Annotated in this window: 110 protein-coding genes and 1 tRNA gene (1 of these 111 only partly in view); 59 read left to right on the top strand and 52 right to left on the bottom strand. The window is 71.4% G+C overall.

Annotated elements, in window-relative coordinates; translation table 11 throughout:
* The 10 genes from D9C15_RS21495 to D9C15_RS21450 form a co-directional block, all read right to left on the bottom strand.
* On the bottom strand, positions 1-919 hold the 5' portion of the coding sequence (locus tag D9C15_RS21495) for an Sfum_1244 family protein (RefSeq protein ID WP_375138814.1). The gene continues 143 nt to the left of window position 1, outside the view; the window shows 919 of its 1,062 coding nt (coding positions 1-919); its start codon is at positions 917-919; its stop codon lies beyond the left edge, outside the window.
* Positions 919-1,362, bottom strand: a complete 444-nt coding sequence (locus D9C15_RS21490; RefSeq protein WP_128000521.1) for a hypothetical protein — start codon at positions 1,360-1,362, stop codon at positions 919-921. Before D9C15_RS21490 ends, D9C15_RS21495 begins: the two co-directional genes overlap by 1 nt.
* Positions 1,363-1,366: 4 nt before the next feature.
* Complete coding sequence (locus D9C15_RS21485; RefSeq protein ID WP_128000520.1) at positions 1,367-1,585, bottom strand: hypothetical protein; 219 nt, start codon at positions 1,583-1,585, stop codon at positions 1,367-1,369.
* A gap of 4 nt (positions 1,586-1,589) precedes the next feature.
* On the bottom strand, positions 1,590-1,901 hold the full coding sequence (locus tag D9C15_RS21480) for a S24 family peptidase (RefSeq protein ID WP_128000519.1): 312 nt from the start codon (positions 1,899-1,901) through the stop codon (positions 1,590-1,592).
* On the bottom strand, positions 1,898-3,373 hold the full coding sequence (locus D9C15_RS21475; protein ID WP_128000518.1) for a 2Fe-2S iron-sulfur cluster-binding protein: 1,476 nt from the start codon (positions 3,371-3,373) through the stop codon (positions 1,898-1,900). The genes D9C15_RS21480 and D9C15_RS21475 overlap by 4 nt, the downstream gene beginning before the upstream one ends.
* A gap of 2 nt (positions 3,374-3,375) precedes the next feature.
* Positions 3,376-4,365, bottom strand: coding sequence for a TauD/TfdA family dioxygenase (locus D9C15_RS21470; RefSeq protein ID WP_128000517.1), 990 nt, complete (start codon positions 4,363-4,365; stop codon positions 3,376-3,378).
* Position 4,366: 1 nt separating this feature from the next.
* Entirely contained in the window at positions 4,367-4,981 is a 615-nt protein-coding gene (locus D9C15_RS21465) for a hypothetical protein (RefSeq protein ID WP_128000516.1), read from the bottom strand.
* 82 nt (positions 4,982-5,063) lie between these two features.
* Positions 5,064-5,393: a TusE/DsrC/DsvC family sulfur relay protein gene (locus tag D9C15_RS21460; protein WP_128000515.1), complete on the bottom strand. Its 330-nt coding sequence runs from the start codon at positions 5,391-5,393 to the stop codon at positions 5,064-5,066.
* Positions 5,394-5,413: 20 nt separating this feature from the next.
* Complete coding sequence (gene cas6 / locus D9C15_RS21455; protein ID WP_164886806.1) at positions 5,414-6,019, bottom strand: type I-MYXAN CRISPR-associated protein Cas6/Cmx6; 606 nt, start codon at positions 6,017-6,019, stop codon at positions 5,414-5,416.
* Positions 6,020-6,035: 16 nt separating this feature from the next.
* The gene (locus D9C15_RS21450; protein WP_128000513.1) at positions 6,036-6,251 is read right to left on the bottom strand and encodes a DUF6967 family protein; all 216 of its coding nucleotides are present in this window, start codon (positions 6,249-6,251) and stop codon (positions 6,036-6,038) included.
* 169 nt (positions 6,252-6,420) lie between these two features.
* Between D9C15_RS21450 and dsrA the strand changes: the two genes are divergently transcribed.
* Genes dsrA through cobA form a run of 16 tightly spaced genes read left to right on the top strand, consistent with a single transcriptional unit; the run spans position 6,421 to position 19,818 of the window.
* Positions 6,421-7,716 carry a dissimilatory-type sulfite reductase subunit alpha gene (dsrA, locus tag D9C15_RS21445; RefSeq protein WP_128000512.1) on the top strand — a complete coding sequence of 432 codons (1,296 nt, stop codon included), beginning with the start codon at positions 6,421-6,423 and terminating at the stop codon, positions 7,714-7,716.
* A 10-nt stretch (positions 7,717-7,726) separates the two neighbouring features.
* The gene (gene dsrB / locus D9C15_RS21440; protein ID WP_128000511.1) at positions 7,727-8,797 is read left to right on the top strand and encodes a dissimilatory-type sulfite reductase subunit beta; all 1,071 of its coding nucleotides are present in this window, start codon (positions 7,727-7,729) and stop codon (positions 8,795-8,797) included.
* A gap of 1 nt (position 8,798) precedes the next feature.
* Positions 8,799-9,158, top strand: a complete 360-nt coding sequence (tusD, locus tag D9C15_RS21435; protein ID WP_128000510.1) for a sulfurtransferase complex subunit TusD — start codon at positions 8,799-8,801, stop codon at positions 9,156-9,158.
* Between the two features lie 3 nt (positions 9,159-9,161).
* Complete coding sequence (gene tusC, locus D9C15_RS21430) at positions 9,162-9,518, top strand: sulfurtransferase complex subunit TusC (protein WP_128000509.1); 357 nt, start codon at positions 9,162-9,164, stop codon at positions 9,516-9,518.
* Between the two features lie 9 nt (positions 9,519-9,527).
* On the top strand, positions 9,528-9,827 hold the full coding sequence (gene tusB, locus D9C15_RS21425) for a sulfurtransferase complex subunit TusB (RefSeq protein WP_128000508.1): 300 nt from the start codon (positions 9,528-9,530) through the stop codon (positions 9,825-9,827).
* Between the two features lie 19 nt (positions 9,828-9,846).
* Positions 9,847-10,179: a TusE/DsrC/DsvC family sulfur relay protein gene (locus tag D9C15_RS21420; RefSeq protein WP_128000507.1), complete on the top strand. Its 333-nt coding sequence runs from the start codon at positions 9,847-9,849 to the stop codon at positions 10,177-10,179.
* Positions 10,180-10,206: 27 nt separating this feature from the next.
* Complete coding sequence (locus D9C15_RS21415; RefSeq protein WP_128000506.1) at positions 10,207-10,935, top strand: respiratory nitrate reductase subunit gamma; 729 nt, start codon at positions 10,207-10,209, stop codon at positions 10,933-10,935.
* A gap of 4 nt (positions 10,936-10,939) precedes the next feature.
* Positions 10,940-12,472 (top strand): sulfate reduction electron transfer complex DsrMKJOP subunit DsrK, encoded by a 1,533-nt coding sequence (gene dsrK / locus D9C15_RS21410; RefSeq protein WP_128000505.1) that lies wholly within the window; start codon positions 10,940-10,942, stop codon positions 12,470-12,472.
* Positions 12,473-12,492: 20 nt separating this feature from the next.
* Positions 12,493-14,451, top strand: a complete 1,959-nt coding sequence (locus D9C15_RS21405) for an NAD(P)-binding protein (RefSeq protein ID WP_128000504.1) — start codon at positions 12,493-12,495, stop codon at positions 14,449-14,451.
* Positions 14,452-14,482: 31 nt separating this feature from the next.
* Positions 14,483-14,872 (top strand): Hdr-like menaquinol oxidoreductase cytochrome c subunit, encoded by a 390-nt coding sequence (locus D9C15_RS21400; protein ID WP_128000503.1) that lies wholly within the window; start codon positions 14,483-14,485, stop codon positions 14,870-14,872.
* Positions 14,869-15,609: a sulfate reduction electron transfer complex DsrMKJOP subunit DsrO gene (gene dsrO, locus D9C15_RS21395; protein WP_128000502.1), complete on the top strand. Its 741-nt coding sequence runs from the start codon at positions 14,869-14,871 to the stop codon at positions 15,607-15,609. Before D9C15_RS21400 ends, dsrO begins: the two co-directional genes overlap by 4 nt.
* 2 nt (positions 15,610-15,611) lie before the next feature.
* Positions 15,612-16,799, top strand: coding sequence for an NrfD/PsrC family molybdoenzyme membrane anchor subunit (gene nrfD, locus D9C15_RS21390; protein ID WP_128000501.1), 1,188 nt, complete (start codon positions 15,612-15,614; stop codon positions 16,797-16,799).
* On the top strand, positions 16,796-18,250 hold the full coding sequence (locus D9C15_RS21385) for a cobyrinic acid a,c-diamide synthase CobB (RefSeq protein ID WP_128000500.1): 1,455 nt from the start codon (positions 16,796-16,798) through the stop codon (positions 18,248-18,250). The genes nrfD and D9C15_RS21385 overlap by 4 nt, the downstream gene beginning before the upstream one ends.
* Positions 18,235-18,588: a TusE/DsrC/DsvC family sulfur relay protein gene (locus tag D9C15_RS21380; protein ID WP_128000499.1), complete on the top strand. Its 354-nt coding sequence runs from the start codon at positions 18,235-18,237 to the stop codon at positions 18,586-18,588. The genes D9C15_RS21385 and D9C15_RS21380 overlap by 16 nt, the downstream gene beginning before the upstream one ends.
* Positions 18,589-18,602: 14 nt before the next feature.
* Positions 18,603-18,944: a hypothetical protein gene (locus D9C15_RS21375; protein WP_128000498.1), complete on the top strand. Its 342-nt coding sequence runs from the start codon at positions 18,603-18,605 to the stop codon at positions 18,942-18,944.
* Positions 18,945-18,966: 22 nt separating this feature from the next.
* Positions 18,967-19,818, top strand: a complete 852-nt coding sequence (gene cobA, locus D9C15_RS21370) for a uroporphyrinogen-III C-methyltransferase (protein WP_128000497.1) — start codon at positions 18,967-18,969, stop codon at positions 19,816-19,818.
* On the opposite strand, the gene D9C15_RS21365 is transcribed toward cobA, so the two are convergent.
* Together D9C15_RS21365 and D9C15_RS21360 are read right to left on the bottom strand one after the other, a co-directional pair.
* Positions 19,799-20,503 carry a response regulator gene (locus D9C15_RS21365; protein ID WP_128000496.1) on the bottom strand — a complete coding sequence of 235 codons (705 nt, stop codon included), beginning with the start codon at positions 20,501-20,503 and terminating at the stop codon, positions 19,799-19,801. The genes cobA and D9C15_RS21365 overlap by 20 nt on opposite strands.
* Positions 20,500-21,678 (bottom strand): GAF domain-containing sensor histidine kinase, encoded by a 1,179-nt coding sequence (locus D9C15_RS21360; protein WP_205854868.1) that lies wholly within the window; start codon positions 21,676-21,678, stop codon positions 20,500-20,502. The genes D9C15_RS21365 and D9C15_RS21360 overlap by 4 nt, the downstream gene beginning before the upstream one ends.
* 261 nt (positions 21,679-21,939) lie before the next feature.
* Here D9C15_RS21360 and D9C15_RS21355 point away from each other — a divergent pair, with 261 nt between their 5' ends.
* From D9C15_RS21355 to D9C15_RS21305, 11 genes are all read left to right on the top strand, one after another.
* Positions 21,940-24,849 carry a molybdopterin oxidoreductase family protein gene (locus tag D9C15_RS21355; RefSeq protein ID WP_128000494.1) on the top strand — a complete coding sequence of 970 codons (2,910 nt, stop codon included), beginning with the start codon at positions 21,940-21,942 and terminating at the stop codon, positions 24,847-24,849.
* On the top strand, positions 24,846-25,574 hold the full coding sequence (locus D9C15_RS21350) for a 4Fe-4S dicluster domain-containing protein (protein WP_128000493.1): 729 nt from the start codon (positions 24,846-24,848) through the stop codon (positions 25,572-25,574). The genes D9C15_RS21355 and D9C15_RS21350 overlap by 4 nt, the downstream gene beginning before the upstream one ends.
* Entirely contained in the window at positions 25,571-26,497 is a 927-nt protein-coding gene (locus tag D9C15_RS21345) for a dimethyl sulfoxide reductase anchor subunit family protein (RefSeq protein WP_128000492.1), read from the top strand. The genes D9C15_RS21350 and D9C15_RS21345 overlap by 4 nt, the downstream gene beginning before the upstream one ends.
* 5 nt (positions 26,498-26,502) lie before the next feature.
* Positions 26,503-27,432 carry a sulfite exporter TauE/SafE family protein gene (locus D9C15_RS21340; protein WP_128000664.1) on the top strand — a complete coding sequence of 310 codons (930 nt, stop codon included), beginning with the start codon at positions 26,503-26,505 and terminating at the stop codon, positions 27,430-27,432.
* Complete coding sequence (locus tag D9C15_RS21335; RefSeq protein ID WP_128000491.1) at positions 27,429-27,875, top strand: hypothetical protein; 447 nt, start codon at positions 27,429-27,431, stop codon at positions 27,873-27,875. The genes D9C15_RS21340 and D9C15_RS21335 overlap by 4 nt, the downstream gene beginning before the upstream one ends.
* A 1-nt stretch (position 27,876) precedes the next feature.
* Positions 27,877-28,731 carry a universal stress protein gene (locus D9C15_RS21330; protein ID WP_128000490.1) on the top strand — a complete coding sequence of 285 codons (855 nt, stop codon included), beginning with the start codon at positions 27,877-27,879 and terminating at the stop codon, positions 28,729-28,731.
* Positions 28,728-29,366 (top strand): Rieske 2Fe-2S domain-containing protein, encoded by a 639-nt coding sequence (locus D9C15_RS21325; protein ID WP_128000489.1) that lies wholly within the window; start codon positions 28,728-28,730, stop codon positions 29,364-29,366. Before D9C15_RS21330 ends, D9C15_RS21325 begins: the two co-directional genes overlap by 4 nt.
* Before the next feature lie 79 nt (positions 29,367-29,445).
* The gene (locus D9C15_RS21320) at positions 29,446-30,747 is read left to right on the top strand and encodes an OmpP1/FadL family transporter (protein WP_128000488.1); all 1,302 of its coding nucleotides are present in this window, start codon (positions 29,446-29,448) and stop codon (positions 30,745-30,747) included.
* A 37-nt stretch (positions 30,748-30,784) separates the two neighbouring features.
* On the top strand, positions 30,785-32,065 hold the full coding sequence (locus D9C15_RS21315; protein ID WP_128000487.1) for an NAD(P)/FAD-dependent oxidoreductase: 1,281 nt from the start codon (positions 30,785-30,787) through the stop codon (positions 32,063-32,065).
* A 48-nt stretch (positions 32,066-32,113) separates the two neighbouring features.
* Entirely contained in the window at positions 32,114-32,896 is a 783-nt protein-coding gene (locus D9C15_RS21310) for a pentapeptide repeat-containing protein (RefSeq protein ID WP_205854867.1), read from the top strand.
* On the top strand, positions 32,893-33,333 hold the full coding sequence (locus D9C15_RS21305; protein WP_128000485.1) for a rhodanese-like domain-containing protein: 441 nt from the start codon (positions 32,893-32,895) through the stop codon (positions 33,331-33,333). The genes D9C15_RS21310 and D9C15_RS21305 overlap by 4 nt, the downstream gene beginning before the upstream one ends.
* Here D9C15_RS21305 and D9C15_RS21300 read toward each other — a convergent pair.
* Positions 33,321-33,566 (bottom strand): HypC/HybG/HupF family hydrogenase formation chaperone, encoded by a 246-nt coding sequence (locus tag D9C15_RS21300; RefSeq protein ID WP_128000484.1) that lies wholly within the window; start codon positions 33,564-33,566, stop codon positions 33,321-33,323. The genes D9C15_RS21305 and D9C15_RS21300 overlap by 13 nt on opposite strands.
* Before the next feature lie 128 nt (positions 33,567-33,694).
* On the opposite strand from D9C15_RS21300, the gene D9C15_RS21295 reads away from it, so the two are divergent.
* From D9C15_RS21295 to D9C15_RS21260, 8 genes are read left to right on the top strand one after another with little or no spacing between them, the layout of a single operon-like run.
* Positions 33,695-34,171, top strand: a complete 477-nt coding sequence (locus D9C15_RS21295) for a hydrogenase maturation protease (RefSeq protein ID WP_164886805.1) — start codon at positions 33,695-33,697, stop codon at positions 34,169-34,171.
* On the top strand, positions 34,159-34,575 hold the full coding sequence (locus tag D9C15_RS21290) for a hydrogenase expression/formation C-terminal domain-containing protein (RefSeq protein ID WP_128000482.1): 417 nt from the start codon (positions 34,159-34,161) through the stop codon (positions 34,573-34,575). The genes D9C15_RS21295 and D9C15_RS21290 overlap by 13 nt, the downstream gene beginning before the upstream one ends.
* On the top strand, positions 34,568-35,647 hold the full coding sequence (locus tag D9C15_RS21285) for a hydrogenase small subunit (protein WP_128000481.1): 1,080 nt from the start codon (positions 34,568-34,570) through the stop codon (positions 35,645-35,647). The genes D9C15_RS21290 and D9C15_RS21285 overlap by 8 nt, the downstream gene beginning before the upstream one ends.
* 3 nt (positions 35,648-35,650) lie before the next feature.
* Positions 35,651-36,310: a nitrate reductase gene (locus D9C15_RS21280; RefSeq protein ID WP_128000480.1), complete on the top strand. Its 660-nt coding sequence runs from the start codon at positions 35,651-35,653 to the stop codon at positions 36,308-36,310.
* Positions 36,307-37,611 carry a (Fe-S)-binding protein gene (locus D9C15_RS21275; RefSeq protein ID WP_128000479.1) on the top strand — a complete coding sequence of 435 codons (1,305 nt, stop codon included), beginning with the start codon at positions 36,307-36,309 and terminating at the stop codon, positions 37,609-37,611. The genes D9C15_RS21280 and D9C15_RS21275 overlap by 4 nt, the downstream gene beginning before the upstream one ends.
* 5 nt (positions 37,612-37,616) lie before the next feature.
* Positions 37,617-39,359: a nickel-dependent hydrogenase large subunit gene (locus D9C15_RS21270; protein ID WP_128000478.1), complete on the top strand. Its 1,743-nt coding sequence runs from the start codon at positions 37,617-37,619 to the stop codon at positions 39,357-39,359.
* A gap of 45 nt (positions 39,360-39,404) precedes the next feature.
* On the top strand, positions 39,405-40,250 hold the full coding sequence (locus tag D9C15_RS21265; protein WP_128000477.1) for a TlpA family protein disulfide reductase: 846 nt from the start codon (positions 39,405-39,407) through the stop codon (positions 40,248-40,250).
* Positions 40,247-40,954, top strand: a complete 708-nt coding sequence (locus D9C15_RS21260; RefSeq protein ID WP_128000476.1) for a class I SAM-dependent methyltransferase — start codon at positions 40,247-40,249, stop codon at positions 40,952-40,954. The genes D9C15_RS21265 and D9C15_RS21260 overlap by 4 nt, the downstream gene beginning before the upstream one ends.
* A gap of 21 nt (positions 40,955-40,975) precedes the next feature.
* Here D9C15_RS21260 and D9C15_RS21255 read toward each other — a convergent pair whose 3' ends face one another.
* The 6 genes from D9C15_RS21255 to D9C15_RS21235 all read right to left on the bottom strand — a co-directional run bounded on the left by D9C15_RS21255 (position 40,976) and on the right by D9C15_RS21235 (position 45,669).
* Positions 40,976-41,350 (bottom strand): cytochrome b5 domain-containing protein, encoded by a 375-nt coding sequence (locus D9C15_RS21255; RefSeq protein WP_128000475.1) that lies wholly within the window; start codon positions 41,348-41,350, stop codon positions 40,976-40,978.
* Positions 41,347-42,621 (bottom strand): ferric reductase-like transmembrane domain-containing protein, encoded by a 1,275-nt coding sequence (locus D9C15_RS21250; RefSeq protein WP_164886804.1) that lies wholly within the window; start codon positions 42,619-42,621, stop codon positions 41,347-41,349. The genes D9C15_RS21255 and D9C15_RS21250 overlap by 4 nt, the downstream gene beginning before the upstream one ends.
* Complete coding sequence (locus D9C15_RS33485) at positions 42,618-42,914, bottom strand: hypothetical protein (RefSeq protein ID WP_164886803.1); 297 nt, start codon at positions 42,912-42,914, stop codon at positions 42,618-42,620. Before D9C15_RS33485 ends, D9C15_RS21250 begins: the two co-directional genes overlap by 4 nt.
* A gap of 80 nt (positions 42,915-42,994) precedes the next feature.
* A complete protein-coding gene (locus D9C15_RS21245; RefSeq protein ID WP_128000473.1) occupies positions 42,995-43,921 on the bottom strand; it encodes a ketopantoate reductase family protein in 927 nt (308 codons plus the stop codon).
* Positions 43,921-44,403: an aromatic-ring-hydroxylating dioxygenase subunit beta gene (locus tag D9C15_RS21240; RefSeq protein WP_128000472.1), complete on the bottom strand. Its 483-nt coding sequence runs from the start codon at positions 44,401-44,403 to the stop codon at positions 43,921-43,923. The genes D9C15_RS21245 and D9C15_RS21240 overlap by 1 nt, the downstream gene beginning before the upstream one ends.
* Before the next feature lie 3 nt (positions 44,404-44,406).
* Positions 44,407-45,669: an aromatic ring-hydroxylating dioxygenase subunit alpha gene (locus D9C15_RS21235; protein ID WP_128000471.1), complete on the bottom strand. Its 1,263-nt coding sequence runs from the start codon at positions 45,667-45,669 to the stop codon at positions 44,407-44,409.
* A gap of 95 nt (positions 45,670-45,764) precedes the next feature.
* Between D9C15_RS21235 and D9C15_RS21230 the strand changes: the two genes are divergently transcribed.
* The 6 genes from D9C15_RS21230 to miaB are packed head-to-tail and all read left to right on the top strand — an operon-like array spanning position 45,765 to position 50,624.
* On the top strand, positions 45,765-46,697 hold the full coding sequence (locus tag D9C15_RS21230; protein ID WP_128000470.1) for a LysR family transcriptional regulator: 933 nt from the start codon (positions 45,765-45,767) through the stop codon (positions 46,695-46,697).
* A gap of 29 nt (positions 46,698-46,726) precedes the next feature.
* A complete protein-coding gene (locus tag D9C15_RS21225; RefSeq protein WP_128000469.1) occupies positions 46,727-47,080 on the top strand; it encodes a YciI family protein in 354 nt (117 codons plus the stop codon).
* 60 nt (positions 47,081-47,140) lie between these two features.
* The gene (locus tag D9C15_RS21220) at positions 47,141-47,548 is read left to right on the top strand and encodes a YciI family protein (protein ID WP_128000468.1); all 408 of its coding nucleotides are present in this window, start codon (positions 47,141-47,143) and stop codon (positions 47,546-47,548) included.
* Positions 47,549-47,559: 11 nt separating this feature from the next.
* Positions 47,560-48,843, top strand: a complete 1,284-nt coding sequence (locus D9C15_RS21215) for an RNA polymerase sigma factor (protein WP_128000467.1) — start codon at positions 47,560-47,562, stop codon at positions 48,841-48,843.
* Between the two features lie 34 nt (positions 48,844-48,877).
* The gene (locus D9C15_RS21210) at positions 48,878-49,258 is read left to right on the top strand and encodes a hypothetical protein (RefSeq protein WP_128000466.1); all 381 of its coding nucleotides are present in this window, start codon (positions 48,878-48,880) and stop codon (positions 49,256-49,258) included.
* Positions 49,259-49,268: 10 nt separating this feature from the next.
* Positions 49,269-50,624, top strand: coding sequence for a tRNA (N6-isopentenyl adenosine(37)-C2)-methylthiotransferase MiaB (gene miaB, locus D9C15_RS21205; protein ID WP_128000465.1), 1,356 nt, complete (start codon positions 49,269-49,271; stop codon positions 50,622-50,624).
* 4 nt (positions 50,625-50,628) lie between these two features.
* Here miaB and D9C15_RS21200 read toward each other — a convergent pair whose 3' ends face one another.
* Entirely contained in the window at positions 50,629-50,910 is a 282-nt protein-coding gene (locus tag D9C15_RS21200) for a hypothetical protein (protein ID WP_128000464.1), read from the bottom strand.
* A gap of 93 nt (positions 50,911-51,003) precedes the next feature.
* On the opposite strand from D9C15_RS21200, the gene hemA reads away from it, so the two are divergent.
* From hemA to D9C15_RS21170, 6 genes are all read left to right on the top strand, one after another.
* Positions 51,004-52,287, top strand: a complete 1,284-nt coding sequence (gene hemA, locus D9C15_RS21195) for a glutamyl-tRNA reductase (protein ID WP_128000463.1) — start codon at positions 51,004-51,006, stop codon at positions 52,285-52,287.
* Between the two features lie 87 nt (positions 52,288-52,374).
* Positions 52,375-53,457, top strand: a complete 1,083-nt coding sequence (gene prfA, locus D9C15_RS21190) for a peptide chain release factor 1 (protein ID WP_128000462.1) — start codon at positions 52,375-52,377, stop codon at positions 53,455-53,457.
* A complete protein-coding gene (gene prmC / locus D9C15_RS21185; RefSeq protein WP_128000461.1) occupies positions 53,454-54,281 on the top strand; it encodes a peptide chain release factor N(5)-glutamine methyltransferase in 828 nt (275 codons plus the stop codon). The genes prfA and prmC overlap by 4 nt, the downstream gene beginning before the upstream one ends.
* Positions 54,282-54,383: 102 nt before the next feature.
* Complete coding sequence (locus D9C15_RS21180; RefSeq protein ID WP_128000460.1) at positions 54,384-54,950, top strand: hypothetical protein; 567 nt, start codon at positions 54,384-54,386, stop codon at positions 54,948-54,950.
* Positions 54,951-55,040: 90 nt separating this feature from the next.
* On the top strand, positions 55,041-55,352 hold the full coding sequence (gene grxD, locus D9C15_RS21175; protein WP_128000459.1) for a Grx4 family monothiol glutaredoxin: 312 nt from the start codon (positions 55,041-55,043) through the stop codon (positions 55,350-55,352).
* On the top strand, positions 55,349-55,921 hold the full coding sequence (locus D9C15_RS21170) for a UbiX family flavin prenyltransferase (protein ID WP_128000458.1): 573 nt from the start codon (positions 55,349-55,351) through the stop codon (positions 55,919-55,921). The genes grxD and D9C15_RS21170 overlap by 4 nt, the downstream gene beginning before the upstream one ends.
* Before the next feature lie 7 nt (positions 55,922-55,928).
* Here D9C15_RS21170 and D9C15_RS21165 read toward each other — a convergent pair whose 3' ends face one another.
* Both D9C15_RS21165 and D9C15_RS21160 read right to left on the bottom strand, forming a co-directional pair.
* Positions 55,929-56,570 carry a lytic transglycosylase domain-containing protein gene (locus tag D9C15_RS21165; RefSeq protein WP_128000457.1) on the bottom strand — a complete coding sequence of 214 codons (642 nt, stop codon included), beginning with the start codon at positions 56,568-56,570 and terminating at the stop codon, positions 55,929-55,931.
* Positions 56,567-58,312, bottom strand: coding sequence for a proline--tRNA ligase (locus tag D9C15_RS21160; RefSeq protein WP_128000456.1), 1,746 nt, complete (start codon positions 58,310-58,312; stop codon positions 56,567-56,569). The genes D9C15_RS21165 and D9C15_RS21160 overlap by 4 nt, the downstream gene beginning before the upstream one ends.
* Positions 58,313-58,410: 98 nt before the next feature.
* Between D9C15_RS21160 and D9C15_RS21155 the strand changes: the two genes are divergently transcribed.
* Positions 58,411-59,019 carry an RNA pyrophosphohydrolase gene (locus tag D9C15_RS21155; protein WP_240668497.1) on the top strand — a complete coding sequence of 203 codons (609 nt, stop codon included), beginning with the start codon at positions 58,411-58,413 and terminating at the stop codon, positions 59,017-59,019.
* Positions 59,020-59,040: 21 nt separating this feature from the next.
* Here D9C15_RS21155 and proB read toward each other — a convergent pair whose 3' ends face one another.
* The 5 genes from proB to rplU all read right to left on the bottom strand — a co-directional run bounded on the left by proB (position 59,041) and on the right by rplU (position 62,127).
* A complete protein-coding gene (gene proB / locus D9C15_RS21150) occupies positions 59,041-60,159 on the bottom strand; it encodes a glutamate 5-kinase (RefSeq protein WP_128000455.1) in 1,119 nt (372 codons plus the stop codon).
* The gene (gene cgtA / locus D9C15_RS21145) at positions 60,156-61,232 is read right to left on the bottom strand and encodes an Obg family GTPase CgtA (RefSeq protein WP_128000454.1); all 1,077 of its coding nucleotides are present in this window, start codon (positions 61,230-61,232) and stop codon (positions 60,156-60,158) included. The genes proB and cgtA overlap by 4 nt, the downstream gene beginning before the upstream one ends.
* On the bottom strand, positions 61,229-61,453 hold the full coding sequence (locus D9C15_RS21140) for a LiaI-LiaF-like domain-containing protein (protein WP_128000453.1): 225 nt from the start codon (positions 61,451-61,453) through the stop codon (positions 61,229-61,231). The genes cgtA and D9C15_RS21140 overlap by 4 nt, the downstream gene beginning before the upstream one ends.
* A 76-nt stretch (positions 61,454-61,529) precedes the next feature.
* Positions 61,530-61,790 (bottom strand): 50S ribosomal protein L27, encoded by a 261-nt coding sequence (rpmA, locus tag D9C15_RS21135; protein ID WP_128000452.1) that lies wholly within the window; start codon positions 61,788-61,790, stop codon positions 61,530-61,532.
* Positions 61,791-61,815: 25 nt separating this feature from the next.
* Positions 61,816-62,127, bottom strand: coding sequence for a 50S ribosomal protein L21 (gene rplU / locus D9C15_RS21130; RefSeq protein ID WP_128000451.1), 312 nt, complete (start codon positions 62,125-62,127; stop codon positions 61,816-61,818).
* A gap of 179 nt (positions 62,128-62,306) precedes the next feature.
* Between rplU and ispB the strand changes: the two genes are divergently transcribed.
* The 8 genes from ispB to D9C15_RS21090 all read left to right on the top strand — a co-directional run bounded on the left by ispB (position 62,307) and on the right by D9C15_RS21090 (position 68,989).
* Positions 62,307-63,248 carry an octaprenyl diphosphate synthase gene (gene ispB, locus D9C15_RS21125; protein WP_128000450.1) on the top strand — a complete coding sequence of 314 codons (942 nt, stop codon included), beginning with the start codon at positions 62,307-62,309 and terminating at the stop codon, positions 63,246-63,248.
* 18 nt (positions 63,249-63,266) lie between these two features.
* Positions 63,267-63,343, top strand: a tRNA-Pro gene (locus tag D9C15_RS21120).
* Between the two features lie 174 nt (positions 63,344-63,517).
* Positions 63,518-65,221 carry a type IV-A pilus assembly ATPase PilB gene (pilB, locus tag D9C15_RS21115; protein WP_128000449.1) on the top strand — a complete coding sequence of 568 codons (1,704 nt, stop codon included), beginning with the start codon at positions 63,518-63,520 and terminating at the stop codon, positions 65,219-65,221.
* 43 nt (positions 65,222-65,264) lie between these two features.
* Positions 65,265-66,485, top strand: coding sequence for a type II secretion system F family protein (locus tag D9C15_RS21110; RefSeq protein ID WP_128000448.1), 1,221 nt, complete (start codon positions 65,265-65,267; stop codon positions 66,483-66,485).
* A 10-nt stretch (positions 66,486-66,495) separates the two neighbouring features.
* Positions 66,496-67,347 (top strand): prepilin peptidase, encoded by an 852-nt coding sequence (locus D9C15_RS21105; protein ID WP_128000447.1) that lies wholly within the window; start codon positions 66,496-66,498, stop codon positions 67,345-67,347.
* Positions 67,348-67,354: 7 nt separating this feature from the next.
* The gene (gene coaE / locus D9C15_RS21100) at positions 67,355-67,966 is read left to right on the top strand and encodes a dephospho-CoA kinase (RefSeq protein ID WP_128000446.1); all 612 of its coding nucleotides are present in this window, start codon (positions 67,355-67,357) and stop codon (positions 67,964-67,966) included.
* 58 nt (positions 67,967-68,024) lie between these two features.
* Positions 68,025-68,780, top strand: a complete 756-nt coding sequence (zapD, locus tag D9C15_RS21095; RefSeq protein WP_128000445.1) for a cell division protein ZapD — start codon at positions 68,025-68,027, stop codon at positions 68,778-68,780.
* Positions 68,777-68,989 carry a DNA gyrase inhibitor YacG gene (locus D9C15_RS21090; protein WP_128000444.1) on the top strand — a complete coding sequence of 71 codons (213 nt, stop codon included), beginning with the start codon at positions 68,777-68,779 and terminating at the stop codon, positions 68,987-68,989. The genes zapD and D9C15_RS21090 overlap by 4 nt, the downstream gene beginning before the upstream one ends.
* A gap of 15 nt (positions 68,990-69,004) precedes the next feature.
* Here D9C15_RS21090 and D9C15_RS21085 read toward each other — a convergent pair whose 3' ends face one another.
* From D9C15_RS21085 to tssK, 6 genes are read right to left on the bottom strand one after another with little or no spacing between them, the layout of a single operon-like run.
* Entirely contained in the window at positions 69,005-70,759 is a 1,755-nt protein-coding gene (locus tag D9C15_RS21085) for a type VI secretion system contractile sheath domain-containing protein (protein ID WP_128000443.1), read from the bottom strand.
* 10 nt (positions 70,760-70,769) lie between these two features.
* Positions 70,770-72,617, bottom strand: coding sequence for a serine/threonine-protein kinase (locus D9C15_RS21080; RefSeq protein WP_128000442.1), 1,848 nt, complete (start codon positions 72,615-72,617; stop codon positions 70,770-70,772).
* A 4-nt stretch (positions 72,618-72,621) separates the two neighbouring features.
* Positions 72,622-73,368 (bottom strand): type VI secretion system-associated protein TagF, encoded by a 747-nt coding sequence (tagF, locus tag D9C15_RS21075; protein WP_128000441.1) that lies wholly within the window; start codon positions 73,366-73,368, stop codon positions 72,622-72,624.
* Positions 73,369-73,370: 2 nt separating this feature from the next.
* Positions 73,371-76,952 (bottom strand): type VI secretion system membrane subunit TssM, encoded by a 3,582-nt coding sequence (gene tssM / locus D9C15_RS21070; RefSeq protein WP_128000440.1) that lies wholly within the window; start codon positions 76,950-76,952, stop codon positions 73,371-73,373.
* Positions 76,952-78,325 carry a DotU family type VI secretion system protein gene (locus tag D9C15_RS21065; protein ID WP_128000439.1) on the bottom strand — a complete coding sequence of 458 codons (1,374 nt, stop codon included), beginning with the start codon at positions 78,323-78,325 and terminating at the stop codon, positions 76,952-76,954. Before D9C15_RS21065 ends, tssM begins: the two co-directional genes overlap by 1 nt.
* Positions 78,326-78,357: 32 nt before the next feature.
* Complete coding sequence (gene tssK / locus D9C15_RS21060) at positions 78,358-79,695, bottom strand: type VI secretion system baseplate subunit TssK (RefSeq protein WP_128000438.1); 1,338 nt, start codon at positions 79,693-79,695, stop codon at positions 78,358-78,360.
* 194 nt (positions 79,696-79,889) lie between these two features.
* Here tssK and D9C15_RS21055 point away from each other — a divergent pair, with 194 nt between their 5' ends.
* A complete protein-coding gene (locus D9C15_RS21055; protein WP_128000437.1) occupies positions 79,890-80,438 on the top strand; it encodes an OmpA family protein in 549 nt (182 codons plus the stop codon).
* Positions 80,439-80,483: 45 nt separating this feature from the next.
* On the opposite strand, the gene D9C15_RS21050 is transcribed toward D9C15_RS21055, so the two are convergent.
* The 19 genes from D9C15_RS21050 to tssA form a co-directional block, all read right to left on the bottom strand.
* A complete protein-coding gene (locus D9C15_RS21050; RefSeq protein WP_128000436.1) occupies positions 80,484-80,873 on the bottom strand; it encodes a DUF4280 domain-containing protein in 390 nt (129 codons plus the stop codon).
* Positions 80,874-80,893: 20 nt separating this feature from the next.
* Positions 80,894-81,655: a PP2C family protein-serine/threonine phosphatase gene (locus D9C15_RS21045; protein WP_128000435.1), complete on the bottom strand. Its 762-nt coding sequence runs from the start codon at positions 81,653-81,655 to the stop codon at positions 80,894-80,896.
* A complete protein-coding gene (gene tagH, locus D9C15_RS21040) occupies positions 81,655-83,517 on the bottom strand; it encodes a type VI secretion system-associated FHA domain protein TagH (protein ID WP_164886802.1) in 1,863 nt (620 codons plus the stop codon). Before tagH ends, D9C15_RS21045 begins: the two co-directional genes overlap by 1 nt.
* A 31-nt stretch (positions 83,518-83,548) precedes the next feature.
* A complete protein-coding gene (locus D9C15_RS21035; RefSeq protein WP_128000433.1) occupies positions 83,549-84,352 on the bottom strand; it encodes a hypothetical protein in 804 nt (267 codons plus the stop codon).
* A 112-nt stretch (positions 84,353-84,464) separates the two neighbouring features.
* Positions 84,465-86,213, bottom strand: a complete 1,749-nt coding sequence (locus tag D9C15_RS21030) for a hypothetical protein (protein WP_128000432.1) — start codon at positions 86,211-86,213, stop codon at positions 84,465-84,467.
* 13 nt (positions 86,214-86,226) lie between these two features.
* Positions 86,227-86,778, bottom strand: a complete 552-nt coding sequence (locus D9C15_RS21025) for a DUF4123 domain-containing protein (RefSeq protein WP_128000431.1) — start codon at positions 86,776-86,778, stop codon at positions 86,227-86,229.
* 7 nt (positions 86,779-86,785) lie between these two features.
* Positions 86,786-89,125: a type VI secretion system Vgr family protein gene (locus D9C15_RS21020; protein WP_128000430.1), complete on the bottom strand. Its 2,340-nt coding sequence runs from the start codon at positions 89,123-89,125 to the stop codon at positions 86,786-86,788.
* Between the two features lie 43 nt (positions 89,126-89,168).
* Entirely contained in the window at positions 89,169-91,847 is a 2,679-nt protein-coding gene (tssH, locus tag D9C15_RS21015; protein WP_128000429.1) for a type VI secretion system ATPase TssH, read from the bottom strand.
* Between the two features lie 40 nt (positions 91,848-91,887).
* Complete coding sequence (gene tssG / locus D9C15_RS21010) at positions 91,888-92,964, bottom strand: type VI secretion system baseplate subunit TssG (RefSeq protein WP_164886801.1); 1,077 nt, start codon at positions 92,962-92,964, stop codon at positions 91,888-91,890.
* Complete coding sequence (gene tssF, locus D9C15_RS21005) at positions 92,961-94,832, bottom strand: type VI secretion system baseplate subunit TssF (protein WP_128000427.1); 1,872 nt, start codon at positions 94,830-94,832, stop codon at positions 92,961-92,963. Before tssF ends, tssG begins: the two co-directional genes overlap by 4 nt.
* Before the next feature lie 11 nt (positions 94,833-94,843).
* A complete protein-coding gene (gene tssE / locus D9C15_RS21000) occupies positions 94,844-95,377 on the bottom strand; it encodes a type VI secretion system baseplate subunit TssE (RefSeq protein WP_128000426.1) in 534 nt (177 codons plus the stop codon).
* The gene (locus D9C15_RS20995) at positions 95,378-96,217 is read right to left on the bottom strand and encodes a type VI secretion system accessory protein TagJ (RefSeq protein WP_128000425.1); all 840 of its coding nucleotides are present in this window, start codon (positions 96,215-96,217) and stop codon (positions 95,378-95,380) included.
* Positions 96,218-96,259: 42 nt separating this feature from the next.
* A complete protein-coding gene (locus D9C15_RS20990) occupies positions 96,260-96,832 on the bottom strand; it encodes a zinc ribbon domain-containing protein (RefSeq protein ID WP_128000424.1) in 573 nt (190 codons plus the stop codon).
* A 16-nt stretch (positions 96,833-96,848) separates the two neighbouring features.
* Positions 96,849-97,829, bottom strand: coding sequence for a hypothetical protein (locus D9C15_RS20985; protein ID WP_128000423.1), 981 nt, complete (start codon positions 97,827-97,829; stop codon positions 96,849-96,851).
* Positions 97,830-97,838: 9 nt separating this feature from the next.
* Complete coding sequence (locus D9C15_RS20980) at positions 97,839-98,375, bottom strand: type VI secretion system tube protein Hcp (RefSeq protein WP_128000422.1); 537 nt, start codon at positions 98,373-98,375, stop codon at positions 97,839-97,841.
* Between the two features lie 95 nt (positions 98,376-98,470).
* A complete protein-coding gene (locus D9C15_RS20975) occupies positions 98,471-98,971 on the bottom strand; it encodes an Hcp family type VI secretion system effector (protein ID WP_128000421.1) in 501 nt (166 codons plus the stop codon).
* A gap of 47 nt (positions 98,972-99,018) precedes the next feature.
* Positions 99,019-100,482 (bottom strand): type VI secretion system contractile sheath large subunit, encoded by a 1,464-nt coding sequence (tssC, locus tag D9C15_RS20970; RefSeq protein ID WP_375138812.1) that lies wholly within the window; start codon positions 100,480-100,482, stop codon positions 99,019-99,021.
* 63 nt (positions 100,483-100,545) lie between these two features.
* A complete protein-coding gene (tssB, locus tag D9C15_RS20965; RefSeq protein ID WP_128000419.1) occupies positions 100,546-101,040 on the bottom strand; it encodes a type VI secretion system contractile sheath small subunit in 495 nt (164 codons plus the stop codon).
* A gap of 83 nt (positions 101,041-101,123) precedes the next feature.
* Positions 101,124-102,218 carry a type VI secretion system protein TssA gene (gene tssA, locus D9C15_RS20960; RefSeq protein WP_128000418.1) on the bottom strand — a complete coding sequence of 365 codons (1,095 nt, stop codon included), beginning with the start codon at positions 102,216-102,218 and terminating at the stop codon, positions 101,124-101,126.
* 272 nt (positions 102,219-102,490) lie between these two features.
* Here tssA and D9C15_RS20955 point away from each other — a divergent pair, with 272 nt between their 5' ends.
* Together D9C15_RS20955 and D9C15_RS20950 are read left to right on the top strand one after the other, a co-directional pair.
* Entirely contained in the window at positions 102,491-104,215 is a 1,725-nt protein-coding gene (locus D9C15_RS20955; RefSeq protein ID WP_128000417.1) for a ShlB/FhaC/HecB family hemolysin secretion/activation protein, read from the top strand.
* 31 nt (positions 104,216-104,246) lie between these two features.
* The coding region (locus D9C15_RS20950) for a two-partner secretion domain-containing protein (RefSeq protein ID WP_128000416.1) at positions 104,247-109,746 on the top strand (5,500 nt) is incomplete at its 3' end.

The following is a 109,746-nucleotide window of genomic DNA, read 5'->3' as shown; positions in this document are numbered from 1 at the left end:
GTGCGGCGCCGCCGTCCCCCTGGCACCAGGCGTGGTAGGCCTCGAGCAGGCCGGGGAAGAGCTGCCGGCGCAGGCCGTCGTAGCCGGCGAACCAGAAGTGGATCGCGCTCGGCTCGCCCCGTTCGAGCAGCGCCGGCAAGGTGGTGCCGAGGTCGGCCAGCTGGTCGCGCAGCGCCCGCACCAGCAGCTCGCTGCGCCGATCGGCCAGCGCCAGCAGCATCGCCGGCCAGGCCGGGCCCAGGCGGCGCCCGGCGCGGTGCTCGCCGAGCTCGTGCAGGATCAGCGTCTCGCCCTGCTCGTCCAGCAGGCGCGGCAGCCCGGCCGTGAAATCGCGGTCCAGTCCGTAGGCCTGCGCCACCGCCCGGAACGGACCGTCCACCCGCTTCAGCCCGAACACCTCGTATTTCTCCCACAGCCAGCGCGCCATCGACTCGCGGCGCAGCACGATGGTGTCGCCCACCAGCACGGCCGGCGGCGCGAACAGGCCGCGCGCCCACTCGCGCCCGCAGACCTGCACAACCAGCGCGTCCTCGTCGAGGCGGCGCAGCTCCTGCAGCTCGGCGACGAAGAACGCGGGCCGCTCCGCACCGGCCCAGCCGGCGCCGTAGACGAGGCCGCGCGGCTGCAGCGCCGCGTTGACCTCCTCCACCGAAAAGGGCTGCGGCCGCGCGCCGCCGGGCAGCGGCACGGGCACGAACTCGCGCCCTTCCAGCTCGGCCCACAAGGCCTCGCGCCGGGCGATCCACGCGCCCACCTCGGCGCGCACCAGTGGCGCATCCAGCGGCAGGCCGCGCTCCCAGCGGTGGAACTCGCGCATCTGCAGCAGGAAGGTGCACAGGCCCAGGTCCTGCGCATGGCGTGCGTCGGCGATGTGGCAGTTGGTCTGCACCGCCTCCACCAGGCGGGCCGGCGGCCGCATCACGACGACGGGTCCGCGCGGCGCCGGCGCGGCGGCCAGGCGACGACCGCCTCGACCAGCGCCTGCCAGGGCAGCTCCAGCAGGCTGCCGTGGCGCTCGTGGGCCAGGGCGACCAGCGCATGCACGTCGGCCTGCGCTGCCCCGGCCTCCAGGCAGCGCTGCAGCGCCGCCAACCCGCCCTGCTGCAGCTGCAGCGCCCGGGCGTGCACCAGCGGCGCCGGCGGGCGCGGCAGGCGCAGCGCGAAGCTGGACCGTTCGCGCAGCAGCGCCAGCAGGGTGCCGCAGTTGATGCGCGCCACCGGCGAGCTGCACACCAGCACGTCGGCCTCGCCGACCGGCTGACGCTGCGCCAGGCTGCACTGCGCCGAACGCGCCAGCAGCGCCTTGGCGAACACGCAGGCCGAGGGGCCGTGGCAGCACGCGGGTGCGTCGGGTTCTTTCACGGCGTCAGTCGTCGCCGGCGGGCCCGGCCTCGCGCACCTGCCCGAGCAGGTCTTCTGCCTGCAGTTCGTTCTCCGCGAACATCACCTTGACGCGGCCCGGCGTGCCGGGCGCGTCGGCGGCGCGCAGCGCCTTGGCACGCGCCGAAGCCTCGGCGAAACGATCGAACTGGTCGAGCTTGTGCAGCACGCCCAGCGGCATGATGCGGTAGAGGTAGTAGGGCATGGGATCAGACGTAGCGCTTGGCGGCGCGCCGCCGCCCGGGGCGCGCCTTCTGGATCACGACGCCGCGCACCGCGCCGAGGTCGGGCAGCGGGCGCGCGGCGAACGCGGGGTTCAGGGCCTGCAACTGCCAGCCGGTGCCCGCGCGGCGCAGCTGGCGGAACAGCCACTGCCCGTCGAGCTGCGCGAGCACGAAGCTGCCGTCGTGCAGCGCGCCGTCGGGCTCGATCACGATCACCTCGCCCTCCTCGAACTCCGGCGCCATGCTCTGGCCGAGCACCTGCAGCGCGAACACCTCGGCACCTTCGCAACGGCTCATGGGCAGGCCTCGCTGTGGATCTGCCCGGCCGCCACGCCGCCGGCGCGCAGCGCCTCGTACAGCGTCTGCACGAAGGGCTCGGGCCCGGCGAGGTAGAAGTCGCAGGCGATGTCGAACAGGTCGGCGCGCATCGCCTCGGCCATCTGGCGCGCGCCGGCGGCCGGGTCGCTGTGGTAGCTGAGCTGGTGCTCGAAGCCGTCCAGCGCGGCCGACCAGGCGCGGCACTGGTTGGCCATGAAGTGGCCGTCGGGCCGCGTGGCGAGCCAGAACAGCGCGAGCGAGGGCGCCTCGTCGCGCGCCAGCGCATGTTCGATCAGGCTCTTCACCGGCGCGAAGCCGAGGTCGCAGGCGGCGAACACCAGCGGCCGCTCGCCGCCCTCGAGCACGAAGTCGCCCTGCGGCCCCCACAGGTCGATCGGTGTGCCGGGCTTCAGCCCCCCGCCGAAGACGTGCCGTGCAAACGCGTCGTCCGTGCGGGCGACGAGGAAGTGCAGGTTGCGGTCGTCGCAGGGGCAGCTCGCCACCGGGAGCGTGGCATGCAGGTCGTCGCCGCCGTCGCCGCCGAGCCCGAGCGTGACCGACTGGCCGGCCAGGAAGCGCAGCCGGTGGCTGCGCGGCGTCTGCACGTGCAGCAGCCGGGTGTCTGGCGCCAGCGTGCGCAGCTCGCGCAGCGTGGCGAGGATCTGCTGCGGCGCGATGTCCTGCGGGCCGCCGGCCTCCAGCGTCTCGATCGTCAGCTCGCTGCTGGCCGGCGTGTGGGCGCACATCAGCGTGTAGCCCTGCACCTTCTCGGCCTCGGACAGCGGGTAGTCGCAAGGCTGCACCCTCGCCACCGCGCCGTCGATCACGCGCACCTTGCACATGCCGCAGCTGCCGTTGCCGCAGCCGTAGTTGAGCTTGAGCCCGGCGCGCAGGCCGGCCTGCAGCAGCGTGTCGTGGCCCTCGACGCTGAACTGGTGCCCGCTCGGGCGCACCGTCACCTGCGCGCACATCACCTTGAGCATGTCGTCCATCGCATCCAGCCGGTCGACGGGTTCGGTGGCCAGCACCCGCGCCAGGCCCGTCGTCGCCTGGTTCGCCAGCCGCTGCAGTGCCGCGTCGCCCGGCGCGGCCTCGGCCTGCGCACGCGCCGCGTCGCGCAGCTCGAGCACCAGCGCGTGGTAGCGCTGCAGGTGGCGGCGCAGGTCCGCCAGCTCCTGGCTCTGGCGGAACATGCGCTGCGCCAGCACCTCCTGGCTGGGCAGCAGGCGCTCGCGCACGCGCCGCCCGAAGGCCTGCTCCTTGATCTGCGCAACCTGCTCGCTGGCGCCACCGTCCTCCAGCTGCGCCTGCGGGTACAGGCGCAGCAGGGCCTCGGTGGAGACCAGACCGTCGCTGATCGCCAGCTCGCCGCTGCGCACGCGTTGCTGCAGCACGCCGCGCGACACACCCACCAGGTGGGCGGCGCGCCAGACGGTGAGCCATTGCGACATGGTCAGCCCCGGTCGACGCGGTCGAGGTAGCGCGCGCGGTACAGCAGCCGCGGGCGTTGCGGGTCGTCGGCGAAGGCCGCGCGATCGTGCAGCACGTTGTTGCACACCAGGCCCATGCCGGCCTCCAGGCGCAGCGCCAGCACGAAGGGCGAGGTGGCGAGCACGCCGCGCAGCGCGGCGACGGCGGCCTGCGTGGCGGCGTCGGCCTTCCAGGCGATGCTGCGCGTGCGTGCGGTGTAGCGCATGTGGAGGCAGCCGTCGGCATCGGTGCTGAACACCGGGCCGGTCTGCTCGGGCCGCGCAACGCCGTCCTCGTCGGTGCGCTCCGGGATGCTCATCGCGTCGGCCGCGGCCAGCGCCTGTACATGGGCCGGATCGAGGTCGCGCAGCGCGATGTAGGCGAGCTCGTGGTCGAGCAGCCGGTTCGCGCCGCCCTGCGCGGCCGGGCGCACGCAGTGCAGGATCATGCCGCGGATGCGCCGCTCGGCCGGGTGGTAGTAGCCGTCGGTGTGCCACTGGATCGCGCGGTCGGTGTAGGGGATGTAGGCGCCGGCCGGACCCGCCCCGGCGCGCACCGTGATCGGTGAGATGCCGTCCTCGTCGGCCAGCCAGTTGGCGTCCAGCCGCTCCAGGCCGAGCTGGCGGCCGAGGGCGCGCGGCAGCGCCGGGTCGGCCGTGCCCGGGGCGGTGCGGTAGATCGCCATGTTGAAGCGTGCACAGCGCTCGCGCAGTGCCCGCCGCTCGCCCTCGCCGAGGGCGAAGGGATCGCGTACGTCGACCACCAGGGTGTCGAGGCCGAGCGGCACATCGGCCAGCTTCACCTCGCGCCAGTCGCGGTAGACACGTTCGTCGTCGAGATCGAAGGGGCCGCTGCGCGTGCCGCGCGGCACGACGCCGATCGAGCCAAGCGGCCGCCGCGGAACCGGCTTCGCCGGGCCGCTGGCGGCGCCCCCCTGGGGGGGAGCGCCGAAGGCGCTACGGGGGGGAGTCATGTCACTCCCCGCTCATGGACGCGTGCCGCGTGCGCCGCGGTTCGCTGGAGAACACGCCGTCCATGGCCCGCTGCAGCAGGCCGACGGCCTCGGGCACCTCGGCGGCCATCACCTGGTCGAGCACCCAGCGGCGGTCCTTCTCGGGCACCAGCGGCTCGAGGCGGTGGCCGAGGTAGCGCGTGAAGGCGAAGTCCGGCCCCTCGCGCTCGCCCCAACCGAACTCGGCGTAGTGCCCGCAGAGCACGTTGAACTGCTCGACGAAGCGCTCGGCGTAGCTCGCGCCGTCGGCCAGCGGGCCGAGCAGGTCGGACTCGTTCTCGTCGAGGATCTCCGCGGCGCGCAGCACCATCGTGGTGGTGAAGGGCGTGCGGCCCTCGGCGCCCAGCCGCGCATAGGCGATGCGGTCGGCCCCGGCGAGCAGGAAGGCCAGCAGCTCGCGCAGCACACCGAAGTAGGCCGCGCCGGCGTCGATGTCGAAGCCCGCCTCGCGCAGCCGCTTGATGGCGTGCGTGGCCACGCGCCAGGCGATGAACGCGATCGCGCTACCGGTCTGCGCCGGATTCTTCGCCTGCTCCGGCTTGAACCAGTGCGCCTTCAGACGCGGGGGCGTGGCCATGGCGATCAAGTCCGGCGCCGGGCCGCCCCAAGCCGGACGCTCCCCCTCGGGGGGGCGACGCGAAGCGTCTTGGGGGTCAACATCAGTACCCGCCCTTGCCCAGCGGCTGCGGCAGGCCGGCCACCTTGGCCGCCTGCTTGGCCGGGCCGAGCGGGAACAGGTCGTACAGCGACTTGCTGTCGCAGCCGGGCAGGATGTCCGCCAGGCCCTTGAGCATGTTGCGGAAGTTGGGCGTGTGGCCGTGCTCGCGGTACTCGTCGCGCAGGTAGTGGATCACCTTCCAGTGCGCATCGCCCAGCGTGATGTTCTCGGCCGCCGCGATCACCGGCACCACCTCGTCGCTGAAGTCCGCCTCCAGCAGGTAGCCCTGCTCGTCGGTCTCGAGTTCGCGGCCATGGACGGTGTAGCTCATCGGGTTCGTCTCTCCTGTGGTCAATCGATCTCGCCCACGGCGGCGGCCGACTTGTGCGGCACGAACACGCCGCAGCCCATCAGGCGGTGCGCGCCCAGGCCGTGCTCGAGCACGCGCAGCGCGCCCGCCTCGCGCAGGCCATGCAGCATCAGGCTGTAGCCCTGCAGCGTGTGGTCGGGCCCGCGCAGCCGCTGCGCGCGCCCGCAGACCCGCTGGCAGCGCACCTCCAGCCGCGCCAGCTCCTCGCCCATCGTGGCCAGGAAGCCCGCCTCGTCGCCCGCGTCGATCTGGCCGGCGTCCACGAAGTGGGCGTACAGCGTCGTGTGCGGCAGCAGCTCGCGCTGCTGCGGCGTGCCGAGCTGGACCGTGCAGCCGCCCACGTGCAGCCGGCGGCCGGCCAGGGCCTGCGCCGCGCCGGCCGCGCCACGGGCCACGCGCAGCACCAGCCGCGCACGCGCCGACAGCAGCGCCGGCTCGCCCGTGCCGGGCACCAGCCGGACCGGATGCACCGCGGCCAGCGGGTCCTCGGCGAGCGCCGGAAGCGCCTCGACGAGCGCCTGCGCGAGCGCCCAGCGGTGGTCGCGCGGCAGCGCGTGGCCGTGCAGCGGGAACACCAGATCGAGCATGGCCGCGTCCGCCACCTCAGCCGACTCCCTGCGAGCGCGCCCAGCGCAGCAGCGCCTCGCCCCAGGCGGCGGCGGTCTGCGCATCGACCTCGAACACCGTGAAGCGGCTCTTCTCGCGGATGCGGGTGCGCAGCAGGCTCATGCCTCCGGCGTCGTGGTCGAACTGCTGCAGCTCGATCTCCTGGCCGCCGAGGGGCACGCGCAGCTTCGCGAGCGGGGTCACGCGGGGCATCCGGTTCTCCTGATGCCCGGCATTGGGCGCGGCGCGGCGGCGCAGCGTCTATCACCGCGTCGGGTAAGGCCGGATAACCCTTTCGGGTAGTGCGTCGCACCCAACCGGAGTGATGGCGGGCACCGGGAGCGCTCCCTAGGATGCTTTCACCCCAAGGAGACACACGACCATGGCCAAGAAGATGCACGAGACGCCGATGCTCGACGAGCTCGAGAGCGGCCCCTGGCCCAGCTTCGTCACCGGCCTGAAGCGGCTGGCGAAGGAGAAGGACTACATGGTCGACCTGATGGGCCAGCTCGAGACCTCCTACCGCACCCGCAAGGGCTACTGGAAGGGCGGCACGGTGGGCGTGTTCGGCTACGGCGGCGGCGTGATCCCGCGCTTCACCGAGCTGAAGGACGAGAACGACAAGCCGATGTTCCCCGACGCGGCCGAGTTCCACACCCTGCGCGTGCAGCCGCCGGCGGGCATGCACTACAACACCGAGGTGCTGCGCAAGATGTGCGACATCTGGGAGAAGCACGGCTCGGGCCTGATCGCCTTCCACGGCCAGAGCGGCGACATCATGTTCCAGGGCGCCACCACCGCCAAGGTGCAGGACGCCTTCGACGAGCTCAACGAGCTCGGCTTCGACCTCGGCGGCGCCGGCCCCGCGGTGCGCACCTCGATGAGCTGCGTCGGCGCGGCGCGCTGCGAGCAGAGCTGCTACGACGAGGCCAAGGCGCACCGCCAGGTGATCAACACCTTCCTCGACGACATCCACCGCCCGGCCCTGCCCTACAAGTTCAAGTTCAAGTTCAGCGGCTGCCCGAACGACTGCATGAACTCGATCCAGCGCTCGGACATGGCCGTGATCGGCACCTGGCGCGACAACATGCGCAGCGACGAGGAGCTGGCGCGCAAGTGGTTCGCCGCCCACGGCATGAACGAGCTGGTCAACAACGTGATCTCGCGCTGCCCGACCAAGACCATCATGCTCAAGGAGGTCAAGGACCTGGCCACCGGCCCGACCATCTCCAGCGTGAAGATCAGCGACAGCCACGCGCTGGAGATCGACAACAGCAACTGCGTGCGCTGCATGCACTGCATCAACGTGATGACCGGCGCGCTCGCCCACGGCACCGACACCGGCGCGACCATCCTGATCGGCGGCAAGCGCACGCTGAAGATCGGTGACCTGATGGGCACCGTGGTCGTGCCCTTCCTGCCGCTGAAGACCGAAGAGGACTACGAGGCCCTGGTCGAGCTGGGCCAGAAGGTGATCGACTTCTTCGCCGAGAACGCGCTCGAGCACGAGCGCACCGGCGAGATGATCGAGCGCATCGGCCTCGTCAACTTCCTCGAGGGCATCGGCGTGGAGATCGACCCGAACATGGTCGCGACGCCCCGCACCAACCCCTATGTGCGCACCGACGGCTGGGACGAGGAAGTCGCGCGCATCAACGCCAAGAAGGCCGCGGCCTGAGGAGCAGCAGATGGCACAGATGCGCACCCCGATCGAGAGCGGCGTTCCCGACAACCGCCCCTTCCTGCACCCGGCGCTGCTGAAGAACTACGGCAACTGGCGCTACCACGACCGGCCGCGCCCCGGCGTGCTGCACCACGTGGCCCACGGCGGCGACGAGGTGTGGAGCGTGCGCGCCGGCACGCAGCGCCAGATGGACGTGCACACCATCCGCAAGTTGTGCGACATCGCCGACCGCTATGCCGAAGGCCATGTGCGCTTCACGATCCGCAGCAACATCGAGTTCATGGTCAGCGACCCGGCCAAGGTCGAGCCGCTGGTCGAGGCGCTGACGACGGCCGGCTTCCCGGTCGGCGGCACCGGCAACTCGGTGTCGATGATCGCCCACACGCAGGGCTGGCTGCACTGCGACATCCCGGGCACCGACGCCTCGGGTGCGGTGAAGGCGCTGATGGACGAGCTCTACACCGAGTTCATCCGCGAGGACATGCCCAACCGCGTGCACCTGTCCACCAGCTGCTGCGAGATCAACTGCGGCGGCCAGGCCGACATCGCGATCATCGTGCAGCACACCAAGCCGCCCAAGATCAACCACGACCTGGTGGCCAACGTCTGCGAGCGCCCGGCCGTCGTGGCGCGCTGCCCGGTGGCGGCGATCCGCCCGGCGCTGGTCAACGGCAAGCCCTCGCTCGAGGTGGACGAGAAGAAGTGCATCTGCTGCGGCGCGTGCTACCCCCCGTGCCCGCCGATGCAGATCAACGACCCGGAGCATTCGAAGCTGGCGATCTGGGTCGGCGGCAAGAACTCCAACGCCCGCGGCAAGCCGACCTTCATGAAGATGGTCGCCAGCGGCCTGCCCAACAACCCGCCGCGCTGGCCCGAGGTGTCGGCCATCGTCAAGAAGATCCTCTACACCTACAAGGAAGACGCCCGCTCGTGGGAACGCGTGTCCGACTGGGTGGAGCGCATCGGCTGGCCGCGCTTCTTCGAGAAGTGCGACCTTCCCTTCACCAAGTACCTCATCGACGACTGGCGCGGCTCGCGGGCCAACCTGAACGCCTCCACGCACATCAGGTTCTGAGATGAAGTTCGGCATCCTGGTCAGCGAAGGACCGTACACCCATCAGGCGGCCGACAGCGCCTGGCAGTTCTGCCAGGCCGCCATCGCCAAGGGCCACGAGATCCACCGCGTCTTCTTCTATCACGACGGCGTCTACAACGCGACCAAGCTCACCGAGCCGCCGCAGGACGACCGCCACATCGTCAACCGATGGTCGGCCCTGAAGGAGCAGCACGGCGTGGACCTCGTCGTCTGCGTCGCCGCCGCGCTGCGCCGCGGCATCAAGGACGAGGTGCTGGCGCCGGGCTTTCGCATCAGCGGCCTCGGCCAGCTGGTGGACAGCGGCATCAAGGCCGATCGGCTCGTGACCTTCGGAGACTGAACGATGAAGAAGTTCATGTTCGTCAACCGCAAGGCCCCGTACGGCACGATCTACGCGCTCGAGAGCCTGGAGGTGGTGCTGATCGCCGCCACCTTCGACCAGGACGTGAGCCTGGTCTTCCTCGACGACGGCGTCTACGAGCTGGTGAAGGGCCAGGACACCGCCGGCATCGGCATCAAGAACCACTCCAAGACCTACCGCGCGCTGGACGGCTACGACGTCGAGAAGCTCTACGTCGAGCGCGAGTCGCTGCAGGCGCGTGGACTCACCGAAGACGACCTGATCGTCGACGTCGAGGTGCTGTCCACCCCCGAGATGGCGGCGCTGATGGCGGAGCAGGACGTGGTCCTGAGCTTCTGAGGAACGGCCATGCTGCACATCGTCAACAAGTCGCACCGACAGACCAGCTCGCTCGCCAGCTGCCTGCGCTTCGCGCAGGACGGCCACGCGCTGCTGCTGATCGAGGACGGCGTGTACGCCGCCACGAAGGGCGGCGCCGCCTCGGCCGGCCTGGCCGAGGCGCTGCCGCGCCTGAAGGTCTATGTGCTCAAACCCGATCTCGACGCGCGCGGCGTCGCCGCCTCGCTGGTCGACGGCGTCACGGCGGTCGACTACGCCGGCTTCGTCGACCTCGTCGCCGAACACCCGAACAACCAGACCTGGCTCTGACTTCCAAAGGAGAAACGCCATGCCCATCGAAGCCGCCGGCAAGACCTACGACACCGACGAGGAAGGCTACCTCGTCAACCTCGCCGACTGGAACGAGGACGTGGCCAAGGTCATCGCCCAGAGCGAGAACGTCGAGATGACGCCCAACCACTGGGAGGTCGTCAACTTCCTGCGCGACTACTACAACGAGTACCAGATCGCCCCCGCGGTGCGCGTGCTGACCAAGGCGATCGGCAAGCAGCTCGGGCCCGACAAGGGCAACAGCAAGTACCTCTACGAGCTGTTCCCCTACGGCCCGGCCAAGCAGGCCTGCAAGATCGCCGGCCTGCCCAAGCCGACCGGCTGCGTGTGACTCCCTGGGCGCGCAAGAGCAGCTCGCATGCCGATCCTGACCATCACGTTCGCGTTGCTGTTCTACGCGGCCACCGCGGTGCTGGTGATCGGCCTGGCGCTGCGCATCCGGCTCTACCTGCGCGCGCCCGCGCCGCTGAAGATCCCCACCACGCCGGCACCGACCAGCGGCGCCGGCGTCGCGCTGCGCATGGCGCGCGAGGTGCTGTGGTTCGAGAGCCTGTTCAAGTCGAACAAGTGGACCTGGGCCTTCGGCTGGCTGTTCCACGCCGCGCTGCTGCTGGTGCTGCTGCGCCACCTGCGCTACTTCCAGGAGCCGGTGTGGAGCGCGATCGTCTTCGTGCAGTTCTTCGGCACCTATGCCGGCTTCGCGATGGCCGCGGGCCTGGCCGGGCTGTGGGCACGAAGGGTCCTGGTCGACCGCGTGCGCTACATCTCCACGCCCTCGGACCATCTTCACCTGGCGCTGCTGCTGGCCATCGCCGGCTCGGGCCTGCTGATGCGCTTCGTCGCGCACACCGACATCGTCGCGCTGAAGGCCTTCACGCTCGGGCTGCTTCGATTCGACTGGCAACCGCTGCCCAGCGACCCGCTGCTGCTGCTGCACCTCACGCTGGTGGCGCTGCTGATGATCGTGTTCCCGATCAGCAAGCTGCTGCACGCGCCCGGCCTGTTCTTCAGCCCGACGCGCTACCAGGTCGACAACCCGCGCGAGGCACGCCACATGGCGTCCTGGGCGGCTGTGCTGGAGAAGTGAGCCGATGGCCACTGCCGCCTTCGAGACCCCGAAGCTCAAGCCCTACCCGGTGATCCCGCTGGTGGCCGCGGGCGCGATGGGACACAGCAAGCCTTTCGTCGCCAGCGCCGCCATCCAGACCAACATCGGCTTCCCGGGCGAGCTGGCCGAGGGCTGGGAGCAGCGTGCCATCGCGAAGATGGGCGAGCTGCTGGGCAAGTACCGCAGCCTGCAGGTCTACATGGACGCCTGCGTGCACTGCGGCGCCTGCTCGGACAAGTGCCACTACTTCCTCGGCACCGGCGACCCGAAGAACATGCCGGTGGCGCGCCAGGACCTGATGCGCGCGGTCTACCGGCGCTACTTCACCTTCGCGGGCAGGCACTTCCCGAAGCTGGTCGGCGCGGTGGACCTGACGAAGGACGTGCTCGACCAGTGGTACGCCTACTACCACCAGTGCTCGGAGTGCCGGCGCTGCTCGGTGTTCTGCCCCTACGGCATCGACACCGCCGAGATCACCATGGCCGCGCGCGAGATCATGGACTCGGTGGGCCTGGGCCAGAAGTACAGCAACGAGATCATCGGCAAGGTCCACCGCATCGGCAACAACCTCGGCCTGCCCGGCCCCGCGCTCGAGGACACGCTGCTCGGGCTCGAGGAGGACGTCAAGGAAGACACCGGCGTCGACGTGCGCTACCCGATGGACGTGCAGGGCGCCGAGGTGCTGCTGGTCACGCCGAGCGCCGACTTCTTCGCCGAGCCGCATGTCGAGAGCCTGATCGGCTACGGCAAGGTGTTCCACGCCGCGGGCATCAGCTGGACGCTGTCGAGCAAGGCCAGCGAGGCCGGCAACTTCGGCATGTTCATCGGCAACTACGAGCAGCTGCGCAAGATCGCGCTGCGCATCCGCGAGGCCGCGCTCGAGCTCGGCGTCAAGCGCATCGTGGTCGGCGAATGCGGCCACGCCTGGCGCGTGGCCTACAGCTTCTGGAACACGCTGGTGGGCATCGGCGCCGGCGGGAAGGACCCGTTTGCCATCCAGCTGCAGAGCCAGCTCGACGGCCGCTACAAGCAGCCGATGCACATCTGCGAGCTGACCTGGGACCTGATCCAGCGCGGTGCGCTGAAGTTCGACAAAGAGAAGAACGACGACCGCATCGTCACCTTCCACGACTCGTGCAACGTGGCGCGTGCCTCGCGCATGGGCGATGCGCCGGGCGGGCAGTTCGCCATTCCGCGCCACATCATCAAGGCGGTGGCCAACCGGTTCCACGACATGGCGCCGGACACCATCCACGAGAGCACCTTCTGCTGCGGCGGTGGCGGCGGCCTGCTGACCGACGACCTGATCGAGCTGCGTGTCAAGGGCGCGCTGCCGCGCATGGAGGCGCTGCAGCAGGTGGTCGACCGCCACGGCGTGAACTTCATGGCCACCATCTGCGCCATTTGCAAGGCGCAGTTCAGCAAGGTGCTGCCCTACTACGGCTTCGACATGAGCATGGTCGGCGGCGTGCACCAGCTCGTCAGCAAAGCCATCCGGCTCGGCGAGCCGCACTGACCCATTCCGAGGAGACACCCATGTCCGCCCCTGCCGATACGGTGAAGGCCCAGCCGCTCACCTTCCGCCGCTACAAGGACGGCGACACGAAGGTGAAGCGCTGGCAGGACGAGATCTTCGATGCCGACCACTCGCACAAGTGCCCGACCTACATCCAGAGCACACCGCCCTGCCAGGGCTCGTGCCCCTCGGGCGAGGACATCCGCGGCTACCTCAACATCGTGCGCGGCATCGAGAAGCCGCCCGCGGGCATGGCCTGGCAGGAGTACGCCTGGCGCCGCCTGACCGAGGCCAACCCGCTGCCCTCGGTGATGGGCCGCGTCTGCCCGGCGCCCTGCGAATCGGGCTGCAACCGCAACGAGGTGGAAGACTTCGTCGGCATCAACTCGGTCGAGCATTTCCTCGGCGAGTACGCCATCGCGAACAAGCTGCAGTTCCCGAAGCCCGCGAAGCTGAGCGGCAAGACGGTGGCGGTGATCGGCGGCGGGCCGGCGGGGCTCTCGGCCGCCTACCAGCTGGCGCGCAAGGGCCACGCGGTGACGATCTTCGACGAGCGCGCCGAGCTCGGCGGCATGATGCGCTACGGCATCCCGGGCTTCCGCACGCCCCGCCCGGTGCTCGACGCGGAGATCCAGCGCATCCTCGACCTCGGCGTCACGGCGCGCATGGCCACGCGCATCGGCACCGACGTCACGATGGAGCAGATCCGAGCCGAGTTCGACGCGGTGTTCCTCGGCCTCGGCGCCCAGGCCGGCCGGCCGCTGCCCGTGGAGGGCTCGGACGCGCCCAACGTCGTCACCGCCACCGCCTTCCTGAAGGCCTTCAACGACGGCCGCATGCGCCATGTCGGCAAGCGGGTCGTGGTGGTCGGCGGCGGCGACACCTCGATCGACGTCGCCACCGTCGCGCGGCGCCTCGGCCACATCGAGCAGCTGCGCGAGAGCGACCGCCCCGAGCACGCCATCGCCGGCGTGGTGGCGCACGACGTGGCCGCGGTGTCGGCGCGCCAGGGCGCCGAGGTGACGCTGACCTCGATCTTCGCGGTCGACAAGATGCAGGCCAGCCGCCACGAGGTGGAGCATGCGCTGGCCGAGGGCATCGCGATCCGCGGCGGGTACGCACCAGTGAAGGTGATCCGCGACGCCAGCGGCCGCGCCACCGCGCTGCGCGTGATCCGCTGCGAGGCGAAGATCGCCGGCGGCAGGCTGGAGATCAGGAACATCGAAGGCACCGAGGAGGACCTCGAGGCCGACCTGATCGTCTCGGCCATCGGCCAGGCGGTGGACTTCACCGGGCTGGAGTCGCTCAACAACGGCAAGGGCGGCATCGCCGCCGACAAGAACTACCAGGTGCAGGGCCAGGCCGGGATGTTCGTCGGCGGCGACGTGGTGCGCCCGCACCTGCTGACCACCGCGATCGGCCACGGAGCCATCGCCGCCGACGGGATCGATCGTTTCCTCGCCGGCGAGCCGCTGGACAAGCGGCCCAAGATCGACGTGCACACCTGGGACCTCAAGCGCAAGCTGGTCGAGAAGGGGCTCACTGTCAGCGAGGTGCACGAACCGATCCGCGGCACCGACAGTGCCAACGTCGCGATCCACAACTTCGACAACCGCTCGGACCGCTACGTGATCCCGCACGAGGAGCTGTTCCTCGGCCACTTCGCCTACACCGCCCGGCACAAGCGCAAGATCGTCACGCTCACCGCCGAGCAGGCGCTGAACAACTTCGAGGAGCGGGTGCTGGCGCTCACCGAGGCCGAGGCGCAGGCCGAGGCCAAGCGCTGCATGAGTTGCGGCCTGTGCTTCGAGTGCGACAACTGCGTCGTCTACTGCCCGCAGACGGCGGTGTTCAAGGTACCGAAGTCCAGGTCCACCACCGGCCGCTACGTCGACACCGACTACAGCAAGTGCGTCGGCTGCCATATCTGCAAGGACGTCTGCCCGACCGGCTACATCCAGATGGGCCTCGGGGAATAGCACCGTGCACTGCAGCGTGATGTGCCAGCTCATGCGCCACCGCCTGGCGGTGTCGCTGGGCCTCGTGCTGCTGATCGCCGCCAGCGCGGTGCTGGCGCGCGAGCCACAGGGCCGCACGCCGACACCCGCCATCGAGCCGGCGAAAGCCGGCACACAGTGCGTCGCGCCGCCCGAAGTGATGCGGCGCGAGCACCCGAACCTGCTCAAGCATCAGCGCGACGTCACCGTGCACCGCGGCGTGCGCCAGGCGCGCGACAGCCTGCAGGGCTGCGTGGGTTGCCACGCCAGTGCCGCGACCGGCAGCGTCGCGCAGGCGAAGACCGATTTCTGCAGCAGCTGCCACGCCTACGCGGCGGTGCAGATCGACTGCTTCGAGTGCCACGCCAGCCGGCCGGCGCAGGCCGTGGCGGTGAAGCCATGACCAAGGGCTCGACCGAAGCGCTCGCCGGGCGCCGCAAGTTCCTCGGTCTGGCCGCGGCCGGCGCGGGCGGCGTGCTGCTCGCGCCGGGCATCCACCTGATCGAAGTCGCCCAGGCGGCGACGCCGGCCGTGACCTCCCGGGTGCGTTGGGGCCTGCTGATCGACACCACGAAGTGCAGCAGCGGCTGCACCGACTGCATCACCGCCTGCAACAGCGAGAACGGACTCGACCCGCGCCCCTCGCCGACCTCGGCGCAATGGATCCGCAAGGTCGAGATCAAGGAGATCCGCACCGGCCGCAGCGCCTCGCTGCCGGTGATGTGCCAGCACTGCGCCGAGCCGCCCTGCGTGGACGTCTGCCCGACCGGTGCCTCGTTCAAGCGCGCCGACGGCATCGTGCTGGTCGACCGCCACAGCTGCATCGGCTGCCGCTACTGCGTGATGGCCTGCCCGTACAAGGCACGCAGCTTCGTGCACGAGCCGGTGACGAACCAGAAGCCCGAGGTGCCGCGCGGCAAGGGCTGCGTCGAGGGCTGCACCTTGTGCGTGCACCGCGTCGACCGCGGCGGGCAGCCCGCCTGCGTCGAAGCCTGCGCGAAGGCCGGCCACCACGCGATGCTGTTCGGCGACCTGAACGACCCGGACAGCGCGATCTCGAAGCGCATCCGCGAGGTGGCGACGCGTCAGCTGCGTGCCGACCTGAAGCTCGATCCGGGCGTGCGCTACCAAGGGCTGTGACCATGGACCGCCAGGACTTCCAGCGCATCGAGCCGCGTGCCTTCTGGGCCCTGCTGGCCCTCGGCGGCGCGGTCACCGCGGCCGGCCTCTACGCCGCCCACACGATGGAACTGCACGGCCACGCCATCACCGGCATGACGAACCAGGTCGTCTGGGGCCTGCCGCATGTGTTCGCCATCTTCATGATCGTCGCCGCGTCGGGCGTGCTGAACGTGGCCTCGATCGGCTCGGTGTTCGGCCAGAGCGCCTACAAGCCGCGCGCGCCGCTGTCGGGCCTGCTGTCGCTCGCGCTGCTGGCCGGCGGCCTGATGGTGCTGATGCTCGACCTGGGCCGGCCCGAGCGTGTGATCGTCGCGGCGACGCACTACAACTTCAGCTCGGTGTTCGCCTGGAACGTGTTCCTCTATTCGGGCATGGCGGCCATCGTCGGCATCTACCTGTGGACGATGTTCGAGCGGCGCATGAACCGCTATTCGAAGGCCGCCGGCATCGCGGCGCTGCTGTGGCGCTTCGCGCTGACCACCGGCACCGGCTCGATCTTCGGCTTCCTGGTGGCGCGCCAGGCCTACCAGTCGGCGGTGCTGGCGCCGCTGTTCATCGTGCTCTCGTTCGCCTGGGGGCTGGCGGTGTTCCTGATCGTGCAGTCGACCCTGTACGCCTGGAACGGCCAGGCGCTGCCCGAGGCGGTGCGCGCCCGCATGGCGCGGCTGCTGGGCGTGTTCGTCGCCGCGGCGCTGTACCTGGTGGCCATCTACCACGGCACCAACCTGTACTTCGCCAGGCAGGGGGCGTTCGAGGCCTTCATCCTGCTCGGCCGCGGCGACGCGCTGGGCATCTACCCGGCGCTGTTCTGGGGCGGCTACGTGCTGATGGGCGCGCTGCTGCCGATGGCGCTGCTGTTCCACCCGCGCGGCGTCGGCCCGAACGCGATGCTGCTGGCCAGCGCGATGGTGGTGGCCGGCGCGTTCGCGCTGCTGTTCGTGTTCATCGTCGGCGGCCAGTCGTTCCCGCTCGAGATCTTCCCCGGCCACGAGGTGACGAGCAGCTTCGCCGACGGCCAGGTGGAGCTCTACACCCCGCGGGCACCCGAGTGGCTGCTCGGCTTCGGCGGCCTGGGCGCAGCCTTCGTGCTGACGCTGATCGGCGTGCGCGCGCTGGACGTGCTGCCGCACGACGAGGCGCTGTCATGAACCCGGCGCTGCTGGTTTCCGCCGCGCACAAGAGTTCGGGCAAGACCACGCTCACGCTCGGCCTGGCCGCCGCGCTGGCCGCGCGCGGCGAGGTGGTGCAGCCGTACAAGAAGGGCCCGGACTACATCGACCCGATGTGGCTCACGCGGGCCGCCGGCCGGGCCTGCGTCAACCTCGACCCGCAGCTGATGGACTGGGACGAGATCGCCGAACTGTTCGCGCAGCACCTGCGCGGCGCGACGCTCGGCCTGGTGGAGGGCAACAAGGGCCTGTACGACGGCCTGGCGCTGGACGGCAGCAACAGCAACGCGGCCCTCGCCTCGCGGCTCGGCCTGCCGGTGCTGCTGGTGCTCGACGCGCGCGGCATGACGCGCGGCATCGCACCGCTGATCCTCGGCTACCAGGCCTTCGACCGCGACATCCGCATCGGCGGCGTGATCCTGAACCAGGTCGGCGGCAGCCGCCACGAGGCCAAGCTGCGCGCCGTGATCGAGCACTACACCGACGTGCCGGTGCTCGGCGCGGTGCCGCAGGACGAGGTGCTCGCGCTGCCCGAGCGCCACCTCGGCCTGATGCCCGAGCGCGAACTGGGCGACGCCGCGCAGCGCGTGCGTGCGATGGGCGAGCGCATCGCCGGCTGCGTCGATCTGGCCCGGGTGCGCGACCTGGCCGCGACGCGCCGCCACGAGGACGTGGCCGCCCCCGCCGCCGACGCGACGCTGCGCCCGGCCAGCGAGCCGCTGCGCATCGGCATCGCGCGCGACAAGGCCTTCGGCTTCTACTACCCCGACGACCTGGCGGCCCTGGAGGCCGAAGGGGCCGAGCTGGTGCCTTTCGACACCCTGGCCGACCGCTACCTGCCGCCGGCACTCGACGGCCTGTTCATCGGCGGCGGCTTCCCCGAGCTGTTCATGGACGAACTGGAGGCCAACGCGGCGCTGCGCGGCGCGCTGCAGCGCGCCATCGTCGACGGCCTGCCGGTCTATGCCGAATGCGGCGGCCTGATGTACCTGGCGCGCTCGATCGCCTGGAACGGACGCCGCGCGCAGATGGTCGGCGTGATCCCCGGCGACGTGGTGATGTGCAAGCGCCCCGTGGGGCGCGGTTACGTGCGGGTGGAGGAGACCGCCGAGTTCCCCTGGCAGAGCGAGCACGACGAGCCGATGCTGCGCCAGGGCCACGAGTTCCACCACTCGCGGCTCGACAACCTGGACCCGTCGGTGCAGTTCGCCTACCGCGTGCAGCGCGGCCACGGCATCGACGGCTGGCACGACGGCGTGCTGGTGCACCGCGTGCTGGCCAGCTACACCCACCTGCGCCACAGCGGCGGCACCGACTGGCCGCGCCGCTTCGTCGCCCACCTGCGGCACGTGCGACAACTTCGCGCCGAGGCCCGGGCGGCCGAGGCGCCGCGCCAACGTGTCGGAGGGGCGGCATGGTCGACACCCTGAACGACACCGTGCGCGTCGGCAACCGGCTGATCGAGGTCGATTCGGAAGGTTACCTGCGCCGCCTCGACGACTGGTCGGAGGACTTCGCCCGTGCGCTCGCCGCGCGCGAGGGCCTTGCGCTGACCGAGGCGCACTGGGAGCTGATCCGCTTCCTACGGGCCTACTGGGCCGAGCACGGCGTGCAGCCGCAGGTGCGCGTGATGATCCGCCACTTCAGCGAGCGCTGGGGTGCCGAGCTCGGCAGCAACCACCACCTGCACGAGATGTTCCCGCGCGGCGGGCCGCAGAAGCAGGGCAACCGCCTGGCCGGCCTGCTGCGGACCAAGGGCGAACACTGAAGGAGACCGGCACCATGTTCACGCTCACCTCCCCAGCCGCGGCACGCATCCGCGCGGCGGCCGTCGAAGGCGGCATGGCGGAACTCGCGCTGCGCGTGGCCGCGCGCCGCGAGGCCGACGGCTCGATCACCTACGGCATGGGCTTCGACGAGCCCGGCGACGGGGAACAACCCGCGCTGCTGAGCGACGGCGTGACCGTGCTGATCGCAAGTGCCTCCCGGCCGCTGCTGCAGGACACCGAGCTCGATTTCGTCGAGCTCGAGCCCGGCCAGTTCGGATTCGTCTTCGTGCCCCAGGCGACACCCCGGCGCAGCGGCTGCGGCAGCTGTGGCGGCGGCAGCTGCGGTACCTGCTGAGCCCCTTCAAGGACGCACTGCCATGAACGCCCGCATCGACTTCCCGCGCGCCCTGTTCGACACCGCGTGCGCGCCGCGCCCCGGCAAGGTCTACCTGGTCGGCGCCGGCCCGGGCGACCCGGAGCTGCTCACCATGAAGGCAGCACGCCTGCTGGCCAGCGCGGACGTGGTGGTGATCGACCACCTGGTCGCGCCGCCGGTGCTCGCGCTGATCGGCGCGCAGGCCGAGCGCATCCACGCCGGCAAGCAGCGCAACCACCACACGCTCAAGCAGCACGAGATCAACGCGCTGCTGGTGGCGCTGGCGCGCCAGGGCCGGCAGGTGGTGCGCCTGAAGGGCGGCGACCCCTTCGTGTTCGGCCGCGGCGGCGAGGAGATGCAGGAGCTGGTGGCCGCCGGCATCGAGTTCGAGGTGGTGCCGGGCATCACCGCCGCCTGCGGCGTGTCGGCCTATGCCGGCATCCCGCTGACGCACCGCGACCATGCGCAGAGCTGCACGCTCGTCACCGGCCACCTGAAGGACGGCAGCGCCGAACTCGACTGGGCCGGCCTGGCCCGCCCGCGCCAGACCGTGGTGATCTACATGGGGCTGACCGCGCTGGCGCAGATCTGCACCCGGCTGATCGAACACGGCCTTGCGCCGGCGCACCCGGCCGCGGTGGTGCAGCAGGGCACGACGGCGGCGCAGCGCGTCGTCACCGGCACGCTGGCCGACCTGCCGCAGCGCGTGGCCGAAGCCGGGCTGGAATCGCCCTGCCTGACCATCGTCGGCGAGGTGGTCACGCTGCGCGCGAAGCTCGACTGGTACGGCGTGCAGCCGGCCGCGCTGCCGGCGGCGGCCGCCGCCTCCGACCTCAGCGCGGCGTTCGCCTAGCGCCTTCGACCAGGCTGGCGCTGCCGGGCGGCGCCACGCGCTGCTCGACGGCGAACACCGCCGCCTCGACGCGCGAGTTCAGGTTCAGCTTGGTCAGGATGTGCCGCACGTGCAGCTTCACCGTGTCGTGGCTGATGTCGAGCGCGCGTGCGATGGTCTTGTTGCTCTCGCCGCGCGCCAGGTGCTCGAGGATCTGCCGCTCGCGCTCGGTCAGTGTGGACAGCAGGTCGCGCCGCTCGCCCTCGCCGGCGCCGGCCTGCAGCATGTGCGCCAGCTTGAGCGTGAGCGCCGGCGCCACCGCCAGCTCGCCGCGCGCGGCGCGTCCGATCGAGGCGATCACCTCCTCGGGCTCCATGTCCTTGAGCAGGTAGCCCTTCACGCCGGCCCGCAGCGCGGCGGCCAGGTCGTCCTGCGAGTCGCTCATGGTCAGGATCACCGCCGGCGTCTGCACACCCTCGGCGCGGATGTGGCGCAGCAGGCTCAGCCCGTCGGTGGTGGGCATGCGCAGGTCGAGCACCACCAGGTCGGGCTGGTGCTCGCGCAGCAGCGGCACCACGCGGGTCGGGTCGCCGGTGGCCGCAGCCACCTGCATGCCGCCACGGTGCTGCAGCAGGTCGGTCAGCCCGTTGCGGCACAGCGAGTGGTCGTCGACCAGGATGACCTTCAGCGGCCGCTCCTCGTTCACGACGCCGCCCCCGCGCCCGCGTTCCAGGCCAGCCGCACCCGGGTGCCACCGCCGGGACGCGGCCCGATCGTGAACTCCCCGCCCACGCGCTGGGCGCGCTCGCCCATGATGCCGATGCCGAAATGCGAGCCCTCGTCGCACTGCTCGTCGGCCGGGCGCGGGCCGACGCCGTCGTCCTCGACCCGCAGCTCGAAGCCGACCGGTCCGCCGGCGATGCTCAGCCAGGCGTGGCGGGCCTGCGAATGGCGCTCGATGTTGGCCAGTGCCTCCTGCACGATGTGGAACACCTCGGTCTGCGCCTCCTCCGACAGGCTCAGCGGCAGGCCCGCGTTGGCGTAATGCAGCTCGATCGTGCTGCGCTCGCGAAAGCGCGCCACCAATGCCTGCAGTGCGTGGGCCAGGCCGCGCGGATCGATGCGCTTGCGGAAGTGGGTGACGATCTCGCGCAGGCTGCCGTGCGCCTCGCCGACGGCCTGGCGCACGTCGGCCAGGTACTTCAGCGCGTGCGCCTCGTCGCACTCGGCCACCGCGTCCTGCAGCAGCGGCAGGCGCATCTTCACGAAGGTCAGCGTCTGCGCGATCGAGTCGTGGATCTCGGCGGCCATCATCTGGCGCTCGTGCATCACGGTGGCACGCAGGCTCTCCGCCTCCAGGCGTGCGTTGTCGAGCGCGAGCCCGAGCAGTTCGCCGACCGAGCGCAGCATGGCCATCACCGGCGCCGGCGGCTCCACGTCGTCGGCGAAGAACAGGTTGTAGACGCCCAGCACGCGGCCGCGGCGCTGCAGCGGCACGGCCAGCAGGCGCAGGCAGGCGCCGCCGAAGAAGGCCTCGCCGCCGCGCGCGGCGCAGGCGCGCAGGTCGGACGACCAGACGATGCGCTGCGTGTCGGTGGCGTCGCCGCAGCTGCCGCAATGGCGGTCGACCGTCGCCTCGCAGCGGTGCACCGTGCCGGGCAGGCCGACCTCGCTGACCAGCTGCAGCCGCTCGCCGCTGTCGCTCAGCAGGCGCACCGCGCCCGCCTGCGCGCCGGCCAGGGCGACCATCGGCTCGAGCAGGCGGTCGAGCAGGCCGCGCAGGTCGCGTCCCTCGGCCAGGCCGGCGGCGAGCTGCACGAACAGATCCGCGCCGCCGCCGACCGGCGGCGCGGCTCCCGTGTCGGGCCGAGGCGTGACCATGACGCGCGCATTCATCCAGCCGGCATTGAAGCGCGTCAAGCGCCGGCTGTCATCGGCAACAACCCCATACCCACCACCGTATCACGCCGCGGGTTGAGGAATCTCAACCGAAAGCATCGCCGCAGGGCCCGTGGAAGCGCATTACCCAGATGGGTAGGTGGTCATTACCCGTCCCGGTAATAGACGCTGCGGGGGCCGCCTGCGCCTAATGAAGTCGCTGTCCGGACCGGATGTATCCGGTGGGCCGCACCACGCTCCACGATGCCGCCCACCCCTCTCCACGACCCGACGGCCGCGCCGGTGCCCGACGCGCGCACCGAGGTGCGCACCACCACCTGCTACATGTGTGCGTGCCGCTGCGGCATCCGCGTGCACCTGCGCAACGGCGAGGTGCGCTACATCGAAGGCAACCCCGATCACCCGTTGAACAGGGGCGTGATCTGCGCCAAGGGCTCGTCGGGGATCATGAAGCAGTACTCGCCGGCGCGGCTGACCCTGCCGCTGCGGCGCAAGCCCGGCAGCGAGCGCGGCGCGGGCGAGTTCGAGGAGATCTCCTGGGACGAGGCGTTCTCGATGCTCGAGGAGCGCCTGCGCCACCTGCGCGCCACCGACCCGAAGAAGTTCGCCCTGTTCACCGGGCGCGACCAGATGCAGGCACTGACCGGGCTGTTCGCGCGCCAGTTCGGCACGCCCAACTACGCGGCGCACGGCGGCTTCTGCTCGGTCAACATGGCCGCGGGCATGATCTACACGATCGGCGGCTCGTTCTGGGAGTTCGGCGGGCCCGACCTCGAGCGCGCGAAGCTGTTCGTGATGATCGGCACCGCCGAGGACCATCACAGCAACCCGATGAAGATGGCGCTGGCGAAGTTCAAGCGCCAGGGCGGCAAGTTCATCGCGATCAACCCGATCCGCACCGGCTACGCGGCGATCGCCGACGAGTGGGTGCCGATCAAGCCGGGCACCGACGGGGCGCTGCTGCTGGCGCTGATCCACGAGATCATCGCGCTCGGCCTGTACGACCGCGAGTTCCTGGCGCGCTACACCAACGCCGGCCAGCTGGTGAACCAGGACGAGGCCAGCGACGAGTTCGGCCTGATGCTGCGCAACGCCGAGGGCGACGTCGTCAACCCGCTGCGGCCGCACAACTTCTTCTGGTGGGACCGGCTCACCCACCGGCCGGTGGGCGACCACACCGAAGGCACCGACCCGGCGCTGCTCGGCCGCTACGCGATGCCCGACGGCACGCCGGCCGTGCCCGCCTTCCAGCTGCTCGAGGAGCGCGTGCGCGAGTACACGCCGGAGTGGGCCGCGGGCATCACCGGCATCCCGGCGGCGACCATCCGCCGCCTGGCGCACGAGATGGGCATCACCGCGCGCGACCAGAAGATCGAGCTGCCGATCGCCTGGACCGACTGCTGGGGCCAGGCGCACGACACGGTCACCGGCAACCCGGTCGCCTTCCACGCGATGCGCGGCCTGGCCGCGCACAGCAACGGCTTCCAGACCATCCGCGCGCTGGCCATCCTGATGAGCCTGCTGGGCACCATCGACCGGCCCGGCGGCTTTCGCCACAAGGCGCCCTACCCGCGCGCGGTGCCGCCCAACGCGCGGCCGCCGAAGGGGCCCGAGGCCGTCAGGCCCGACACGCCGCTGAACGGCGCGCCGCTGGGCTGGCCCGAGAGCCCGGACGACCTGTTCGTCGACGCGGCCGGCGAGCCGGTGCGCATCGACAAGGGCTTCAGCTGGGAGCACCCGCTGTCGGCGCACGGGCTGATGCACAACGTCATCACCAACGCCTGGCGCGGCGACCCCTACCGCATCGACACCCTGCTGATCTTCATGGCCAACATGGCCTGGAACTCGACGATGAACACGTCCGAGGTCCGCAGGATGCTGAACGACAAGGACGAGAGCGGCGAGTACCGGATCCCGTTCCTCGTCGTCTGCGACGCCTTCCACTCGGAGATGACGGCGTTTGCCGACCTGCTGCTGCCCGACACCACCTACCTCGAGCGGCACGACTGCATGTCGATGCTGGACCGGCCGATCAGCGAGTTCGACGGCCCGGTCGACTCGGTGCGCATCCCGGTGCTGCCGCCCACCGGGCAGTGCAAGCCCTTCCAGGAGGTGCTGGTCGAGCTGGCCTCGCGGCTGAAGTTCCCGGCCTTCGTCAACGCCGACGGTTCGCGCAAGTACCGCGACTACCCCGACTTCATCGTCAACTACGAGACGGCGCCCGGCTCGGGCATCGGCTTCCTCGCCGGCTGGCGCGGCAAGGGCGGCGAGAAGGCCATGCGCGGCGAGCCCAATCCGCGCCAGTGGGAGATGTACGCCAGGAACAACTGCGTCTTCCAGCACCACCTGCCGCCGTCGCTGCAGTACATGCGCAACTGGAACCAGGGCTACATGGACTGGGCACAGCGCTGCGGCCTGCGGCGCGACCGCGATCCGATCGTCATCCACCTGTACTCGGAGTTCCTGCAGCGCTTCCGCCTCGCGGCGCAGGGCAAGCATCCGGGCAAGCAGCCGCCGCAGCGCTTGAAGCAGCGCGTGGCGACCTACTTCGACCCGTTGCCTTTCTTCTACGCGCCGCTCGAGCAGCAGGCCACCGACACGCAGACCTACCCGCTCAACGCGGTGACCCAGCGGCCGATGGCGATGTACCACTCGTGGGATTCGCAGAACGCCTGGCTGCGCCAGATCCACACCCACAACTTCCTGTTCGTCAACACGCGCACCGCGCTGGCCGCGGGCATCGCCGACGGCGCGTGGATGTGGGTCGAGTCGCCCTGGGGCAAGGTGCGCTGCCTCGCGCGCCACAGCGAGGCCGTCGAGCCGGGCACGGTGTGGACCTGGAACGCGATCGGCAAGCAGCGCGGCGCCTGGCACCTCGACGCCGGCGCCAACGAGTCGCGTCGCGGTTTCCTGCTCAACCACCTGATCCGCGAGGAGCTGCCGGGAGGCAGCGACGGCACCACGCTGTCCAACTCCGACCCGGTCACCGGCCAGGCCGCCTGGTACGACGTGCGTGTGCGCATCTGTCCGGCGTCGCCCGAGGAGCCGGCCGAGAGCTGGCCGCAGTTCGAGGCGATGCAGCCGGTGCCGGGCATGCCGGAGCCACCGAAGCGGCGCGGCTGGATGGCCGGACGCAGGAAGGTCTCGTCATGACCCAGTTGGCCCTGGTCATCGACCTGAACGTCTGCGTCGGCTGCCATGCCTGCGTGACGAGCTGCAAGCAGTGGAACACCTCCGGCTCCGCGGGCCCGCTGACCGACGACAACCCCTACGGCGAAGACCCGACCGGCAGCTTCTTCAACCGCGTGCAGACCTTCGAGGTCGGCCAGTTCCCGAACACGCAGACGGTGCACTTCCCGAAGAGCTGCCTGCACTGCGAGGACCCGCCCTGCGTGCCGGTGTGCCCGACCGGCGCGAGCTACAAGCGCGCCGAGGACGGCATCGTGCTGGTCGACTACGACAAGTGCATCGGCTGCAAGTACTGCAGCTGGGCCTGCCCCTACGGCGCACGCGAGCTCGACGAGGAGCGCCAGGTGATGACCAAGTGCACGCTGTGCGTGGACCGCGTCACCGACAAGACCCTGCCCGAGGCGCAGCGCAAGCCGGCCTGCGTGCTGGCCTGCCCGGCCGGCGCGCGCCTGTTCGGCGACATCCACGACCCCTGCTCGACGGTGTCGGTGGCCATCAACGAACGCGCCGGCTACCCGCTGATGCCCGAATGGGGCACGCGCCCGGCCAACCACTACCTGCCACGCCGACGCACGCAGATCACGCTGCATGCCGAGGACCTGCAGCGCCAGGACAACCCGCTCAAGCTCGACGGCAAGCACCCCGAGCCGGCACACCTCGAACCCGGGCGCGAGGACTACGCGACATGAATCCGGCCTTCTCGGTGATCTTCCTCACCGTGCTGATCGGCGCCGGCCAGGGGCTGTTCCTGGCCCTCTACGCCGGCGAGCTGGCGGGCTTTGGCGCGGCGCCGGACGAGCGGCTCACCCTCGCGCTCGGCGCGCTCGTGGCACTCGTGCTCACCGGGCTGGGCCTGGTGGCCTCGTTCTTCCACCTCGGCCACCCGGAGCGCGCCTGGCGCGCGGCGGCGATGTGGCGCACCTCCTGGCTGTCGCGCGAGGTGATCGCCCTGCCCGCCTTCATGGCGGCCTGCGCCGCCTGGGGCGGCGCCCAGGCGCTGGCAATGCCGGGCACGCGGCTGCTGGGCGCGCTGGCCGCGCTGCTGTGCCTGGCGCTGTTCATCTGCACCGGTATGGTCTACGCGTCGATCCGTTTCCTGCAGGAATGGGCCAGCCCGCTGACCTTGCTGAACTACACGCTGATCGGCTGCGCCTCGGGCAGCTTGCTGGCCGCGCTGCTGGCCAGCCTGCGCGCCCCGGCGATCGCGCCGGCGCTGGCGCTCGCCGCGCTGGTGCTGACGCTGGCGGCGCTGGTCGGGCGCGCCGCGGCGCTGCGGCGCAACGCCCGGCTCAAGCCGCGCTCGACGCTGCAGAGCGCCATCGGCATCAAGCACCCGGCCATCCGCCAGCGCGCGCAGGGCTTCATGGGCGGCTCGTTCAACACGCGCGAGTTCTTCCATGGCCGCAGCGCCGGTGCGCTGCGCAACGTGAAGTGGTTCTTCCTGGCGGCGGGCTTCGCCGCGCCGGCGCTGCTCCTGGCGCTGGCGCCGGCCTCGCCGGGCGTGCTGCTGCTGGCGGCGGTGCTGCAGTCGACCGGGCTGCTGGCCGAGCGCTGGTTCTTCTTCGCGCAGGCCAACCACCCGCAGAACCTCTACTACCAGGCGGTGTCGTGACACGCATGCGCTGCGCCCTGCCTGCCGCGCTGCTGCTGGCCCTGGCCGCCGCGCCGGCCCATGCCGCGACCGGCGCGCTCGGCGCCGGCATGCCCTGGTGGGGCTGGCCGCTGGCGCTGTTCCTGGCCTGCTTCGTGATGGGCATCGTCGCGGTGCCGGCGGGCATCGGCGGCGGCACGCTGTTCGTGCCCATCGTCGGCGGCTTCTTCCCCTTCCACCTCGACTTCGTGCGCGGCGCCGGGCTGCTGGTGGCGCTGGCCAGCGCGCTGGCGGCCGCGCCGGTGCTGCTGCGCGGCGGGCTCGCCAGCCTGCGCCTGGCCCTGCCGTTGGCGCTGCTGGCCTCGGCCAGCTCGATCGGCGGTGCGCTGCTCGGGCTGGCGCTGCCGGTGGCGGTGGTGCAGACCACGCTCGGCCTGATCGTCCTGGGCATCGTGGCGCTGATGGCCGTGTCGCGCCGGGCCGAGTTCCCGGTCGTGCCGGCGCCGGATCGGCTGTCGGCCGCGCTCGCGCTGCACGGCGTGTTCGTCGACGGCGCGACGCGCAACCGGGTCGACTGGCAGGTGCACCGCACGCTGCCGGGGCTGGTGCTGTTCCTCGGCATCGGCGTGCTGGCCGGCATGTTCGGCATCGGCGCGGGCTGGGCCAACGTGCCGGCGCTGAACCTGCTGATGGGCGCGCCGCTGAAGGTTTCCGCCGGCACCTCCGGGCTGGTGCTGTCGCTGGTCGATTCGTCGGCGGCCTGGGTGTACGTCAACAAGGGCGCGGTGCTGCCGATGATCGCCGTGCCCTCGGTGGTGGGCATGATGCTCGGCGCCCGCATCGGCGCGCGCCTGCTGGACGTGCTGCGCGGCGCCGTGATCCGTCGCCTGGTGATCAGCGTTCTGCTGTTCGCCGGCGCGCGCGCGCTGCTCAAGGGCACGGGGGTGTGGCCGTGAAGCCGGTCGAGCCCGGCGCGCTGAAGGTCGATCCGCGCAGCATCGTGCAGCCGCCGGAGCAGCTGCGCTACGCACGCTGGCTGGAGGCGGGCACACGATTCGGCCTGGCCGCGCTGGTGCTGATCTTCCTCGCCTACGGCCTGGGCCTGACCGAGCCGCACGTACCGCACTCGCGCCTGCCCGAGGTGTGGAACCTGCCGGTCTCGCAGTTCCTCGTGGCCACCGGCCTGCCCTCGGGCTGGGGCTGGGTGGCGCATGCGCACCGCGGCGACATCGCCAACCTGATCGGCATCGCTGTGCTGACGGGTGCCTCGCTGCTGGCGCTGCTGTCGCTGCTGCCGCTGTACCTGCGGCGCGGCGAGCGTCTGTACGCCGCGCTGTGCCTGGCCGAGGTCGCGGTGCTGCTGCTGGCGGCCTCGGGCGTGCTCACGACGGGGCACTGACATGCCCCACGCCTTCACCCGGCTGCTGCTGGCCACCGAGCACTCGGAGCACGATGTCGGCGCCGAGACGCTCGCCTTCGCGCTGGCGCGCCGCTGCAGCCTGCCGCTGGCCGCGGTGCTGCCCATCCTCAGCAACCCCGAGTACGAGACGCTCGCGCCGCAGCTCGCCGCGCACGCCGAGGCCCAGGCCGGCGTTCGCCTGCAGGCCCTGCAGGCGGACGCGCAGCGGGCCGGCGTGGCGCTCGAGGTGCAGGCACGGCGCGGTCCGGAGCCCTGGGTCGAGATCGTCGAGGAGGCACGGCGCCTGGCCAGCGACCTGATCGTGATCCGGCGCCGCGGCAGGCGCGGCCTGCTGGCCAACCTGCTGGTCGGCGAGATGGTGCGCAACGTCGTCGCGCACGCCCCCTGCAGCGTGCTGGTGGTGCCGCGCGCCGCGGCGATGTGGCAGCGCCGCGTGCTGGTCTCGCTCGACCCGACCAGCCCCGACATGACGCCGGTGTCGACGGCCGCGGCGATCGCCGCCGAATGCGGCCTGCCGCTGTCGGTGCTGGCGGTCGCCGGTCCGGCCGCGGAGGCGATGCAGCACGCCGAGCGCGCGTTGCAGCAGGCCTGGTCGGCGGCGCGCGGCTTCGGCGTCGCGGTCGACGCGGCCACGCGCGTGGGCCGGCCGCACGAGCAGGTGGTCGCCGGTGCGAAGCAGCTCGGCGCCGACCTGCTGGTGATCGGCCGCCACGGCAGCGACAGCCTGGCCCATGCCTGGCTGGGCGGCGTGGCGCAGAAGGTCATCGGCCTGGCCGAGCAGCCGGTGCTGGTGTGCATCACCCCCTCGCCCTCCTCCACAGGACCCCGGACATGAGCGACGCCCTCGCCTACCTCGTCAAGGCCCGCCCCGATGCGCTCGGCCACTACTTCAAGTTCCTGAAGGAGTGCGGCAAGCACCTCGACCCGAAGACCCGGAACCTGATCTCGGTGATCACCAAGGTGCACGCGCAGACCGAGCGCGGCTTCAAGCAGTACGTCAACCGCGCGCTGCGCGAGGGCTGCACGCCGATGGAGGTGCTCGATGCGCTGCTGATGGCCTTCCCGGCCCTCGGGCTGGCGAAGATCGTCTGGGCCGCCGACCTGATCCTGGCGATGAACCTGCCGGGCTTCAGCCCCGAGGCGCTGCACGGCGAATCGAGCTGGCACGACCTGCTCGGTGCCGACGAACTGCCCCCCGGCCAGACCCGGCGCGTCGAGTGCGATGGGCGCGCCGTGTTCGTGCACCGCACGGGCGACGGCGGCAGCGACGACTGGCACGTGTACGACAGCCGCTGCCCGCACCAGACCACCGACATCCCGCACCTCGCGCTGCAGGGCACGCGTCTCACCTGCCCGAAGCACGAGTGGGCCTTCGACATCCGCAGCGGCCGGTGCGTCGCCAAGGGCGACACGCCGCTGATGCGCTGGGAATGCCGCGTCGAGGGCGGTCGCGTGCAGGCGCGCTGGTGACCCCCCCGAGTTCCACCGACCGACCCGATACCGATCCGACACCGACCACGACCACGACCACGACAACAGGAGACACACCATGAACCGCCTTCGTTACGCGCCCGCCGCGCTCGCCCTCGCGGCGGCGCTGGCCGCCGGCCCGGCACTCGCCACCAACGGCTACTTCCCGCACGGCTACGGCATCCGCGCCAAGGGCATGGGCGGGGCCTCGGTCGCGATGACCGAGGACGCGATGGGCGGCGCCAACAACCCGGCCAGCATGGTCTGGGCCGGCCCCCGCCTGGACCTGGGCGTCGACCTGTTCTCGCCGCGGCGCGACGCGCAGCGCAGCGGCGCCGGCGTCGCCTCGCTGAACGGCTCGGTGGACAGCGACAGCAAGCTCTTCTACGTGCCCGAGCTCGGCTACAACCACCTGCTCGGCAGCGACCTGGCGCTGGGCGTCACCGTGTACGGCAACGGCGGCATGAACACCGACTACCCGCAGGGCCCGTTCCAGTGCCCGAACAGCCCGACCACGGTGGCACCGGGCAACATGCTGTGCGGCAGCGGCGGGCTCGGCGTGGACCTGATGCAGCTGGTGGTCGCGCCGACCGTGTCGTACAAGCTCAACCCGAGCCACTCGGTCGGCGTCTCGCTGCTGCTCGGTTACCAGCAGTTCGAGGCCCACGGCCTGCAGGCCTTCGAGAACATCCCGAACTTCAGCAGCGCGCCGGGCAGCGTCACCAACCGCGGCTACTCGCGCTCGCACGGCTTCGGGGTGCGCCTGGGTTACCTGGGACGGCCGATCGACTCGCTGACGATCGGTGCCGCCTACGCGCCGAAGATGAACATGAGCGCCTTCGAGGAGTACAAGGGCCTGTTCGCCGGCGGCGGCGACTTCGACATCCCGGCGCACTACGCGATCGGGCTGGCCTTCACGCCGACGCCGGCGCTGACCGTCGCGTTCGACTACCAGCGCATCGAGTACAGCGGCGTGCCCTCGGTGGGCCGCGCCAGCCTGCCGCAGGGCCAGCTGGGCGCCCCGAACGGCCCCGGCTTCGGCTGGAAGGACATCGACGTCTTCAAGCTCGGCGTGCAGTGGCGCGCCAGCCCGGCCTGGACGCTGCGCGCCGGCGTGAACCACGGCGACAACCCGATCGAGTCCGCCGACGTCACCTTCAACATCCTCGCGCCGGGCGTGATGACCACGCACTACACGGCCGGCTTCAGCTGGGCCATGGACCCGGCCAACGAGCTGACGGCCGCCTTCATGTATGCGCCACGTCAAAGCGTGAGCGGCACCTCGCTGTTCAATCAGCTGATGGGACCGGGCGCCGGCGGAAGCGAGACCATCCGCATGCGGCAGTACTCGATCGGTCTTGCCTGGAGCCGCCGCTTCTGAACCCGGCGCGGCGCGCCACGCACAAAGGAGACACCGCATGGCCCACATCGTGATCATGGGCGCCGGCCTGGGCGGCATGCCTGCCGCCTACGAACTGCGGGCCCTGCTGCCCCCGGAACACCAGGTGACGGTGGTGAACCCGAGCGACACCTTCCAGTTCACCCCGTCCAACCCCTGGGTCGCGGTGGGCTGGCGCGAGCGCTCGGTGGTCACCTTGCCGATCGCGCCGATGCTCGAGCGCAAGGGCATCCGCTTCGTCGCCAGCGGTGCCTCGTCGATCGACCCGGCGGCCAACCGGGTGACGCTCGAGAACGGCCAGTCGCTGGAATACGACTACCTGGTGATCACCACCGGCCCGAAGCTCTCGTTCGACGAGGTGCCCGGCGCCGGTCCGCACGGCGGCCACACGCACTCGATCTGCACCGTCGGCCACGCCGAGATGTTCTGGGCCGAGTACCAGAAGTTCCTCGAGGCGCCCGGGCCGATCGTGGTCGGCGCGATGCCGGGCGCGAGCTGCTTCGGCCCGGCCTACGAGTTCGCCTTCATCCTCGACGCCGACCTGCGCCGCCGCAAGCTGCGCCACAAGGTGCCGATGACCTACGTCACCGCCGAGCCCTACATCGGCCACCTCGGCCTGGGCGGCGTGGGCGACAGCAAGTCGATGCTCGAGAGCGAGCTGCGCGGCCACGACATCAAGTGGATCACCAGCGCCAGGACGACCAAGGTCGAGCCCGGCACGCTGTTCACGACGCAGCTCGACGACCAGGGCAAGGTGGTCAAGGAGCACGAGGTGCCGTTCAAGCTGGCGATGATGCTGCCGGCCTTCAAGGGCGTGGACGCGGTGGCCGGCGTGGCCGACCTGTGCAACCCGCGCGGCTTCGTGCTGATCGACGAGCACCAGCGCAGCAGGAAGTACCGCAACATCTTCTCGGCCGGCGTGTGCGTGGCGATCCCGCCGGTGGAGGCCACGCCGGTACCCAGCGGCGCGCCCAAGACCGGCTACATGATCGAGACCATGGTCACGGCGATCGCGCACAACATCGCCGACGAGCTGGCCGGCAGGCCGGCCACCGCCAAGGGCACCTGGAACGCGATCTGCCTGGCCGACATGGGCGACACCGGGGCCGCGTTCGTTGCGCTGCCGCAGATCCCGCCGCGCAACGTCAACTGGTTCAAGAAGGGCAAGTGGGTGCACTACGCCAAGATCGCCTTCGAGAAGTACTTCATGCGCAAGATGAAGACCGGCAACTCCGACCCGATCTACGAGAAGTACGTGCTCAAGGCGCTGGGCATCGTGCGCCTGGCCGATCGCGGCTAGACTGACTGCCGCCGCCGCTGTCCTGGCGGCCCACCTGCGGGGGTGCCCTTGCTGCGGTTCGTGCTCGGTGCCGTGCTGGTCGCGACGGTCGCGCTCGCCGCGCCGTGCGCGCGGGCGGCCGAGCTGGGCGGCGACGAACTGCGCACCCGGCTGACCCGGGCCAGCGCAGCCGAGCCGCTGGTGCTCGACGGCAAGGACCTGTCCGACCTGGACCTGAGCGGGCTCGACCTGCGTCACACGCGCCTGCGCGGCGCCAGCCTGTTCGGAGCCCGGCTCGTCGAGGCCGACCTGCGCGGCGTCGATCTCGAAGGCGCCAACCTGAACGGCGCCTGGCTGATGGGCACGGACTTCAGCGGCGCGAACCTGCGCCGCGCCAGCCTGCTGTCGGTGGTGATCCTCGGCGGGGCGGTGAAGAAGATGCCGGTGTTCCGCGGCGCGCGGATGGCCGGCGCCCGCATCATCGCCGACCTGCCCGGCGCCGACCTGTCCGGTGCCGACCTGAGCGGCGCGACGCTGGGGGTCAACATCCGCAACCAGGGCATGGGCCAGATGCGCACCGACCTGTCGGGCGCGCGGCTGGCCGGCGCGTCGCTGGCCGGGGCCGACGTCAACCGCACGCTGATGTCCTTCGCCGACCTGCGCGGGGCCGACCTGCGCGGGGCGAACCTCTTCCGGGTGAAGCTCGCCGGCGCCGACCTCACCGGCGCCCAGCTCGCCGGCGCGGACTTCACGGAGGCCGATCTCGATGGCACGATCCTGCGCGAGGTCACCGGCCTCGAGCAGGTGCGCGGCCTCGACCGCGCCGAGAACGCCGAACGCAGCATCCGATGAACGACGCCCCACCGCCCGCCACCACCGCCCCCGGCCTGGAGATCAGCCTGGGTTCGGCCCTGGAACTCTGCAGCCTCGGGCTGGCGACGATGATCGACATCCGCCAGTCCTTCGAGATCGAGCTCAAGGGCGCAATCCCCGGCACCGTGCACGTGCCGCTGTTCGAGGTGAAGCGCCTGCTCGGCCACGCGCTGAGCGAGGACGAGCAGGACATCCTGGACGCCGGCAAGCCCAAGGACATCGACGTCCAGACCTTCTTCACCACCATCAACCGCCTGCACCACGCGCACGACCACCTGCTGCTGTGCGTGTGCAACAGCGGCCGGCGCAGCGTCGCGGCCGCGGAGCTGCTGCGCTCGCTGGGCTACCCGAAGGCGCTCTCGGTGGCGGGCGGCTTCCAGGCCTGGAAGAAGCTGCAGAGCGCTCAGCCGGTCTGAGCAGGGGCGGCCTCGGCCGCCAGCATCTCGTCGTACAGCGCCCAGACGGCCAGCGCCTCCTCGGCCGGCAGCACCTGCATCGCGGTGCCCAGGTGCACCACGAGGTAGTCGCCCGGCCGCACGCCCTGGTCCTGCAGCATCAGCAGGCTGACCGAGCGCTCGCTGCCGCGTGCGTCGCAGCGTGCGCTCAGGCCGTCGACCTCCAGCACGCGCATCGGAATGGCCAGGCACATCGTCTCGCTCCCTCGGTGGGCCGCTGAACGGTAGTGCGCCGCGGGTGCTCGGATGCTGAGCAGCGTCAATGCCGGCCCGCCCGCAAGGCATACCCTGCAGGGCATCTGCAACCACCCCCGGGGGACCCATGGCGCAGCGCACACCGGGCGTGCTCGTGCTCGGACTCGGCAACCGCCTGCTCGGCGACGACGCGGCCGGGCCGCTGGTCGTGGCCGCGCTCGCGGCCGGTGCGGGCCTGCCCGGGGCCGTGCTGCGCGACGGGGGCACGATCGGCCTGAGCCTGCTGCCGGAGATCGAGGACGCGGCGGCACTGGTGGCCGTCGACGCCGCCGAGCTGGCCGCCGCGCCCGGCAGCGTGCAGGTGTTCGAGGGCGCCGCGATGGACCGCGAGCTCGGCGGGCGCAAGCGCAGCGCGCACGAGGTCGCACTCTTCGACCTGATGGCCGCGGCCGAGCTGAGCGGCTGCCTGCCGGCGCGCCGCGCGCTGGTGGCGGTGCAGCCGCAGAGCTGCGCGCTGGCACTGGCGCCGACGCCGGCGGTGGCGCAGGCGATCCCGGCGTTGTGCGCCACGGTGCGCGAACTGGTGGCGCGATGGAACCGCTGAAGCCCGCGCCGCCGTCCGGCCCGGCCGCGCTCGCCGTGCTGCGCGAGGTGGCCCGGCTGCTCGATGGCCTGGCGGCCGATCCGGCCTCCGACCACACGATCGACCTGCGCAGCCTGCCGCTGGCCGACGCCGACCGCGCCGCGCTGCACGCGTGGCTCGGCCAGGGCGAGGTCGACGCGATGCTGCAGGCGGCCGGCACGACGCGGGTGCAGGAGACGGCCTACGCCGGCGTCTGGTGGGTGCGCCATGGCGACGAGCACGCGCCGGACGCGCTAGAGCAGATCGTCGTCGCGCGCGTTCCGGCGCTGCTGCCGGCCCACCCGCAGGACATCGTCGCCTCGGCCCGGCGCCTGGCCGACGACGTTGCAGCGCCCACCCCGACCGAGGAGAACTGCGATGGCTGAGACACGCGTCCTGGGCGAACTGCTGCGCGAGCGCGGCGTGTCGCGCCGGGCCCTGCTGAAGTACGCGGGCTGGATCGGCTCGCTGATGGCCCTGCCGCCGAGCCTCGCGCCGGCCATGGCCGAGGGGCTGGCGCAGGCACGCCGCCAGGCGGTGATCTGGCTCTCGTTCCAGGAGTGCACCGGCTGCACCGAGTCGCTGACGCGCAGCTTCAGCCCGACGCTGGAGGAGCTGATCTTCGACTTCATCTCGCTCGACTACCACCACACGCTGCAGGCCGCGTCGGGCGAGGCGGCCGAGGCGGCGCGGCGCCGGTCGATGCAGGAGAACGCGGGCAAGTACATCGTCGTGGTCGACGGCTCGGTGCCCGTGGCCGACGGCGGTGTCTACTCGGTGATCGCCGGCCAGAGCAACCTCGACATGCTGGCCGAGACGGTGTCGCAGGCCGCGGCCGTGGTGGCGGTGGGCACCTGCGCCGCCTTCGGCGGGCTGCCCGAGGCGCGTCCCAACCCGACCGGCGCGGTGCCCATCGCGCAGCTCGTCAAGGACAAGCCGGTGGTCAACATCCCCGGTTGCCCGCCGCTGCCGCAGGCGATGGCCGGCACGCTGGTGCACCTGCTGTCCTTCGGCCGGCTGCCCGAGCTCGACGCGCTCGGCCGGCCGCGGGCCTTCTTCGGCGAGACCATCCACGACCGCTGCTACCGCCGGCCGTTCTACGAACGCGGCCTGTTCGCGCACCGCTTCGACGACGAGGGCGCGCGCGAGGGCTGGTGCCTGTACGAACTGGGCTGCAAGGGCCCGGTGACCTACAACGCCTGCGCCTCGCTGAAGTGGAACGGCGGCGTGTCGTTCCCGATCCAGTCGGGCCACGGCTGCATCGGCTGCTCCGAACCGCGCTTCTGGGACCGCGGCGGCCTGTACCGGCCCCTGTCCACCGGCACCGCGGACACGCGCAAGGTGATCGGCATCGCCGCGGCGGCCGGCGTCGCGCTCGGTGCCGGCTCGGCGCTGCTGGCGCGCCGGCGCCAGGCGGAACACGCGCAACAGGCCACGGCCGAGAAGAAGGAGACCTGAGCCATGGACCTGCTCGACTTTGCCCGCGGCCCGGCCCTGACGGCGGCACTCGCCGTCTTCGTGCTCGGCACGCTGTGGCGCCTGGCCGGCGTGCTGCTGCTGCCGCGTCTGCGCGACCGCTCGCCCGCGCGCGAAGGCGCGCCGCCGCCCCTGCTGGGCGCGCTGGGCACGGTGCTGCGCAAGATGTGGCCGCGGCCCGAGTTCGCCCAGGCCACGCGTTTCATGACGATCAACAGCTACGTCTTCCACCTCGGGCTGGCGGTGGTGGTGTTCGGGCTCGCGCCGCACATCCTGTTCATCCGCCAGCTGCTCGGGCTGCACTGGCCGGCGCTGCCGAGCAACCTGGTCTACGCGGTCGGCGTGGTGACGCTCGCCTCGCTGCTGGCGGTGCTGGTGCGGCGCCTCACGCACCCGGTGATGCGCCTGCTCTCGCACGTCGGCGACTACCTGAGCTGGCTGATGACGGTGCTGCCGGTGGCCACCGGGCTGCTCGCCAGCGCGCACCTCGGCGCACGCTACGAGACGCTGCTGGCCCTGCACGTGCTGAGCATCGCGGCCTTCCTGATCTGGTTCCCGTTCGGCAAGCTGATGCACGCCTTCCTGTTCGTGTTCTCGCGCGGCGCCACCGGCATGCGCTTCAGCCACCGCGGGGTGAAGGTATGAGCACGACCACCACCGCCAAGCCGGGCTTCGACAGCCAGGGCACGCAGAGCGACGAACAGCGCGTCGACGCCGCGATGCACAGCTTCGTGCGCGAGTTCGGCGTGACCGCCGCGCTGCACATGGAAAGCTGCGTGCGCTGCGGGCTGTGTGCCGAGGCCTGCCACTTCCACCTCGTCACGCGCGACCCGAAGTACACGCCGGTGCACAAGCTCGAGCTGTTCCGGCGCGCCTACTTCCGCGAGGCCTCGCCGTTCGCGCCGCTGGTGCGCGCGCTCGGCCTGGTGAAGAAGCCGAGCCTCGCCGAGCTGCAGCAGTGGCAGGAGCTGATCTACGACTCCTGCACGATGTGCGGCCGCTGCACGCTGGCCTGCCCGATGGGCATCGACATCGCCGAGCTGGTGAAGGAGGCACGCCACGGCCTGTTCAAGGCCGGGCTCATTCCCGAGCGCCTGGCGCTGATGGACCGCACCGCGCGGCAATGGGGCAGCCCCGCGACACCCGCCGAGGACCTGCCCGACATCCTGGCCGAGGTGGCGCAGGAACATGGCGTCGAGATCCCCTGCGACCTGCCGCAGGCCGACATCCTCGTGACGGCCGCGCCCGCCGAGCTGGGCGACCACACCAAGGCGCTGGCCGACGCGGCGAAGATCCTGAACCGCATCGGCGCCCGGTGGACCATGCACCAGGGCGGCTTCGACGCCTCCAACATCGGCTTCAACAACGGCGACCTGGAACTGCAGGAACGGCTGACGCGCGCGATCGTCGACACCGCGGTGAAGATCGGCGCGAAGACCGTGCTGCTGCCCGAGTGCGGCCACGCCTACGGCGCGGCGCGCTGGGAGGCCGCGAAGTGGTACGGCGCCGCGCTGCCGGTGCGCATCATCCACATGACCGAGTTCCTCGACGAGCAGCTCGCCGCCGGCACGATCCGCGTGAAGCCGATCGGCGACAGCGCCACTTTCCACGACCCCTGCCAGATCGTGCGGCGCGGCGGGCTCGAGGCGGCGGCGCGGCGCGTGCTCGCCGCGCTCGGCCTCGAGCTGCGCGAGCTGCAGGATGCCGGCGTGGCCGGCTTCTGCTGCGGGGGCGGCGGCGGCGTGGTGTCGAACCTGCGCGCCGCACCGCTGCGCGCCAAGGTGTTCGCGCTGAAGAAGGCGCAGGTGGAGGCCACCGGCGCGCAGCGCTTCGTCACGAGCTGCGGGCAATGCCGCATCACGCTCGAGCAGGGCGCCAAGGCGGCCCACTGGGACCGCAAGACCGAGAGCCTGCTCGAGCTCGTGGCCGACAACCTGACCGAGTGAACACCATGAGCAGACGTGTCGTCGTCGACCCCATCACCCGCATCGAGGGCCACCTGCGCATCGAGGCCGAGACCGCGGCCGACGGCCGCATCACCGGCGCGTGGAGCTCCGGCACGATGGTGCGCGGCATCGAGCTGATCCTCCGGGGCCGCGACCCGCGCGAGGCCTGGGCCTTCGCGCAGCGCATCTGCGGCGTCTGCACGCTGGTGCACGGCATGGCCTCGATCCGCGCGGTGGAGGATGCGCTGCAGTGGCGCATCCCCGCCAACGCGAACCTGATCCGCAACCTGATGGTGGCCGCGCAGCACGTGCACGACCACGTGATGCACTTCTACCATCTGCACGCGCTCGACTGGGTCGACGTCGTCTCGGCGCTGAAGGCCGACCCGAAGGCCACCTCGGCGCTGGCGCAGTCGATCTCGGGCTGGCCGAAGTCCAGCCCCGGCTACTTCGCCGACACGCAGAAGAAGCTGCGCCAGTTCGTCGAGCAGGGGCAGCTCGGCATCTTCGCCGGCGGCTTCTGGGGTCATCCGGAGTACAAGCTGCCGCCCGAGGCCAACCTGATGGCGGTGGCGCACTACCTCGAGGCGCTGGCCTGGCAGCGCGAGGTGGTCAAGCTGCAGGCGATCTTCGGCGGCAAGAACCCGCACCCGAACTTCCTGGTCGGCGGCGCGGCCAGCCCGATCAGTGCGGCGCCGGGCAGCGGCGGCGCGGCGGCCACCACGCTCAACGTGGTCACGCTCGGCGAGCTGCGCCAGATCATCCAGTCGATGCGGACCTTCGTCGACCAGGTCTACCTGCCCGACACGCTGGCCATCGCCGGCTTCTACAAGGACTGGTTCGCCCGCGGCGAGGGCCTGGGCAACTTCCTCACCGTGGGCGACTTTCCGTCGGCGGGCGGCAGCGACCCGTCCAGTTGGCTGATCCCCTCGGGCGTGATCCTCGGCCGCGACCTGCAGGCGATCGAGCCGGTCGACCTGCGCGATCCGCAGCAGGTGCAGGAGTTCGTGGCGCATTCCTGGTACGAGTACGCCGGCGGCAAGGCCCAGGGCCTGCACCCGCATGCCGGCGAGACGAAGCTCGCCTACACCGGGCCCAAGCCGCCCTACGAGCAGCTCGACGTGGAAGGCGGCTACTCCTGGCTGAAGTCGCCGCGCTGGCGCGGCAAGGCGGTGGAAGTGGGGCCGCTCGCCCGCCTGGTGATGCTCTATGCCAAGGGCCACGAGCCGACCCGCGCGCTGGCCGACCAGGCGCTGCGCACGCTCGAGCTGCCGCTGGCGGCGATCTTCTCGACGCTCGGGCGCACCGCCGCACGTGCGATCGAGTCCAAGGTGTTCGCCGACCAGATGACCGGCTGGCTCGACCAGCTGATCGCCAACATCAAGGCCGGCGAGCTCTCGGTGCACAACGACGCGCTCTGGGAGCCGTCGCGCTGGCCGCGCGAGGCCAAGGGCGTGGGCTTCATGGAGGCGCCGCGCGGCGCGCTGTGCCATTACGTGGTGATCAAGGACGGCCTGATCGACAACTACCAGGCCGTGGTGCCGAGCACCTGGAACGCCGGCCCGCGCGACGCCACCGGCCAGCCCGGCGCCTACGAGGCCGCGCTGATGGACCGCCACCACCTGCACGACCCGAAGCAGCCGCTGGAGATCCAGCGTACGGTGCACAGCTTCGACCCCTGCATCGCCTGCGCGGTGCACGTGCTCGATCCGCAGGGCGAGGAGCTGACGCGGATCCGGGTGCGCTGAACGCCCGGCCACACCGGGTGACGGCCGATCGCGTAGCCTTGCGCGATGCTCTCGTTCTCGCTCGGACCGATCGGCCTGCCGGTGGGGCCCGTGCTGCTGCTGGTCGCGCTGGTGCTTGCAGCCTGGTGGGCCGACCGCGGCGTGGCCGGCGAAGCGCCGGGCACGGCGGTCTACCAGGCCGCGCTGATCGGCCTGCTGGCGGCCCGGCTGGTGCACCTGGTGTTGCATGCCGAGCCCTACCTCGCCGCCCCGCTGGCCATGCTCGACCTGCGCGACGGCGGCTGGTCGGCACCCGCCGGTGCGGCCGCCGGTGCCGCCTGGCTGGCCTGGCGCGGCTGGCGCCGGCCGCACTGGCGCCGGCCGCTGGCACGGGCTGCGATGGCGGGTCTGGCGCTGTGGCTTGCCGGTGCGGCGCTGACGGGACGGTTCCACCGGCCGCCCCTGCCCGCGACGGCGCTGCTGCCGCTGGACGGCGGCCCCGCCCTGGACCTGCGCCGCGCCGCCGCCGGGCGGCCAGTGGTGGTCAACCTCTGGGCCAGCTGGTGCGGCCCGTGCCGGGCCGAGATGCCCACGCTCGCCGCGGCCCAGCAGCGCGAGCCGCGCGTCGGCTTCCTGTTCGTGAACCAGGGTGAGCCGGAAGACACCGTGCGCCGCTACCTCGCCGGCCTCGGCACGCCGCTGCGCGAGGTGCTGCGCGACCCGGCCTCCGGGCTCGGCCGCGCGGTCGGATCGCCCGCCCTGCCGACGACCCTGTTCTACGATGCCCGGGGCCGCCTCGTCGACGCCCATGTCGGCATGCTGAACGGGCCCGCGCTGGACAGCCGCCTGCGCGCGCTGCGGGCTGGCGACGGACCGCCCTCCCCTGGATCGAACACACCGCCCCAGCCATGAGCGCCCAGCAAAACGACCCTGTCACCGTGAACGACGAGCTGGACCTGCTCGAGGCGCTGGTGCCGCTGGCCGGGCGCGACATCGTCGAGCTTGGCTGCGGCGCCGCGACATTGGCCCGTTCGCTGCTGGCGCGCCACCCGGACAGCCGCGTCACCGGGCTCGAGGTGGACGAGCGGCAGCACGCCAAGAACCTGGCCGCACCGCAGCCCGGCCTGCGCTTCGTCGCCGCCGGCGCGCAGGCGATCCCGTTCCCGGACGCGAGTTTCGACCTGGCGCTGATGCTCAAGTCGCTGCACCACGTGCCGCTGCCGCTGCTCGGCCCGGCCCTGGACGAGATCGACCGGGTGCTGCGCCCGCACGGCCTGCTGTACGTGTCCGAGCCGGTGTTCGCCGGGCCGCTGAACGAGGTGACCCGGCTGTTCAACGACGAGCAGGTGGTGCGCGCGGCCGCGCAGGCGGCGCTCGACGCGGCGCTCGCGACCGGTGCCTGGGTGCAGGCGGCGCAGCGCTTCTTCGAGGTGCCGGTGAGCTTCCGCGACTTCGCCGACTTCGAGCAGCGCATGATGCGACCGACCTACGCCGACCACCGCATCGACGACGCCAAGCGGGCGGCCGTGGGCGCCGCCTTCGCGCCCCACCTGACCGCCGAGGGCGCGCGCTTCACCCGGCCGATGCACGTGCGGCTGCTGCGCAAGACGCGCTGAGCGGCGCCCCCGGCGGTGCGTTCAGCGCGCGGTGACCAGCGGGCCGATCCGGTAGGTCGGCAGCAGGCTGTCGGCGTAGGGCGAATGCGGCCGTCCCCTGGTCTTGGTGCGGTAGGCCTCGCTGGCTTCCTTGCCGCACCAGGCGAGCAGGATCGACGGTTCGGCCGGGTGCTTCGCCACGTACGGGGTGAAGTCGTAGACCTGGCCGTCGATCACCATCCAGCAGTCGCCCGCGCTGGCGTGGCGCGCCACCTCGGCCAGGGTGAGCACCCGTTGCTGCGGCGCGCTGCGCTCCTGCGCACGCGGCGCCTCGTCCCACCACAACGGTGCCAGCGCGAACGCGAGCACGGCAAGCCAGAACAGGACGGTCGAACTCAGGTAGAGGCGGCGCATCATCGGAAGTCGAAGCTCTCGTGCAGGATCCGGTGGCCAGGCACGCCGCGCCGGGCCAGCCGGTCGCTCAGCTCGGCCACCAGCGGGGCGGGACCGCAGACCTGCACCGTGCGTGCGGCGAGCCCGGTCACGCGGTCGAGCAGCGGATCGAGCGGCGGCGGCGAATCACCGGTCTCGACGGCGAGCAGCTCGAGCAGCGTGTCCTCGCGCGCGAGCTGCTGCAGCTCGTCGAGGAACGCGGCGTCGCGGCTGCGCGGGTAGAGGTAGACCAGGGTCGTCGGCGCCGCCCGCGGGTGTTCGCGCAGCGCCGCCACGAAAGGCGTGATGCCGATGCCGCCGGCCACCCAGAGCTGCGGGCCGGCATCGCGGCCGGCGAGGAAGTCGCCGAACGGCCCCTGCAGCCGCGCCAGCCCGCCGGGCGAGAGGCCCTGCAGGCGGCCCGAGCAGCGGCCCAGTGCCTTGATCGTGAGCTGCAGCGTGCCGTCGGCGCCGACGCGGCTGGCGGTGAAGGGATGGAACTCCCCGCAGCCGTGGTAGGCCGGGCCGTCGTCGAAACGCGCCAGCACGAACTGGCCCGCGGCGATCGGCATCGCACCGGCGAGCGGGACGAGCCGCAAGTCGACCACGCCCGGCGCCGGCCGGGCGACCGCGGCCACGTGGTAGGGCGAGGCGGACAGGCCGGCATCCACCGCCATGAAGCGCCAGGCCAGCGCGACGCCGGCCAGCCCCGCGCCGGCCGCGGCGAGCCCGGCGTCGCCCAGCAGCGCGAAGACGTGCAGCCAGCCCGCCAGCGCACCGATGCCCAGCGCCTGGTGCAGCACGAGCCAGCGCCGGTAGGCGAGCCGGCGGCTGAAGCTGAAGGCCAGCCCGAGCATCAGCAGCAGCAGCGCGAGCCAGCCGGACCACACCGGCCAGGACTGCTGGAACGGGTCCAGGGTCTGCCAGGCGCGCCGCGGGTCGTCGCGCCAGCCCTCGGCGGCCAGCGCCAGCGGATGCACGAGCAGCAGCACGTAGCCCAGCACGCCACTGCGGTGGTGCCAGCGCAGCATCGCCTCCAGGCCACCGAGCCAGCGCGCCAGCCGCGGCTCGCGCACCATCAGCACGAAGCTGGCCACGATCAGGGCGCAGCCGACCCAGGCCGACACGATGCCCAGCGCGCGCCAGGGCGGCAGTTCGGCCGGATAGGACCAGAGGCCGAACGCCGCGACCAGGCCGACCACCAGCATGAGCGGCCGCGCGCGCTGCACGCCCTCCGGCAGGGCCAGGCTGCTCACCGCAAGCGCCTGCGCGCGCGCAGGTCGTCGCAGGTCCGGGTGTCGACCGCGCCGGCCTCGATGCCGAGCCGCCGCTGCCGCGCCGTTTCGTAGGCGACGCAGTCGGCATGGCGTGCGAGGCCGCGCATGTGCCGCTGGTGCTCGACCCGATCGTGCGGCGTCATGCGTCCCCAGCCCGGCGTGTTGGCCTCGGAGGCATGCCACGGGCCGCGCGCATGCGCCAGCGGCGGGGCGGCCAGCAGCAGCGCGGCGCACAACGCGACGGTCAACGCGGACGGGGGCCAGCGACGCATGGTTCGGATCGAAGCGGGGTCCGGCAACGGCCGGCGCGGCCATGATGGCACGCCCCGGGGCCGGCGCATCCCGCGCCAGATCAAGCCGCGCGGCGCTCGTGCTCCAGCAGGCGCACCAGGGTCAGCAGCACCTGGTTGGCCGGCGTCGGCACGCCATGGGCCTGCCCGCGCCGCACGACATGGCCGTTCAGGTGCTCGATCTCGCTGGGCCTGCCGCGTGCCAGGTCCTGCGCGGTGGACGAGCGCTGCAGCGGCATCGAGCCGGCCAGGCCGCGCACGGTGGCGTCGATGTCGGCCGGCACCGCCACGCCCTCGGCGCGCGCCACGGCGACACATTCGCGCACGACCTGCTGCATGGTCTCGGCCACGCCCTCGACGGCCAGCATGCGGCCGTAGGGCACCTGGCCGATCGCCGAGATCGCGTTGTAGGCACAGTTCAGGATCAGCTTGACCCACAGCGCCTGGTGCACGTCGGCCGAGATCTCGACCGGGACACCCGCGGCACGCAGGGCGTCGGCCCACGCGTCGCCGCCCGGCCCGGGCTCGACCACCAGCTCGCCGCGCCCGTGGTGCCGCACATGGCCGGGGCCGGCCATCTCGGTGGCGACGTAGACCACCGCGGCGCGCACCGGCTGCGGCAGCAGCGCGCGCAGTCGCTCGGCGTTGTCGACGCCGTTCTGCAGGCTCAGCAGCAGCGCCTGCGGCGCGAGGTGCGCGTGCATCGCCTGCGCGGCGGCTTCGGTGTCGCCGGACTTCACGCAGCACAGCACCAGGCCCGCCCCCTGCACCGCGGCGGCGTCGGTGCTGGCGCGCAGGCGCACGTGCTCGTCGAAGGTGCGCGTCTGCAGGCGCAGGCCATGGGCCTCGATCGCCCGCACGTGCTCGGGCCGGCCGATCAGCACCACGTCGTGCCCGGCCCGCGCGAGCAGGCCGCCGAAGTAGCAGCCGACCGCGCCGGCGCCCATCACCGCCACGCGCAGCGGTTCCTCGTTCGGCGGATGCGGCATCAGATCGGGTAGATGATGGAGTTCGGGATCAGCTCGCTATCGTAGATGCACTCGCGCCGCGCGAAGCGCAGGCCCTCGGGGGTGCGCACGATCAGGTCGAGGTAGCGCCCGACGTTGAACACCGTGCTCGGCTCGGAGAGCTTGGTGCGGAACACCGCGTAGTTCGCCTCGCCCTCGAAGCGGCCCTCGCCGACGCGGCGCAGCCGCGGCGCGCCGACCACGTGGCGCTGGTAGTAGGGGTCGTGGAACAGCGTCTCCTTGATGCCGTAGACGCGGTCCTTCAGCATGCCGCGCCCGGTGAACGCGAGCGTGGCCAGCGGGAAGCCGCGCTCGTGGTTCTCGCGCGGCTGCAGGCGGTAGACGCCGTCCTCGGTGAAGAACTCGGGCCAGCGGTCCCACTCGGCGTTGTCCAGGGCGCTGGCGTAGTCGGCGTAGAGCCGGGTCAGCGCGAGCCAGTCCTCGCAGCGGATGTCGGCGTCCATGGCTCAGGCCTCCATCACGCTGCGCCAGTAGCGGTACATGCCGCGGATCAGCGTCTCGGTGATCATGTGCTCGCTGTCGCCGACCTCGTGCCCGCCGAGCTCGGCCAGCGCGTGGCCGGAGGGCTTGCTCTCGAAGGCCTGCTGCGAGAACTCGATCACCTCGCCGTCGTCGGCCGAGACGAAGCCGGCCGGGCCGAACAGGTTGGCCTGCGTCAGGCGCCGCCGCGTCATCGCCTCGTCGTCGTCGGCGAAGCCGAAGTGCGTCCAGACGAAGTCGAACGCGCCGTGGCCGGCCGGCTGGATGTGGCGCGTCGACACGCTGTTGACCTGCTGCTGCAGGATCACGCTCGGGAAGATCGTGGTCATCACCGCGGTCGGCCCGCCCCACCAGGGCTCGGGCACGATGTCGAGGAAGCCCGGATCGTTGAGCTGCATCGTGGCCTTGAAGCTCGACACCTGCGTCGCCTGCCCGGCCTGGCCGCTGCCGGTGTTGCGCGTGGAGATCATCGCCGCGTGGCGGTGCTTCGCGTCCATGCGCAGCTGCGAGCGGTTGTCGGCACGCCAGAGCCCGAAGGTGACGAACCAGGTGTGCAGCAGGCCCGGGTGGTACGGGTCCTTGATGTTCTCCTGCATCAGCTTCCAGTTGCCCGGGATGCGCTGGCGGTTGTAGCCGAGGATGCGCAGCTCGCGGCCATCGAACAGGCGGTCGAAGTAGCCGAGGATGGTCGGGCCGAGGAAGTCCTCGAAGGGCTCGACCTCGGGGTCGAAGGAGGCGAACACCACGCCGCCGCGGCGCGCCACCTTCAGCCTCGTCAGCCCATGCTCGGCCGTGTCGAAGTCGGCCGGCATGCCGCCCTCGACCACGCCGTCGCGGCGTAGCCCGCGCCGCAGCGGCACCCCCTGCAGCCCGCCCTGCAGGTTATAGCTCCACTGGTGGTAGGGGCAGACGAACACCTTGCGCCGGCCGTGCCGCTCGCGGCAGAAGCGCATGCCGCGGTGCGCGCAGACGTTCTCCAGCACGTTGATGGCGCCGTCGGCGTCGCGCACCATGATCACCGAGCGCTCGCCGACGACGCTGCGCTTGAAGTCGCCCGGCTCCGGCACCTCGGCCTCGAGGCCGACATAGCACCAGTGGCCGCGGTAGAAGAAGCGCTCGAGCTCGCGCTTGTGCAGCGCCTCGCTGGTGTAGGCCGCGAACGGGATGCGGTGGGTGCCCTCGCCGGCCCAGTGCGGCTGGTCGGGAAAGCAGGGGGATGTGGGGTCCATGCGGGTCTCCTCGTGCCGGCATGCTGAGGGCTTGACGCAGATCAGCCAATAGAATGGGTTGAATACACCACATCACCAGCGTCAATGTTGCCGCGATGGAGCTGCGTGACCTCGACCTGAACCTGCTGGTGCTGTTCCAGCGCCTGTATGCCGAGCGGCGCGTGTCGGCGGTGGCCGAGGGGCTGGGGCTGACGCAGCCGGCGGTCAGCAACGCGCTGGCGCGGCTGCGCCGGCTGTTCGGCGACGAGCTGTTCCTGCGCACCAGCGCCGGCATGGTGCCCACGCCGCGCGCCGAGCAGCTGGCCGCGCCGGTGGGCGAGGCGCTGGCGCTGATCCACCGCGGCCTGAACCCGCAGCGCGGCTTCGAGCCGTCGCGGGCCGAGCAGTCGGTGACGATCGGCATGACCGACATCGGCGAGATCGTCTTCCTGCCCGCGCTGGTCGAGCGGCTGCGCCGCGCGGCGCCGGGCCTGCTGCTGTCCACCGTGCGCAACACGGCGGTGAACCTGAAGGAGGAGATGGAGGCCGGCAAGGTGGACCTGGCGATCGGCCTGCTGCCGCAGCTCAAGGGCGGCTTCTTCCAGCGCCGGCTGTTCAGCCAGCGCTACGTGTGCCTGTTCCGGCGCGGCCACCGGCTCGACCGCAAGCGTCTCACGCTGGCGGACTTCCGCGCCGCCGAGCACCTGGTGGTGGTGTCGGCCGGCACCGGGCACGGCCGGGTGGACGAACGACTGCGCCGCGCCGGCATCGAGCGGCGCGTTCGGCTGACCGTGCCGCACTTCGTCGGCGTGGGCCACATCCTGCAGGGCTCGGACCTGGTGGCCACGGTGCCCGAGCGGCTCGCGCAGCGCCTGGTCGAGCCCTTCGGCCTGGTCAGCGCGCCCCATCCGGCCGAGCTGCCGGAGGTGGCCATCACGCTGTTCTGGCATGCCAAGCTGCACCGCTCGGCGGCCAATCAGTGGCTGCGCGAACAAATCGTCGACCTGTTCGCCGACCGCACCGACAGCGTGAACGCCGATTTGCGCTAGGGTCGCGGTCTTCGCACCCGGAGATGCCGATGCCCTACATGCTGATGATCGTCGAGCCGGTCGGCCAGCGCGCCGCCCGCACCGAGGCCGAGGGCCGGCAGGCCTACGCGAGCATGGTCGATTTCGCGCAGACGCTGAAGGCGCAGGGCAAGCTGCTCGCGGTGGAGTCGCTGCAGTCGCAGGACAAGGCGGTGCGCGTCGCGGTGCGCGGCGGCAAGCTGCAGACGCTGGACGGGCCCTACGCCGAGGCCAAGGAGATGGTCGGAGGCTTCTTCCTGCTCGACGTGGCCACCCGCGAGGAGGCGCTCGCGATCGCGGCGCGCTGCCCGGCGGCGCAGTGGTGCGAGGTCGAGGTGCGCGCCACCGCACCCTGCTACGAGTAGCCGCCGTCGAAACCGGCGCACGCCGTTCGTCGTCCTCCTGTCCCCACGAAGGAGTCCGACATGCGCTACCTGATCATCGTGAAGGCCACGGCCGCCAGCGAGGCCGGCGAGATGCCGAGCGCGCGCCTGATGGCCGCCATGGCCGACTACCACGAGCAGCTTGCCCGGGCCGGCGTGCTGCTGGATGCGGCCGGCCTGCAGCCGAGCGCGCAAGGCTGGCGCATCCGCTACGACGGCACGCGGCGCCAGGTGATCGACGGCCCGTTCGCCGAGGTGAAGGAACTGATCGCCGGCACCACGCTGATCCAGGTGCGCTCGCGCGAGGAAGCGCTCGAATGGTCGCGCCGCTTCCCGGCGCCGTTCGAGGGCGTGCCCTGCGAGATCGAGGTGCGCCGCCTGTACGAGCGGGAGGACTTCGCCCCGGGCGAGGCCGCGGAGCGGTTCCGCGAACCGAGCCCGACACGCTGAGCGCACCGGCCATGGCGACGAACCAGACCCGGCAGGCCGTGCAGGCGGTCTGGCGCATCGAGTCGGCGAAGATCGTCGCCGGCGTCGCGAGGCTGGTGCGCGACGTCGGTCTGGCCGAGGAGATGGCGCAGGACGCGCTGGTCGCCGCGCTCGAGCACTGGCCGGCCGAGGGCATTCCCGACAACCCGGGCGCCTGGCTGATGGCCACCGCCAAGCACCGCGCGCTCGACCACCTGCGCCGCCAGCAGATGCTGGCGCGCAAGCACGAGGAGATCGGGGCCGACCTGGAGGCGCAGGAAGCGCTGGTGGTGCCGGACTTCGTCGACGGCCTGGACGACAAGCGCGCCGACGTGATCGGCGACGACCTGCTGCGCCTGATCTTCACCGCCTGCCACCCGGTGCTCTCGACCGACGCACGGGTGGCGCTGACGCTGCGCCTGCTCGGCGGGCTGACGACGCAGGAGATCGCGCGCGCCTACCTGGTGGCCGAGCCGACCATCGCGCAGCGCATCGTGCGCGCCAAGCGCACGCTGGCCGAGGCACGCGTGCCCTTCGAGCTGCCGCAGGGTGCGGCGCTGGCGGCGCGGCTGGCCTCGGTGCTGGAGGTGATCTACCTGATCTTCAACGAGGGCTACACCGCCACTGCCGGCGACGACTGGATGCGCACCGAGCTGTGCGACGAGGCGCTGCGGCTGGCGCGCATCCTGGCCGGGCTGGCGCCGGACGAGTCCGAGGTGCTCGGGCTGGTCGCCCTGCTCGAGCTGCAGGCCTCGCGCGCCGCCGCACGGCTGGACGGCGAGGGCCGCCCGGTGCTGCTGCTCGAGCAGGATCGCTCGCGCTGGGACCGGCTGCTGATCCGCCGCGGCCTGGCGGCGCTGGAACGCGCCGAGGCGCTCGGCGGCGCGCTCGGGCCCTATGCGCTGCAGGCCGCCATCGCCGCCTGCCATGCGCGCGCGCCGGCCGCCGAGCGCACCGAGTGGCCGCGCATCGTGGCGCTGTACGACGCGCTGGCGCAGGTGGCGCCCTCGCCGGTGGTGGAGCTCAACCGGGCGGTGGCGGTGGCGATGGCCTTCGGCCCGGAGCAGGGCCTGGCGCTGGTCGACGCGCTGCGCGACACGCCGGCCCTGCAGCAGTACCACTGGTTGCCCAGCGTGCGCGGCGACCTGCTGGAAAGACTCGGCCACCGCGCCGAGGCGCGTGCGGAGTTCGAGCGTGCCGCCGGCCTGGCGCGCAACGCGCGCGAACGCGAGTTCCTGCTCGGCCGGGCCGCCGCGCTGGCCGACCCCGCCCGATAGAATCCGCGGCTTTCGCAGCCACTGGATCTACACCATGTACCGCTGTCTCGCCGCCGCCGTCGCGGCGGTTTCGCTCGTGGGTGCCGCGAGTGCTCAATCCCTGCGCGCCTTCCCGGCCGACGCGCTGCGCGGCGAGATCGTGATCGGCCAGGCGCCGAACGTGCAGCTCAACGGCCAGGCCGCGCGCCTGGGCGCCGGCGCCCGCCTGCGCGGCCCGGACAACCTGGTGCGCATGCCGGCCTCGCTGATCGGCCAGAAGTTCCTCGTCCACTACACGGTCGACCCGCAAGGCCTGCTGCGCGAGGTGTGGATCCTCAGCGAGGCCGAGGCGGCGAAGAAGCCCTGGCCGGCCACACGCGAGGAAGCCGCGAGCTGGCGCTTCGACGTCGTCGCGCAGACCTGGGCCAAGCCCTGAGGGCCGCACCATGAGCAGCCCCAAGACCGCGCCCAAGGTCTTCATCAAGACCTTCGGCTGCCAGATGAACGAGTACGACTCGGACAAGATGGCCGACGTGCTGCACGACAGCGCCGGCTACGAGAAGACGAGCGACGTCGACCAGGCCGACCTGATCCTCTTCAACACCTGCTCGGTGCGCGAGAAGGCGCAGGAGAAGGTGTTCAGCGACCTCGGCCGCATCAAGCACCTGAAGGACAAGGGTGTGCTGATCGGCGTGGGCGGCTGCGTTGCCAGCCAGGAGGGTGCGGCGATCGTCGAGCGTGCGCCCTACGTCGACGTGGTGTTCGGCCCGCAGACCCTGCACCGCCTGCCCGAGCTGCTGAAGCAGCGCAGGCTGCAGCGCCGCCCGCAGGTGGACATCAGCTTCCCGGAGATCGAGAAGTTCGACCACCTGCCGCCGCCCCGCCGCGAGGGGCCGAGCGCCTTCGTCTCGATCATGGAAGGCTGCTCGAAGTACTGCAGCTACTGCGTGGTGCCCTACACCCGCGGCGAGGAGGTCTCGCGCCCGTTCGAGGACGTGCTGACCGAGGTGGCCGGCCTGGCCGACCAGGGCGTGAAGGAGGTGACGCTGCTCGGCCAGAACGTCAACGCCTACCGCGGCAAGATGGGCGCGACGAGCGAGATCGCCGATTTCGCCCTGCTGCTCGAGTACGTGGCCGAGGTGCCGGGCATCGAGCGCATCCGCTACACGACCAGCCACCCGAACGAGTTCGGCCAGCGGCTGATCGAGGCCTACGGCCGCATCCCGAAGCTGGTCAGCCACCTGCACCTGCCGGTGCAGCACGGCAGCGACCGCATCCTGATGGCGATGAAGCGCGGCTACACCGCGATGGAATACAAGAGCACGATCCGCAAGCTGCGCGCGGTGCGGCCGGGCATCAGCCTGTCGAGCGACTTCATCGTCGGCTTCCCGGGCGAAACGGCCGAGGACCATGGCCGCACGATGGCGCTGATCGAGGAGATCGGCTTCGACGCGAGCTTCAGCTTCGTGTTCAGCCCGCGCCCCGGCACACCGGCGGCCAACCTGGCCGACGCCACGCCGCAGGCCGAGAAGCTGGCGCGCCTGCAGGAGCTGCAGGCGGCGATCGAGGCGAACGCGCGGTGCATCGGCGAATCGCGCGTCGGCACGCGGCAGCGCATCCTGGTCGAGGGCCCGTCGCGCAAGGATCCGGCCGAGCTGATGGGCCGCACCGAGTGCAACCGCATCGTCAACTTCGCCGGGCCGGCGCGGCTGGTCGGGCAGATGGTGGACGTGACCATCACGCGCGCCTACCCGCATTCGCTGCGCGGCGAGGTGGTGGTGGGCGAGACGGTCGCGGCCTAGCCGGCTAGGCCTTGCCGCCACGCAGGCCCGTCCACCAGAGCGCGGCCGCACAGGCCGTCAGCATCAGGGCGTAGCCGGCCATCTTGCCGTCGCGGCCGAAGATCACCAGCGCCGCCACCAGCGCCACCGCTGCGGCCGCGCTCGCCACCAGGCCGAGGCGCCACCAGGGGGCGCCGCGCAGTTCGCGGAACCAGACCAACTTGCTCAGCGCCGCCGCGATCAGGCCCACGCCCAGGGCGGGCGCGAAGAAGTTCAGCAGGTGCCAGGTGGCGTCGAGCGGGCCCATCGGGGAAGATCCTCGGCGGGCGCGGCGCCGCGCTTGAGGAGAATCAAGCTCGTCCGCCACCCGGAAGCAGGTCGGAATTTTATAATCCGCCCCATGAGTGTGTTCGCCCTGGGCCTGAACCACACGACCGCGCCGGTCGACCTGCGCGGTCGGTTTGCGTTCGCCCCGGAGCAACTCGCCCCCACGCTGAAGGGCTTCCGCGAGCGCCTGCAGCGCGCCGCCGAGGTGGCGATCGTCTCGACCTGCAACCGCACCGAGGTCTACGTCGGCGCCTCGCCCGCATTGGTGACCCCGGCGATGGACTGGCTGGCCGGCGTGGGCGGCGTCTCGCCCCAGGCGCTGAAGCAGCACAGCTACCTGTTCGAAGGCAGCGGTGCCGCGCGGCATGCCTTCCGCGTGGCCAGCGGGCTGGATTCGATGGTGCTGGGCGAGCCGCAGATCCTCGGCCAGATGAAGCAGGCGGTGCGCGAGGCCGATTCCGCCGGCACGCTGGGCACCACGCTGCACCAGATGTTCCAGCGCAGCTTCGCGGTGGCCAAGGAGGTGCGCACGGCCACCGAGATCGGCGCGCATTCGATCAGCATGGCCGCCGCTGCGGTGCGCCTGGCCTCGCAGCTGTTCGAGGAACTGAAGGAAACCCGTGTGCTGTTCGTCGGCGCCGGCGAGATGATCGAGCTGGTGGCCACGCATTTCGCCGCGCGCACGCCCAAGGCGCTGGCCGTGGCCAACCGTACGCTGGAGCGCGGCGAGAAGCTGGCCGGGCGCTTCGGCGCCGAGGCGCTGCGCCTGGCCGACCTGCCGGCGCGGCTGGCCGATTTCGACATCGTCGTCTCCTGCACCGCGAGCTCGCTGCCGATCATCGGCCTGGGCGCGGTGGAGCGCGCGCTGAAGCAGCGCAAGCACCGCCCGATGTTCATGGTCGACCTGGCCGTGCCGCGCGACATCGAGCCCGAGGTCGCACGCCTGTCGGACGTCTACCTCTACACCGTCGACGACCTGTCGGCCCTGGTGCAGACCGCCGGCGAGAAGCGCCAGGCCGCCGTGCAGCAGGCCGAGGCCATCATCGAGACCGGCGTGCAGGGCTTCGAGCACTGGCTCGGCCAGCGCGAGGCGGTGCCACTGATCAAGGCGCTGCACCACCAGGCCGACGACTGGCGCCAGGCGGAAATCGCCCGGGCCCGCAAGATGCTCGCGCGCGGCGAGGATGTCGAGGCCGTGCTGGAGGCCCTCTCCAAGGGCCTGACGCAGAAGATGCTGCACGGCGCGATGGCCGAGCTGCATGCGGCCGACCAGCACCAGCGGGCCCAGCTGGTGCACACGGTCTCGCGCCTGTTCCTGCGCCAGAACCCGCGCGACCCGGCCGACGAGTCGCACTAGCGGCGCCCGCCGCACCCGGCCGGCCGCGCCGGCTCCCGCTCTCGCCCGCCGCGGCGCCGCGCGCCACACCGCACTCGCCCTCCCCGCATGAAAGAGTCCCTCCGCCAGCAGTTCGAACGCCTGGGCATGCGCCTGGCGGAGCTCGACGCCACGCTGGCCGATCCACGCGTCGCTTCGGACATGAAGCGCTTCCGCGAGCTGACACGCGAGCATGCGGAGGTGGGCTCGCTGGTCGAGCGCTTCCGCCGCTTCCGGCAGCGCGAGGACGACCTGGCCGGGGCCCGCGAGATGCTGGCCGATCCGGAGCTGGCCGAGATGGCCCGTGAGGAGGTGGGCGCGGCCGAGGCCGACATCGCCGCGCTCGACGCCGAGCTGCAGACCGCGCTGCTGCCGCGCGACCCGGACGACGTGCGCCATGCCTTCCTCGAGATCCGCGCCGGCACCGGCGGCGACGAATCGGCCCTGTTCGCTGGCGACCTGGCGCGCATGTACCTGCGCTACGCCGAGCGCTGCGGCTGGCGCACCGAGATCATGTCGGAGAGCCCGAGCGAGCTGGGCGGCTACAAGGAGGTGGTGATCCGCGTCGAGGGCGACGGTGCCTACGGGCGGCTGAAGTTCGAGTCCGGCGGCCACCGCGTGCAGCGCGTGCCGGCCACCGAGGCGCAGGGCCGCATCCACACCAGCGCCTGCACGGTGGCCGTGCTGCCCGAGCCCGACGAGGCCGAGGAGGTGCAGCTCAACCCGGCGGAGCTGCGCATCGACACCTTCCGCGCCAGCGGGGCCGGCGGCCAGCACGTCAACAAGACCGACAGCGCGATCCGCATCACCCACCTGCCCACCGGCATCGTGGCGGAATGCCAGGACGACCGCTCGCAGCACCGCAACAAGGCCAAGGCGATGGCGGTGCTGGTGGCGCGGCTGCGCGACAAGGAACGCAGCGAACGTGCCGCGAAGGAAGCGGCCACGCGCAAGGGCCTGATCGGCAGCGGCGACCGCAGCGACCGCATCCGCACCTACAACTTCCCGCAGGGCCGGCTGACCGACCACCGCATCAACCTGACGCTGTACCGGCTGCAGGCGATCGTCGACGGTGACCTCGACGAGGTGATCGCCGCGCTGCAGGCAGCGCGTTCGGCCGAGCAGCTTGCCGCACTCGAAGGCGCCGCGTGACGACCATCGCCCAGGCGCTGGCGGCGGCGCGCCGGCGCGGCGTGGACCGGCTCGATGCGCAGTTGCTGCTCGCGCAGCTGCTCGGGTGCGAGCGGGCCTGGCTGCTCGCGCACGACGACGAGCCGCTCACCGCCGGGGCGTTGGCGCAGTTCGAGGCCCGGCTGGCGCGCCGCGCCGCCGGCGAGCCGCTGGCCTACCTGACCGGCACGCGGGAGTTCCACGGCCTCGCCCTGGCCGTCGACGCCCGCGTGCTGGTGCCACGGCCCGACACCGAAACCCTGGTCGACTGGGCGCTCGAGCGGCTCGCCGCACTGGCCCTGCCCGCGCCGCGGGTGCTGGACCTGGGCACCGGCAGCGGTGCGATCGCCCTGGCGGTCAAGCAGGCGCACCCGGCGGCGCGCGTGACGGCCACCGACGCCAGTGCCGGGGCGCTCGAGGTGGCAGGCTCGAACGCACGGCGGCTCGGCCTGGACATCGAGCTGTGCACCGGCTCATGGTGGCAGGCGGTCGCCGGCCGGCGCTTCGACCTGGTGCTGTCCAACCCGCCCTACGTGCGCAGCGACGACCCGCACCTGGCCGGGCTGTCGCATGAACCGCGCACCGCCCTGACCCCGGGGCCGACCGGGCTGGAGGCCTTCGAGGCGATCGCCGGCGGCGCGTGCGAGCACCTCGCCCCCGGGGCCTGGCTGCTGCTCGAGCATGGCTGGGACCAGGCTGCGGCGCTGCGGCTGTTGCTCGCACGACACGGCCTCACCGACCCGGCCACCCGCCGCGACCTCTCCGGACACGAGCGCTGCACCGGGGCCCGTGCGTCGGCACAGTGACATTCACCACGCTCGCGACACCGGAAACAGGTGTATCCGGCGTGCCGCCGCGCCGGCAGCGGCGTAGGATGAAATCGCACACCGGGTCTGGAGGAGCTTGCCATGTCGATTGCCAAGCTGTTGCTCGCCACGATGTCCGCCGCGGCACCGCTCGCCGCGGCATGGGCCCAGAACGAGGGCCTGCTGGCCCACCCCGACAACCTGCCCTGGCCGCGCTGGCAGGCGCGCGTGTCGGTCTCGGCGCTCGACCTGTACCGCCCGCAGGCCACCAGCCTGGGCCTGATGAGCGACTATTTCTTCGCCCGTGCGGCGGCGGAGAACGGCCGGGCCAGCGGCTTCCGCGCCACCGGGGGGCTGGTGGTCGGGCCGCAGCCGACGCTGTGGATGGTGTCGCCGGCCATGGCCGGCGGGCCGCTGACCAGCGCCGACCGCCGCCTGGCCGGCGAGCCGGCCGACCACCTTGCCGTGCCCTACCTGGGCGTGGGCTACAGCGGCCTGAGCAGCCGCAACGGCTGGAACTTCAGCGCCGATTTCGGCCTGGTGGGCCAGCCGGCGCGCCAGACGGTGCGCTTCGGGCGCGCCTACAGCGGCGCGCCGGGGCTGGAGGAGCAGGTGCGCGACCTGCGCCTGGCGCCACTGCTGCAGGTCGGCGTCTCCTACTCGTTCTGACCTCCCGCGCAGGGCCATGACGCGGCGCACGGCGCCGCGCCGGGGCTTGCCGTATAACCTCGGCTGTTTCCAGTTTCCCGACTCCCAGCCATGAGCGACGTCCAGCAACGCATTGCCGAAATCGTCAAGAACAACCGCGTCGTGCTCTTCATGAAGGGCACCGCGCAGTTCCCGATGTGCGGCTTCTCCGGCCGCGCCGTGCAGATCCTCAAGGCTTGCGGCGTGAACGACCTGAAGACGGTCAACGTGCTCGAGGACGAGGACGTGCGCCAGGGCATCAAGGAATACGCCAACTGGCCGACCATCCCGCAGCTCTACGTGAACGGCGAGTTCGTCGGCGGCTCGGACATCATGATGGAGATGTACCAGGCGGGCGAGCTGCAGCCGCTGCTGCAGCAATGAGCGCTCGGCCCCGCCGGGTGGTGGTCGGCATCACCGGCGCCACCGGGGCCGTCTATGCGCTGCGCCTGCTCGATCGCCTCAAGGCCAGCGGCTGCGAGACCCACCTCGTGGCCAGCCCGGCCGGCGTGCTCAACGTGCACCACGAACTCGGCCTGGACCGGCGCGAACTCGAAGCGCGTGCCGACGTGGCCTACGCGCCGGGCGACGTGGGCGCGGCCATCGCGAGCGGCTCGTTCGCGACCGACGCGATGGTGGTCTCGCCGTGTTCGATGAAGTCGCTCGCCGCGATCGCCCACGGCCTGGCCGACAACCTGCTGACGCGCGCCGCCGACGTCACGCTGAAGGAACGCCGCCGCCTGGTGCTGATGGTGCGCGAGACGCCGTTCAACCTGGCCCACCTGCGCAACATGACCGCGGTGACGGAGATGGGCGCGGTGGTCTTCCCGCCGCTGCCGGCCTTCTACCACCGGCCCGGCTCGATCGACGAGTTGGTGGACGACACGGTCGAGCGCGTGCTGGCGCTGATCGGCGTCGAGGGCGCGCACCCGCGCGCCTGGCCGGGGCTCTGAACCCGACTCAGGCGCGTTCGGCGCGGTACTCCCAGGCCTTGCGCGCGCCGAACACCGCGTTCGGATACTCGGCCCGGCCGCGGCTGCCGTTGTAGCGACCGAGCGCGAGGAACAGGTCGCCGCGCTCGACGTCCAGGTAGTGGCGCAGGATCACGCAGCCGAAGCGCAGGTTGGTCTGCATGTGGAACAGCCGGGCCGAATCGCCGTCGCCGATCAGGCGCGCCCAGAACGGCATCACCTGCATGTAGCCGCGCGCGCCGGCCGCGCTGATGGCGTACTTGCGAAAGCCGCTCTCCACCTGCACCAACCCCAGCACCAGCGCAGGCTCCAGCCCGGCGCGCGTGCTCTCGTACCAGAGCGTCTCGAGGAACTCGACGCGTGTCATGTTCTCGGGCTTGCGGCGCTTGAGCCGGGTGCTCATCTCGCCGAGCCAGCGCAGGTAGGCCAGGCGCGAGTCCATGTCGGTGAAGACGGGACGCGGCGGCGCGCTGTTGGCGATCGCGGCCGAGAGCGCGCTGCGTACCGAATCCGCGAGCGGCTCCTCGATCTGTGCTCCGGCACGGGCAGGACCACCGGCGCATGGGCCGAGCAGCAGGGCCGCGGCGAGCCGACGCCGCGCTCTCCCGTCGCGGGAGAGCTCGTGGTTCATGCGCCGAGCCGGCCCTTCACGAAGGCCAGCGCCTCGGCCGCCGGCACCGCCGTGGCCTGCGCCTCGCGCCGGCCCTGGACCTCGACCTTGCCTTCCTTCAGGCCGCGGTCGGAGATCACCACGCGGTGCGGCACGCCGATCAGCTCCCAGTCGGCGAACATCGCCCCCGGACGCTCGCCGCGGTCGTCCAGCATCACGTCGATGCCGAGGGCGGCCAGCTGGTCGTGCAGCGTGTCGGCCGCTTCCTTCACGGCCGGTGTGCGGTCGTAGCCGATCGGGCAGACCACCACGGTGAAGGGCGCCATCGCGTCGGGCCAGATGATGCCGCGCGCGTCGTGGTTCTGCTCGATGGCGGCGCCGAGGATGCGCGTGACGCCGATGCCGTAGCAGCCCATCTGCATCAGCTGCGGCTTGCCGGACTCGTCCAGGTAGGTGGCGTTCATCGCGGCGCTGTACTTGGTGCCGAGGAAGAACACGTGACCGACCTCGATGCCGCGCTGGATCGCGAGCACGCCGCGGCCGTCGGGCGAGGGGTCGCCCTCGACGACGTTGCGGATGTCGGCCACCAGGTCGGGCTCGGGCAGGTCGCGGCCCCAGTTGGCGCCGGTGTAGTGGAAGTCCGCCTCGTTGGCGCCGCAGATGAAGTCGCTCATCGCGGCGACGGTGCGGTCGGCCACCACCTTGACCGGCTTGCGCGTCCCGATCGGCCCGAGGTAGCCCGGCTTGCAGCCGAAGTGATCCTCGATCTCGGCGACCGTGGCAAAGCGGAAGCCGTCCTTCAGGCCCGGCAGCTTGCCGGCCTTGACCTCGTTGAGCGCGTGGTCGCCGCGCACCAGCAGCAGCCAGACCGTGGTGCCGGTGATGTCGCCGCGCTCGTTCTTCGTGTCGGTGGCCAGCACCAGCGACTTCACGGTGGTCTGCAGCGGCACGCCGAGCAGTGCGGCCACGTCTTCGCAGGTGCTCCTGCCGGGCGTGGGCGTCTTCACCAGCGGCTTCGATGCCGCTGCGCGCGGCGTGGTCGGCGCGACGGCTTCGGCCAGCTCGATGTTGGCGGCGTAGTCGGAGCCGGGGCAGAAGACGATCGCGTCCTCGCCGGTGTCGGCGATGACCTGGAACTCGTGCGAACGGTCGCCGCCGATCGCGCCGGTATCGGCCGCCACCGCACGGAAGGTCAGACCCAGGCGCTCGAAGATGCGCACGTAGGCCGCGTACATCTGGTCGTAGCTGCGGCCGGCGGCCTCGGCATCACGGTCGAAGGAGTAGGCGTCCTTCATCGTGAACTCGCGCCCGCGCATCACGCCGAAGCGCGGCCGGCGCTCGTCGCGGAACTTGGTCTGGATGTGATAGAAGTTCTTCGGCAGCGCCCGGTAGCTGCGCAGCTCCTGGCGCGCCACGTCGGTGATCACCTCTTCCGACGTCGGCTGGATGATGAAGTCGCGTTCGTGCCGGTCCTTCACGCGCAGCAGCTCCGGCCCCATCTTCTCGAAGCGGCCCGTCTCCTGCCACAGCTCGGCCGGCTGCACCACCGGCATCAGCAGCTCGACGGCACCGGCGCGATTCATCTCCTCGCGGATGATGTTCTCGACCTTGCGGATCACACGCAACCCCATCGGCATGTAGGTGTAGATGCCGGCGCCGAGCCGCTTGATCAGCCCGGCGCGCATCATCAGCTGGTGGCTCACGACCTCGGCATCGGCCGGCGCTTCCTTCAGCGTCGAGATGAAGAACTGGGTGGCTTTCATGGGGGGTGGCACCGCGCCCGGGTGAGGGAAACCGAAGGGATTGAATCCCGCCTCGGCGATGCAATAATGAATTCAAGCAGCAAGAATCGGGGTTGATTATGCTCGACCGTGAGGGGTTCAGACCCAACGTCGGCATCATCCTGCTCAACACCAAGAACCAGGTCTTCTGGGGCAAGCGCATACGCACCCATTCCTGGCAGTTCCCGCAAGGGGGCATCAAGCACGGCGAGACGCCTGAGCAGGCGATGTTCCGCGAGCTCCACGAGGAAGTGGGGCTGCTTCCCGAGCATGTGCGCATCGTCGCCCGCACGCGCGACTGGCTGCGCTACGAGGTGCCCGAGCACTACATCCGGCGCGACGCTCGTGGCCATTACCGCGGGCAGAAGCAGATCTGGTTCCTGCTGCAGCTGATCGGCCGCGACAGCGACATGAACCTGCGCGCCACCGACCACCCCGAGTTCGACGCGTGGCGCTGGAACGAGTACTGGGTGCCGCTGGAGGTGGTGATCGAGTTCAAGCGCGACGTCTACCAGATGGCACTGACCGAGCTCGCACGCTACCTGCCGCGCAACCACCACCACAACCGCTACCTGCGCTCGGGCATGCGGCCGCACGGACCGCACGAGCCGCACCCGGACCGGCGCACGCTGGATGGCCGGCCGTCGGACCTGGGGCCGCTGGAGGCGCCGCCGGATTCGGTGAACTGAGGCGCCGCAGCCTGCTGCTCGCTACGCGAGCACGAGATTGTCCCGGTGGATCATCTCCGGCTCGGCGCTGTAGCCGAGCAGCTTCTCGAACTCGCTCGACGGTTTGCGCGCGATCAGCCGCGCCTCGGCGCTGCCGTAGTTGGCCAGGCCACGGGCGACCTCCGAACCGTCCTGGTCTCGCACCGCGATCACGTCGCCGCGGTGAAACTCGCCCTGCACCTCGACCACGCCGATCGGCAGCAGGCTCTTGCCTTCGCTGCGCACCTTGTGGGCCGCGCCGGCGTCCACCACCACCGCGCCGCGCAGTTGAAGGTGGTCGGCCATCCACTGCTTGCGCGCGGTGAGCTTGGGCGTGGTGGCCAGCAGCGCGGTGCCGATCGACTCGCCGGCCGCCAGGCGCAGCAGCACGTCGGGCTCGCGGCCCCAGGCGATCACCGTGCTCGCGCCGCTGCCGGCGGCGCGCTTGGCCGCCAGCACCTTGGTGATCATGCCGCCACGCCCGATGCTCGAGCCGGCGCCGCCGGCCATGCGCTCGAGTTCGGGGTCGCCGGCACGCGCCTCGTGGATGAAGCGCGCCTGCGGATCGCGCCGCGGGTCGGCCGAATACAGGCCCTTCTGGTCGGTGAGGATGACGAGCGCGTCGGCATCGACCAGATTGGCGACCAGTGCACCGAGCGTGTCGTTGTCGCCGAACTTGATCTCGTCGTTGACGACCGTGTCGTTCTCGTTGATCACCGGCAGCACGTTCAGCGCGAGCAGCGTCAGCAACGTCGAGCGGGCATTGAGGTAGCGTTCGCGGTCGGCCAGGTCGGCATGGGTCAGCAGCACCTGCGCGCTGCCCAGGTCATGCTCGCGCAACTTGCTCTCGTAGATCTGCGCCAGCCCCATCTGCCCGACCGCGGCCGCGGCCTGCAGCTCGTGCAGTTCCTTCGGCCGGCTGCGCCAGCCCAGGCGCTTCATGCCCTCGGCCACGGCACCGCTGGAGACCATGATCATCTCGCGCCCCTGGCCGGCCAGCGCGGCGAGCTGGCGGCACCAGTTGCCGACCGCGTCGGCATCGATGCCGCGGCCCTCGTTGGTGACGAGACTGGAGCCAACCTTGACGACGATGCGCCGGGCCTGCACGAGCGGAGCGTTCATCGTGGCGGCTCTTGCGCCGGCTCGCCGGCAAAGCGGGGATCGGGGTCCGCCGGCACCTCGTGCCGTGCCGCGGCCACATGCTGGAATGCAGCGCGTACCAGGCCCTCGCAGCCTTCGCGCGTGAGCGCCGAGATCGCGAACACCGGGCCCTTCCAGCGCAGACGGCGCACGAAGTCCTTGACGCGTTTCTCGCGTTCGGCCGGGTCCAGCATGTCGAGCTTGTTGAGCACCAGCCAGCGCGGCTTGGCATGCAGGGCCGGGTCGTACTTCTTCAGCTCCGCGACGATCGCCCGCGCCTGCGCCACCGGGTCGACGGCGTCGTCGAACGGCGCGAGGTCGACCACGTGCCACAGCAACTGCGTGCGCTGCAGGTGGCGCAGGAACTGGTGGCCCAGGCCTGCCCCTTCGGACGCCCCTTCGATCAGGCCCGGGATGTCGGCCACGACGAAGCTCTGCTCCGGCCCGACCCGCACCACGCCGAGGTTGGGGTGCAGGGTGGTGAACGGGTAGTCGGCGATCTTGGGCCGGGCGTTCGAGATCGCCGCGATCAGCGTCGACTTGCCGGCGTTGGGCATGCCGAGCAGGCCGACGTCGGCCAGCACGCGCAACTCGAGGCGCAGCTTCTTCTGCTCGCCCGGCCAGCCCGGGGTCTTCTGGCGCGGCGCGCGGTTGGTGCTGCTCTTGTAGTGCAGGTTGCCGAAGCCGCCGTCTCCGCCCTTGGCCAGCAGCACCGGCTCGCCGGGCACCAGCAGTTCGGTCAGCACCGCGCCGGTCTCGGCGTCGCTGATGATCGTGCCCACCGGCATGCGCAGGACCACGTCCGCGCCCGCGGCGCCGAACTGGTCCGATCCACGCCCGGCCTCGCCGTTGCGCGCCTCGTGCCGGCGGGCGTACCGGAAGTCGATCAGCGTGTTCAGGTTGCGGTCACCGACCGCGTAGACGCTTCCGCCGCGTCCGCCGTCGCCGCCGTCGGGCCCGCCGAAGGGGATGAACTTCTCGCGCCTGAAGCTGGCGCAGCCGCTGCCGCCGTTGCCGGCCACGACGTCGATGGTCGCTTCGTCGACGAACTTCATGACTTCCCGTCACCTGCCGAGGGCGGCCGGTCGCCGGGGCGGCGGCGGTGGTCGACGATGGACCAGATGCCGATCCCGATCAGAATGAGCGGCCACCACTGGCGCAGCCAGCCCCACTCGAGCAGACCGAAGTTGTGCGCCAGGAACAGGCAGCCGAGGACGATGAGGATCAGTCCGCTCTTGTTCATGATGGGTTGCTTGCAGGCCGCGACCTTGCCCATGGTAAGCCAGGCCTCAAACGACGAAGCCCCGGCGTACCGGGGCTTCGCTGCGGCCGGCCCGAGAGCCGGGATGCCGTCAGGACGCAGCCTTGACGCTGACGGTCTGGCGGTTCTGCGGCCCCTTGACGGCAAACTCCACCTGGCCGTCGACGAGCGCGAACAGCGTGTGGTCCTTGCCGGTGCCGACGTTCGTGCCGGCGTGGAACTTGGTGCCGCGCTGGCGAACGATGATCGAACCAGCCGGTACCGCCTGGCCGCCGAACACCTTCACGCCGAGCATCTTCGGCTTCGAGTCGCGGCCGTTTCGGGTCGAGCCGCCGCCCTTTTTCTGTGCCATGGTCTGATGACTCCTTCAGCCGGGATCAGGCGTTGACCGCGCTGATCTCGAGTTCGGTGTAGTGCTGGCGGTGCCCGCCGTGCTTCTGATAGTGCTTGCGACGGCGCATCTTGAAGATGCGCACCTTGTCGTGCCGCCCCTGGGCCACGACCGTGGCCTTCACGCTGGCACCCGCCACCAAGGGAGTCCCGACCTTGAGGTCCGCGCCGTTGCCGACAGCGAGCACCTGGTCGATCGTGATCTCTTGGCCGACGTCCGCAGCAATCTGTTCTACCTTGATCTTTTCGCCGGCAGCAACCTTGTACTGCTTCCCGCCGGTTTTTATGACCGCGTACATATCAGCCCTTTCGATAAACCTCCGCCATCAAAGGCGAAGCCGAAAATTCTACCATGCCGGCACGTCGAACGTATGCAGAGGCAGGCGCTTCCTATAATCCTCGGTCCCCCCGCATCGAGCCCAGTGTGTCCGCACCCCTTTCGCCCCCGTCGGCCGCCCCGGTAGGCGCCGTCAGCCTGATGGCCGACGAGATGCGGCAGGTCGATGCGGTGATCCAGCGTCGCCTGGCCTCCGACGTGGTGCTGATCAACCAGATCGCCCACTACATCATCAGCGCCGGTGGGAAGCGGGTCCGGCCGATGCTGGTGCTGCTGTTCGCGCGGGCGCTGGGCTTCACCGGGCCGGAACGCTTCGAGCTGGCCGCCACGGTCGAGTTCATCCACACGGCGACCCTGCTGCATGACGACGTGGTCGACGAGTCGGCCCTGCGGCGCGGCCGCAAGACGGCCAATGCCCTGTTCGGCAACGCTGCCAGCGTGCTGGTGGGCGACTTCGTCTACTCGCGCGCCTTCCAGATGATGGTGTCCGTGAACCGGATGCGCGTTCTCGAGGTTCTGGCCGATGCGACCAACGTGATCGCCGAGGGCGAAGTGCTGCAGCTGATGAACATGCACGACCCCGACATCGCGGTCGACGATTACCTGCGTGTCATCCGCTACAAGACCGCGAAGCTGTTCGAGGCCAGCGCCCGGCTGGGCGCCGTGCTCGCCGAGGCGCCGGAGGCGGTCGAGCAGGCCTGCGCGTCCTACGGCCGCTCGCTGGGCACCGCGTTCCAGCTCGTCGACGACCTGCTCGACTACGAGGGCACGACCGCACAACTGGGCAAGAACGTCGGTGACGATCTGCGCGAAGGCAAGCCCACGCTGCCGCTGCTGCTGGCGATGGCGCGCGGCAGCAGCGCGGAGCGCGAGCTCATCCGGCATGCCATCGAGCACGGCGAGGTCGACCGACTCGCCGAGATCGTGGAGATCGTGCGCCACACCGGCGCGATCGCCGCGACACGCGAGGCCGCTCGCACCGAAGCGAACGACGCCGTGCGGCAACTCGGCGCGCTGCCCGAGTCGCCCCACCGCGAAGCTCTGCTAGAATTTTGTGTTCGGTCGGTGGAGCGCTCGTCCTGAGTCGAATCCACCGCCCATCGGGGTGTAGCTTAGCCTGGTAGAGCGCTACGTTCGGGACGTAGAGGCCGGAGGTTCGAATCCTCTCACCCCGACCAGACCATTCGATTCGGCCGCCGCGGGTCATGCCACGGCGGCCGCTTCATTTTGTTGCATCTTCACGGGGACGGCCGCGGGAATTGTTGGCTGGCGCCCACCTATCTCTCGTTTACAGTCCCCGGCGGATCGGCGATCATGATCTGATCCCGTAACAACCTGCTTGGCATTCCCGCGTGGACACATTGGCAGAAGTACCGCAGTCGACCCTTTCCGGTGTCGCCCGGGTGCTCGTCCACGCCGGCCGTCTGAATGCCAAGACGGCCGAGGAACTGGTCAAGAGCGCCAAGGAAAAGAAGGCCAGCTTCATCAGTTCGGTCATCGGTGCGGGCGCCGTGGCCCCGGCCGACTTGGCGCACACGCTGTCCACCGCGCTCGCGCTGCCGCTGCTCGATCTGGCGGCGGTCGACGTCCAGAAGCTGCCCAAGAACGTCGTCGACATCAAGCTCGCGGCGCAGTACCAGGTGGTGGTGCTCGGCAAGCGCGGCAACCGCCTGTTCATCGGCGGCGCGGACCCGACCGACCAGGAAGCCGTCGAACGCATCAAGTTCGCCACGCAACTCTCGCCGGAATGGGTGATCGTCGAGCACGACAAGCTCGCCAAGCTGCTCGAGGCGACCGGCGCCAGTGCCAATGAGGCGATCGAGTCGCTTTCCTCGGGCGACTTCGAATTCGACGTCACCGCGCCGCAGGAGCAAGAGGCCGCCACCGACGTCGAGGACGCGCCGGTCGTGCGCTTCCTGCAGAAGATGCTGATCGACGCGATCAACGCCCGCGCGTCCGACCTGCACTTCGAGCCCTACGAATACCACTACCGCGTGCGCTTCCGCATCGACGGCGAACTGCGCGAGATCACGCAGCCGCCGATCGCGATCAAGGACAAGCTCGCCTCGCGCATCAAGGTCATCTCCCGCCTGGACATCGCCGAAAAGCGCGTCCCGCAGGACGGGCGCATGAAGCTGAAGTTCGGCAACAAGGCGATCGACTTCCGCGTCAGCACGCTGCCCACGCTGTTCGGCGAGAAGATCGTGATCCGTATCCTGGATCCGTCCTCGGCCAAACTCGGCATCGACGCGCTCGGCTACGAGAAGATCGAGAAGGATCGCCTGCTCAAGGCGATCCAGCGGCCCTACGGCATGGTGCTCGTGACCGGCCCGACCGGTTCGGGCAAGACCGTTTCGCTCTACACCTGCCTGAACATCCTCAACCAGCCGGGCGTGAACATCGCCACGGTGGAGGATCCGGCGGAAATCAACCTGCCGGGCATCAACCAGGTCAACGTCAACGACAAGGCGGGGCTGAATTTCGCCGTCGCGCTGAAGTCCTTCCTGCGCCAGGATCCGGACATCATCATGGTCGGCGAGATCCGCGACCTGGAGACGGCCGACATCGCGATCAAGGCTGCGCAGACCGGCCACATGGTGATGTCCACGCTGCACACCAACGACGCGCCGACCACGCTGACCCGCCTGCTCAACATGGGCGTGGCGCCGTTCAACATCGCCTCCGCAGTGCTGCTGATCACCGCGCAGCGCCTGGCGCGCAAGCTGTGCGAGAACTGCAAGGCTCCCGCGGACTACCCGCGCGAGGCGATGCTCAAGGCCGGGTACGCCGAGACCGATCTCGACGGCAGCTGGAAGCCCTACCGTGCCGTGGGCTGCTCCTCGTGCAGCAACGGCTACAAGGGCCGCGTCGGCATCTACCAGGTGATGCCGATCACCGAGGAGATCCAGCGCCTCATCCTGGCCGAAGGCACCGCCATCGACCTGGCCGCGCAGGCGCAGCGCGAGGGCGTGCGCGACCTGCGGCAGTCGGGTCTCATCAAGGTCCGTGCGGGCGTCACGACGCTCGACGAAGTGATCTCGGTGACCAACGAATAGTCTCCAACGATCGAAGGGCGGGGGAACCATCCCTCGGACAAGCATGGCCACAGCAGTCGCTGCGAAGAACCTGAAGGACCTCGTCTTCGAGTGGGAAGGCAAGGACAAGAACGGCAAGATCGTCCGCGGCGAGATGCGCGCCGGCGGCGAGGCCATGGTCAGCGCGAGCCTGCGGCGCCAGGGCATCCTGACCACGCGCGTGAAGAAGCGCCGCACCAGCGGCGGCAAGTCCATCAAGCAGAAGGACATCGCGATCTTCACGCGCCAGCTGGCCACGATGATGAAGGCTGGCGTGCCGCTGATCCAGTCCTTCGACATCGTCGCGCGCGGCGCCACCAACCCCAAGCTGACGCGTCTGCTCAACGACATCCGCGCCGACGTCGAGACCGGCACCAGCCTGTCGTCGGCGTTCCGCAAGCACCCGCTGTACTTCGACTCGCTGTACTGCAACCTCGTCGAGGCCGGCGAGGCGGGCGGCATCCTGGAGCAGTTGCTCGACCGGCTCGCCGTCTATCAAGAGAAGACGATGGCGATCAAGAACAAGATCAAGTCCGCGCTGATCTACCCGGTCGCGGTGATGGTGGTCGCGTTCGTCGTGCTGGCGGTGATCATGCTGTTCGTGGTGCCCGCGTTCAAGGACGTGTTCACGTCCTTCGGCGCCGATCTGCCGGCACCGACGCTGTTCGTCATCGCGCTGTCGGAGTTCTTCGTCAAGTACTGGTACCTGATCTTCGGCGTGATCGGCGGCGGCACCTACTTCTTCTTCGAGTCGTGGAAGCGCTCGACGCGCATGCAGAAGACGATGGACCGCCTGCTGCTGCGCGTGCCGGTGTTCGGCGACCTGGTCAACAAGTCCTGCATCGCGCGCTGGACGCGCACGCTGTCGACCATGTTCGCCGCCGGCGTACCGCTGGTCGAGGCACTCGACTCCGTCGGCGGCGCATCGGGCAACGCGGTGTTCGCCGAGGCCACCGAGCAGATCCAGAAGGACGTCTCCACCGGCGCCGCATTGACCACCTCGATGCAGACCACCGGCGTGTTCCCGACCATGGTGATCCAGATGTGCGCCATCGGCGAGGAGTCCGGCGCCCTCGACCAGATGCTCGGCAAGGCGGCCGAGTTCTACGAGGACGAGGTCGACGAGGCGGTCAAGGGCCTGTCGAGCCTGATGGAGCCGTTCATCATCGTGATCCTCGGCACGCTCATCGGCGGCATCGTGGTCGCGATGTACCTGCCGATCTTCAAGCTCGGCCAGGTGGTCTGACGCGCGTCCGATGGACGCCCTGCTGCGCGAGGCGCTGTTCTCGCCCGTCGTGCTCGCCCTGCTGGGGCTGTGCATCGGCAGCTTCCTGAACGTCGTCATCCACCGCATGCCGCTGATGCTCGAGCGGCGCTGGCGGCTCGAAAGCGCCGACATGCTGGGCGTCGAGACCGAGGTGGCCGAGGCGATCACGCTGTCGCGGCCGCGCTCGCGCTGCCCGTCCTGCGGCCATGCGATCCGCTGGTACGAGAACATTCCGGTCCTGAGCTGGCTCGGGCTGCGCGGCCGCTGCGCCGGCTGCGGCACGCGCATTCCGCTGCGCTACCCCTTCGTCGAGCTGCTCACGGCCGCGTTGTTCGCGCTGATGGCCTGGCGCTTCGGCCCGAGCCCGACGGCGCTGCTGTGGTGCGGCTTCGTCGCGGTGCTCGTGGCGCTGGCCGGCATCGACTGGGACACCACCTTCCTGCCCGACGACCTGACGCTGCCGCTGCTGTGGGCCGGCCTGGTGGCCAGCGCGCTGGGCTGGACCCAGCCGCTGCCCGAGGCCGTCTGGGGTGCGGTGGCGGGCTACCTGTCGCTGTGGTCGGTCTACTGGCTGTTCAAGCTCGCCACCGGCAAGGAGGGCATGGGCTACGGCGATTTCAAGCTGCTGGCCGCGCTGGGCGCCTGGCTGGGGCTGAAGATGATCCTGCCGATCGTGCTGGCCGCCTCGGTGGTGGGCGCGGTCGTCGGCATCGCGATGAAGCTCAGCGCGCAGCTGCGCGAGGGCCGCTACGTGCCCTTCGGCCCGTTCCTCGCCGGCGGCGGCCTGCTGGTGCTGCTCGCCGGCCCGGAGCGCGTGCTGGGCTGGCTCGGCTGGGCCTGACCGGGCCATGTGCGCCGCCGCGCTGCGCATCGGGCTGACCGGCGGCATCGGCAGCGGCAAGAGCACGGTGGCGCGGTGCCTGGTCGAGCTCGGCGCGGGGCTGGTCGACACCGACGCGATCGCACGCGAACTGACGCTGCCCGGCGGGGCCGCGATCGAGCCGCTGCGCGCCGCGTTCGGCGTGGCCGCGATCGCCCCCGACGGCAGCCTGGACCGCGCGCACATGCGCCAGCTCGCCTTCGCCGACCGCGCGGAACGCCAGCGGCTGGAGTCGATCCTGCATCCGCTGATCGGCCAGGAGGCCGAGCGCCGTGCCGCGCTGGTGCACGGGCCGGCCATCGTGTTCGACGTGCCCCTGCTGGTGGAGTCCGGCCGCTGGCGCGCGCGGGTCGACCGGGTCTTGGTGATCGATTGCAACGAATCCACGCAAGTGCGGCGTGTGGTGGCACGCTCGGGCTGGACGCCCGAGGCGGTCGAGGCGGTGATCGCGCAGCAGGCTGCGCGGGCCGCGCGCCGCGCTTGCGCCGACGCGGTGATCTTCAACGAGCAGCTGAGCCCGGCGGAACTCGACCGCGCGGTGCACGATCTGTGGGATCACTGGAGCGCAGGCCCGGGCTAGTCGTGTGGAACAATCGGCGCCGCGCGGTCGGCTGCCGGCATGTGCAGGACCCTGGCCCTTGATCCTCTACGAGTACCCCTTCCACGAGAGCATCCGCACGATGCTCCGCCTCGAACACCTGTTCGATCGGCTGGCCCAGCTGATCGGCCGCGAGGCGCCGGTGGACCACCATTTCGCGCTCGCCACGATCTTCGAGATCATGGACGTCGCGTCGCGCGCCGACCTGAAGTCCGACCTGCTCAAGGAGCTCGAGCGCCACAAGGCGCAGTACGCCGGTTTCCGCGGCAACCCGTCGATCTCCGAGGCCGCGCTGGACCAGGTGATCGCGCGCATCGACCATGCCTTCAACGGCCTGAACCAGCTGCCCGGCAAGGCCGGCGCGGCGCTCACCGGCAACGAATGGCTGATGAGCATCCGCAGCCGCATCAGCATCCCCGGTGGCACCTGCGAGTTCGACCTGCCGGCCTACTACGCCTGGCAGAAGCACGAGCCGGCCCGGCGCCGCGCCGACCTGCTGCACTGGTCGGCCTCTCTTATGCCGCTGGCCGAGGCGCTGTCGGTGCTGCTGGGCCTGCTGCGTGATTCGGGCGTGCCGCACAAGGTGGTCGCACCGGGCGGGCAGTACCAGCAGAGCCTGCCGGCCGGGCGCGTCTACCAGCTGCTGCGCGTGCGCCTGCCCGATGCCAACGGGCCGATCCCGGAGATCAGCGGCCACCGTCTGATGGTCTCCATCCGCCTGATGAAGCAGGACGGCGAGGGTCGCCTGAAGCCGAGCGGCGAGGACACGAGCTTCGAGCTCACGCTGTGCACATGAGCGGCACTCGCCCGCCCCGCCGCACGGTCGCCTGCCCGGGCTGCGGCGGCCCGAGCGTCTACGCGCCGGAGAACCCGTGGCGACCGTTCTGCAGCGAGCGCTGCAAGAACCACGACTTCGGCGCCTGGGCCAGCGAGCAGTACCGCGTCGCCGCCAAGCCGGAGCGCGACGAGGACGACGCCGAGCCGCCGCCGGACGCGCCGCACTGAGCCGTCGGCTGCGCGCTACTCCAGCGAGGCCAGCAGCGCGGCCAGTTCCGGATCCATCTCGGTGCTCTCCTCGGCCGGCGTCTCGCCGGCCGCGGCCTCCTCGCCCGACGTCGACGTGTCGTCGCCGCCCAGGCTGGCAAGCAGGTCGTCCAGGCTGCTGTCGCCGCTCTCGCCCGCGTCGGCGGACGAGCCCTCGTCGCCGGCCAGCGCCATGTCGGCGTCGCTCGACACCTCGCTGCTCGCATCGGCCGGTGCGGCGGCGGCCTCACGCTCCTTGCGGCTGCCGATCGCCATGCTGACGCCCACGCGTGGCGCCGGCTTCGCGCTGGTGGCCAGCGCGATCGCCTGGCCCGACACCGCATCGATGCCCGAGACGCGCACCTCCGGCTGGCCCTTGTGCGCCATCAGCGCGGTCAGGCCGACCTGGCGCAGCCGCGCCGCGGCCTCGGCGTTGAGCAGCCGGTCGGTGCAGGGCAGCGCGATCTGGTCGCCGTCGGCATCGACGTAGTAGTGGAACGGCAGGTCGCCGATGCCCAGCGACTTGCCGCTCGGCGCGGCCAGCAGGCAAGCCGCGATGATGGCCGGGTGACCCCACAGCATGCCGCGCAGGCCGTCGGCATCGCTGAACTCCTCGAACGCGAAGGCGCTGATCGGGTCGCTGCGCTTGCCGTACGGGTGGCGCAGCATGAAACGCGGCGCCATCAACGAGAGGTAGGGGCCCTCGGGCAGGTCGCGCAGTTCTCGCAGCGCCTGCGCCACCAGGGGGTGCGGCGGCCTCTTCGCGCTCATGAACTCGTCGCAGGCCATTCCGGTGACGAAGGGCGCCCCGGCCTTGGCCGCGATCTTGGCCATGCGGCCGAGCAGCTCGGCGTGCGGCGGCGTGGCCTCGAACTGGTAGAGCCCGCAGATCAGCGACACGCCGCCGTTTTTCTCCTGGCCGGGCTTGTCGACCAGCATCGCGTACAGGCCGGTCTCGCTCAGGTCGTCGCTGCCGCTCAAGTCGGCGGCGAACTCCTCGGCCGACACATCCACCAGCAACACCTGCAGCATCGGCCCGGTCTCGATGCGCCGCAGCAGCATGTCCATGCCGCGCCAGAGTGACTCGAGGTTCTGGAACTCGGGCTGATGCAACACCGCGCGCATCGCGTCCGACAGGGCCTGGTCGACGGTGGCCACCAGCGCGTCCTTCTTCGGGTCGGGCGCCTTGACGACGAAGGGGCCGACGATGCGCCTGAGCAGCGCATCGATCGGCGCATCGGTGTCGAGTTCGGGCGCGCTGCCCACCAGGCGCGCGAAGTCGCTCAGCTTCGCGTTGGCGGCCGGCGCGCCGCTGCGCGAGCGGCGCTTGCGGCTGCGCGAGACCCGGCTGCCGCCGGCCCACGACTGCACCTCGGCCGCCGCCTTGGCAAACGTCGAGGTGTTGTTCAGCCGCTTGCGCAGGTCCGCCAGCGCGCGGAACACCTCGAGCTCGCGGTACAGCTGGTCGGGGTGGAAGGCGTCGAGCTCGCCGAACTCCAGCGCCACGCCGGCACCGCCATCGCCGATCGGCAGCGTCAGGCTGACCGACAGCCGCGCCAGCGTGTCCTCGAGGTTGTCGAACTCGACCGGGATCATCTTGCGCCGCGCCAGCTCCGCACCGGTGTCGAGCCGGCCGGCGGCGGCGCCGGCGCTGAAGTCGCCCAGCACCGCGATGCGCACCGGACGCTTGGCCGCCCACTCGGGCGCTGCGGTGTCGAGCGATCCGAAATTCGGGCTCCAGTCGTCGGACATGCTCACTCCTTCAGGGAATCTGCTGGGACGAGAACAGCGCGGCACCGTAGCGGTCGACGCAGTCGCCGCTGCACACCGGCTTGCCGAGGAACAGAGGCGCGGCCCCGCCCTGCGCCCGCGCCGCCTCCGCGACGGCCTCGGCACTGGCCATGCCGAAACCGTCCTGCACCTTCAGGCCGATGGCGCCGAAGTCGCGCGGGTACGCCGACACGATGGCGATGAAATGGTCGGTGCCGGCCGGCCCGCTGGCCTTCATCGCCCAGCTCGACTGCGGCGGCGGCAGCGTGATCGTCTGTCCGGCGCGCAGCTTGTTGTTGCGCGAGGCGGCGTTCGGGAACACCTGCACCAGCACGCCGTCGGAGCCGTGCAGGAAGACGTACAGGTGCCCCTCGCGGGTCGACTTGACGGTGAACGAGAGGTAGTCGCGGTCGATGCGGAACTGCGGCTTCGCGGTCGCCGCCTCGACGCCGAAATCGGCCGACTGGCCGGCCGCCACACGCTCGAAGTCCTGCAGCGGGTCGAAGCGCGCCTCGATGGCCGCGGGCGGCGGCGGCGGCGGCGCCGGCTCGGCCACCGGGGCAGGCGGCGGCGCGGTGGCCACGGCGGCGCTGGCGGGTTCGGGCGCGGGCGGGGCCGGCGCCGCGGCACCGGGTGCCGGCGCGGGCGCGTCGCGCCCGAGCAGTGCGTAGCCCACGCCGCCCGCCAGCACGAGTGCGACGAGGCCGGCCACGGCCACCATCGCGCCCTTCTTCGCCGGCGCCGACGGCGCGGCCGCGGCAGCGGTCGCGGCCGGTGCCGGGCGGGCCGGAGCCGGCGCCGGCGCCGGGCGCGGCGCCGGGGCCATCGTGTCCAGCCCGAGGTCGTGGCGCAGTTCCTCGATGCTCTGGGTGCGTTCCTCCGGCTTGACGATCAGCGCGCGGTCGATCGCGGCGGTGAACTTCGGGCTGTAGCGGCCCTGCGCGAGCTGGCTCAGCGGCTCGTAGTTGTCGTTCATCAGCCGGCCCACCGAGGGCGGCGGCGTCTTGCCGACGATCGCGTAGTAGACGACGGCCGCCAGCGCGTACACGTCGGTCCACGGGCCCTGCTTCATGCCCGGCACCTCGGCGTACTGCTCGACCGGCGCGTAGCCGGGTTTCAGGATCACCGTCAGCGCCTGCGTCATGTCGCCGATCACGCGGCGCGCGGCACCGAAGTCGAGCAGCAGCGGCCGGCCGGTGCCCTTGAGCAGCATCACGTTGTCGGGCGCGATGTCGCGGTGGTAGCACTGGTCGGCGTGGATCACCAGCAGCGCCTCGGTCAGCGGGCCCAGCAGGTCGAGCAACCAGGCCTCGTTGGGCGGCGCGCCCATCTCCTTGAGCTTCTGCTTGAGCGTCACGCCCTCGTAGTACGGCATCACCATGTAGGCGGTGCCGTTGGCCTCCCAGAAGCGGTAGACCTTGACCAGCGACGGGTGGTCGAACGAGGCCAGCAGCCGGGCCTCGTTGACGAAGCTCTTCAGGCCGGCGTCGAAGGTCTCGGCGTAGCGCTCCGCCTTGACCGACACCTCCAGCGGCCCGGTGCGCGCGGCCAGCGCGGAGGGCATGTACTCCTTCAGCGCCACGCGGCGCTGCAGCGAATGGTCGCGCGCCAGGTAGACGATGCCGAAGCCGCCCTCGCCGATCAGCTCGGTGATCTCGAACTCGCCGAGGAAGGTGCCGACCGGCAGCTGGTTGCCCGAGTCCTTGCGCGGCGCCGGGCTCGCCGGCGGCTTGGGCGCCGGCGGCGGGCGGATCAGCGTGGCCTCCGAGTCGGGCGGCGGGTCCACCACGCGCGCCTGCGGCTTGGTGACGGTGCGTTCGGGTTGATCGTCCTTGTCCATCGGGTCAGAGCAGCAGGCCATCCACCGGTGCGCTGCCGCCCTCGGCGGCAGCCAGCATGCGGATGAACTGCCCGGTGTCGGGCAGCCCGCGCCGCACCAGCAGTTGCGGCGCGCCCGGATTGTCCGCCAACCAGAACGACAGCCCGCGCGCCACCGGCAGCGAGCGTGGGGCATCGGCCAGCGCGTCCCACAGCAGCGTGGCGAGGTCGGCGCGACGGCGCAGCGCGCGGATGTCGACGAACGCGCCGCCGCCTGCGATCGCCTCGGCGAGCAGACGCGCCTCGTGCGATGGCTCGGGCGGAACCACCGGCGGCGGCAGCGCGGCCAGCGCGCCGTCGAGCGTGTCGATGTCCCAGTCCTCGTGCAGTGCGTCGACCGCCACGTCCTCCAGGCGCTGCAGCCAGCCGAGCAGGCCCTCGAGCTGCGGCGCCGAATGGGGCAGCTCGTCGAGCCGGCGCAGCACCGTGAGCGGGAAGTAGCGCCCGACCTTGTCGACCGAGGGCATCAGCACACCGGCCAGCGCCGCCGCCTCGTGCTCGAACACGCCGGGCATCAGCACGAAGCGCCACACCGGGCTGGCCAGGTAGGCCTGGAGCCAGCCCTCGCCGAGCTGCTCGCGCTGCGCCGCCAGGCCGCTGCCGAGCCAGTGGTCCCAGGGTTCGATGAACGCGGCCTCGAGCCGGCGCGAGGCGAAGTCGCCGAGCGTCGGCAGCTTGCCGTACCAGCCCGGGACCGTCGCGCCGGCGTCCATCGTCAGAGCGAGCCGGGGCAGCGGAACTGCTGCACTTCCCGGAGCCGGAACGGATTGAACGCGCTGCCGGCGATCACCTCGAGCCGCGCCAGCCGGCCGTCCAGGTTCATCACGACGATGAAGCGTTCGGGTTGCGCCGTCGGCTGCACCTCGAATCGGTCGAACAGGCGGAACAGCGCCCACGGGCCGTCGAAGGTCATCGGCGTGCCCGCCGGCGTGGTGCCGAGCTTGATCTGCGAGGCCACCCGCGTGCTCGGCCAGCTCACGGTGATCGGCGTGCTGCTGCCGGCCACGAACTTCTGCACCTGGCCATCGATGTCGAGCGTGATCTCCTTCAGGCCCTCGCCCATCTCGAGCGCACGGATGTCGACCTTGAACGAAGGCTGGCGCCCACCGCTGCGGAAGAACACCTCGCGGATGCGTGCGGCGCGCTGGAAGTCCGCCAGCGCCGCCGGGCTGGTTCGGCGCGTGCCGTCCGCGGTGGGCTTGAACGACCACGGGTTGGTGCCGGTGTCCACCAGCGGCGCGAGCTTGGCGCGGAAGAACTCGTCGAGCTGGCCGCCGGGGCTGAACAGCTGCGCGAAGTCGTCCGGCAGCACGTCGGCCTTGGCACTCGGCGTGAACGGGTAGCGGCCGGTGATCATGCGGTTGCAGGCGTCGGCGATCGGCTTCAGGTCGCTGGTCGCCGCCTGCGCCTCGACCGTGCGGCCCGTGGCCGCCGCATTCCCCGCCAGCGCCTCGAGTGCGAGGCGGATCGGCTCGGGCTGCTGACCGGCCGCGGCGCGCACGCGGTCGGCGCCGCCGGCCGGCGGCGGTGCGGACTTGCTCTTCTGCGCCGCGTCCACCGCGGCGAGCTGCGCGTAGACCTCGTCGAACAGCTTCTGCGTCTCGGCGATCGGCGGTGGGTTGCCCTTGAAGAGCCGGTGGATGTACTCGAAGTGCTCGTCGACCATCGCCTCGAGCGGTGCACCGGTGTTGGCGTCGATCGGCACGTTGACCTTGCCGGCCAGCGCCGCGGCCTCGCGCTTGGCCAGCGAGAGCTTCTGCTCGAGCGCCGCGAGCGCGCCGATCTGCGACGGCGTGCCGCTGCCGGCGCCCTCCTTGGGCGGTTCGACCAGCGTGGTCTCGCGCGACACGCCGCGCAGGAACTTGACCAGCGGCGAATCGACCCCGGCCAGGGTGCGCGCCACGGCCAGGCTCTGCTCCAGGTTGCCCAGCCGCACCACGCGCACGTCGGCGATGTACTGGTCCCAGACCTTGATGTACTCCTCGAAGTACAGGCGCCGCACGCGGTTGGTCAGCTCGGGGTTGGCCTTGACCGCGCTGACCGCCCCGGCCGCGGCGCCGGTCCCCGCGCCGGTGGGCCGCACGCCGAGCACCCATTCCTGCTCGGAGGCGAGCTGGCGCGTCGCCCGCTCGACCGATTTCTCGAAGGCCTGGCGGTAGCCCTCGCGCGTGAACAGGCCCGGGATGCCCTGCGTCAGCGGCGCGCCGCTGGCGCGCGTCAGCACGTTCAGCGCGGCCGGGCCGCCCTCGTTGGCGGCGCTGAAGGGCGGCAGGTCGGCGCCGACCTGGGTGCGCTTGAGGCGGCTGAACACCCGGTACTCGAGCGGGAAGGCCACCAGCATCTCGCGCACCGAGGCGACCAGCGACTTGTCCATCGCCACGCGCGGCGGCGGCGCGCCGCGCTCGATCAGCGCATCCAGGTGTGCCGCCAGCGCCTCGCGCTGCTGCGAGCTGAGGCTGCGCTCGTACACCGCATCCCAGTCCACGCCGACCCAGGCCTTGAACGACTCGGCGTCGAACTGCTCGGGCGTGTAGAGCATCAGGTAGTGCTTCAGGCTCTCGTAGGCCTGCTCGAGGTTGTCGCGGTTGGCGGTGCGCAGCCGCTCCTCGAGCCGGCGCGTGACGCGCGGCAGCAGCGCAGTCTCGAGCAGGTGGCGGTAGCCGAGCTGCGCGCCGGCGTCGAGCTTGTCGCCCTGGTACAGGCCGAAGGTCATCGACCAGGGCGGCTCGTCGATCGGAAAGTCGGACGGCCTGGGCGCGTCGCGCACCGCCAGCAGCACGTCGGGCAGCGGCGAGACGTCGCCCGAGGCGGCCGGCGGCAGGCTGTCGACCGCCTTGCGCACCTCCGGCACACGCGCCTCGATCTGCGCGATGTAGCCCTTGTTGCGCATGTAGCTGAGCGCCCAGCCGGCCAGCAGCGCCACGGACACCAGCCCGGTCAGCGCGAAGCCCGCCAGCCGCAGCCGGCCGCGGCGCCGCTCCATCGCCAGGTTCTCGCCCACCAGCCCCTGCTCGTTGAACACCACGTCCTTGAGCAGGCGGTGCAGGAAGAAGCTCTTGCCGCCGCGCGCCGGCGCGATCGAGGCCAGCTTGCGCTCCACGCCGAAGGTGCGCGCCAGCGTGCCGAGCACGCGGTCGATCGGCGTGCCCTCCTGCGTGCCGCTGGTGAAGTAGACGCCGCGCAGCAGCGGGCGCTCTTCCAGGCTGCCGCCGGCACTGAACACCTGCTCGAGGAAGCCGCCGAGCAGCCCCTTCACGCCGACGAACTGCTGCGGGAAGTTGAAGATCGCGGCGCGCCTGAGCACGTCGGTCTCCGCGTCCATGCGGTCGGTGACGCGGTCGCGCACCCGCTTCTCGAGCGCGGCGAACTCGCTGGCGAAGCTCGCCAGCGGGTCCTCGGCGGATTGCGGCGAATAGGCGAAGGTGAAGCCCCAGACCTGGTTGCGCTCCTCGCGCCCGAGGTCGCCGAAGAACTCGTTGAAGCCGGCGATCAGGTCGGCCTTGGTGACCAGCACGTAGACCGGCGCCTTGACGCCGAGCTTCTCGGTCAGCTCCTGCATGCGCGCGCGCAGCTTCGCGGCGTGCTCCTTGCGTTCGTTCGGGTTCTGCTGCAGCAGGTCCTGGATGTTGACGGTCAGCAGCACGCCGTTGATCGGCCGGCGCGGGCGCGACTTGCGCAGCAGCGCGAGGAAGCCGTCCCAGGCGGCGGCGTCGGTCGCGCTGTCGGACTCCTGCGTGGTGTAGCGCCCGGCGGTGTCGATCAGGATCGCCTCGTCGGTGAACCACCAGTCGCAGTTGCGCGTGCCGCCGACGCCGCGCACGCCGCCAGCGCCCATCTTCTCGGCCAGCGGGAACGTGAGCCCGGCATTCAGCAGCGCGGTCGTCTTGCCCGAGCCCGGCGCGCCGATGAAGATGTACCAGGGCAGCTCGTACAGGTAGGCGCCGCCCTTGAAGATCGAGCGCGATCCCGAGGGTGCCTTCTTCAGCACCTCGAGCGCCTGCGTGAAGCGCTCGTTGAGCGTGCCGAGTTCGCGATCCGCCGCGCTCGGCCCCTTGGCCATGCCGTTGACCAGCGCGGCGTTGGTGCGCTTGCGCTTGACGCGGGCCCACACCAGCTTGAACAGCAGGCTGCCCAGCAGCAGCCCGACGACCACCAGCCGTACCCACAGCGGCTCGAGCGGGCGGAAGCTGCCCACCGCGATCAGCGGGCCGCCGAACCAGAACAGCAGCGCCAGCGTGAGCGTGCCGAGCACGCCGTAGACCGCCGGGCTGAACAGGAAGGCGAACACGCGTCCCATCACGCGCCCCCCTGGGCCAGGAACAGGGTGATCTCGACGCGCCGGTTCTGCGCGCGACCGGCCGGCGTGCCGTTGTCGGCCACCGCCTCGGCATCGGCGCGGCCCTCGGCACGCAGGCGTTCGGGCTTGAGCGTCGCGGCGAGCACGGTCTTCACGGCGATGGCGCGGTCCTGCGAGAGATGCCAGTTGGAGGGATAGCGCACCGAGCGGATCGGCACGTTGTCGGTGTGGCCGGTGATCAGCACCGTGCCGGGCATGGCCTGCAGCGCGCCGGAGATGCGGGCGAGCAGCGGCAGCACGCGGTCGGACACCACCGCGCTGCCCGGCTCGAAGAAGCCGTCACCGCGGATCACGACGATCGAGCGGTCGGCCAGGTCGCGCACGGCCACCTGGCCGGCGTCGATGTCGGGCTTGAGCAGGTTGGCCAGGCGCGGCGGGGCCGGCGGCGCGGGCGGTGGCGGCGCCGCCACCGGCGCGGCCTTCACGTCCAGCGAGCGCAGCGCGGCGAACACGTCGTCGGACACACCGTTGATCGAGAAACGCAGGCCCACGTACACCAGCAGCAGCAGCAGCGCGGTGGCCGACATCACCACCCACATCGGCACGCCGCTGCCGAGCCTGGCCACACGTGCCGGCACGCCCTCCCAGCGCGGCGAGAGCGCCTTGTCGGGCGTCTGCGGGCGCTGCTGCTTGAGCAGCTGCGCGAGCCGCGTGCGCACGCTCTCGAGCTGCGCCTTGCCGTCGTTGACGACGCGGTAGCGGCCTTCGAATCCGAACGACAGCACGACGTACAGCAGCTCGAGCAGGTTGCGGTTCGCCCCCACGTTCTCGGCCAGCTTGGACATCAGCTGGAAGATCTTCTCGCCGCCCCAGGTCTCGTTGTGGAACTGCACCAGCAGGCTCTGGTTGGCCCACACGCCCGAGCCGCCCCAGGGCGTGCTGGCGGCCGATTCGTCGAGCAGCGTGCACAGGATGTAGCGCCCGGCGATCACCTGCTCGTTGGGCAGGCCCTCGGCACGCGCCTGCGCCTCGAACTTGCGGATGCCGTCGGCGAGCGCGTCCTTCAGGCCGGCCGGGTTCGGGTGCTGCAGCATGTGGCGGATGCGCGGCGCGGCCGACAGCAGCGGCGACGCGGCGGCCACCAGCGGATTCAGGTTGGCCGTCATCAGCGCGTCGATCGACAGCGGCGCTTCCTTGCCGCCGCCCACCGGTGCGGCCGCCATGCCGCCGGCCGGCACGCCCCCGCCCGGCGCACCGCCGGCCGGGGCCGCGCCACCGGGCCGTGCCGGCCGCCCGGCGCCGGGCTTGATGACGGTGCGGTCCGACTCGAAGGCCGAGAACGGATCGTTGGGGTCCTTGCCGGGGGTGCTCATGTCGGTGTGCGCGGTGTGCGTGCGTCAGCGGCTCAGGCGCGGATGGCCCAGAACTCCAGCTCGAGCCCGGGGAATTCGCCGGCGATGTGCATGGCCAGCCCGCCCGAGGTTTCGAGCTGCTTCCACAGGTCGTTGTTGCGCGTCTCCAGCTCGAAGTAGTTGAAGCCCGCGTGGTACGGGATCTGGCGCGGCGCCACCGGCAGCGGCCGCAGCGGCACGCCGGGCAGCTGCAGGTTGACCAAGTCGCGGATGCGTTCGACCGGGCCGATCTTGACCTGCGTCGGGAAGCGCGCGCGCAGCGCCTCGCCGGGCAGTTGTGCAGCCACCGCGAGCACGAAGTTGGCGTGGCGCTGCAGGTCGACGTCGGGGATCACGGCGACGCGGATGCCGTACTTGCGGTCCTGCAGCTCGATCGGGATCGCGGTCTGCTCCATCACCATCGAGAGTGACTGGCGCAGGTCCTCGATCACCGGGCGGAAGCAGCGCTGCAGGTCGTCGTGAAGGTAGGCCGGGAAGGCCGGCGGGCGGCGCTTGTCGCGGTAGGTGGCCAGGTTGCCGGCCAGGCCGAGGCAGGCCGCGTAGAAATCGTGCGGGTGCAGCACCGAGCGCTGCTGCAGGTCCAGGAACGTCGGCTCGGCGCGGTTCACGGCCTCGAGCAGCAGGAAGTCGGCGATCTCGGCCACGCCGCCGCGGCCGGGCTGCGCGATGCGTGCGGCCAGCGCCTCGCCGCGCTGGTGCAGCAGACCGCACAGCTCGCGCAGCCAGCCGTCGAGGATGGCGTGGCCCTGCGCATGCAGCATCGGCGGCACGTAGTTCGCGTCCAGCACCAGCTTGTTGTCGGCGCGCCGCTCGACCACGCGCGCCACGCCCACGGTCGCGAAGCCCTCGCCGGCATCACGCTCGAGCATCAGGCGCAGCTGCAGCCGGCCGACCTGCACCGAGGCGTTGCGGTCGAGGTTGCTGTTGCTGTCGCCGATGCCGACCTCGGCCACCTGGTAGCGTGTGCCCATCGAGCCGGCGGCCTGCTCGGCATCGGTCTCGACGATGCCCGGGCGCTGCAGCGGCACCGCCAGCACGACACGCTCGTTGCGCACGTCGGCCTTGACGTCGAGCGCGGCGGGCGCCGCGTCGTTGCAGGGAATCGAGAAGGCGGTGCCGTCGGGCAGCAGGCCCTGCGCCGAGCTGAGCGCGAGCTTGCCGAGCGCGAGCGCGGCGTCGTCGATGGCCAGGCTGGTGAAGCCCCAGGGGTATCCGACGAGAGCGGCCAGACGCTGGCGCAGCTGGTACTCGAGGTAGCGGTCGTGCTGCTGGAAGTGCTGCGGCTGGAGGAACATGCCCTCCGTCCAAACCACCTTGTTCGTCCAGGTCATGGGTATGCGTGTTTTGTGGAGGTCGCCGCCGCCGGCCGCCAGCGAAAACGAGCGCACAATGTACTTCACCGGCCCGGCCTTGGGGCGGGCATCGTCCCCCCTGCGGCCGGGCCCCCGGTTTGATGTGTGGCGGGGTGTCCGTGGCGCGGAAGGCAGCCACTATCATCGGCCCCATCCCCGACTGGAGACCGTCCATGAAGCCCACCGCTCCCCTGCGTTCGCTGCTCATCGCCCTGGCCGCGCTCGGCGGCGCGGCGACGGCCTTTGCCCAGACCGCGGCGGTCGACGTGGGCTCGCAGGTGCCCGAGGCCGCGGCCGTCAAGGAGGGCCTGTTCCCCGAGGACGCCTGCAAGGAGCTCGAGGCGAACGGCTTCAAGTGCATGGGCTTCAAGCCGGCGGTGCGCTACTCGCTGCCGGCATCGAACTTCCGCATCGGCTCGGCCGAGCTGCCCGAGCTGCTGAAGAAGCAGCTCGACGTGTTCGCCGAGGTGCTCAAGGGCAAGCAGGGCAGCGGCCGCCAGGTGCGCGTGGTCGGCCATGCGGATGCCTCCGGCACGCCCGAGGGCAACCAGGCCCTCTCGGTGCGGCGCGCCGAGGCCGTCAAGGCCTACCTGGTCGGCAAGGGCGTGGACGGCAGCATGCTGCTCGTCTCCGGCGCCGGCGACAAGGAACTGAAGAACCCGGCCCAGCCGCTCGCGGCGGAGAACCGGCGCGTGGAGATCGGGCGCCAGAACGCGCCCTGAGACTCTCGCTCCGACGCGCCTCGACCCGCGCGGGGCGCGACGCCCTCAGGGGATGTCGTGCGTGGTCTGGCCGGGGTTGCTGACCTCGATCACCCCGGCCCAGATGCACATCAGCTTGGAGCTGTCGTTGAGCGCCGGCAGGTTGGCGATCAGCACCGTCGGCGAGCCCGGCACCCAGGGCGCGGGCGTGGCCGGCACGCAGGGCATCGGTGTCAGCGTGCCCATGGCGGCCGCGGTGGCCGCGGCGACGGTCGGGTTGGCCGGGCTCTTGCACATCCCGAACGGCATGATGTTGGTCATCGGGATGTTGTCCATGATGTTGGCCGCCGGCACGTTGGAGGTCATCACCCGGTTCTTCGGCAGCACCACCAGCGAACTCGGCGCCATGCCCATGCTGCACTTGAGCATCGCGCCCATGCAGACCTGCTTGCCCATCGCCGCTTCTCCTTCGCCCGTCAGTCCGCGTGCTCGCCGACCCACACGGTCAGCGCGCTGAAGTTGTCGTGCCGCGGCTTGTGCGCCGCCCCGGCCAGCACGCGCCGCTCGAGCTCCTGCAGCCAGGCCTGTCCGCTGGCCGCGGCCGCCAGCGAGGCCTCCATCTGCGTGTCGTCGACGTACTCCCACACACCGTCGGTGCACAGCAGGAACACGTCGCCGGGCGCGAGCTGCCAGGGTTCGGCCGAGACGCTGACCTGCAGGTCCTCCTCGCCGACGCCGAGTGCCGACAGCAGCTCGCTGCGCTGCGGGTGGCTGCGCATCTTGTCCTCGGTCAGCATGCCGCCGTCGACCAGCGACTGCACCACGCTGTGGTCGCGCGTGCGCAGCGTCATGCGGCCGCGCCGGAAGGCGTACAGGCGCGAGTCGCCGCAGTGGCCCCAGGCCGCGGTGCGGCGCTCGAGGTCGACGAACATCGCCACCACCGTGCTGTGCATGTTGCGCTGCTTCACGTCGTCGGCGCGGTGCTCGATGATCGTGCGGTCGGCGTCGACGATCATCGCGCGGATCGCCTCCGGCGAGCCGACCGGGTTGGCCGCATAGGTGGTGATGATGTGCTCGACGGCGAGCTTGGACGCCTTGTCGCCGCCGCCGTGGCCGCCGGCGCCGTCGGCCACCACGCAGCACAGGTGCGTGTCGGAGTGCCAGTGCCCGCAGGCATCCTCGTTGTAGTTGCGCCCGCCGCGGCGCGACTGGATCGCGAGTTCGATCTGAAGCCCCATCAGCGGCCCTTCGAAAGCTGGTCGATGTGCGCCTCGTAGGCGCGCAGGAATTCCTTGCCGAACAGCTCGTGGAAATCGTCCGAGGCCTCGGCCGAGATCTGCCCGTACAGCTCGGTGAACACGTCCCACATGCGCGCCTTGCGCGCCGCCGGCAGCACGCTGGCCAGCACCGACTTCTGCGTCAGCTTACTCTCCAGCACCGCCGGGTCGAAGCGCTTGAGCACGCCCTCGAGCGCGGCACGCATGCCGGCCACGAAGGCGAACTGGTGCGCGCGCAGGTCGTCGTAGGCCTCGCGCATGGCGCGCTCGGGCGGCAGGAAACCACGCTGCGGCGGGCTCAGCAGGTGGCCGAGTGCGACCTCGACGGTGGGCGAGAACTTCAGCGGGTTGTTCTCCTTGGCGACGATCATCGTCACCTCGGCGCGGATCTCGCGCTTGAGCGCGGCGCGCGCGACCAGCAGGTCCACCGTGCCGCGCGCCGACTCGTGCACGAGCTGGCCGAGCAGACGCATGAACTCGGGCGTCAGCGAGTCCAGCGGCAGCTGGGGCATGCCCAGGCCCTCGCGCAGCGCCGCGATCAGCGCGGCGTTGTCGCCGGCCGCCGCCCCTCTGGCCGCCGGCGCTGCCGGGGCCGCCGGGGCCGCTGCGGTGGCAGGCACCGGCGCGGCCTTGGGCCGCACGGTGATCATGGTCGGCGGGTCGACCGGGGCCACGGGGGCGGCCGGTGCGCTGCCGAGGCCGAGGTCGAACAAGGCATCGTCGGGCAGGGCCGCGGCCGGCCCCGCGGGCGCGGCCGGCAGCGGCGGCACCAGCGGCGCAGCCGCAGGCGCGCGCGGGCGTGGGCGGATCACGGTGTGGCTGTCGCCGGAGGGGTCCTCCCAGGACAGCACCGCGCCCTTGATCGACGGCGCGCCGCGCGGCGCGGCCGGCGGCACCTCGGGGATGGCCGGGATCGCCGGCGCCGCCGCGGGCCGCGGCGGTGACGGTGGCGCGAGGAACGGCGCGTGCAGCTCGGAGCCGGCGTCGGACTTGGCGGTCGCGGTGCCGCGCGTCAGGCTGTTCAGCGACTGCATCGGGTCCGCATGGGCCGCCATGTTCGGCTGGGCGGCGGCCTGCCCGAACACCCCGCCGGCCAGCGGGTCGACGCTGGCCGGGGCGCCGCCGCCGAGGCCGAACAGGTTGTCGAGCGAGTCGGCCGCGGCCGGCGCCTGCCCGGGCAGATCGGGGATCAGCGGCGCGGCCTTGGGCGAGGCCACGTCCAGGCCGAAGCCGGGTCCCTGGCCGAGCGAACGCGCGAAGTCGGCCGGCTTCGCACTCGCCGGCTCGGGCGCGAACGGGTCCCAGTCGTCAGGGATGCCGCCGGCCGTCGGTGCGGCGGGCAGCGGCTGGGCGGTCACCGGGACCGCGGTCAGCGGCCGCACCGCCGGCGTCGTCTCGGGCACGCCGAAGGCGGCCAGCGGGTCCAGGCTCGCGGCCGCGGGCCGCGGCGCGGCGGGGCTGGCGAGCCCGCCGAAATCGGCGAACGGATCGGCCGCGGCCGCGCCGCCGGCGCCGCCGAGCTCGACCCGCAGCACGTAGCCGCCGATCTGCACCTGTTCGCCGCCGGACAACGGTGCCTCCTGGCCGTTGCCGAGCTGCCGGCCGTTGACGCTGATCGGGTTGCTGCCGCGGTCGACGATCGCGTAGCGCCCGGCGCGGAACACGATCTGCGCATGCACGCGCGAGATGGTGCGCTCGGGGTCGGGCAGCACGAGCTGGTTGGTGTCGGCCCGGCCGATGTTGCCGCCGAGTTCGTCGAACTGCGCCGCGAGCGGCGCCGCCAGCGGCGCGCCGTTGTAGGTGGCGACGGTGAGGGTGATCACGGGTTCATTCCTTCGCTCGGTCGGGGCCCGCTCAGCGCAGCACGTAGATCTTGCCTTCGACCATCGCCAGCCGGATCGGCCAGGACTGGTTGCCGATGGAGGCGTCGTCATTCTGCGTGTGCAGCACGGGGGCGCCAAGGGGGTCCAGGCATTCGATCAGACGCCCGTCGGCCACCGGCCGCAGCAGCGTGGTCTCGGCCTGCGGCGGCACGATCTTCAGCGCCTTGCGCTCGAACAGGCCCTGCAGGTGCGCGCGGAATCGCTGCATCGCGTCGGCCGCGGAGGACTGGTAGGCCAGCGCGATCTCCTCGAAGCGCAGCCGCGCGGCCGCCAGCAGCGGCTCCGGGTTGCCGCGCCCGAGTTCGACGGCCAGGCCCTGCAGGAACTCGACGATCTGCCGCTGCGTCACCGGGTTGACCGGCACCGGCGGCGCATCCAGCCAGCGCCAGCGCGGGAAGCTGACCGGCAGGTCGAGCTCGAGCTCGCGGCCGACCGGCGCCTCGTAGGCCTGGCCCTCCTCGACGGCCCAGTCGACGCTGCCCAGCACACGTGCGGCCGGGTCGCCGGCCGATTGCCCGGCACGTGCCAGCACCAGCCGGGCCCGCGCCCAGGTCGGCCCCACCGCCACGCGCGGCTGCGCGCCAACGGCCAGGCCGGTGGCGGGCAGGCCGGCACGCAGCCCGAGCCGGTTGCGCCCGGCCACGATGAACTCGTGCACCGCCAGGCAGGCGCGCCCACCGGCGGTCGGCAGCGCCACCACCGGCAGGCCGTTGACCAGCGCCTCGACGGCGCAGCCGGCGCTTTCGAGCTGGAGCAGCATCAGGCGGTCCATCATGCCGCTCGCCGGGCCGCCCCAAGGGCGGCATGCGCCCCCAGGGCCACGAAGGGGCTCCTTCGTGGCCCTGGGGGCCGAGGAGCGGCACAGCCGCGAGCGTGGGGGCCGTCAGTCACCCGGCACTCCAGTCCACCAGCGGCATGGCACCCAGCAGCGTGCGCTGCGTGCGGTTCGTGCCGAGCAGCGGGTCGACGCAGGCCAGCGCCACCTGTGCCGGCTCGACCGTCATGCCGAAATGCCACTGCAGGCCCTTGCCGTCCGGGCGCGGGCGCAGGCCGCATTCGCCGGCCAGCGCACCGAGCAGGGCGTCGGGCTGCGGCACGGCCTGCAGCATCGCGATGCCGCCGCCGGCCAGCGGCTCGACGTCGAGCGTGAAGGGGAAGCGCCAGGCCCGCTTGACCGCCGCCAGGCCATGGCCCTCCTCGGCCTCGTCACCGAGCTGCGCCACGTCCAGGCGCAGTTCGCTGCGGCCCTTGCAGGCGAGCACGATGCGGGCCCGCGCGCCTTCTTGCACCAGCTCGCCGGCGAGGCGCAGGTCGAGCGCACACGCCAGCAGGTCGACACGGCCTTCGGTGCGCATCGCCACCGCGTCGGCCGCGCTGCGGCGCCAGCCCCAGGTGAGCGCGGCCTGGCCGACCAGCGGCGAGGCCTCGACCTCCAGCCGCGGCTGCTCGACCTGGCGCGCCCAGGCGTTGAACAGCTTCTCCAGCCCGGCGCGGAACTGGCCGGGCAGCTGCGCCCAGGCACGCTGCCAGGCCGGCGCGTCGACCGGGCGGCCGTCGGCCTCGAGCTGGCAGGCCGTGGCGCCGGGCGCCTCGCCGCTGGGCGGGTTCGGCCAGCTCAGCGTCGGGAAGGCGCCGTGCCGCAGCTCGACCTTGCACTGCTGCGCCGGCACGACCCTCAAGCCGATCGAGACAGCGCCGAACGGCGCCCCCGCGTCGCGCAGCCCGCAGGAGGCGACCTGCACCTGGTGCTTCTCCGGCGCACTGCGCGCGGCGATGCCGTCGGGCCCGAGCTTCGGGTCGGTCGGCTCCGGCGGCGCGGCGTACAGCGCCAGGCTCAGGCGCGCCGCGTCGCGGCCCTTCCAGGCCAGCCGGCCCTGCGGCGAGACGTGCAGCACCTCGGGGTGCACACGCGGGTCGCACACCGCCTGCGGCGTGACACGCAGGTTCAGGCGCGCCGCCGTGCCGCCGCGCAACGGGTGGCTGGGCACCGCGAACACCGCCGGTTCGTCGGGCGCGCGGCTCCACTGCAGCGCCGGCAGGCCGAGCTTGGGCGCCGGCACGCGCTGCCACACGCCGCCAGCAAGCCGGTACTCGAGGATCTCGGCCTCGGCGACCATCAGGTCCAGCGTCGCCACGTCGCAGGCCACGATGGGCGGCGCGGCGGGCTCGTCGAGGAACACCGCCTTGGCGGCCGCCTGCGTCGCCATGCCGGACTCGACCGCGGCGAGCGCGGCGTCGAACTGAGCCACGCTCACCCGCGGCGCGCCGCCTGGCGCCGGCGCCGCCTGGTGCGCCAGCTCCTCGCGCGTGCGGTGCAGCAGCTGGTGCACCTTCAGGCCGGGCGGGCGGCGCGGATCGCCGAGGATCTCGCGCGCCCACTCGAAGCCGGGCTTGTCGGCGAACGAGGCGCCCCAGATGCACCACAGGCTGGCGAAGCGCGCCAGGTCGGCGACCGCGGCCACCTCGTGGCGGTGGGCCTGCTGCAGCGCTGCCTCCACGAAGGCCGGCCAGCGCTCCTGCAGCCGCTCGACCACGGCCGGCCAGGCCTCGGCCAGCACCGCCGCGACGGCGGCCGCATGGCGGCGCAGCAGCAGCTGCTGGAGCGTGTCGAGCTGTTCGTGACTCAGTCGCAACATCGTTCGTGCAGACTCATTGCGACGCCGCCGCCAGCAGCGGCCGCGCATCCTGCGCCAGCACGCCGTCGCGCAGCGCGAACCAGGTCCAGCCGGCCCGGCCGATCAGCACGATCTGCTGGCCGGCGCCGAACAGCTCGTCGAGCTGCGAGGGCGAGAACTCGGGCAGCAGGCGCTCGAGCAGCTCCGGGTCCCACCAGCGCCAGGGGCGTCGCTCGCCGTCGGGTGTCTGCACCTCGGAGAGGCTGCGGCAGTGCTCGCGCATCGGCAGCAGCGCGCGGCCGGACACCATCACCAGGCCGAAGCCGGGGAAGTCGCGCGGCAGCTCGCGCAGCACCCGATCGGTGAAGGGCGCCGCCGGGTCGAGCTCGACCAGGTAGGCCGCCTCGCGCGCCGCCTGCGCCGACAGCGCGCCGCGCTGCAGGCAGTCCCAGCCGGGCGACTGGGCCTGCTCGAGCAGCCCCGGCAGGCCGGGCACGACACGCCCGTCGAGCAGCGCGTGCACACGCGCACCGGCGCCGGTCCACAGCGCGGCCTTGAGCTGGTCGTACGAGTAGCCGGTGGCCATCCGTGCGTCAGGCTCCGCCGCCCGAGCCCTTGGCCTTCTCGATCGGGTCCTCGAACTGCTTGTCGTAGTCGGTGGCCTTGCCGGAGGTCAGCTCCTCCTGGTTCTTGGCCTCGGTGGGTGCCTTGGGCGCGGCCGCGGTCGCGGCCTGCGCCGAGCCGGCCGAACCGCCGCCGCCGCCGGAGTTGATCTTGACCATCGGCCCGACGATGTCCACGCCGGCCGGGCCCAGCGCGATCGACGAGCCGCCGCACACCAGCTTGATGCCGGCCGAGCCCTCGATCACCACCTCGGCGCTGCCCTTGATCTTGACGTTGATGCCCTCGGCGAGCAGGTCCGCGCCGGCCTTCAGCGAGAGCTTCTGCGCCGCCTGCTGCAGCAGGTTGTCGTCGGACTTCAGGTGCACCGCGCCGGTGGCGGCGACCTTCATGTCGCCGCCGGCCTTGACGTCGAACTTGTCCTTGATCTCCAGGCCGAAGGTCGCGTCGCCCTTGATCTGGATGTCCTTGGTGAAGGTGGCCTGCAGCGTGGCCGCGCCGGTGTAGAAGATGTCGCCGGCCACCTTGACGTGCATGTCCTTGCCGTACTCGTGCATGACGTCCTTGCCGACGTTCATGAACCAGTTCTCGCCGATCACTTCCTTGCGCGTGAGCTTGACCTTCACGGTCTCGTTCTTGAGCACCATGTCGAAGGCGTTCTCCTTGACGCTGCGGTAGAAGTCCTTCTGCGCCTGCAGCCAGACGTACTCCTTGCCCTTCGCATCCTCGAAGCGCAGCTCGTTGAACATCTCGAGCGTGCCCTCCTTGCTCGAGCGCGAGCGCCAGCCGCTGACAGTGGCGAGCTTGGGCAGCTCGTAGGCGATCGGGTTGGCGTCGTTGTAGACCGCGCCGGTGATGATCGGGCGGTCCGGATCGCCGCCGATGAAGTCGACCACCACCTCCTGTCCGACCCGCGGCACGCTCCAGAAGCCGAACGACTTGCCGGCATGCGGCTGCGCCACGCGCACGTAGCAGGAACTGTTCTGGTCCTTCTTGCCCTTGCGGTCCCAGGGGAACTGGATCTTCACGCGGCCGTGCTTGTCGGTCTCGATCTCGTTGCCCGAGGCCCCCACCACCAGCGCGGTCTGCGGCCCGTGCATCACCGGCTTGGGCGTGATGCGCTCGGGGCGGAACGGCGTGTCGTCGGCGTCGATCACCACCACGTCGGCGACGAAGCCGTCGCGCCGGCGGCTGATCGACTTCAGGTCCTCGATCGCCTCGTGATCCGCGAACTCCATGCGGTAGGTGGCCGAGACGACCAGGTACTTGCCCTCGCGCTTGGACTCGCCGCCGCCCAGCAGGCCGCCGAGCAGGCCGCCGCCGGCCTCCTTGACCTGGAAGGTGGCGCCCACCGCGATGTCGTGCGCGTTGGTGCGGCCGGTGGCCGTCTTCTGCAGCGAGAACAGCTCCTCCATCAGCACCTTGGCGCGCTGGGTGGCGGCGCTGGCGGCGGGCTGGGCGTCGGGCTTGACCTGGTCCTGCACCACGCCGGCCGGGAAGGTGTAGACCTCGCCGCTGCCGAGCTTGGCGGTGGCCTGCGTCGGCTTGGCGGACTTGGTCTGCTCGATCTGCGTCGTGCTGGCCAGGTAGTCGTAGTCGCGCACCGTCGCCTTGACCGATCGCACCTCCTCCTGCACGTGCCAGTCGGTGATGGTGTGGTTGGTCTTGAGCGAGTTGCCCCAGGTGATGGCGTCGCTGTTCTTCTTGCTCTTGTGCTTGGCCAGGTCGTCGATCAGCACCAGCGTGTGCTTGGTGTCGGTGTGCTCGAAGAAGTAGTAGATGCCGTGCTCCTCGAGCAGGCGGCTGACGAAGTCGAAGTCGCTCTCCTCGTACTGCACCACGTACTCGAGCTTGGTGTAGACCGAGGGCATCGCCAGGCGCCACTCGAAGTCGCTGCTGTAGACCTTCAGCACCTCCGAGACGATGTCCTTGACGCTCTTGTCCTGGAACACCATCGAGTTGCGGCTGCGCGTGGCGAACCACAGCCAGGGCCGCATCAGGATCGCGAAGGACTCGAAACGCCCGTGCCGCTCGCCGCGCTGCATGCGCACGATGAACGAGTTGAACTCGCGCGGCTTGCCGAACAGGTCCACCGTGACGTTGGCGCGCGTGCCGAGCAGGTCGTGCACGTCGATGTCCTCGGGGTTGCCCATCATGTCGACGTTGCCGACCACGTCGACCCGGTATTCGGGCAGCCGGCCGAGCGCCTCGCGCCCTTCCATGCGCAGCACCAGCAGCTTGTCGCTGCCGGCGGTGGTCTTGATCTTCAGTACCGCGTCCGAGCTGCTGCCCAGCAGTCCGCCCAAGGCCATGGTGTGGTCTCCCCCGGTTCAGTGTGCGCCCGCAGGCACCCGTTCAGTCGAAGGCGTAGCTGAAGTCGCCCTCGGCCACGCCGAGCCGCACCGCCTTCAGCGCGCCGCCCTCGGACGTACGGCTCAGGTACTCGATCGAGATGCGCGGCAACACCGTGTTGGTGAGGATCGCGTCGATGATGCGCCCCCCCGATTCGGCGTTGTTGCAGCGGCTGACGATCAGCCGGACCGCCTCGTCGCTGTACTCGAACGGAATCTTGTGGTTCTCGGCCACGCGCCGCTTGATGCGGTCGAGCTGCAGCCGCACGATCTTGCCCAGCATCTCGTCGGACAGCGGGTAGTACGGGATCGTCACGATGCGCCCGAGCAGCGCCGGCGGGAACACCTTCAACAGGGGTTCCTGCAGCGCCAGCGCGAGCGACTCCGGATCGGGCAGCAGCTCCGGGTCCTTGCACATGTTCATGATCAGCTCGGAGCCGGCGTTGCTGGTCAGCAGGATGATCGTGTTCTTGAAGTCGATCACCCGGCCCTCGCCGTCCTCCATCCAGCCCTTGTCGAAGACCTGGAAGAAGATCTCGTGCACGTCGGGGTGGGCCTTCTCCACCTCGTCGAGCAGCACCACGCTGTAGGGCCGGCGCCGCACCGCCTCGGTCAGCACCCCGCCCTCGCCGTAGCCCACGTAGCCCGGCGGCGCACCCTTGAGCGTGGAGACGGTGTGCGCCTCCTGGTACTCGCTCATGTTGATCGTGATGACGTTCTGCTCGCCGCCGTACAGCGCCTCGGCCAGCGCCAGCGCGGTCTCGGTCTTGCCGACGCCCGAGGTGCCGCACAGCATGAACACGCCGATCGGCTTGTTCGGGTTGTCCAGCCGCGCGCGCGAGGTCTGGATGCGCCGCGCGATCATGTCCAGGCCGTGCTGCTGACCGATCACGCGCTTGCCCAGCGTGGCGCCGAGCTCGAGGATGGCCTTGAGCTCGTTCTTGACCATGCGGCCCACCGGGATGCCGGTCCAGTCGGCGACGACCGAGGCCACCGCCTGCGCGTCCACCGAGGGCATGATCAGCGGCGCATCACCCTGCAGCGCGGCCAGCTTGTCCTGCTCGGCGCGCAGCTGCGCGAGCAGCTTGTCGCGGTCGGGCGCCGCGTCGGGGTGCGGCGCGTCCACCGGCTGGTCGTCGCCGCGCAGCTGGGCACGCAGTGCCAGCACCTTGTCCACCAGCGCCTTCTCGTCGTGCCAGCGCGCCTCCAGGCCGGCCAGGCGCTCATGCTCGGCGGCGAGCTTGGATTCCACGTCCGCCGCACGCGCCGCGACGTCGATCCCGACCGCCGCCTCGCGGCCGATGATCGCCTGCTCGACCTCGAGCGCCTCGATGCGGCGGCGCGAGTCCTCGACCTCGGCGGGGATCGCGTGCTGGCTGATCGCCACCCGGGCGCAGGCGGTGTCGAGCAGGCTGACCGCCTTGTCGGGCAGCTGGCGCGCCGGGATGTAGCGGTGCGAGAGCTTGACGGCGGCCTCGATGGCCTCGTCGAGCAGCTGCACGCGGTGGTGCTTCTCGAGCACGCTGGCCACGCCGCGCAGCATCAGGATCGCCTTGTGCTCGTCGGGCTCGGGCACCTGCACGACCTGGAAGCGCCGCGTCAGCGCCGGGTCCTTCTCGATGTACTTCTTGTACTCGGCCCAGGTGGTGGCGCCGATGGTGCGCAGCGTGCCGCGCGCGAGCGCCGGCTTGAGCAGGTTGGCCGCGTCGCCGGTGCCGGCCGCGCCGCCCGCGCCCACCAGCGTGTGCACCTCGTCGATGAACATGATGATCGGCTTCGGGCTCGCCTGCACCTCGTCGATCACCTGGCGCAGGCGCTGCTCGAACTCGCCCTTCATCGAGGCGCCGGCCTGCAGCAGGCCGATGTCCAGGCTCAGCAGCGAGACGCCCTGCAGCTGCGGCGGCACGTCGCCGCGCGCCAGGCGCTGCGCGAAGCCCTCCACCACCGCCGTCTTGCCCACGCCGGCCTCGCCGGTGAGGATGGGGTTGTTCTGGCGCCGCCGCATCAGGATGTCGACGATCTGGCGGATCTCCTCGTCGCGCCCGGTCACCGGGTCCATCTTGCCCTCGAGCGCACGCGCGGTCAGGTCGACGCAGAACTTCTTCAGCGCCTCCTGCTTGCCCAGCGCGGCCGGGGCCATCGTGCCGGTCTCGCCGCCGACGTCGCCGCTGCCCACGCCGGTGCCGTCCTGCGCGCCCAGGCCGCTCTCGCCGGTCTTGGCGCAGATGGTCGGCAGCTTGTCCGACAGGTCGTCGGCCTTGATCTTCTCGAACTGGCGCGAGATGCCGGTCAGCGCGTGGCGCAGCGTCGGCGTGTTCAGGATGCCCACCAGCAGGTAGCCGCTGCGCACCTGCGCGTCGCCGAACATCAGCGTGGCATACACCCAGCCCTGCTGGATGGCGTGCTCGATGTGCTCGGAGAAGTCGGAGATCGCGGTGGAGCCGCGCGGCAGGCGGTCCAGCGTGGCGGTGACGTCCTTGGCCAGCGTCGAGGCGTCGAGCCCGTAGTGCCGCACGATCGCCTGCAGGTCCGACTCCTGGGTCTCCAGCAGCTGGGTGATCCAGTGCACCAGCTCCACGTACGGGTTGCCGCGCAGCTTGCAGAACACGGTGGCGCCCTCGATGGCCTTGTAGACCACCGGGTTCAGCTTGCCGAACAGGGCCACCCGACTGATTTCGCTCATGCTTGCTCTCCTCGTTCGTTCTTCGGTCTCGGCGGCGCGGTCAGTGGCGCTGCGCGGCCACCGACGGCCGCAGCGGCGCGCGCCGGATGCTCTCGACGTTCATGATCAGCTCGTCCGCGTGGCCGGGCTTGCGCTGGCCGTTCATCCAGCTGGTGCGGCCGAGCTGCCCGACACCGCGTTCGCGGCCGAGCTGCCAGGCCGGCACCTCCTCGCGGCGCAGGATCAGGCGCAGGTCCCAGTTGAACTCGAAGCCCACATACTGCCGCACCAGCGCCTGCAGCGGGTCGAGCCGCCAGCCGCCGGGCAGCAGCGACTCGAAATCCTCCCACTCGAGCGGGCCGATGACGATGCGGAACTTGTGCTGCACGTCCCAGACCGACTCGCCCAGCACCACGCCGCGGCCCAGGCCCTGCGGCTCGGCGCCGCCCAGGCGCGAGCGCTCGGCGCGCGCCAGCGCCATCCAGTGGCCGCAGAACTGCTCCACCTGCACCGGCACGCCGAAGCGCAGCGCGAGCCAGGCCTGCAGGCCGTCGGCGTCGCGCACCGAGCGGGCCAGGCGGCCGACGAAGTTCAGCTTGGCGAAGTCGCCCAGTGCGTCGCGCTCGCGCAGCGCCGGCTCCTCGACGCCGATCAGCGCGCCGACGTGGCGCACCACCGGTGCATCGCGCGGGCGGTCCATGCCGACCACCGGGTTGGCGCGCGCCCAGGCCCGGTAGAAGAACAGCCCGAAGCGATGCAGCAGCATGTTCAGGAAGCCGCCGACCGTGCGGTCCGCATGGTGCAGCAGGCGCTCGCGCGCGTACTCGGTCAGGTGGATCGGCAGCGCGCCGTTGGGCCCGAGGAAGCCGATCACGCGCTGCACCAGGCGCGGCGCGCCGGGCCGGCCGAACTCGATGCGCGAGATGGCGCCGGGCGGGAAGGTCAGCGCCGGCTCCTCGTTGAAGCGCACCGGCTCGTCGGACGGGCGCAGCGCGTCGCCCAGGCGCGGCTGCTCGGGGTGGGCCGCCTCGATGCGGCGCAGCGCCTGGAACAGGTCGTAGTGCGAGGGGCGTGCCGCGATGCGCGCGAGCAGCTCGTCCGCGGGCGCGGCGACGGCGGGGTCGGCCCGTTCGTTCACAGCACCGGCCTCGCGCCCGGCCCCGGGGCCCAGGTCTTCAGGTCGCCGCGCGTCAGCGAGGCGACCACGGTCTGCACGAAGCTGTTCATCGACACGTGGCGCGCGAAGTAGCGGTGCAGCACCGAGCCGAGCAGCACCGCGCTGCCGCCCTCGAAGGACAGGTCGTCGACCGTCACGCGCACCTCGAGGCCGCGGCCGAAGGCGATCGGCCCGGGCGCCGGGTGGCGCCGCACCACCGGGCGCACCGCCACCGAGCGCACGCCCTCGACCTGGCGCCGCAGGCCGGTGTCCGCGCCCTGCGCGAACAGCCCGAGCAGCTCGCGCAGCGCCATCGCGCCGTCGTGCGGGTTCTCGTCCAGCAGCGACAGGTAGTTCAGCGACAGCAGCGACAGCAGCCGCCAGGCCATCGGCCCCTCGCGCAGCGCGCTGTGCGGGCGCGACGGCCCGGCGACGACCCGGATCGCGTCGGCCGGGGCGCGCGTGTTCAGCGTCAGCTCGCCGTGCTCGGCGCCCACCGGCATGAACACCGGCAGGTCGCGGTTGGTGCAGGTCACGCGCGCGGCCAGCTGGCGCAGGCTCTCGCGGTAGGGCGCATGGGTCATGTCGACCAGCGAGACGTACATCTCCGTGCCGACGTAGCCCGAGCGCGGCCCTTCGCGCCGGCTGCGGTTGCTGGCCAGGCGCGGCTCGCGCTGGCAGGTGTAGTAGCCCTTGGCGCCGGCCGGGTCGCGCTGCGGCACCGCGAACAACGGCAGGAACTCCATCTCCTCGCTGTCGTCGTTGTAGCCGTGCACCGAGGCGATGTCGAAGACCTCGAAGTCGGCCGACGCGATGCGCTCGGGCATCACGTGGAAGGCGGCGGTGTGGTCGTCGATGTCGATGCGCTCGGCGCGTCGCTCGAACAGGTTGACCGCGGGCACGCAGTGCAGCGCGAAGTTGCCCGGCTCGCCGCTGCCCTCGAGCGAGGTGTCGTAGCGGTTGAACAGCAGCACCAGCTCGAACGTGGTGCCGGTGCAGGCGCCGAAGGCCGGCGCAAGGCCCGCCACGTCGACGAACAGGAAGCGCTGCGGGAAGGCGAAGTACTCCTGCATGAGCCGCGTGCCGGCCAGGCCGCGCAGCGTGACCGGCAGCATCGCGTCGGCGTCGTCGTAGCCGACCGGCTGCACCACGGCGGCGCTCAGGAAGCGTCGCGTGCCCTCGCCTTCGCGCCCCGGCGCGCCGGCCAGCACGCCGACGCAGTGGCCGACGATCAGCTCGTGCAGGCGCAGCGCCACGTCCTGCAGCCCGCCGAGGAAGAAGCGCAGCGTGTCCAGGCGCACCTGGTTGAACAGCATGCCCGGCGGCAGCCCGAAGCGGATGCGCACGCCGCTCCTCGGACGCTCCGGCAGCGGCAGCGTGGCCAGCGGCAGGTCGGTGGCGTTGAGGAAGTACTCGACCGAGGCCACCCGCAGCGGCGTCAGCACCAGGTCCTGCGCGGTGCGGAACTCGCAGCGCGTCGGGCCGAGCGCGGTCTCCGGACCGAACAGCGCGCTGCCGCGCGGCACCTTGAAGCCGCCGGCCAGGTTCGGGTCGTTGCCCGGCTGGAACTGCGCGACGAGCATCGACGGCAGCGGCGCGCCGAGGTTGGGGCAGACCATGTCGAGCAGGCGCTGCGAGAGCGCCGGGAACTCGGCGTCCTGCTTGAGCTGCACGCGCGCGGCCAGGAAGGCGGTGGCCTCCATCAGGCGCTCGACGTACGGGTCGGCGACCTCCAGGCCCTCGATGCCGAGCCGCCCGGCGATCTTCGGGAACTCGCGCGCGAACTCGCCCCCCATCTCGCGCAGGTAGCGCAGTTCCTGGTTGTAGTAGCGCAGCAGGCGCGGATCCATCGTTCCGGCCCTCAGCTGCGCATGTCGCGCACGGCCGCCTGGCCGGTGTCGACGTCGACGTCGGCCGACAGCAGCAGTTCCAGCGGCACCGGCTGGTTCCAGAGCTGACCGCGGATCACCAGGCGCAGGCTGGTCGGGCGCTGGCCGGTGGACAGGTCGTTGGTGATCTTCACCTCGAGGGTCTTGTCGTCGATGCGCGGCTCGAAGCGCGCGATGCAGACCCTGATCGCCTGCTCGAGCACCGGGAACTCGAGTGTCGACCAGCTGCTGCCGGTCAGCGCCGGGATGCCGAAGTTGATGACCGACTTCACCGCCTCGGGCGCCTCGCGCCACATGCGCACGCGCTCGCGGTCGCGGCTGCGCGGATCGGGCTCCTGCGCAGTGCAGTTGAACAGCCAGGTCAGGTCGCGCAGCACCGCGTCGCGCAGCTGCTTCTTGTTCAGCACGCGCGCTTCGAGCGGCTCCTTGGTGGAGCTGGCGTCGTTGTCGGTCAGCCGGTCGAGCAGCGACGGCTGCAGACGCTCCTGGGCGGACAGCCCGGCCACTTAGGCGGCCTCGCCGTCGCCCTCGGGCGCGGCCGGCAACTCGTCGAGCTCGATCTGGCGCACGCCCATCAGGTCGTACTCGCCGGCGTCGGTGGCCAGCACGCGCTGGCCGAGGCCGGCGAAGCGGTCGTTGCCGATTGGCAGCCACTCGGTCTTGCGCGCCAGGTTGACCAGGCCGTCCGGGCTGTCCTGCGAACCCGGGTAGCGCGTGGGCACCAGCGCGACCGTCTCGCCGCCGTTGACGAACTGCAGCTGCGCGGGTGTCCAGACGCAGTCGCGCAGGTCCTCCGGTGCGTCGAAGCTGACGCGCGCCAGGCGCGCGAACGGCACCCAGTAGTAGTTGCCGTTGACGCAGGCCTCGAGCACGGGGCCGATGCGCGAGTCGGCGTCCATGATCCACTCGAAGGGCGTGCCGTCGATCTTCCCGCCGACCGCCGGCGCCGCGTCGAAGGCGCGCGCGGCCAGGTCCTGCGACTGCGCCTCGTCGCCCTGGCCCTTCTGCAGCAGCGATTCGATCAGCAGCGCCAGCCAGGCGTCGGGCTGGCCGAACACCATCGGCGTGCGCTTGCCGGCGAACACCTGGGCGCGGATCAGCTCGCAGCGGATCGCGTGGCCGACCGTCTCGCGCATCGGGATCGCGAGCTTGTCCATGTCGGCCACGACGTTGAGCTGGGTGTGGGCGCGCTCCCACTGACCGAGCACACACAGCAGCTGGGCGAGGAAGATGCGCAGCTTCGCGTCGGCCGGCTTGGCGCGAACGGCCTCGGTCAGGCGCGCCAGCGCGGCGCGCGGGTCACCGGCGTGCAGGGCCTCTTCGGCATCGGTTCGGGGATCGGCCATGGCGTGTTTCTCGGATGGTTGCGGCGGCCGGGCCGCCGGAGGTCAGAAGCCGTGTCCGCAGTCGGTGCAGAAGCGTGCCTGACGCGGCAATGTAGCGCCGCAGCTCGGGCAACTCTTGAAGGCACTGGCCATGTCGAAGCCGCACTCGTGGCAGAAGCGCCCGCCCTGCGAGGGCGTCTGGCAGTTCGGGCACACGGCGGTCGGGCTGGCCGACTCGGTCGCCGAAGGCGCGACGGCGCCGTAGCCGCGTGCCTTTGCCGCGCACTGCACGCAGTGCCCGCCACGCTCGTCCCAGGCGGCCGGCATGACCCACTTGCCGCACTCCTCGCAATGCCGGAAGTGCTGCTCGGCGAGCTGCTGCGCCTCGGCCAGCGCCGCCGCCTTGGCACGCGTCGCGCCGGAATCGGCCGCGTACTCGGCGGCGCGCCCGAGCGCATGCAGGTCGTTGAACCAGTAGGTCAGCTTGGACACCAGGCCGTGCATCTGGCCGCGCCGGTAGGGCCGGAACGGCGAACGCCAGGTCTCGCCGGTGACCTCGCAGAAGAACTCGAACTGGAACCCCGCGCCCGAGGCCGAGCTCAGCGTGCTCAGGTCGCGGTAGTTCGTCATCGCCATCGTGAGGCGCTCCGGGTCAGATGCCCAGGTCCTTCTTCATCGCGAAGGTGCGCACGGTGCCCTGCGTCGCCATCTTGGTGGCGGCCTCGGCCCCGTCGGACGACGACTCGATCGCCTTGCGGTTCTTGTACACGTAGGCCAGCGAGCGGAACTCGGCCTTCCACTGCTCCTTCATGTCGGTCATCGTCTCGCTGACCTCGGCGCGCAGGCTGTAGTCGAGCAGGCGCAGGTTGGTGACGGTGAAGACCAGCACCATGCCGGAGTTCGACGACCGCTGGTTGATGGTCAGCACGGCCAGCGGGAACACGTCGCCGGCCTTCATCGAGTTCAGCATCTGCGTGGTGGCGAAGTCGACGCGCTTGCTGAAGTTGAACTCGTAGCTCTTGTTCTGCTCTTCCCAGGCCTCGTTGCCGGCCTTCAGCCGCCGCTCGATCTTCTCGGCATCGCTGACCGCCTCGCCGACCATCTTGTCGAGTCGCTCGAGTTCGTCGCGGTCCTTGCGCGTGAGGTCCTTGTCGACCCCCTTGAGCGCGATGCGGGCCCGCTCGACGTTCTTGAAGGCCTCCAGCTGCGCATTCCTGCGCTCGATGCCCTTGCGGCGGTCGTACTCCGCCATCGCCTTGTCCCGGGTCGCCTCGTCCTTGTTCGCGTACTTCTTCATCTCGGCCGCGCGAGCGGTCGCGGCCGACTCCGGGTCTTCCGGCTCGGACGCGCGCGCTTGCGCCTCCAGCGCATCATTCAGCTTCTTGCGCGCCAAGGCGAAACGGTCCGCCTGACGTTGCCGGTCGTGCGGGTCACCGAGATTGTTCAGGAATTCGCTGTGGCCTTCGTAGTCGCGGGCGTCCTTCTTTGCCCGCTTGATTTCCTCGTCGTTCATCAGGTTCCAGCTCCAGCGCTCGATCTGGATCTGGCCGACGAAGCCGTCCGCCATGCATTCGCCGACCACCGGGACGGCGGAAGGGCGGGTCATCGACAGGTAGAGCTCGGCAACGTCCATGGCACCTCGTCAAACCAGCGATGGGGCGGGGTAGAAGAACGGCGCCGCCGGCGCCACCGAATTGCCGATCTTCTTCAGGTACTGCATCGTCACCTGCTTGAAGTTCAGCTTGCAGGTCTCGACCAGCTCGACCATGCCGCCGTCCTGCGACAGGTCGAGCGAGATGTCGGAGAAGTAGCCGTCGTTGGCCATCAGCACGAAGCCGGGCTCGTGGATGAACTTGCCCTTCTGCTTGATGTGCAGCACGGTGATGGTGGCGTTGAGCACCTTCCAGTGGCGGTCCAGGCTGAGGTGCATCTGCATCGACGACACGTCGAAGCGCTTGACGAACTCCAGCGGCTCGAGCTTGACCGTCACCGGCTTGCCCATGCCCGCGATGGAGGCCAGCGCGTTGCCGACACTCTCTTCCTGCGGGTCCTTCAGGACGTGCATGCCCCAGCTGAACTCCTTCAGCTCGACGGCACCCTCCCATCCCTGCAGCAACCCTTCGCCGATCACCGGGCCGCGCTCGGTGATCATGCGCATGTAGATGTTGGACCCGCTCATGCCCGACGCCCCGGTGGTTCAATGGACCTGCTGTGACGCGGCGGCTGGGCCGGACGCCTGCGCCCGGCCCCACTCCGCCACCGACGCGTACGGCGTCAGGACGATGGCGAGGCCTCGCCGGTGGAGATGTTCCAGTTGTAGGTCTTGACCGCGCCGAGCTTGCCGGTCTTGTTGTCCTGCGGCTTGTACTCGATCTTGACGGTCTTGAAGACCATCTCGACCTTCTGCGTCACGTTGCCTTCCTCCGTGCCGCTGTTGCTGACCTTGGTGATGAAGGCGCCTTCCATCACCATCGTGAAGTAGGTCTCCGGCGTTGCGCTGCCGGTGGTCTTCATCATCTGCAGCTCGACCTTCGGGAAGGCCTTGCCGGTGCAGATGTAGCCCATGATCACCGTCGACGAGGTGTCGAAGTAGTGCTCCCAGTTCATCTTGCCCGGGTTGGGCTTGCCGACCGAGGCGCCGCCACCCTTGGTCCAGCTGGTCTCGGCCTCGATTTCCCAGTCCCAGCCCTGGATCTCGATCCACTTCTCCTTGCCCTTCTGGATCGACTCGCCATCGGCCTTGTCGAAGAAGGTCAGGAACGCATTGACTGCCATGTGTCACTCTCCTTTGCAGGTTCACGCCCCGCGCGGCGTCAATCGGATTACGCGGACTTCTCCGACGGTAGCTTGGACACCAGTCGCAAGGACACCGTCAGGCCCTCGAGCTGGTAGTGCGGTTTCAGGTAGAACTTGGACTGGTAGTAGCCCGGCTGGCCCTCGATCTCCTCGACCTCGACCTGCGCGGCCGCCAGCGGCCGGCGCGCCTTGGTCTCCTCGCTCGAGTTCAGCGGGTCCCCATCGACGTACTTGAGGATCCATTCGTTGAGCCAGTCCTGCATCGACTCGCGCGAGCGGAACGAACCGATCTTGTCCCGGACGATGCACTTCAGGTAATGCGCGAATCGGTTGCATGCGAAGAGGTACGGTAGACGGGCCGCGAGGGATGCATTGGCGGTCGCGTCGGGATCGTCGTACTCCTGGGGCTTCTGCAGCGACTGTCCGCTGATGAACGCGGCGAAGTCGGAATTCTTCCGGTGGATCATCGACAGGAAGCCGTTCTTCGAGAGCTCGGCCTCGCGCCGGTCGGAGATCGCGATCTCCGTCGGGCACTTCATGTCGACACCACCGTCATCGGTGGGGAAAGTATGGGTCGGCAGGTTCTGGACGGCACCCCCTGATTCGATGCCGCGGATGCGCGAACACCAGCCGTACTCCTTGAACGAGCGGTTCACGTTGGTGGCCATCGCGTAGGCCGCGTTGGCCCAGGTGTACTTGCTGTGGTCGGAGCCCTCGGTGTCCTCCTCGAAGGCGAAGTCGTCGACCGGGTTGGTCTTGGCGCCGTAGGGCAGGCGCGAGAGGAAACGCGGCATGCACAGCGCCAGGTAGCGCGCGTCGTCCGACTCGCGCAGCGAGCGCCAGGCGGCGTACTCCGGCGTCGTGAAGATCTTGGTCAGGTCGCGCGGGTTGGCGAGCTCCTGCCAGGACTCCATCTGCATCACCGAGGGCGCCGCCCCCGTGATGAAGGGGGCGTGTGCGGACGCGGCGACCTTGGCCATCTCGCCCAGCAGCTCGACGTCCGGCGGCGTGTGGTCGAAGTGGTAGTCGCCCACCAGGCAGCCGTAGGGCTCGCCGCCGAACTGGCCGTACTCCTCTTCGTAGAGCTTCTTGAAGATGGGCGACTGGTCCCACGCGGTGCCCTTGAAGCGCTTGAGGGTCTTGCCCAGGTCCTGCTTCGAGATGTTGAGCACGCGGATCTTCAGCTGCTCGTCGGTCTCGGTGTTGTTGACGAGGTAGTGCAGCCCGCGCCACGAGGCCTCGAGCTTCTGGAAGTCCTCGTGGTGGATGATCAGGTTGACCTGCTCGGTCAGCTTGCGGTCCAGCGCCGCGATCATCGCCTCGATGCTGCGGATCGCGTCGCCGCTGACCAGCTTGGTGTTGGCCAGTGCCTGCTGCGCCAGCGTGTGCACCGCCTGCTCGACGGCGTTCTTCGCCTCGTCGGTCTTGGGCTTGAATTCCTTCTTGAGCAAGGACGCGAAGTCGTTGCCCTCGAGGGTGACCCCGGCCATCGCCGAGCCTTGTCGTTCGAGTTCAGCCATTGGTGTTGCTCCGGTTCAGGGTGGACCCGCGACTCATTCCTGCGGCTTGGCCTCGGCCGTCAGCGAGGACAGCAGCGCCGGATCGGCCAGCACCTTGGCGATCAGTTCCTCCGCTCCGCTCTTGCCGTCCATGTAGGTGATCAGGTTGGAGAGCTGCTGGCGCGCCTCGAGCAGCTTGTTCAGCCCCTCGACCTTGCGCGCCACGGCCGCCGGGGAGAAGTCGTCCATGCTCTCGAAGGTCACGTCCACCGAGAGGTTGCCCTCGCCGGTCAGCGTGTTGGGCACCGAGAACGCGACGCGCGGCTTCATCGACTTCAGGCGCGAGTCGAAGTTGTCGACGTCGATCTCGAGGAACTTGCGGTCGGCCACGCCCGGCAGCGCCTCGGCCGGCTTGCCGCTCAGGTCGGCCATCACGCCCATCACGAAGGGCAGCTGCACCTTCTTCTCGGCGCCGTACAACTCGACGTCGTACTCGATCTGCACGCGGGGCGCACGGTTGCGCGCGATGAATTTCTGACTGCTGCCCATGGCTGGCTCCTCGGAATGGATCGAAGCGCCGCGGCGCTCCGGAACGGCCTCGTCAACGAACGGAGAATCTTGCCATCAATTCTTCAGTACGAACTGCCGGACGAATACTCGTCGGTGGACACCCCCATGATCTTGGCCACCTGCTCGAGGGAGTCCGGCGCGAGCTCGCGCACGAGTTCGATGAAGTTCTTGTCGACGAGCTTGCGCGCGCGGCGCAGGAAGAACTGGGCCGGGTTGGTCGGCTCGGTGCGCTCCAGGTAGGCGCAGACCAGGTCGATTGCCCGCAGCGCGTCCTCGCGCGTCTCGATGCTGCCCGGCAGGCCGCCGCCGCGGGCGCCCCCGCGGCGCGGCGTGGCCGCCGCGGGCGCCTCGTCGGCGGCGCTGCCGTCGCCGACCTCGGTGCCGGCGCCCTCGTCGGCCGGAGGCTCCTCGGCGGCGTCGGCCGGCATCAAGCCCTGCAGCCCCGACAGCAGCGACTTCAGCGTGCCGAGCTCGGGCGCATTGCCGTAGCCGACCTTCTCCTGCATCAGCGCGTCGATCTGCTCGATGCGCGCGACGACGGCGCCGGCGAAGTGGCGCAGCGTCGGATCCTCGCCCACGGCGTCGGCGAGCAGGTGCTCGAGCTGCGCGGTGGACATCGCCGCCTCGCCCTCGCGCGGCTCGAGCATGCCCAGCGCGATCTCGAGTTCGCGGCCGCGCAGTTCGCCATAACCGCGCCCGGACACGATGCTGGACTGGCGCAGGTCGCCGATCAGCCCGGCCGCGCCGGCCATGTCGTTCAGCGCATTGACGCGCGCGTAGGCGTCACCGTCGTCCAGCCGCGGGTGCAGGTCGTCCCAGTAACGCTCCAGCAGGCCGTGCACCAGGCGCATGCTGGCCACCAGGGTGCGGGCGCCTTCGAGGTGCACCAGGGCACGCGCCCAGTAGACCGCGATGCGCAGGTCGCGCGAGCGCTCGAACAGGCCCTCGGCCAGGCGCCTGACGGCACGCCAATCGGGCGGCTTCGCGTCGGAGTCGTTGTTGAACTGCGTGCCGGGCTTGCCGACCGCGGCCTGAGACATCTCGAGGAAATCGTTGTCCCATTCCAGGTCGTCGCCGCAAGGCGGGTCGCCCAGGGGCTCGAGCCACGCATCGACGGAGGCTCGCTCGTCACCCTCCAACCCGGTCTCGTCATCCATTCTCGTGTTCTGCGGCAGGGTTCATTGGCGCGGGGCGACGGCCGACGGACGCGGTGCCGCCCCGGTGGGACGGTGGGTTGTATAGCGCGGGCTCGGCACTCGTCAAGTGAACACGGGCACGAGTCGCGTCCGCGCGCCAGATCCTTGCGGATCCCCGCAACGCGGGATGGGGTGGTGCGGACGCGACGCCGCTCAATGCGGGGCCCGGCGGCGCGCGTTACGCTCGCGGCATCGCGGGCCGGGGGGTTCGCGGAGCTTGGGGCGGGCTCGGCATGGACCTGGAACGTGGCTGGCGCGTCGGTGGCCTCCTGCTGGCCGCGCTCGCGCTGCCGCTCCCGCTGCATGCCGCGACCGCCGACCCAGCGCCCCCGCCGGCGGGCGCGGTGCCCACGCCGGACCAATTGCGCCCGCGGCCGCCGCTGGCGCGGCCCGACGGCCCGCCGCCGCCCGAGCGGCCGGCGCCGCGCGAGCTCGGCAAGCCGGCCGACGAGGTCAGGCTGGACGTGTCGGCCTATGTCGTCGACGACACGGCACCGGCCGCCCTGCGCGCGGCGCTGCCGGCGCTGACCGCCGCCTACGTCGGCCCGGGCCGCAGCTACGAAGACCTGGTCGACGCCGCGGCGCAGGTCACGCGCTTCCTGCAGCGCGACCTCGGCTACTACCTCGGCTACGCCTACCTGCCCGAGCAGTCGCCCGAGGGTGGCCGGGTGCGCATCGCGGTGCTCGAGGGACGGCTCGACGAGGTCGTGCTCGACTGGCCCGAGGGCATGCCGGTGCGCCGCGAGGTGGTCGAGGCCTACCTGGCGCGGCTCAAGCCGGGCGAGATCCTGCACGTGCGCGACGTCGAGCGCGTGGTCTTCCTGGTCAACGACCTGCGCGGACTGACGGCGCGCTTCGAGGTGCGCGCCGGGCGCACGCCCGGCACCGCCTCGCTGGTGGTGACGCCCCAGCCCGAGGCGCCGCTGACGCAGCGCGTCGAGGCCGACACGCTCGGCTCGCGATACTCGGGCACGCTGCGCGGCAGCTGGCTCGGCACCTTCAACAGCCCGTTCGGCCGCGGCGACGGCCTGGTGCTCAACCTGCTGTCCACCTCGACCCGCGGGCTGGTGTTCGGGCTGGCCGGCTACACGCTCCCGGTCGGCTCGGACGGCCTCAAGCTCGGCACCTCGCTGTCGCTGGTGCGCTACGAACTCGACAAGGACGAGCTGCCGCTCGGGCTGAACGGGCGTGCGTCGACCTTCACCGCCTATGCGCTGTACCCGGTGGTGCGCTCGCGCAACCTGAACCTGTTCGGGCTGCTGTCGCTGGATGCCAAGCGCTACGTCGACCGCGTCGACCTGGCGCTCAGCTCGACCCGCAAGCAGGTCGACAACCTGCAGGTCTCGCTGTCCGGCGACGCGCGCGACGACTTGCTGACCGGTGGCGTCAACACCTTCGAGCTGGCGCTGGTGCACGGGCGCCTGGACTCGCCGCGCCGATCGTCCGAGCTGCCCGCGAGCTTCTCGCACCTGCGCATGAACCTGGCGCGGATGCAGAACCTGATCGACAACCGCCTGCTGCTGTACGCCAGCCTGAAGGCCCAGTTCGCGCGCGACAACCTCGACAGCACCGAGCAGTTCCAGCTCGGCGGCCCGGACCGGGTGCGCGCCTTCGCGCCGGGCGAGGGCACCGGCGACAGCGGCGTGGTCGGCTCGCTCGAGCTGCGTTTCCTGCCGCCGGAGAGCTGGTTCGGCCGCCTCTCGCGCGAGCTGGTGTTCAGTGCCTTCGTCGACGCCGGGAACATCCGGGTGCGGGCCAGGCCGGCCGAGCCGGTCGACAGCAGCGCGCCGCCGGACAACAGCAAGTCCTTCAGCGGCTGGGGGATCGGCACCGTGTGGGACCGCGCGAACGACTTCGCGCTGCGCGGCTACCTCGCCTGGCCGAGCGGCGGCAAGGCGGAGGCGGACACCCGCGAGCGCAAGCCGCGGGTCTACCTGATCGGCAACAAGACCTTCTGACCGGGCCCACCGCAAGCTCGCGGAGACAGCGATGAAACAGCCCCGACGCGCCCTGCCCCGCCTGCACCCGGTCGGCCTGGCCGCGTGCCTGGCGCTCGCCGGCCCGGCCCATGCGCTGCCGCAGGGCGCGACCGTGGTCAGCGGCCAGGTGTCGATCAGCTCGCCGAGCACCACGCTGCAGATCGTCAGGCAGGGCAGCACGCGCGGCATCGTCGACTGGACCAGCTTCTCCCTGGCGTCCGGCGAGCGCGTGCGCTTCGACCAGCCCTCCGCCAGCGCGGTGCTGCTGAACCGGGTGACCGGCAACGATCCGTCGCGGATCTTCGGCCAGATCCAGTCCAACGGCCGGATCTTCCTGCTCAACCCGAACGGCATCGTGTTCGGCGCCAGCGCGCGCATCGACGTGGGCGGCCTGGTGGCGTCCTCGCTCAGCCTGTCCAACGCCGATTTCGAGGCCGGCCGCTACCTGCTGATCAGCGACGGCCCGCGCGGCGCGGTGCGCAACGAGGGCACGATCGACGCACCGGGCGGCAGCGTCGCGCTGGTCGCGCCGCAGGTGAGCAACGTCGGCACGATCCAGGCCAGCGGCGGACGGGTCGGCCTCGCCGCGGCGCAGAAGGTGCTGGTCGACGTCGAGGGCGACGGGCTGATCTTCTTCGAGGCCAGCGCGACCGAGGCCTCCAACCGGCTCGCCCAGCTCGGCCGCATCCAGGCCGACGGCGGCAGCGTCGAGTTGCGCGCCGCGGCGCGCGGCCGCTTTGCCGACACGGTGCTGAACATGGCCGGCATCGTGCAGGCGCGCGGCCTCGGCGTGCGCGACGGCCGTGTCGTGATCGACGGTGGCGATGCCGGAGTCACGCGCCTGGCCGGCACGGTCGACGTCTCCGGTGCGGCGCGGGGCGGCCAGGTCGAGGTCACCGGCGACAAGGTGCTGCTCGACGCAGGAACCCGGCTGGACGCCCGCGGCGGCTCCGGCGGCGGCAGCGTGCTCGTGGGCGGCGACCTGCACGGCCAGGGCACGCTGCGCAACGCCGCCCAGGTGCACGTCGACGCGGCGGCCGCCATCGACGTCAGCGCGCTCGACGCCGGCGACGCCGGCAAGGCGGTGGTCTGGTCCGACCAGACGACGCGCTACTACGGCCACATCGATGCCCGCGGCGGCAGCGCCGGCGGCAACGGCGGGCAGGTCGAGGTGTCGGGCCGGCAGTCGCTCGCCTTCGCCGGCACGGTCGACACCCGGGCGCCGCAGGGCCGGCGCGGCACGCTGCTGCTCGACCCGTCGGCGATCCGCATCACCGACAGCAGCACCGACATCAGCGCCGGCCCGGTCTTCACGAGCGATTCCGCCACCTCGACGCTGAGCGTCACGACGCTGCGCAACGCGCTGCAGAGCACCGACGTGACCGTCGACGCCACCGCGGGCACGAGCGCCGGTGCGTCCACCATCAGCTTCGAGTCCGACCTCACCGACTGGAACTCCGCCTCCTCGCTGACCCTGCGCGCCACCGACAGCATCGCGCTGGGCGCCGACATCACGAACGCCGGCACCGGCGGGCTGAACATCTTCACCAGCGGCCCGGTCACCGGCGCGGGCAACATTCGCCTGAACGGCGGCGCGTTGCGCGTGGCCGGCGCGACCGAGGCCAGCACCAGCGGCCCGCCGACCACCCGCGCCGAGTCGGTCAACCTCACCGGCACGATCGACACCGGCGGCGGCACGGCCGCACGCAATGGCGGCGACGTCTGGATCCGCACCAGCGGCGCGCTGGCCACCGGCAGCATCACCACCCGCGGCGGCACGGCGGCCAGCAGCGGCGTCGGCCGCGCCGGCGGCGACCTGCACCTCGACGCCAGCGACGGGGCGATCAGCGTCGGCGCCATCGACACCAGCGGCAGCAACGCGGCATCCTCCACCACCGCCTTGCTGGGCGGTGCCGCCGGCCTGGTGGACGTGGTGGTCGCCGCGCCGAGCACGGCACGCCAGGTCAGCCTGGGCAACATCACGGCGCTCGGCGGGCTCGGCTCGAGCAGCCCGAGCGGCAACAACGCCGGCGGGCGCGGAGGCGCCGGCGGCAGCGTCAGCGTCGCCAACGCAAACGGCGGTATCACGGTCGGGGCGATCGATGCCCGCGGCGGCGACGGCGGCGACGCCAGCGGCAACGGCACGCGGCCGCGTGGCGGCAATGCCGGCGCGGTGACGCTCACGGCCACCGGCGGCACGCTGCAGGCGGCGGCGATCACGACCACCGGCGGCGCGCACGGCACCGGCAACGGCAACAACGCCGACGGCGACGACGCCGACATCACGCTGACCGCCGGGCTCGACCTGACCCTGGACGACGCGCTCGCGGCCGGCGGCGCCGGCGTGGCGCTGGCCTTCGGGCAGGCCGGCGGCGCGACCACCCACACGCTGACCCTCTCCAGCGCGGCAGCGATCGGCGCCGGGTCCGTCAGCGCGACGGGCGGCGCCGGCGCGAACGACACGCTGCGCGTGACCCGGGACGCGGCACTGATCACGCTCGACGACGCCAGCCTGAGCCTGGACGGCGCCACGCCGATCACCCTGTCGGCGATCGACGCGGCCGACCTGAGCGGCGGCACCGGCGCCAACCGCATCGTCGCCGGCGCCTGGGGCGGCCGGCTGGCCCTGCGCGTCAGCGGCGGCAACGACACCCTCGAGGGCAACGACACCCCCGGCAGCAGCGGCGGCGGCACGACGCTGTTCGGCGCCGACCTGGCGACGACCTGGACCATCGACGACACGAACCAGGGCCAGCTGAGCTACGCCGGGCCGACGACGGTGCAGTTCAGCGGCGTCGGGCGCCTCAGCGGCGGCAGCGCCGCGGACACCTTCACGCTGGCCGACGCCGGCACGATCCAGGCCCTCGCCGGGGGCACCGGCAGCGACACGCTGGACCTGCGCGCCAAGAGCGGCGCGGTGTCGATCGACCTGGGCACGAACACGGCCACCGACGTCGGCAGCTTCAGCGGCATCAACACGGTGCGCGGCAACGACACGGTGGCCGGCGGCACCAGCACCACCCTGACCGGCGCGTCCGGCACGCAGACCTTCTCGGTGACCGGCGCCAACGCCGGGACGGTCGGCGGCGTCGCCTTCAACGGTGTGGGCAACCTCGCCGCCGGCGCCGGCAGCAGCGGCAACAGCTTCGTGTTCACCGGCAGCGCGCGCCTGAACGGCGCGATCACCGGCAGCGGCGACGACACCCTGAGCCTGGCCGGGCGCACCGGCACGCTCGAGCTCCGCCTGGCCGACGGCTCGGTGGCCAGCGGCGCGACCGTCGTGGTCGGCAGTTCCACCGGGCTGACGACGCTGGTCGGCAACGACGGCAGCACCGGCACCAGCAGCACGCTGACCGGCAGCAACGCCGGCCACTCGTTCACCCTGTCGGCGGCGAACCAGATCGAGGTCGGCGCCCTGACCGTCCAGGGCGTCGGCAACCTGAGCGGCGGCAGCGGCGCCGATGCCTTCACGCGCAGCGGCAGCGGCAGCCTGAGCGGCGCCCTCGCCGACGGCGGCGGCGCGACCTCGTTGACCGGCACGATCTCGACCGGCGGCGACCAGACCTACAGCGGCGCGGTCACGCTCACCGGCGCGACGACACTCGCCAGCAGCGGCGGCACGATCCGCTTCGACAGCACGCTCGACGGCAGCCAGACGCTCGCGCTGACGGCCGGCAACGCAATCCGCTTCGCCGGCGCGGTCGGCGCCGGTGCGGCGCCGACCAGCCTGTCGGCCAGCGCAGGCACGCAGCTCGCCCGCGGCGCCGACGGGCTGACGCTCGGCGCAACGCCCAGCCTCTCGGTCGGCGGCGTGGCGCTCGACGCCACGGTGCGCGACCTGTTCGTCGCCGGCCCGGTGTCCAGCGCGCAGGTCGACGCCCACGCCGGCAGCAGCGTCACCCACGACCTCACGATCACCGGCGCCGGCGCGCTGGGCCGCCTGGTCGTCAGCGGCGACTTCGACGTCACCGCCGGCAGCGCACTGACGCAGACCGACTCGCTGCAGGTCGACGGCACGACCCGCGTGCAGGGCGGCGCGAACGCCATCACGCTGACCCAGGCGGGCAATCGCCTGCAGGGCGCCGTGACGCTCGCCAACAGCGGTGCCAACGACATCGCGCTGACGAATAGCCTGGCGACGCAGATCGGCGGCATCGGCGCCGGCTCCGGCGCCCTCACGATCAGTTCGGGCGGCGCGATCACGCAGACCGGTGCGATCACGCAGACCGGCGCGGGAGCGGTGTCGATCGCGGCCGCCGGCAGCCCGATCACGCTGGGCGCGACCGGCAACGACTTCCGCGGTGCCGTCACGCTGGCCGGCGGCGCGGTGCAGCTCGCGGACAGCAACGCGCTCTCGCTGGCCGCCTCGACGGTGGGCTCGCTGGTGGTCGAGGCCGACGGCGCGATCGGCCAGACCGGCGCGCTGGTCACGACCTCGGCCGGCGGCGCCAACCGCTTCAGCGCCGGGGCCGGCAGCATCACGCTGGCCGACGCCGGCAACAGCTTCGCGGGCAGCGTCGCGCTGAGCAACACCGGCGCCAACGACGTCACCCTGAGCGACAGCGGCGCGCTCGCGCTCGGCGCGGTGAACGTCGGCAGCGGCGCCCTGACGCTGCGCGCCGGCGGGCCGATCACCCAGGCCGGCAGCAGCCCGGCCGCCGCGCTCACCCAGAGCGGCGCCGGCGCCGTGACGCTGGACGCCGGCGCGAACGCCATCACCCTGGGCAACGGCTCCAACCGCTTCGCGGGCGCGCTGACGCTGACCGGCACCGACGTGCAGCTGCGCGGGACCGGCGGCTTGACGCTGGCGGGCAGCGCGGTGGACTCGCTGGACGTCGGCGTGGACGGCGCGATCGGCCAGACCGGCGCGCTGGTGATCGGCGGGACGAGCCGCTTCGACGCCGGAGCCGGCAGCATCACGCTGACCGACCCGAACAACAGCTTCGGCGGCCGTGTCGCGCTGGCCAACAGCGGCGCCAACGACGTCGCGCTGAACAGCGTCGGCGCGCTGCAGCTCGGCACCTCGGCCCTGGGCAGCGGGTCGCTGACCCTGACCGCCGGCGGCCCGATCGGCCAGAGCGGGGTGATCACCCAGTCCGGCGCCGGCGCGGTCAGCATCGACGCCGGCAACCAGGCGATCTCGCTCGACCTGGCCAACGACTTCCGCGGCGCGGTGAGCCTGCGCAGCCTCGGCAGCGACGCCGTCACGCTCAGGGATGCCAACGAGCTGCTGCTCGGCACGCTGAGCCTGGGCAGCGGCACGCTGACCCTGACCAGCACCGGCAACCTGACGCAGAACGGCGCGATCACCCAGGCCGCGGGCGCGCAGGCAGTCACCATCGCGGCCGGTGCCGGGGGCAACGTCACGCTGGCCAACGCCGGCAACGACTTCACCGGCGCACTCGCCGTCAGCGGCGCGGCGGTCTCGCTGCGCGACGCCAACGACCTGACGCTGTCCGCACTGGGCGCAGGCGCCAACCGCAACCTCAGCGTCGTGGCCGGCGGCACGC

It is taken from the genome of Piscinibacter defluvii (genome assembly GCF_004011805.1).
In the GTDB taxonomy this organism is placed as follows: Bacteria; Pseudomonadota; Gammaproteobacteria; order Burkholderiales; family Burkholderiaceae_C; genus Piscinibacter; species Piscinibacter defluvii.
This window is presented reverse-complemented; position numbering and strand designations above follow the sequence as displayed.

Coding starts and splice junctions, on each gene's coding strand:
- D9C15_RS21485 (WP_128000520.1), bottom strand. CDS start 1,585: ATGCCCTACTACCTCTACCGCATCATGCCGCTGGGCGTGCTGCACAAG.
- D9C15_RS21480 (WP_128000519.1), bottom strand. CDS start 1,901: ATGAGCCGTTGCGAAGGTGCCGAGGTGTTCGCGCTGCAGGTGCTCGGC.
- D9C15_RS21475 (WP_128000518.1), bottom strand. CDS start 3,373: ATGTCGCAATGGCTCACCGTCTGGCGCGCCGCCCACCTGGTGGGTGTG.
- D9C15_RS21470 (WP_128000517.1), bottom strand. CDS start 4,365: ATGACTCCCCCCCGTAGCGCCTTCGGCGCTCCCCCCCAGGGGGGCGCC.
- D9C15_RS21465 (WP_128000516.1), bottom strand. CDS start 4,981: ATGGCCACGCCCCCGCGTCTGAAGGCGCACTGGTTCAAGCCGGAGCAG.
- D9C15_RS21460 (WP_128000515.1), bottom strand. CDS start 5,393: ATGAGCTACACCGTCCATGGCCGCGAACTCGAGACCGACGAGCAGGGC.
- cas6 (WP_164886806.1), bottom strand. CDS start 6,019: ATGCTCGATCTGGTGTTCCCGCTGCACGGCCACGCGCTGCCGCGCGAC.
- D9C15_RS21450 (WP_128000513.1), bottom strand. CDS start 6,251: ATGCCCCGCGTGACCCCGCTCGCGAAGCTGCGCGTGCCCCTCGGCGGC.
- dsrA (WP_128000512.1), top strand. CDS start 6,421: ATGGCCAAGAAGATGCACGAGACGCCGATGCTCGACGAGCTCGAGAGC.
- dsrB (WP_128000511.1), top strand. CDS start 7,727: ATGGCACAGATGCGCACCCCGATCGAGAGCGGCGTTCCCGACAACCGC.
- tusD (WP_128000510.1), top strand. CDS start 8,799: ATGAAGTTCGGCATCCTGGTCAGCGAAGGACCGTACACCCATCAGGCG.
- tusC (WP_128000509.1), top strand. CDS start 9,162: ATGAAGAAGTTCATGTTCGTCAACCGCAAGGCCCCGTACGGCACGATC.
- tusB (WP_128000508.1), top strand. CDS start 9,528: ATGCTGCACATCGTCAACAAGTCGCACCGACAGACCAGCTCGCTCGCC.
- D9C15_RS21420 (WP_128000507.1), top strand. CDS start 9,847: ATGCCCATCGAAGCCGCCGGCAAGACCTACGACACCGACGAGGAAGGC.
- D9C15_RS21415 (WP_128000506.1), top strand. CDS start 10,207: ATGCCGATCCTGACCATCACGTTCGCGTTGCTGTTCTACGCGGCCACC.
- dsrK (WP_128000505.1), top strand. CDS start 10,940: ATGGCCACTGCCGCCTTCGAGACCCCGAAGCTCAAGCCCTACCCGGTG.
- D9C15_RS21405 (WP_128000504.1), top strand. CDS start 12,493: ATGTCCGCCCCTGCCGATACGGTGAAGGCCCAGCCGCTCACCTTCCGC.
- D9C15_RS21400 (WP_128000503.1), top strand. CDS start 14,483: ATGCGCCACCGCCTGGCGGTGTCGCTGGGCCTCGTGCTGCTGATCGCC.
- dsrO (WP_128000502.1), top strand. CDS start 14,869: ATGACCAAGGGCTCGACCGAAGCGCTCGCCGGGCGCCGCAAGTTCCTC.
- nrfD (WP_128000501.1), top strand. CDS start 15,612: ATGGACCGCCAGGACTTCCAGCGCATCGAGCCGCGTGCCTTCTGGGCC.
- D9C15_RS21385 (WP_128000500.1), top strand. CDS start 16,796: ATGAACCCGGCGCTGCTGGTTTCCGCCGCGCACAAGAGTTCGGGCAAG.
- D9C15_RS21380 (WP_128000499.1), top strand. CDS start 18,235: ATGGTCGACACCCTGAACGACACCGTGCGCGTCGGCAACCGGCTGATC.
- D9C15_RS21375 (WP_128000498.1), top strand. CDS start 18,603: ATGTTCACGCTCACCTCCCCAGCCGCGGCACGCATCCGCGCGGCGGCC.
- cobA (WP_128000497.1), top strand. CDS start 18,967: ATGAACGCCCGCATCGACTTCCCGCGCGCCCTGTTCGACACCGCGTGC.
- D9C15_RS21360 (WP_205854868.1), bottom strand. CDS start 21,678: ATGGTCACGCCTCGGCCCGACACGGGAGCCGCGCCGCCGGTCGGCGGC.
- D9C15_RS21355 (WP_128000494.1), top strand. CDS start 21,940: ATGCCGCCCACCCCTCTCCACGACCCGACGGCCGCGCCGGTGCCCGAC.
- D9C15_RS21350 (WP_128000493.1), top strand. CDS start 24,846: ATGACCCAGTTGGCCCTGGTCATCGACCTGAACGTCTGCGTCGGCTGC.
- D9C15_RS21345 (WP_128000492.1), top strand. CDS start 25,571: ATGAATCCGGCCTTCTCGGTGATCTTCCTCACCGTGCTGATCGGCGCC.
- D9C15_RS21340 (WP_128000664.1), top strand. CDS start 26,503: ATGCGCTGCGCCCTGCCTGCCGCGCTGCTGCTGGCCCTGGCCGCCGCG.
- D9C15_RS21330 (WP_128000490.1), top strand. CDS start 27,877: ATGCCCCACGCCTTCACCCGGCTGCTGCTGGCCACCGAGCACTCGGAG.
- D9C15_RS21325 (WP_128000489.1), top strand. CDS start 28,728: ATGAGCGACGCCCTCGCCTACCTCGTCAAGGCCCGCCCCGATGCGCTC.
- D9C15_RS21320 (WP_128000488.1), top strand. CDS start 29,446: ATGAACCGCCTTCGTTACGCGCCCGCCGCGCTCGCCCTCGCGGCGGCG.
- D9C15_RS21315 (WP_128000487.1), top strand. CDS start 30,785: ATGGCCCACATCGTGATCATGGGCGCCGGCCTGGGCGGCATGCCTGCC.
- D9C15_RS21305 (WP_128000485.1), top strand. CDS start 32,893: ATGAACGACGCCCCACCGCCCGCCACCACCGCCCCCGGCCTGGAGATC.
- D9C15_RS21300 (WP_128000484.1), bottom strand. CDS start 33,566: ATGTGCCTGGCCATTCCGATGCGCGTGCTGGAGGTCGACGGCCTGAGC.
- D9C15_RS21295 (WP_164886805.1), top strand. CDS start 33,695: ATGGCGCAGCGCACACCGGGCGTGCTCGTGCTCGGACTCGGCAACCGC.
- D9C15_RS21290 (WP_128000482.1), top strand. CDS start 34,159: ATGGAACCGCTGAAGCCCGCGCCGCCGTCCGGCCCGGCCGCGCTCGCC.
- D9C15_RS21285 (WP_128000481.1), top strand. CDS start 34,568: ATGGCTGAGACACGCGTCCTGGGCGAACTGCTGCGCGAGCGCGGCGTG.
- D9C15_RS21280 (WP_128000480.1), top strand. CDS start 35,651: ATGGACCTGCTCGACTTTGCCCGCGGCCCGGCCCTGACGGCGGCACTC.
- D9C15_RS21275 (WP_128000479.1), top strand. CDS start 36,307: ATGAGCACGACCACCACCGCCAAGCCGGGCTTCGACAGCCAGGGCACG.
- D9C15_RS21270 (WP_128000478.1), top strand. CDS start 37,617: ATGAGCAGACGTGTCGTCGTCGACCCCATCACCCGCATCGAGGGCCAC.
- D9C15_RS21265 (WP_128000477.1), top strand. CDS start 39,405: ATGCTCTCGTTCTCGCTCGGACCGATCGGCCTGCCGGTGGGGCCCGTG.
- D9C15_RS21260 (WP_128000476.1), top strand. CDS start 40,247: ATGAGCGCCCAGCAAAACGACCCTGTCACCGTGAACGACGAGCTGGAC.
- D9C15_RS21255 (WP_128000475.1), bottom strand. CDS start 41,350: ATGATGCGCCGCCTCTACCTGAGTTCGACCGTCCTGTTCTGGCTTGCC.
- D9C15_RS33485 (WP_164886803.1), bottom strand. CDS start 42,914: ATGCGTCGCTGGCCCCCGTCCGCGTTGACCGTCGCGTTGTGCGCCGCG.
- D9C15_RS21245 (WP_128000473.1), bottom strand. CDS start 43,921: ATGCCGCATCCGCCGAACGAGGAACCGCTGCGCGTGGCGGTGATGGGC.
- D9C15_RS21240 (WP_128000472.1), bottom strand. CDS start 44,403: ATGGACGCCGACATCCGCTGCGAGGACTGGCTCGCGCTGACCCGGCTC.
- D9C15_RS21235 (WP_128000471.1), bottom strand. CDS start 45,669: ATGGACCCCACATCCCCCTGCTTTCCCGACCAGCCGCACTGGGCCGGC.
- D9C15_RS21230 (WP_128000470.1), top strand. CDS start 45,765: ATGGAGCTGCGTGACCTCGACCTGAACCTGCTGGTGCTGTTCCAGCGC.
- D9C15_RS21225 (WP_128000469.1), top strand. CDS start 46,727: ATGCCCTACATGCTGATGATCGTCGAGCCGGTCGGCCAGCGCGCCGCC.
- D9C15_RS21220 (WP_128000468.1), top strand. CDS start 47,141: ATGCGCTACCTGATCATCGTGAAGGCCACGGCCGCCAGCGAGGCCGGC.
- D9C15_RS21215 (WP_128000467.1), top strand. CDS start 47,560: ATGGCGACGAACCAGACCCGGCAGGCCGTGCAGGCGGTCTGGCGCATC.
- D9C15_RS21210 (WP_128000466.1), top strand. CDS start 48,878: ATGTACCGCTGTCTCGCCGCCGCCGTCGCGGCGGTTTCGCTCGTGGGT.
- miaB (WP_128000465.1), top strand. CDS start 49,269: ATGAGCAGCCCCAAGACCGCGCCCAAGGTCTTCATCAAGACCTTCGGC.
- D9C15_RS21200 (WP_128000464.1), bottom strand. CDS start 50,910: ATGGGCCCGCTCGACGCCACCTGGCACCTGCTGAACTTCTTCGCGCCC.
- hemA (WP_128000463.1), top strand. CDS start 51,004: ATGAGTGTGTTCGCCCTGGGCCTGAACCACACGACCGCGCCGGTCGAC.
- prfA (WP_128000462.1), top strand. CDS start 52,375: ATGAAAGAGTCCCTCCGCCAGCAGTTCGAACGCCTGGGCATGCGCCTG.
- D9C15_RS21180 (WP_128000460.1), top strand. CDS start 54,384: ATGTCGATTGCCAAGCTGTTGCTCGCCACGATGTCCGCCGCGGCACCG.
- grxD (WP_128000459.1), top strand. CDS start 55,041: ATGAGCGACGTCCAGCAACGCATTGCCGAAATCGTCAAGAACAACCGC.
- D9C15_RS21170 (WP_128000458.1), top strand. CDS start 55,349: ATGAGCGCTCGGCCCCGCCGGGTGGTGGTCGGCATCACCGGCGCCACC.
- D9C15_RS21165 (WP_128000457.1), bottom strand. CDS start 56,570: ATGAACCACGAGCTCTCCCGCGACGGGAGAGCGCGGCGTCGGCTCGCC.
- D9C15_RS21160 (WP_128000456.1), bottom strand. CDS start 58,312: ATGAAAGCCACCCAGTTCTTCATCTCGACGCTGAAGGAAGCGCCGGCC.
- D9C15_RS21155 (WP_240668497.1), top strand. CDS start 58,411: ATGCTCGACCGTGAGGGGTTCAGACCCAACGTCGGCATCATCCTGCTC.
- proB (WP_128000455.1), bottom strand. CDS start 60,159: ATGAACGCTCCGCTCGTGCAGGCCCGGCGCATCGTCGTCAAGGTTGGC.
- cgtA (WP_128000454.1), bottom strand. CDS start 61,232: ATGAAGTTCGTCGACGAAGCGACCATCGACGTCGTGGCCGGCAACGGC.
- D9C15_RS21140 (WP_128000453.1), bottom strand. CDS start 61,453: ATGGGCAAGGTCGCGGCCTGCAAGCAACCCATCATGAACAAGAGCGGA.
- rpmA (WP_128000452.1), bottom strand. CDS start 61,790: ATGGCACAGAAAAAGGGCGGCGGCTCGACCCGAAACGGCCGCGACTCG.
- rplU (WP_128000451.1), bottom strand. CDS start 62,127: ATGTACGCGGTCATAAAAACCGGCGGGAAGCAGTACAAGGTTGCTGCC.
- ispB (WP_128000450.1), top strand. CDS start 62,307: ATGGCCGACGAGATGCGGCAGGTCGATGCGGTGATCCAGCGTCGCCTG.
- D9C15_RS21110 (WP_128000448.1), top strand. CDS start 65,265: ATGGCCACAGCAGTCGCTGCGAAGAACCTGAAGGACCTCGTCTTCGAG.
- D9C15_RS21105 (WP_128000447.1), top strand. CDS start 66,496: ATGGACGCCCTGCTGCGCGAGGCGCTGTTCTCGCCCGTCGTGCTCGCC.
- coaE (WP_128000446.1), top strand. CDS start 67,355: ATGTGCGCCGCCGCGCTGCGCATCGGGCTGACCGGCGGCATCGGCAGC.
- D9C15_RS21090 (WP_128000444.1), top strand. CDS start 68,777: ATGAGCGGCACTCGCCCGCCCCGCCGCACGGTCGCCTGCCCGGGCTGC.
- D9C15_RS21085 (WP_128000443.1), bottom strand. CDS start 70,759: ATGTCCGACGACTGGAGCCCGAATTTCGGATCGCTCGACACCGCAGCG.
- D9C15_RS21080 (WP_128000442.1), bottom strand. CDS start 72,617: ATGGACAAGGACGATCAACCCGAACGCACCGTCACCAAGCCGCAGGCG.
- tagF (WP_128000441.1), bottom strand. CDS start 73,368: ATGGACGCCGGCGCGACGGTCCCGGGCTGGTACGGCAAGCTGCCGACG.
- tssM (WP_128000440.1), bottom strand. CDS start 76,952: ATGGGACGCGTGTTCGCCTTCCTGTTCAGCCCGGCGGTCTACGGCGTG.
- D9C15_RS21065 (WP_128000439.1), bottom strand. CDS start 78,325: ATGAGCACCCCCGGCAAGGACCCCAACGATCCGTTCTCGGCCTTCGAG.
- tssK (WP_128000438.1), bottom strand. CDS start 79,695: ATGACCTGGACGAACAAGGTGGTTTGGACGGAGGGCATGTTCCTCCAG.
- D9C15_RS21055 (WP_128000437.1), top strand. CDS start 79,890: ATGAAGCCCACCGCTCCCCTGCGTTCGCTGCTCATCGCCCTGGCCGCG.
- D9C15_RS21050 (WP_128000436.1), bottom strand. CDS start 80,873: ATGGGCAAGCAGGTCTGCATGGGCGCGATGCTCAAGTGCAGCATGGGC.
- D9C15_RS21045 (WP_128000435.1), bottom strand. CDS start 81,655: ATGGGGCTTCAGATCGAACTCGCGATCCAGTCGCGCCGCGGCGGGCGC.
- D9C15_RS21035 (WP_128000433.1), bottom strand. CDS start 84,352: ATGATGGACCGCCTGATGCTGCTCCAGCTCGAAAGCGCCGGCTGCGCC.
- D9C15_RS21030 (WP_128000432.1), bottom strand. CDS start 86,213: ATGTTGCGACTGAGTCACGAACAGCTCGACACGCTCCAGCAGCTGCTG.
- D9C15_RS21025 (WP_128000431.1), bottom strand. CDS start 86,778: ATGGCCACCGGCTACTCGTACGACCAGCTCAAGGCCGCGCTGTGGACC.
- D9C15_RS21020 (WP_128000430.1), bottom strand. CDS start 89,125: ATGGCCTTGGGCGGACTGCTGGGCAGCAGCTCGGACGCGGTACTGAAG.
- tssH (WP_128000429.1), bottom strand. CDS start 91,847: ATGAGCGAAATCAGTCGGGTGGCCCTGTTCGGCAAGCTGAACCCGGTG.
- tssF (WP_128000427.1), bottom strand. CDS start 94,832: ATGGATCCGCGCCTGCTGCGCTACTACAACCAGGAACTGCGCTACCTG.
- D9C15_RS20995 (WP_128000425.1), bottom strand. CDS start 96,217: ATGGCCGATCCCCGAACCGATGCCGAAGAGGCCCTGCACGCCGGTGAC.
- D9C15_RS20990 (WP_128000424.1), bottom strand. CDS start 96,832: ATGGCGATGACGAACTACCGCGACCTGAGCACGCTGAGCTCGGCCTCG.
- D9C15_RS20985 (WP_128000423.1), bottom strand. CDS start 97,829: ATGGACGTTGCCGAGCTCTACCTGTCGATGACCCGCCCTTCCGCCGTC.
- D9C15_RS20980 (WP_128000422.1), bottom strand. CDS start 98,375: ATGAGCGGGTCCAACATCTACATGCGCATGATCACCGAGCGCGGCCCG.
- D9C15_RS20975 (WP_128000421.1), bottom strand. CDS start 98,971: ATGGCAGTCAATGCGTTCCTGACCTTCTTCGACAAGGCCGATGGCGAG.
- tssC (WP_375138812.1), bottom strand. CDS start 100,482: ATGGCCGGGGTCACCCTCGAGGGCAACGACTTCGCGTCCTTGCTCAAG.
- tssB (WP_128000419.1), bottom strand. CDS start 101,040: ATGGGCAGCAGTCAGAAATTCATCGCGCGCAACCGTGCGCCCCGCGTG.
- tssA (WP_128000418.1), bottom strand. CDS start 102,218: ATGGATGACGAGACCGGGTTGGAGGGTGACGAGCGAGCCTCCGTCGAT.
- D9C15_RS20955 (WP_128000417.1), top strand. CDS start 102,491: ATGGACCTGGAACGTGGCTGGCGCGTCGGTGGCCTCCTGCTGGCCGCG.